The 113,816-nt window shown below is 65.4% G+C and carries 101 protein-coding genes, 1 other RNA gene and 1 riboswitch (2 of these 103 cut by a window edge); of the genes, 44 read left to right on the top strand and 58 right to left on the bottom strand.

Translation table 11 applies throughout. The annotated features are described in order from the left end of the window. From LJ656_RS04320 to LJ656_RS04290, 7 genes are all read right to left on the bottom strand, one after another. Window positions 1-2,276, bottom strand: partial view of a glycosyltransferase family 4 protein gene (locus LJ656_RS04320; RefSeq protein WP_230508047.1) — the 5' portion only. It extends 922 nt beyond the left edge of the window; 2,276 of the gene's 3,198 nt are visible here — the first part of the coding sequence; its start codon is at window positions 2,274-2,276; its stop codon lies off the left edge, out of view. 51 nt (window positions 2,277-2,327) lie between these two features. Beyond that, a complete protein-coding gene (locus LJ656_RS04315) occupies window positions 2,328-3,737 on the bottom strand; it encodes an FkbM family methyltransferase (protein ID WP_230508046.1) in 1,410 nt (469 codons plus the stop codon). 48 nt (window positions 3,738-3,785) lie between these two features. Continuing rightward, window positions 3,786-4,637 carry a GDP-mannose 4,6-dehydratase gene (locus tag LJ656_RS04310; protein WP_230508045.1) on the bottom strand — a complete coding sequence of 284 codons (852 nt, stop codon included), beginning with the start codon at window positions 4,635-4,637 and terminating at the stop codon, window positions 3,786-3,788. After that, entirely contained in the window at window positions 4,634-5,689 is a 1,056-nt protein-coding gene (gene gmd, locus LJ656_RS04305) for a GDP-mannose 4,6-dehydratase (RefSeq protein WP_230508044.1), read from the bottom strand. Before gmd ends, LJ656_RS04310 begins: the two co-directional genes overlap by 4 nt. Window positions 5,690-5,732: 43 nt before the next feature. Then, window positions 5,733-7,160, bottom strand: coding sequence for a glycosyltransferase family 2 protein (locus LJ656_RS04300; RefSeq protein ID WP_230508043.1), 1,428 nt, complete (start codon window positions 7,158-7,160; stop codon window positions 5,733-5,735). 4 nt (window positions 7,161-7,164) lie between these two features. Next, a complete protein-coding gene (locus LJ656_RS04295; protein ID WP_230508042.1) occupies window positions 7,165-10,491 on the bottom strand; it encodes an FkbM family methyltransferase in 3,327 nt (1,108 codons plus the stop codon). A 446-nt stretch (window positions 10,492-10,937) separates the two neighbouring features. Beyond that, a complete protein-coding gene (locus LJ656_RS04290) occupies window positions 10,938-12,353 on the bottom strand; it encodes a mannose-1-phosphate guanylyltransferase/mannose-6-phosphate isomerase (RefSeq protein ID WP_230508041.1) in 1,416 nt (471 codons plus the stop codon). Window positions 12,354-12,735: 382 nt separating this feature from the next. Here LJ656_RS04290 and LJ656_RS04285 point away from each other — a divergent pair, with 382 nt between their 5' ends. The 5 genes from LJ656_RS04285 (at window position 12,736) to LJ656_RS04265 (ending at window position 18,508) form a co-directional block, all read left to right on the top strand. After that, window positions 12,736-13,476: a hypothetical protein gene (locus LJ656_RS04285; RefSeq protein WP_230508040.1), complete on the top strand. Its 741-nt coding sequence runs from the start codon at window positions 12,736-12,738 to the stop codon at window positions 13,474-13,476. 296 nt (window positions 13,477-13,772) lie between these two features. Then, window positions 13,773-14,621: a glycosyltransferase gene (locus LJ656_RS04280; protein WP_230508039.1), complete on the top strand. Its 849-nt coding sequence runs from the start codon at window positions 13,773-13,775 to the stop codon at window positions 14,619-14,621. Next, a complete protein-coding gene (locus tag LJ656_RS04275) occupies window positions 14,618-15,580 on the top strand; it encodes a UDP-glucose 4-epimerase family protein (protein ID WP_230508038.1) in 963 nt (320 codons plus the stop codon). Before LJ656_RS04280 ends, LJ656_RS04275 begins: the two co-directional genes overlap by 4 nt. Window positions 15,581-15,585: 5 nt before the next feature. After that, entirely contained in the window at window positions 15,586-16,602 is a 1,017-nt protein-coding gene (locus LJ656_RS04270) for an MraY family glycosyltransferase (RefSeq protein ID WP_230508037.1), read from the top strand. Window positions 16,603-16,621: 19 nt separating this feature from the next. After that, window positions 16,622-18,508, top strand: a complete 1,887-nt coding sequence (locus LJ656_RS04265) for a nucleoside-diphosphate sugar epimerase/dehydratase (protein WP_230508036.1) — start codon at window positions 16,622-16,624, stop codon at window positions 18,506-18,508. Between the two features lie 59 nt (window positions 18,509-18,567). On the opposite strand, the gene LJ656_RS04260 is transcribed toward LJ656_RS04265, so the two are convergent. Beyond that, entirely contained in the window at window positions 18,568-19,668 is a 1,101-nt protein-coding gene (locus LJ656_RS04260) for an MraY family glycosyltransferase (RefSeq protein WP_230508035.1), read from the bottom strand. A 410-nt stretch (window positions 19,669-20,078) separates the two neighbouring features. Between LJ656_RS04260 and LJ656_RS04255 the strand changes: the two genes are divergently transcribed. Beyond that, window positions 20,079-21,638 carry a methyl-accepting chemotaxis protein gene (locus tag LJ656_RS04255; protein ID WP_230508034.1) on the top strand — a complete coding sequence of 520 codons (1,560 nt, stop codon included), beginning with the start codon at window positions 20,079-20,081 and terminating at the stop codon, window positions 21,636-21,638. A gap of 99 nt (window positions 21,639-21,737) precedes the next feature. Here the strand turns inward: LJ656_RS04255 and galE are convergent, their stop codons facing one another. The 4 genes from galE to LJ656_RS04235 all read right to left on the bottom strand — a co-directional run bounded on the left by galE (window position 21,738) and on the right by LJ656_RS04235 (window position 26,091). Further along, the gene (galE, locus tag LJ656_RS04250) at window positions 21,738-22,760 is read right to left on the bottom strand and encodes a UDP-glucose 4-epimerase GalE (RefSeq protein ID WP_230508033.1); all 1,023 of its coding nucleotides are present in this window, start codon (window positions 22,758-22,760) and stop codon (window positions 21,738-21,740) included. A 12-nt stretch (window positions 22,761-22,772) separates the two neighbouring features. Continuing rightward, window positions 22,773-23,921, bottom strand: coding sequence for a glycosyltransferase family 4 protein (locus LJ656_RS04245; RefSeq protein WP_230508032.1), 1,149 nt, complete (start codon window positions 23,919-23,921; stop codon window positions 22,773-22,775). A gap of 80 nt (window positions 23,922-24,001) precedes the next feature. Then, a complete protein-coding gene (locus LJ656_RS04240; RefSeq protein ID WP_230508031.1) occupies window positions 24,002-24,832 on the bottom strand; it encodes a glycosyltransferase in 831 nt (276 codons plus the stop codon). After that, window positions 24,829-26,091, bottom strand: coding sequence for an oligosaccharide flippase family protein (locus LJ656_RS04235; protein WP_230508030.1), 1,263 nt, complete (start codon window positions 26,089-26,091; stop codon window positions 24,829-24,831). The genes LJ656_RS04240 and LJ656_RS04235 overlap by 4 nt, the downstream gene beginning before the upstream one ends. A 340-nt stretch (window positions 26,092-26,431) precedes the next feature. Here LJ656_RS04235 and LJ656_RS04230 point away from each other — a divergent pair, with 340 nt between their 5' ends. The 4 genes from LJ656_RS04230 to waaA all read left to right on the top strand — a co-directional run bounded on the left by LJ656_RS04230 (window position 26,432) and on the right by waaA (window position 31,442). Beyond that, window positions 26,432-27,826, top strand: coding sequence for a phosphomannomutase/phosphoglucomutase (locus tag LJ656_RS04230; protein ID WP_230508029.1), 1,395 nt, complete (start codon window positions 26,432-26,434; stop codon window positions 27,824-27,826). 278 nt (window positions 27,827-28,104) lie between these two features. After that, entirely contained in the window at window positions 28,105-29,046 is a 942-nt protein-coding gene (gene waaC, locus LJ656_RS04225) for a lipopolysaccharide heptosyltransferase I (protein ID WP_230508367.1), read from the top strand. A 79-nt stretch (window positions 29,047-29,125) separates the two neighbouring features. Beyond that, the gene (kdoO, locus tag LJ656_RS04220; RefSeq protein WP_230508028.1) at window positions 29,126-30,010 is read left to right on the top strand and encodes a Kdo hydroxylase KdoO; all 885 of its coding nucleotides are present in this window, start codon (window positions 29,126-29,128) and stop codon (window positions 30,008-30,010) included. Between the two features lie 118 nt (window positions 30,011-30,128). Beyond that, window positions 30,129-31,442, top strand: coding sequence for a lipid IV(A) 3-deoxy-D-manno-octulosonic acid transferase (gene waaA, locus LJ656_RS04215; RefSeq protein ID WP_230508027.1), 1,314 nt, complete (start codon window positions 30,129-30,131; stop codon window positions 31,440-31,442). A gap of 107 nt (window positions 31,443-31,549) precedes the next feature. Here waaA and ureG read toward each other — a convergent pair whose 3' ends face one another. From ureG to LJ656_RS04120, 19 genes are all read right to left on the bottom strand, one after another. Beyond that, window positions 31,550-32,206, bottom strand: a complete 657-nt coding sequence (gene ureG / locus LJ656_RS04210; protein ID WP_230508026.1) for an urease accessory protein UreG — start codon at window positions 32,204-32,206, stop codon at window positions 31,550-31,552. Window positions 32,207-32,261: 55 nt separating this feature from the next. After that, window positions 32,262-32,942 (bottom strand): urease accessory protein UreF, encoded by a 681-nt coding sequence (locus LJ656_RS04205; protein WP_230508025.1) that lies wholly within the window; start codon window positions 32,940-32,942, stop codon window positions 32,262-32,264. After that, window positions 32,929-33,600: an urease accessory protein UreE gene (gene ureE, locus LJ656_RS04200; RefSeq protein WP_230508024.1), complete on the bottom strand. Its 672-nt coding sequence runs from the start codon at window positions 33,598-33,600 to the stop codon at window positions 32,929-32,931. The genes LJ656_RS04205 and ureE overlap by 14 nt, the downstream gene beginning before the upstream one ends. 2 nt (window positions 33,601-33,602) lie before the next feature. Further along, complete coding sequence (gene ureC / locus LJ656_RS04195; RefSeq protein WP_230508023.1) at window positions 33,603-35,309, bottom strand: urease subunit alpha; 1,707 nt, start codon at window positions 35,307-35,309, stop codon at window positions 33,603-33,605. A 43-nt stretch (window positions 35,310-35,352) separates the two neighbouring features. Beyond that, on the bottom strand, window positions 35,353-35,658 hold the full coding sequence (locus LJ656_RS04190; protein WP_230508022.1) for an urease subunit beta: 306 nt from the start codon (window positions 35,656-35,658) through the stop codon (window positions 35,353-35,355). 25 nt (window positions 35,659-35,683) lie between these two features. Further along, window positions 35,684-35,986 carry an urease subunit gamma gene (gene ureA / locus LJ656_RS04185; RefSeq protein WP_006048588.1) on the bottom strand — a complete coding sequence of 101 codons (303 nt, stop codon included), beginning with the start codon at window positions 35,984-35,986 and terminating at the stop codon, window positions 35,684-35,686. A gap of 103 nt (window positions 35,987-36,089) precedes the next feature. Then, the gene (locus LJ656_RS04180; RefSeq protein ID WP_230508021.1) at window positions 36,090-36,254 is read right to left on the bottom strand and encodes a hypothetical protein; all 165 of its coding nucleotides are present in this window, start codon (window positions 36,252-36,254) and stop codon (window positions 36,090-36,092) included. Window positions 36,255-36,496: 242 nt separating this feature from the next. Further along, window positions 36,497-37,378 (bottom strand): urease accessory protein UreD, encoded by an 882-nt coding sequence (locus LJ656_RS04175; RefSeq protein ID WP_230508020.1) that lies wholly within the window; start codon window positions 37,376-37,378, stop codon window positions 36,497-36,499. 92 nt (window positions 37,379-37,470) lie between these two features. Next, window positions 37,471-37,668 carry a hypothetical protein gene (locus tag LJ656_RS04170; protein ID WP_075295823.1) on the bottom strand — a complete coding sequence of 66 codons (198 nt, stop codon included), beginning with the start codon at window positions 37,666-37,668 and terminating at the stop codon, window positions 37,471-37,473. 58 nt (window positions 37,669-37,726) lie between these two features. Next, window positions 37,727-38,086: a hypothetical protein gene (locus LJ656_RS04165; RefSeq protein WP_230508019.1), complete on the bottom strand. Its 360-nt coding sequence runs from the start codon at window positions 38,084-38,086 to the stop codon at window positions 37,727-37,729. A gap of 165 nt (window positions 38,087-38,251) precedes the next feature. Then, the gene (gene urtE, locus LJ656_RS04160) at window positions 38,252-38,944 is read right to left on the bottom strand and encodes an urea ABC transporter ATP-binding subunit UrtE (protein ID WP_230508018.1); all 693 of its coding nucleotides are present in this window, start codon (window positions 38,942-38,944) and stop codon (window positions 38,252-38,254) included. 40 nt (window positions 38,945-38,984) lie between these two features. After that, window positions 38,985-39,848 (bottom strand): urea ABC transporter ATP-binding protein UrtD, encoded by an 864-nt coding sequence (gene urtD, locus LJ656_RS04155; protein WP_230508017.1) that lies wholly within the window; start codon window positions 39,846-39,848, stop codon window positions 38,985-38,987. Further along, complete coding sequence (urtC, locus tag LJ656_RS04150) at window positions 39,848-41,050, bottom strand: urea ABC transporter permease subunit UrtC (protein ID WP_230508016.1); 1,203 nt, start codon at window positions 41,048-41,050, stop codon at window positions 39,848-39,850. Before urtC ends, urtD begins: the two co-directional genes overlap by 1 nt. Window position 41,051: 1 nt before the next feature. Next, window positions 41,052-42,719: an urea ABC transporter permease subunit UrtB gene (urtB, locus tag LJ656_RS04145; RefSeq protein WP_230508015.1), complete on the bottom strand. Its 1,668-nt coding sequence runs from the start codon at window positions 42,717-42,719 to the stop codon at window positions 41,052-41,054. A gap of 167 nt (window positions 42,720-42,886) precedes the next feature. Beyond that, on the bottom strand, window positions 42,887-44,185 hold the full coding sequence (gene urtA, locus LJ656_RS04140) for an urea ABC transporter substrate-binding protein (protein ID WP_230508014.1): 1,299 nt from the start codon (window positions 44,183-44,185) through the stop codon (window positions 42,887-42,889). A 435-nt stretch (window positions 44,186-44,620) separates the two neighbouring features. Continuing rightward, window positions 44,621-45,208 carry a HipA domain-containing protein gene (locus tag LJ656_RS04135; protein WP_230508013.1) on the bottom strand — a complete coding sequence of 196 codons (588 nt, stop codon included), beginning with the start codon at window positions 45,206-45,208 and terminating at the stop codon, window positions 44,621-44,623. A 61-nt stretch (window positions 45,209-45,269) separates the two neighbouring features. After that, a complete protein-coding gene (locus LJ656_RS04130; protein WP_329958803.1) occupies window positions 45,270-45,566 on the bottom strand; it encodes a helix-turn-helix domain-containing protein in 297 nt (98 codons plus the stop codon). A 270-nt stretch (window positions 45,567-45,836) separates the two neighbouring features. Further along, window positions 45,837-46,160, bottom strand: a complete 324-nt coding sequence (locus LJ656_RS04125) for a rhodanese-like domain-containing protein (protein WP_013088667.1) — start codon at window positions 46,158-46,160, stop codon at window positions 45,837-45,839. A gap of 75 nt (window positions 46,161-46,235) precedes the next feature. Continuing rightward, window positions 46,236-46,889 carry a protein-L-isoaspartate O-methyltransferase family protein gene (locus LJ656_RS04120; RefSeq protein ID WP_230508012.1) on the bottom strand — a complete coding sequence of 218 codons (654 nt, stop codon included), beginning with the start codon at window positions 46,887-46,889 and terminating at the stop codon, window positions 46,236-46,238. Window positions 46,890-47,285: 396 nt separating this feature from the next. Between LJ656_RS04120 and LJ656_RS04115 the strand changes: the two genes are divergently transcribed. From LJ656_RS04115 to LJ656_RS04090, 6 genes are all read left to right on the top strand, one after another. Continuing rightward, complete coding sequence (locus LJ656_RS04115) at window positions 47,286-48,341, top strand: LacI family DNA-binding transcriptional regulator (protein ID WP_425605905.1); 1,056 nt, start codon at window positions 47,286-47,288, stop codon at window positions 48,339-48,341. Window positions 48,342-48,344: 3 nt separating this feature from the next. Beyond that, the gene (locus LJ656_RS04110) at window positions 48,345-49,832 is read left to right on the top strand and encodes a sugar ABC transporter ATP-binding protein (RefSeq protein ID WP_230508010.1); all 1,488 of its coding nucleotides are present in this window, start codon (window positions 48,345-48,347) and stop codon (window positions 49,830-49,832) included. Then, window positions 49,813-50,826, top strand: coding sequence for an ABC transporter permease (locus LJ656_RS04105; protein ID WP_230508009.1), 1,014 nt, complete (start codon window positions 49,813-49,815; stop codon window positions 50,824-50,826). The genes LJ656_RS04110 and LJ656_RS04105 overlap by 20 nt, the downstream gene beginning before the upstream one ends. 114 nt (window positions 50,827-50,940) lie before the next feature. Beyond that, window positions 50,941-51,903 (top strand): substrate-binding domain-containing protein, encoded by a 963-nt coding sequence (locus LJ656_RS04100; RefSeq protein ID WP_230508008.1) that lies wholly within the window; start codon window positions 50,941-50,943, stop codon window positions 51,901-51,903. A gap of 109 nt (window positions 51,904-52,012) precedes the next feature. Next, window positions 52,013-53,062 carry a sugar phosphate isomerase/epimerase family protein gene (locus LJ656_RS04095; protein WP_230508007.1) on the top strand — a complete coding sequence of 350 codons (1,050 nt, stop codon included), beginning with the start codon at window positions 52,013-52,015 and terminating at the stop codon, window positions 53,060-53,062. A gap of 57 nt (window positions 53,063-53,119) precedes the next feature. Then, a complete protein-coding gene (locus LJ656_RS04090; protein WP_230508006.1) occupies window positions 53,120-54,271 on the top strand; it encodes a Gfo/Idh/MocA family protein in 1,152 nt (383 codons plus the stop codon). A gap of 54 nt (window positions 54,272-54,325) precedes the next feature. On the opposite strand, the gene LJ656_RS04085 is transcribed toward LJ656_RS04090, so the two are convergent. After that, window positions 54,326-54,586, bottom strand: a complete 261-nt coding sequence (locus tag LJ656_RS04085) for a hypothetical protein (RefSeq protein ID WP_075295847.1) — start codon at window positions 54,584-54,586, stop codon at window positions 54,326-54,328. A 211-nt stretch (window positions 54,587-54,797) separates the two neighbouring features. On the opposite strand from LJ656_RS04085, the gene pstS reads away from it, so the two are divergent. Further along, the gene (gene pstS / locus LJ656_RS04080) at window positions 54,798-55,832 is read left to right on the top strand and encodes a phosphate ABC transporter substrate-binding protein PstS (protein WP_230508005.1); all 1,035 of its coding nucleotides are present in this window, start codon (window positions 54,798-54,800) and stop codon (window positions 55,830-55,832) included. Between the two features lie 77 nt (window positions 55,833-55,909). Here pstS and LJ656_RS04075 read toward each other — a convergent pair whose 3' ends face one another. Then, window positions 55,910-56,680: a ParA family protein gene (locus LJ656_RS04075; protein WP_230508004.1), complete on the bottom strand. Its 771-nt coding sequence runs from the start codon at window positions 56,678-56,680 to the stop codon at window positions 55,910-55,912. Between the two features lie 286 nt (window positions 56,681-56,966). Here LJ656_RS04075 and LJ656_RS04070 point away from each other — a divergent pair, with 286 nt between their 5' ends. Continuing rightward, window positions 56,967-57,242 (top strand): hypothetical protein, encoded by a 276-nt coding sequence (locus LJ656_RS04070; RefSeq protein ID WP_230508003.1) that lies wholly within the window; start codon window positions 56,967-56,969, stop codon window positions 57,240-57,242. Window positions 57,243-57,370: 128 nt separating this feature from the next. Here the strand turns inward: LJ656_RS04070 and LJ656_RS04065 are convergent, their stop codons facing one another. Further along, complete coding sequence (locus LJ656_RS04065; protein ID WP_230508002.1) at window positions 57,371-58,552, bottom strand: ABC transporter substrate-binding protein; 1,182 nt, start codon at window positions 58,550-58,552, stop codon at window positions 57,371-57,373. A 67-nt stretch (window positions 58,553-58,619) separates the two neighbouring features. Further along, window positions 58,620-59,561: a CysB family HTH-type transcriptional regulator gene (locus LJ656_RS04060; protein WP_230508001.1), complete on the bottom strand. Its 942-nt coding sequence runs from the start codon at window positions 59,559-59,561 to the stop codon at window positions 58,620-58,622. Window positions 59,562-59,789: 228 nt separating this feature from the next. Between LJ656_RS04060 and LJ656_RS04055 the strand changes: the two genes are divergently transcribed. The 6 genes from LJ656_RS04055 (at window position 59,790) to cobA (ending at window position 66,034) form a co-directional block, all read left to right on the top strand. Then, window positions 59,790-61,469 (top strand): nitrite/sulfite reductase, encoded by a 1,680-nt coding sequence (locus tag LJ656_RS04055; protein ID WP_230508000.1) that lies wholly within the window; start codon window positions 59,790-59,792, stop codon window positions 61,467-61,469. Window positions 61,470-61,490: 21 nt separating this feature from the next. Further along, entirely contained in the window at window positions 61,491-62,033 is a 543-nt protein-coding gene (locus LJ656_RS04050; RefSeq protein WP_230507999.1) for a DUF934 domain-containing protein, read from the top strand. Continuing rightward, window positions 62,030-62,776, top strand: a complete 747-nt coding sequence (locus tag LJ656_RS04045; protein ID WP_230507998.1) for a phosphoadenylyl-sulfate reductase — start codon at window positions 62,030-62,032, stop codon at window positions 62,774-62,776. The genes LJ656_RS04050 and LJ656_RS04045 overlap by 4 nt, the downstream gene beginning before the upstream one ends. Before the next feature lie 99 nt (window positions 62,777-62,875). Further along, the gene (gene cysD, locus LJ656_RS04040; RefSeq protein ID WP_230507997.1) at window positions 62,876-63,838 is read left to right on the top strand and encodes a sulfate adenylyltransferase subunit CysD; all 963 of its coding nucleotides are present in this window, start codon (window positions 62,876-62,878) and stop codon (window positions 63,836-63,838) included. Between the two features lie 25 nt (window positions 63,839-63,863). Next, a complete protein-coding gene (locus LJ656_RS04035) occupies window positions 63,864-65,180 on the top strand; it encodes a sulfate adenylyltransferase subunit 1 (protein ID WP_230507996.1) in 1,317 nt (438 codons plus the stop codon). A gap of 92 nt (window positions 65,181-65,272) precedes the next feature. Next, entirely contained in the window at window positions 65,273-66,034 is a 762-nt protein-coding gene (gene cobA / locus LJ656_RS04030) for a uroporphyrinogen-III C-methyltransferase (protein ID WP_230507995.1), read from the top strand. Between the two features lie 186 nt (window positions 66,035-66,220). Here cobA and LJ656_RS04025 read toward each other — a convergent pair whose 3' ends face one another. The 3 genes from LJ656_RS04025 to lptF are packed head-to-tail and all read right to left on the bottom strand — an operon-like array spanning window position 66,221 to window position 68,903. Then, window positions 66,221-66,601 carry a sirohydrochlorin chelatase gene (locus tag LJ656_RS04025; protein WP_230507994.1) on the bottom strand — a complete coding sequence of 127 codons (381 nt, stop codon included), beginning with the start codon at window positions 66,599-66,601 and terminating at the stop codon, window positions 66,221-66,223. 52 nt (window positions 66,602-66,653) lie between these two features. Next, window positions 66,654-67,802, bottom strand: coding sequence for an LPS export ABC transporter permease LptG (gene lptG, locus LJ656_RS04020; protein WP_230507993.1), 1,149 nt, complete (start codon window positions 67,800-67,802; stop codon window positions 66,654-66,656). A gap of 3 nt (window positions 67,803-67,805) precedes the next feature. After that, complete coding sequence (lptF, locus tag LJ656_RS04015) at window positions 67,806-68,903, bottom strand: LPS export ABC transporter permease LptF (RefSeq protein WP_230507992.1); 1,098 nt, start codon at window positions 68,901-68,903, stop codon at window positions 67,806-67,808. A 137-nt stretch (window positions 68,904-69,040) separates the two neighbouring features. Here lptF and LJ656_RS04010 point away from each other — a divergent pair, with 137 nt between their 5' ends. From LJ656_RS04010 to LJ656_RS04000, 3 genes are all read left to right on the top strand, one after another. Continuing rightward, entirely contained in the window at window positions 69,041-70,552 is a 1,512-nt protein-coding gene (locus LJ656_RS04010) for a leucyl aminopeptidase (RefSeq protein ID WP_230507991.1), read from the top strand. Between the two features lie 64 nt (window positions 70,553-70,616). Next, a complete protein-coding gene (locus tag LJ656_RS04005; RefSeq protein ID WP_230507990.1) occupies window positions 70,617-71,039 on the top strand; it encodes a DNA polymerase III subunit chi in 423 nt (140 codons plus the stop codon). Window positions 71,040-71,058: 19 nt separating this feature from the next. Then, a complete protein-coding gene (locus LJ656_RS04000) occupies window positions 71,059-71,526 on the top strand; it encodes a DUF2486 family protein (protein WP_230507989.1) in 468 nt (155 codons plus the stop codon). 7 nt (window positions 71,527-71,533) lie between these two features. On the opposite strand, the gene LJ656_RS03995 is transcribed toward LJ656_RS04000, so the two are convergent. Both LJ656_RS03995 and ilvD read right to left on the bottom strand, forming a co-directional pair. Further along, entirely contained in the window at window positions 71,534-71,872 is a 339-nt protein-coding gene (locus LJ656_RS03995; RefSeq protein WP_230507988.1) for a c-type cytochrome, read from the bottom strand. Window positions 71,873-72,042: 170 nt separating this feature from the next. After that, on the bottom strand, window positions 72,043-73,716 hold the full coding sequence (gene ilvD / locus LJ656_RS03990; protein ID WP_230507987.1) for a dihydroxy-acid dehydratase: 1,674 nt from the start codon (window positions 73,714-73,716) through the stop codon (window positions 72,043-72,045). 287 nt (window positions 73,717-74,003) lie between these two features. Here ilvD and LJ656_RS03985 point away from each other — a divergent pair, with 287 nt between their 5' ends. Both LJ656_RS03985 and lgt read left to right on the top strand, forming a co-directional pair. Next, window positions 74,004-74,999, top strand: coding sequence for a LysR family transcriptional regulator (locus LJ656_RS03985; RefSeq protein ID WP_230507986.1), 996 nt, complete (start codon window positions 74,004-74,006; stop codon window positions 74,997-74,999). Between the two features lie 179 nt (window positions 75,000-75,178). Beyond that, window positions 75,179-76,084, top strand: a complete 906-nt coding sequence (gene lgt / locus LJ656_RS03980) for a prolipoprotein diacylglyceryl transferase (protein ID WP_230507985.1) — start codon at window positions 75,179-75,181, stop codon at window positions 76,082-76,084. 86 nt (window positions 76,085-76,170) lie between these two features. Here the strand turns inward: lgt and LJ656_RS03975 are convergent, their stop codons facing one another. From LJ656_RS03975 to LJ656_RS03955, 5 genes are all read right to left on the bottom strand, one after another. Then, window positions 76,171-76,896 (bottom strand): SIMPL domain-containing protein, encoded by a 726-nt coding sequence (locus LJ656_RS03975; protein ID WP_230507984.1) that lies wholly within the window; start codon window positions 76,894-76,896, stop codon window positions 76,171-76,173. Between the two features lie 159 nt (window positions 76,897-77,055). Next, complete coding sequence (locus LJ656_RS03970) at window positions 77,056-77,514, bottom strand: EVE domain-containing protein (protein WP_230507983.1); 459 nt, start codon at window positions 77,512-77,514, stop codon at window positions 77,056-77,058. A 105-nt stretch (window positions 77,515-77,619) separates the two neighbouring features. Then, a non-coding RNA gene (gene ssrS / locus LJ656_RS03965) (6S RNA) lies at window positions 77,620-77,801 on the bottom strand. Between the two features lie 149 nt (window positions 77,802-77,950). After that, window positions 77,951-78,265: a cell division protein ZapA gene (locus tag LJ656_RS03960; protein ID WP_230507982.1), complete on the bottom strand. Its 315-nt coding sequence runs from the start codon at window positions 78,263-78,265 to the stop codon at window positions 77,951-77,953. Continuing rightward, entirely contained in the window at window positions 78,262-78,621 is a 360-nt protein-coding gene (locus LJ656_RS03955; protein ID WP_230507981.1) for a coiled-coil domain-containing protein, read from the bottom strand. Before LJ656_RS03955 ends, LJ656_RS03960 begins: the two co-directional genes overlap by 4 nt. A 219-nt stretch (window positions 78,622-78,840) precedes the next feature. Beyond that, window positions 78,841-79,100, top strand: a riboswitch (cobalamin riboswitch). Window positions 79,101-79,186: 86 nt separating this feature from the next. On the opposite strand from LJ656_RS03955, the gene LJ656_RS03950 reads away from it, so the two are divergent. From LJ656_RS03950 to cobC, 6 genes are read left to right on the top strand one after another with little or no spacing between them, the layout of a single operon-like run. Next, window positions 79,187-81,214, top strand: a complete 2,028-nt coding sequence (locus LJ656_RS03950; RefSeq protein ID WP_230507980.1) for a TonB-dependent receptor domain-containing protein — start codon at window positions 79,187-79,189, stop codon at window positions 81,212-81,214. A gap of 39 nt (window positions 81,215-81,253) precedes the next feature. Then, a complete protein-coding gene (locus LJ656_RS03945; protein ID WP_230507979.1) occupies window positions 81,254-82,360 on the top strand; it encodes a FecCD family ABC transporter permease in 1,107 nt (368 codons plus the stop codon). Further along, window positions 82,357-83,208: an ABC transporter ATP-binding protein gene (locus LJ656_RS03940; RefSeq protein ID WP_230507978.1), complete on the top strand. Its 852-nt coding sequence runs from the start codon at window positions 82,357-82,359 to the stop codon at window positions 83,206-83,208. Before LJ656_RS03945 ends, LJ656_RS03940 begins: the two co-directional genes overlap by 4 nt. 41 nt (window positions 83,209-83,249) lie before the next feature. Then, window positions 83,250-84,311, top strand: a complete 1,062-nt coding sequence (gene cobT, locus LJ656_RS03935; protein WP_230507977.1) for a nicotinate-nucleotide--dimethylbenzimidazole phosphoribosyltransferase — start codon at window positions 83,250-83,252, stop codon at window positions 84,309-84,311. 27 nt (window positions 84,312-84,338) lie between these two features. Then, a complete protein-coding gene (locus tag LJ656_RS03930) occupies window positions 84,339-85,115 on the top strand; it encodes an adenosylcobinamide-GDP ribazoletransferase (protein WP_230507976.1) in 777 nt (258 codons plus the stop codon). Next, complete coding sequence (gene cobC / locus LJ656_RS03925) at window positions 85,100-85,690, top strand: alpha-ribazole phosphatase (protein WP_230507975.1); 591 nt, start codon at window positions 85,100-85,102, stop codon at window positions 85,688-85,690. Before LJ656_RS03930 ends, cobC begins: the two co-directional genes overlap by 16 nt. A gap of 19 nt (window positions 85,691-85,709) precedes the next feature. Here the strand turns inward: cobC and LJ656_RS03920 are convergent, their stop codons facing one another. From LJ656_RS03920 to cobU, 4 genes are read right to left on the bottom strand one after another with little or no spacing between them, the layout of a single operon-like run. Beyond that, window positions 85,710-86,657, bottom strand: a complete 948-nt coding sequence (locus tag LJ656_RS03920; RefSeq protein ID WP_230507974.1) for a cobalamin-binding protein — start codon at window positions 86,655-86,657, stop codon at window positions 85,710-85,712. Further along, window positions 86,654-87,673, bottom strand: coding sequence for a threonine-phosphate decarboxylase CobD (gene cobD, locus LJ656_RS03915; RefSeq protein ID WP_230507973.1), 1,020 nt, complete (start codon window positions 87,671-87,673; stop codon window positions 86,654-86,656). The genes LJ656_RS03920 and cobD overlap by 4 nt, the downstream gene beginning before the upstream one ends. After that, window positions 87,666-88,607: an adenosylcobinamide-phosphate synthase CbiB gene (gene cbiB, locus LJ656_RS03910; RefSeq protein ID WP_230508365.1), complete on the bottom strand. Its 942-nt coding sequence runs from the start codon at window positions 88,605-88,607 to the stop codon at window positions 87,666-87,668. Before cbiB ends, cobD begins: the two co-directional genes overlap by 8 nt. Further along, on the bottom strand, window positions 88,607-89,161 hold the full coding sequence (cobU, locus tag LJ656_RS03905) for a bifunctional adenosylcobinamide kinase/adenosylcobinamide-phosphate guanylyltransferase (protein WP_230507972.1): 555 nt from the start codon (window positions 89,159-89,161) through the stop codon (window positions 88,607-88,609). The genes cbiB and cobU overlap by 1 nt, the downstream gene beginning before the upstream one ends. Before the next feature lie 130 nt (window positions 89,162-89,291). Here cobU and LJ656_RS03900 point away from each other — a divergent pair, with 130 nt between their 5' ends. Further along, window positions 89,292-90,800, top strand: coding sequence for a cobyric acid synthase (locus tag LJ656_RS03900; RefSeq protein WP_230508364.1), 1,509 nt, complete (start codon window positions 89,292-89,294; stop codon window positions 90,798-90,800). A gap of 107 nt (window positions 90,801-90,907) precedes the next feature. Here LJ656_RS03900 and LJ656_RS03895 read toward each other — a convergent pair whose 3' ends face one another. Then, window positions 90,908-91,327 carry a PaaI family thioesterase gene (locus LJ656_RS03895; protein ID WP_230507971.1) on the bottom strand — a complete coding sequence of 140 codons (420 nt, stop codon included), beginning with the start codon at window positions 91,325-91,327 and terminating at the stop codon, window positions 90,908-90,910. A gap of 223 nt (window positions 91,328-91,550) precedes the next feature. Here LJ656_RS03895 and LJ656_RS03890 point away from each other — a divergent pair, with 223 nt between their 5' ends. Beyond that, window positions 91,551-92,189, top strand: a complete 639-nt coding sequence (locus LJ656_RS03890) for a ParA family protein (RefSeq protein WP_230507970.1) — start codon at window positions 91,551-91,553, stop codon at window positions 92,187-92,189. A gap of 42 nt (window positions 92,190-92,231) precedes the next feature. Here the strand turns inward: LJ656_RS03890 and panD are convergent, their stop codons facing one another. The 4 genes from panD to LJ656_RS03870 all read right to left on the bottom strand — a co-directional run bounded on the left by panD (window position 92,232) and on the right by LJ656_RS03870 (window position 94,955). Then, on the bottom strand, window positions 92,232-92,618 hold the full coding sequence (gene panD / locus LJ656_RS03885) for an aspartate 1-decarboxylase (RefSeq protein ID WP_018431692.1): 387 nt from the start codon (window positions 92,616-92,618) through the stop codon (window positions 92,232-92,234). Window positions 92,619-92,671: 53 nt separating this feature from the next. Beyond that, a complete protein-coding gene (gene panC / locus LJ656_RS03880) occupies window positions 92,672-93,505 on the bottom strand; it encodes a pantoate--beta-alanine ligase (RefSeq protein WP_230507969.1) in 834 nt (277 codons plus the stop codon). A gap of 308 nt (window positions 93,506-93,813) precedes the next feature. Further along, window positions 93,814-94,749, bottom strand: a complete 936-nt coding sequence (locus LJ656_RS03875; RefSeq protein WP_230507968.1) for a segregation and condensation protein A — start codon at window positions 94,747-94,749, stop codon at window positions 93,814-93,816. Between the two features lie 20 nt (window positions 94,750-94,769). Next, window positions 94,770-94,955, bottom strand: a complete 186-nt coding sequence (locus LJ656_RS03870; protein ID WP_230507967.1) for a DUF3460 family protein — start codon at window positions 94,953-94,955, stop codon at window positions 94,770-94,772. A gap of 274 nt (window positions 94,956-95,229) precedes the next feature. On the opposite strand from LJ656_RS03870, the gene LJ656_RS03865 reads away from it, so the two are divergent. Then, the gene (locus LJ656_RS03865) at window positions 95,230-97,092 is read left to right on the top strand and encodes an autotransporter assembly complex protein TamA (RefSeq protein ID WP_230507966.1); all 1,863 of its coding nucleotides are present in this window, start codon (window positions 95,230-95,232) and stop codon (window positions 97,090-97,092) included. Between the two features lie 57 nt (window positions 97,093-97,149). Beyond that, window positions 97,150-101,616 carry a translocation/assembly module TamB domain-containing protein gene (locus tag LJ656_RS03860; RefSeq protein ID WP_230507965.1) on the top strand — a complete coding sequence of 1,489 codons (4,467 nt, stop codon included), beginning with the start codon at window positions 97,150-97,152 and terminating at the stop codon, window positions 101,614-101,616. 141 nt (window positions 101,617-101,757) lie between these two features. Here the strand turns inward: LJ656_RS03860 and metG are convergent, their stop codons facing one another. Both metG and LJ656_RS03850 read right to left on the bottom strand, forming a co-directional pair. Next, window positions 101,758-103,905, bottom strand: coding sequence for a methionine--tRNA ligase (gene metG / locus LJ656_RS03855; RefSeq protein WP_230507964.1), 2,148 nt, complete (start codon window positions 103,903-103,905; stop codon window positions 101,758-101,760). A gap of 404 nt (window positions 103,906-104,309) precedes the next feature. Continuing rightward, window positions 104,310-104,963 carry a YiaD family glycine zipper/OmpA-like lipoprotein gene (locus tag LJ656_RS03850; protein WP_230507963.1) on the bottom strand — a complete coding sequence of 218 codons (654 nt, stop codon included), beginning with the start codon at window positions 104,961-104,963 and terminating at the stop codon, window positions 104,310-104,312. Between the two features lie 350 nt (window positions 104,964-105,313). Between LJ656_RS03850 and apbC the strand changes: the two genes are divergently transcribed. The 5 genes from apbC to LJ656_RS03825 all read left to right on the top strand — a co-directional run bounded on the left by apbC (window position 105,314) and on the right by LJ656_RS03825 (window position 110,951). Next, a complete protein-coding gene (apbC, locus tag LJ656_RS03845) occupies window positions 105,314-106,402 on the top strand; it encodes an iron-sulfur cluster carrier protein ApbC (RefSeq protein WP_230507962.1) in 1,089 nt (362 codons plus the stop codon). A gap of 167 nt (window positions 106,403-106,569) precedes the next feature. Beyond that, window positions 106,570-107,106: a superoxide dismutase family protein gene (locus LJ656_RS03840; RefSeq protein WP_230507961.1), complete on the top strand. Its 537-nt coding sequence runs from the start codon at window positions 106,570-106,572 to the stop codon at window positions 107,104-107,106. A 156-nt stretch (window positions 107,107-107,262) separates the two neighbouring features. Next, window positions 107,263-107,832: a dCTP deaminase gene (gene dcd, locus LJ656_RS03835; RefSeq protein WP_008924193.1), complete on the top strand. Its 570-nt coding sequence runs from the start codon at window positions 107,263-107,265 to the stop codon at window positions 107,830-107,832. A 90-nt stretch (window positions 107,833-107,922) separates the two neighbouring features. Continuing rightward, window positions 107,923-110,208: an arginine/lysine/ornithine decarboxylase gene (locus LJ656_RS03830; protein WP_230507960.1), complete on the top strand. Its 2,286-nt coding sequence runs from the start codon at window positions 107,923-107,925 to the stop codon at window positions 110,206-110,208. 2 nt (window positions 110,209-110,210) lie between these two features. Beyond that, on the top strand, window positions 110,211-110,951 hold the full coding sequence (locus LJ656_RS03825; RefSeq protein WP_230507959.1) for a lysozyme inhibitor LprI family protein: 741 nt from the start codon (window positions 110,211-110,213) through the stop codon (window positions 110,949-110,951). A 60-nt stretch (window positions 110,952-111,011) separates the two neighbouring features. Here the strand turns inward: LJ656_RS03825 and LJ656_RS03820 are convergent, their stop codons facing one another. Next, window positions 111,012-111,944 (bottom strand): bestrophin family protein, encoded by a 933-nt coding sequence (locus tag LJ656_RS03820; RefSeq protein ID WP_230507958.1) that lies wholly within the window; start codon window positions 111,942-111,944, stop codon window positions 111,012-111,014. A gap of 175 nt (window positions 111,945-112,119) precedes the next feature. Then, a protein-coding gene (locus LJ656_RS03815; RefSeq protein ID WP_230507957.1) for a bifunctional transcriptional regulator/glucokinase crosses the window boundary here: on the bottom strand, window positions 112,120-113,816 show its 3' portion. 220 nt of this gene lie beyond the right edge of the window; only the last 1,697 of its 1,917 coding nucleotides appear in the window; its start codon lies beyond the right edge, outside the window — the gene reads right to left on this strand; its stop codon occupies window positions 112,120-112,122.

The following is a 113,816-nucleotide window of genomic DNA, read 5'->3' as shown; positions in this document are numbered from 1 at the left end:
GGATAAACGTCGGCGAGGAGCAGCACATCGCCGGCCCGGACATCGAACGGTGCTTCCGGCAGATCGAGGGGGGGCAGACCCAGCAGCGACAGCGGCCTGGCGTACGTATGGCGTAACAGCCCCTCGCGAATCCGTACAACTTCGCTGCGCAAGCCGCGGGGCGGCGTTTCAAGCGCGCGGCGGGTAATCTCGCGTACGACCCGTTGAATGCCCGAACCCGAGTCGATACGCGCCAATTCGGAGATATCGATCAGGAGCCGGTTGTATCCTCCGCCGCGCGATGGCGACGGGAAACTGCGCACGAGGCTGCGCGACGCGGCGGCTACACCATTCGGCAGTGCCGACACAGTCTGGATATCTGTCTGCATGGTTTGCGCGACGACAGTGACGCCCGGCGTTGCATAGGCCTTTTCGATCGCATCGACGCACTGTTCGGCAGTGATTTCCGCGGACTCCTGCGGCGGCAGAACCGCGGTAAGCGCGTGCATCGCGTCGGTGCCGAAATGCCGGCTCAATACTTCCATCTCGTGATCCGAATACACGATCACGCCAATGGCTTCCTGCAGCACGGAGAGGCTGCACGGGTAGTGCCGAAGCGCAGCTTCAATGCCATTGTCTTCGGCGAAGCGCAAAGCAGGGTAGCCGTGCGCCTGCAGCAGTACAGCCCGGAACTCGTCGATGCGTCCGCGCTCACGGGCCGACGCGTACATCAAGTCGGACAGAACCGCGTCATGCAGGATCACCACGCCTGGGCAGCAGGGCAGCAGCGTTTCGATCTGGAAGCGATGAAACGGCGAATTGCCGATTTGATAAACGACGCGATCGAAACGCCCGGCCTGCGCGAGGAAGTCGGTCGGAGCGAGTCGCGGAAATCCCCACAGCAGGTGCTCAGAGGTTTCTTCCTCACTGACTAGCGTGATGTCGTAATGGCGCGCGAGGCGGGGCAGAAGGCTTGCGCTGTGCTCGGCCACACGGGTGGCCCGTGGCGGTAACGGGGACACAAAGGCCAGCCTGGGGCGTTTGGGAACGACGCTCGTGATCCGTGTGTGACCTTGTCGCGATCGAGCGTCATGGATCGTCTCGAGCGCATCCCAAGCCCGCTCGGCCGACGCGTGCCACGTAAATTGCGCGGCCTGGCGCGGGCCGTAGTTTGCGAGTTCCTGTTGAAACGACGGATTTTCCAGTACCTTGCGCATACACGCGGCGATGGAGTCGGGATCTTCGGGGTCGAAAGTGGCATCCGCGCGTCCGATCACTTCGGGAAGACTCGTGGTGTTGCTGACAATGGTTGGTGCCCCGCACGCCATCGCCTCGCCGGCAGGCAACCCAAAGCCCTCGTGCCGGGAAGGAAATACAAACAGACTGCACGCCGAATAAAGAGCCCGGAGGTCGTCCTCTTCCACGAAGGGGGTGTAGACAAGGCTTTCGGTTGGGATGCCGAGTTGCGCTGCCTTTTGATACAACCTGGCACGATCTCGTTGCCCCGCGACAAAAAGCTGGTGTGTTGTCTGCAATGCCCGCGGCAGGCGTGCATAGGCTGCCAGCAAGCCGGCTTCATTCTTGTTCGGCGTGTCTGCGGCCAGAAACATGACGAACGAGTCGCGCAGGCCATAGCGTGCGAGCAGTGCCGCGCGTTCATTAGCCGGCAAGGATGTCGGATGGAACTGCGGGCCGATACCGGCACGTATATTGAAAACTCGTTCGGGCGCGCAGGCCAGATGATCGATTGCCTCATTGCGGCTGGACTCGGAAATGGCGAGCAGCCCTTCGCACGACGTCAGTTCCTGAATGCCGCGGTAATACCAACGGGTATGGGGCGAAGGTACGTTCGACGTCCCGAAAAACTCGGCGTGCCGCAATAACGGAATGAGATCGTAAAAGGTCGCGACCACGGGCAAACGACGAAGTTGTCGCGGCAGGCAACCAACGACATCGTTGTCTTCGAGCACGCTGCACACATGCACGAGGTCCGGCTGAAGGGAGGCAAGGAAATGCGCCCGCAGGGTTTCGGCGTAAGCCAGGCGTGGAGCGTCATGAAGCAACGCTACGCCGCCGCGTGGCGGATGCCACACGCGGATGTTTTCGCGCGGCAGAACCGACGAGAAGGTCGCGATCAACTCCTCGGCTTTGTCCATGTAGACACCGTTGAGCGCGATAGTGACCTCATGCGCTCGCGCATTGCGAACCATGGCCAGCGCAAGCTCCCGCGAATAGCGACCGATACCGCGGTCGCTGCCACTGCCTTGAGCTGCCTGTAAATCGATCACAAGACGCATAGTGTCAGTTTTTATAGAGTGCAATATAAATCGGGTTGGAGACGCTGACGCTCAAGCCACTGTCGTAGTGCGAGCGTTGGCCGTGCTTAGTTGCCGATACAGGCGCGCTTCTTCGGGGCTGAGATCGGTTGCACTTGCAGGAGTGGTCGCCGCTGCCTGTTCCTGCATTGCCGCGGTCTGCTCATACACGCGATAGCGGCGAGCCAGCCATTCCACTGGCCGCGGAGCGATGGCACGAATGAGCCGCAGGCCACGCTGACCTCCCGGCAGGCCGAGCAGAAATCGACCGGTGCGATGAAATGCCTGTCGCGCCCGCTGTTTGGTGGGCTGCATACGCCGCACCATGCGCAGCGGCGCCGTCACGCGCCAACTCGTGCTGTTGATCATCGCGGTTACCTGCTCGTTCGCTAGTCGCGCGGCGTGTTGCGCCGCGAGTGCGCTGCGTTGCGCGTCGTCGGCGCGGCGCGTTTGCTCGGCCAACGCAACAGCCGCTTGCAAATTCGACTGGCCAAGCGTGTCCGCCAACTGCTGCAACTGTTGCATGGCGGCGGACGAACGATTGTTTGCGGCCTGCGCTGTGCTTGCCAACTGTTCGACGGCCGCGGCTGCCTGACGGCTCACGGCCTCCGCGTCACGCAGTGTTGCGGAGGCCTGCTCGCCGATGCGCCGATTTTCTTGTGCTGCCGCATCGCGGACCTGCCGCAATTGCCCGGCCGCCTCCTCGCGAAATTGCTGCAATTCCCGTTCGGCTCGCTCGGTCCGCTGCAGTAAATCCCCCCGTGTCTGAAACGGATCGAACACGTTCGGTTGAACCGTGAAGTGTCTTCCCAGTTCGTCCTTTTTTTCGTCGGCAAGGTAGAAGCGGTTCAAACCGTCGAACCAGGCGAAACTGTAGCCACTCGCGGTCAGCATCGGCTCCCAGTCGCCGTGGGTCTCCTGCTGCGAATTTGGCAGGGTTGCCTCGACAAGCACGATCCAGGGGCGAAAAAGGCGAAAGTCAGCGCCGGCTAGCACATCTGCTTCAGCACCTTCCACGTCGATTTTCAGAAAATGAATCGGATCTTGGAGGCAGTATTGCCGGCAGATCTCGGCCAACGGCAGGGCCTCGACGATCTCTTCGGTCACCTCCCAGCCGGCAGTCCGATGGCGAGCCGCGATTGCTGCATCGACCGTGGACAGGCCGCTGCCGCCGATCCGATAGAAGCGGTACGATCCGGCCTCGCGAGCAGCGGCCACGCGGAGATTGATATCGTGAGGGCGCATTGCGCTCAACGAGTCGGAAAAACTCGCATCCGGCTCCAGATTGATGCCGTGCCAACCGTGATCGTAGAACAGCTTCGTGACTGACGACACATTCGGGTCCGCTGCGCCGACATCGATATAAAAGCCGTTACGAATGTGCCCGAGCGCGCGCCAAAGCATGACGTCTTCTTGGTTCTGTGCGAAGGAAGTCAATGTCATGAGGGTTCAGACCGTGAGGATGATGGTGCGGCAAGACATCTCTGAAATTCAGAGCATGCGAGTCAGGGTTTCACGCAGTGTCGGTACGTTGAGTGATACGCCGTTGGCCTGGAGCAGTTGGTTCAGCTTGTCGGGGTTGCCGCAAAGCCGATGTACTTCGTTTTTGCGCACGAAAGCGGGATTCACCTCGATGGTCATCTTGTGTCCGGTGATCGCCTCGAAGGTGTCGATGATTTCGCGTAGCGTGTAGGGCTTGCCCGTGCAGACGTTGTAGGTTTCACCCGCCTGGCCATGCGCCAGCAGCGCCATATAGGCGTCGCAAATCAGTTGCACGTCGTTGAACTCCCGTTCGACGTCCAGATTGCCGAGCGCCACCGAAGCCGCGCGCTCGGCAAAATGTTTGGCTAGCTTCGGGATCACGAAGTTGACGTTCTGACCGGCCCCCGTGTAGTTGAAGGGTCGGGTGATGACGATGTTCAGGCGCTCGGCGTAGGTTCTGGCCATGTATTCCATTGCCAGCTTGCTCATCGCGTAATGGTTCACCGGCGCCGGCAGATGCGCTTCGCTCAACGGCGATTGCTCGCTGTTGCCGTACACGTTGGCGCTGCTCGCGATCAGCACGCGCTGCGGCGCGGTCGGCAACTGCGCGAGCGCGTCGAGCAGATACGTCGTGCCTACCACGTTGACCGCGTAGAAAGCGCTGAGGTCCGCGTGTCCGACAAAGCTGATCGCGGCCAGGTGGACGACGGTATCCGGCGCGATCCGGCTCACCTCGTCATGCAGCGCATCCTTGTCGGTGAGGTTCGCGTGCAGGGCGACAACGTCGTGTCCTTCCGCCGCGGCTCGCGCGGCGAGGTGGCGCCCGGTGAAGCCGTGCGCTCCGGTGATGAGGATCTTCAAAATGAAAACCCCTCGGCGTTGCGGCGCAGGTCGGCCTCGACCATCATCTGGCACAGCTGTTCGAGCGTGGTGTGCGGTGCCCAGCCCAGTTTGGCCTTGGCCTTGGCCGGATCGCCGATCAGCAGCTCGACTTCGGCCGGCCGGTAGAACTTCGGATTCACGCGCATTACCGTCTTGCCGGTGGCGGTGTCCACGGCCGATTCGTGCTCGCCGCTACCCGTGAATTCCACCGTGATGCCGGCTCCCTTGAAAGCCATCCGGACGAAGTCGCGTACCGTCTCGGTGCGATTGGTGGCGAGTACGAACGTGTCGGGCTCGTCGGCCTGCAGCATGCGCCACATGCCTTCCACGTATTCCTTCGCAAAACCCCAGTCGCGCTTCGCATCCAGGTTGCCGAGTTCCAGCACGTCCAGCTTGCCCAGCTTGATCTTGGCCACGGAATCCGTGATCTTGCGCGTTACGAATTCCCGTCCGCGCAGCGGACTTTCGTGGTTGAACAGGATGCCGCTGGAACCAAAAATTCCGTAACTTTCGCGGTAGTTCACCGTCATCCAGTGCGCGTAAAGTTTCGCGACGCCATAAGGGCTGCGAGGATAGAACGGGGTCTCTTCGACTTGCGGGATTGCCTGCACCTTGCCGAACATTTCGGAGGTGGACGCCTGGTAGTAGCGAATCTTCGGATTGGTGATGCGGATCGCTTCCAGCTGGTTCAACGCGCCGACGCCGGTGATCTGCGCGGTGGTCGTCGGCTGGTGGAAGCTGACGCCGACGAAGCTTTGTGCGGCGAGGTTGTACACCTCGTCCGGCTGGGCTTCCTGCATCAGCGTGATCGAGTTGCCCAGATCGGTCAGATCGTATTCGACGAGCTGCAGGTCCGGATGGTTCTGGATACCGAGTTCCTCGATACGCCAGAAGTTGACCGAACTCGTGCGGCGATACGTGCCATAGACGCGATATCCCTTGTTCAGAAGCAGTTCAGCCAGATAGGCGCCGTCCTGCCCGCTGATTCCGGTGATAACCGCGCATTTCTTCGAGAGCTGTGAATTGTTCATGAGTGTGGATTGTCGGTGGTGAATTTCAATGGAAGTCAGGTGCTCAGGCCGAAGCGAGCGGACGTAACGAAAGCGATTGGCGATCCAGGTTGGGGTTGAACATTGGATCGTTGTACAGATAGGTTCGCCAGCGCTTGAGAAAACGGTTCAGGTCGGTGCCGGGCGGTGCCGTTTCGCCTCGCGAGGCCTTTTCGTGATGGACCAGTTCGGCATGCGGTGTGTAGACGATGCGGTAACCGAGCATCTTCAGCCGCAGACACATGTCCACATCGTTAAATTCCAGAGTGAACACTTCGTCGAAGCCATTGATTTCTTCGAGTACGGAGCGCCGGGTCGCAAAGACCGCCCCGGTGACCATCGACCACTCGCGATGAACGATTGCCCAGTCCTGGTAGGTCGGTTGATCCGCAGGGCAACCGAGCCACGTGTGGGCGCACGTACTGATCAGGCCGCCGGCCATCCCGGCATGTTGCAGCGTGCCGTTCGGATAGAGCAGCCGCGCGCCGGTGCCGCCGACATCTTCCTGCATGGAAAAGGTCAGCAGCGCCTGTAGCCAGTCAGTCGATTCGCTGGTGATGTCGTCGTTCATCAGCACGACTTGCTCTGTCTGGCTCAATCGCCAGAGCTGATTCATCTTCTTCGCGTAGTTGAACGGCTCGCCGGGTGCACGCGTAGTGACGATGCGCGTCAACTCGAAGGGCCACGGCCGGTTGGCGTAGGCCGAGCCGTCGGGCAGGTCATCGCCGACGATCACGTGCAGCCTGTCCATCGGATAGTCGAGGCGCGCGATGGTTTCGAGCAAGCCCGTAATGAACGGACGGTTTTGCGCGGCGCCGTTTTCGGTGGCGGGGCGGCCCTGGCGAGTGGGAATGCATAACGTGACGGGAGGCATTTCGTTGGCATTGCGCGTCAGCTGCAACGCGTACGGCGCGATACCCGGCTTCAGTGCGAAATGTGTTCGATCCTGCCCCAGCCAGTCCTCTATCACACGCTGACGGTCTTGCGTTGGAATCTGCTGATAGCGTTTGTCGCGCGTCGCCAGTATTTCTGCGATGCGGCTGATAGGGACGCCGGCTTTTACCGCTTCGAGTAGCACTGCATAACTGAAGGCCGCCCCGCACTTAGTTGCGGAAGGGAGAAGTTTGGTCAGGACATTCGCCTGAACGGCGATCGGCAAGCCGATATAGTCATAGGCGAGCAAAAGCGCGAGGTCGAAGTCCGGACGCAAATCGAGCGCCTTCTCGCGGCGCAAGCGCTGATCTACGTAGAAGATGCCGATGTCGGGCCTGCCCATCGCTTCCCGTTGCAAAGCCGGACCAAACTCGGCAGTGATTTCAGTGCCGGCATCGCTGAGCACATACCAATGCGCGCCGCCCTGAATTTGTGGCGTGCGGCCTTTCGCGTCCCGCAGTGCACCCTCGGCCGTGACGGTCAACGGAACCAGAAAAGCTTGCGACAATAGGGTTTGCATGGAATCAGAACCGTCGTTGTGGCGCGAGAAGTTGCTCGATACTTTGCTGAATTAATGCGCCGACCCGCTGGGGCGACAAGTCCGTGGCGATGCGCGCCCGTGCCCTGTCTCCGATTGCGTGATCGCTATTTTCGACAAGCGCGGCGGCTTTTTCGAGCGACTCGGCCAGATGATCTTCGTCGACCTGGGCCCACACGTTGCCTGTCGTATAGGCACCATGGTCGTCTTGCAGCGCGGTGACGGCATAGCGAACGGGGAACCCGCAAGTGTCGTCGAGGAAGTCGCGCGTGCCGCTGTAGTCGGTGGCGACGACGATCTTGCCCATCGCCATCGCCTCGGCCACCGTCAGGCCGAAACCCTCAGCGCAATGGGGCGACGCGTAGATGTCGGCCATCGCCATCAGATTGCGCATGGTGTCGAGATCAAGCGCGCGGTTGATCAGCACGACACCATCCTCCGCATCGCACAGCTGTTGTAACTCGTTGCCCTGCTGCGGCATGTCGAACAGATGCTTGGTCTTCAGTACCAACTTCCAGCCAGACCGTCCCAGCCGGGTTCGCGCAAAAGCGCGCACCAGTGCAAAGGGATTTTTGCGAACCAGATAGCTCGAGCCGTCGAAGGCATAAAGGATCACACGGTCCTCGGCATCGAGGCCGATTTCCGTCTTGGTGCGGCGAATCTTGTCAGGACCCGGAAGGCTTGGCGGGACCGTCACCACGTACGGGATCACGTGAACGGGGGCGTCGGTGCTCGCTGCGAAAGCCTTCTGACAATAGCGACTCGGAGCCCAGATGGCATCGACCGAACCGAATGTGGGATGCCAGTAGTTCGGAATATCTTCCGTTTCCCAGACGAACAGCCCCAGTTTCAACCGGGCGCGCTCGATCGTCTTCTTCTGTTCTTCGATCAGGAGTGCGGGCCACGCCTCCGGATTCAAATGGATGGCTACTACGTCGGCCGGCCCGGAGAAATCGTTGATATCCAGCGGCAAGGCCGTTCGCCGATGAACGTGGAAGGGCCGTTTCACCGGTGCGAGATTGAGCGCGTACGGCGTGCGTCGTAATGCGGACACATAAGACCTGCTTGCGACGCCGAGACCGTTTGCGTAATTCCACGGGCCGATCAGCTGGATGGCCGGCTTCAGCGCGGAGCCCGACAGATGCCGGGGCAGCGTGGAACACCGCGGCACGCGCGACGGCGCTGCATTGCCGGCCGGATCCGGATTGGCGGCAACTACCTGAAGCGCGGGCTCGGCCAGCGCCACGTCGTAGCCATGCGCTAGCAGCACTTCACGCCAGCCGCTGCTGTCCATGCCCTCGATCTTGTCGCGCAACGCCATCACCTTGACGAACGGGAAGCCATCCTTGATGAGATTCTTCCAGTCGAACAGCGTCCGGTTGTCGCGGTTTTCGGACGGGAACATCACGGCGTGAGAAATTCCACCGGCCCGCAACGTGGGGGCGAACTTGAGTTCGTACCGTTGAATGACCTCGTGCTTCGTCGGCAGGATCACGACGTTATTCAAGAAATCCTGCAGAACGGGCGACGCCAGTGCGCGTCGACGCAGCGCGACGAAAAAGCTCTGGATGTGCCACTCATATTCCCAGCTCTCCGTGATGCCGACCATATCGCCGGGCGCCGAACGCAGGCGAGTCAGTAGCTTCTCGAAAAGCGAGTCGTTGAGGGGGCCGATCACGCTGTCGTTGAGCAAGTACAGCGCTTCGGCGTCGAACAGTTCGGGTTCGACCTGTAGGACATGCGCCCAGGCGGCGAAGTCGAACCCGAGATTCTCGCGCACAACCAGCGTATCCACCTCGTCAAGCGACAGCGCATCGGCGTCAAACCAGGCGGCGTCCGCCGCCACGATCAGCGTGACATCGATCCCATGTCGGCGCAGTGCTGCGATATACGGGCGCACATGCGGCTTGAGCTTGCCGTCGGGCGAGTGGGTGACGAACAACGCGATCTCGCGCCTATGGCGCGTCGCTTTGCGATACTCGATCACTGCGTCAGTCACAGGCTTGCCCAGTGGCGCACCGGACTCGTCAGTTGGTTGCGTACTGGCGAGGCCGGTACCAAAAAGCGCCTGCTGTCGCCTTGCTCGCAGAAAAGCGATACGTGCGGGCATCCGGTGAGGAGTCGCTGCCCACCATAGAGCCTTCATTCCGCGGCGGAACGTTGTGCGGACCGAAGCTGGGATACGGCTCACGGTTCCTCGTAGCGGCGCTGTCACTCGCCACGAAGTACTGGTCATTAACGCTGTTACCCGCTCGTTGGCTCTTTGCGCGTCGCGTCGCAATTCATCGTTACGCCGGTCCTGTTCCGCAAGCGCTTCGTTGGAGCGACGTGTCGCTTCTTCGAGGTTTTGCGCCATCTGCTGAATTGCCGCCGTCGCGCGCTGGTTCGCCGCGTCGGCTTCGTGCGCGGAGTGTTCCACCGCCTGGAGTGCTTCGCGGCTTACGGCATTGGCCTTGGCCAAAGCTTGGGCGGCCTGTTCGCGAATCTGCTGCACTTCCTGCGCAGCTTGCTCGCGAGCCTGCCACGCTTCCTGTGCAGCTTGCTCGCGAACCTGTTGCATCTCCTGTACAAACTGATCGCGAGTGAGTTGCAGTTCCTGCTCGGCTTGCCGGGCGCGTTGCAGTAACCGCGCGGGCGGCTGAAAGTCGTCGAAGACATTCGGCTGAACATGAAAATGCTTTCCCAGTTCCGCTTTCATTTCGTCGGCCAGATAAAACCGGTTCAATCCGTCAAACCAGACGAAGCTGTAGCCTTGCGAGGTAAGCGTCGGTTCCCATCCATGAGACTCTTCCTGCGACAACGGCAGGGTGGCTTCCACCAGCACGATCCAGGGGCGGAAACGGCGGAAATCAGCGCCCGCCAGCACGTCGCCTTCTGCCCCTTCGACGTCGATCTTCAGGAAATGAATCGGACCGTGAGGGCGATACAGTTCGCAGATATCCGCCAGCGGCAGCGCTTCGACAGTCTCTTCGACCACGTTCCATCCGCTAGCGCGATGACGTGCCGCGATCTCGGCGTCGAACGTCGAGAGCCCCGTGCCGTCGATTTTGTGGAAGACATGCGAAGCGGCTTCGCGACCGGCAGCAAGTTGCAGATTGATGTCATGCGGGCGCGCGGCACGCAGCAATGCGAAATAGGCCGGCTGCGGCTCCAGGTTGATTCCGTGCCAACCGTGATCGTAAAAGAGCTTGGTTACCGATAGATCTTCCGGGTCGGCCGCACCTACATCGATATAGAACCCGTTGCGAACGTGTCCGAGCGCACGCCACAGCATGATGTCTTCCTGGTTCTGTGCGAAGGAAATCAATGTCATGAATGGTCAAGCGGTGATGTGAATGGTGTCATGAAATACATCTACCATGATTGACTGATAAGTCACAAAAGGCGACGCCATTTTTCTGGTGCGGGGCGGATGCATAGCTAGGTGCAACGTTCGCACAACGTTCACGACTCATAGTCTCCGATGCCGGCGGCACGGCGGTTGTTACCGCCTGCAGGATGTCGCTCGCGATGCGCGCTTCAGATCAGGCCGTACGAAGCTGCAAGTCGATAACGTTGACGCGCCTCGTATTGCGAGGCCTCGACTTCCGGATGAGTCGGGAGAGCGGCCTGCAAACTTGACGCGAATAATAATGTTTGGGGCGCATTGAGCAAAGTGTTGTCGGTCTTCGGGGGCAAAAGCCGGCGCTGCGAAATGCTCGACCTGTCGGGCTCACACGATTTAGTTCGAATCGCACTCGCTAGCGATGCGTGTCCCGGTCACTGTCGCCCATAAATATCCTCGAAGCGCACGATGTCATCCTCGCCCAGATATTCGCCGCTCTGTACTTCGATCATCACCAGATCCAGGACGCCTGGGTTCTCGAGGCGGTGCTTATGGCCGGCGGGGATGTAGGTTGACTCGTTCGTACCCACGAAAATGTCGCGTTCGCCGTTGACGACCTTGGCCATCCCGCTGACCACGATCCAGTGTTCGCTGCGGTGATGGTGCATTTGCAAGCTCAGGCTGGCCCCCGGCTTGACCACAATGCGCTTTATCTTGAAGCGTGTGCCTTCTTCCAGCACGGTATAAGTGCCCCACGGACGGGTCACTGTGCGATGCAGTTTGTACGCCTCATGGTCCTGTTTTTTGAGTCTCGCCACAACCTTCTTGACGTCTTGTGCCTTGTCGGGGTGAGCTACGAGCAATGCATCGGGCGTGTCGATGATCATCAGGTTCTCGACGCCCACGGTTGCGACCATGCGGTTCTGGCTATGCACATAGGTATTACTGCTATCGACGAAGATCGCTTCGCCGGTGGTGCGATTGTTGTCTGCATCCGGCGCCGACAATTCGCGCACCGCAACCCAGGAGCCGATGTCGCTCCAGCCGAAGTCGGCGGGTACCACGGCGACCTTGTCGGAGCGCTCCATCACTGCGTAGTCGATGGAGATATCGGGAACCTGAGAGAAGAACTGCGAAGGGATTTCGAGCATCGCGCCCTTGTGCGGCATGGACGCCCAGCAAGCCTCGACCGTTATCGCTACATCAGGCGCGTTGCGAGCGATTTCGTCGAGAATCGTTCCCGCCTTGAAGCAGAACATTCCTGAGTTCCAGTAGAAATTTCCGGCCTCGATGTATTCGCGGGCCGTTTCTACATTGGGTTTCTCGACAAAGCGCAGCACACGTTTGCCGCTGCCTAGGGGGGCGCCAGCCTCGATGTAGCCAAAACCGGTTTCCGGTGCACTGGGTACGATGCCAAACGTGACCAGATGATCTAGCTGGGCAAGACTGACGGCCGCCTCGACGGCCGCCTCGAAGCGCGCCTGGTCCTGAATGAGATGGTCCGCGGACAGAACCAGCATCAGCGCATCGCGGCCGTGCTTCGCGGCAATGCGGTGCGCGGCCATCGCCACGGCTGGGGCCGTGTTGCGCCCCGCTGGCTCGAGCAGGAAAGCGCCGGCCTGAGCGGGCTTCGCCAAGGCCAGTTCGTCCTTGCTCATGAAGTAATACTCACGGTTGGTGACCGTCAGGATCTCAGCGTCCGTGCCAGTCGCCGCCGCCGCTCTCCGGTACGTCTTGAACAGCAAACTATCCCCATCAGCCAGTTTCATGAAGGGCTTGGGGTAGCCCTCACGGGAAACAGGCCACAGTCGGGTTCCGGCGCCGCCGGAAAGTATGACGGGAATCAGCATAGTTCTGATCATCACCTTCCTGAAGATAATGCCTCGATCTTACCCTGTAACCGCCGTCGATCGGTCAAAAGACATGCTCTTAACAATTCGTCACAGTCGGCCCGCAGAGCATGGGCGATCTCGTCGCCGAACCGCTGTTGGCTTCCCGGCAGATTGCGTTTTGCAGGGCCATCGCGAGGCGGCGTTGTACGACCCGCCGCCGTTAGTAAAACGGTTAGCTTGCGTTGCGTTCTGGCCGTCACGAGCTACACTCGAATACATCAGACATTTAACTTTGCTAGCCGAACCACAGTCTTATCGCCATTCCCGCCTAGGGGCGTTTTCATCCGGGCGCTCGGCGTATGCGAAGTCTTTGCAGTCCAGAAGGTTTCATATCTAACCCATGCGTATCGCCATTATTAGTTCTCCACGCAGTGGAAGTAGCTGGGTGCGTTCGGTGCTGGCGGACAGTCTTGATCTACGCCAAATCGCACTCCATAACTATCTCGACGCACCAGACCCATTGCCGCCACGCTGCATAGTTCAGATTCACTGGTATCGCGAGCCGAACTTTCAGCGTTTCCTCTTGGAAAACCAGTTCAAGTGCGTGGTAATCGGGCGCCATCCGCTGGATGTTCTCCTCTCTGTCCTGGAATTCATTCGCCACGAACCCGAGACCAGCCAATGGTTGCTGGGTAATGCGGGAATTCCTCCGGAACTGGCGGGCCAGCCGCCTAGTTCCGATGCGTTTGCGGACTATGCATTGGGGTGGGGGGCTGAAAATCTTTTGTCGGTCACTTATCAATGGTGGCATGACGAACTTGCCCTGCGGGTCAGGTACGAAGATCTGGTGAAGGGCTCGAACGAAAAGTTCGCTGCTCTGGTCGCGGCTCTCACAAGCGAGGCGCCACCACAGCGGTTGGACGAATCACTGGAACGCTTCGATTTTAGCTATTTCCGCTCGTTGCCGAATCAGCACGGCTGGCAAGGGCGCGCCGGTCTTTGGCGGCAGTTGATACCCGCGCGGACGGCGCGGGCGATTTTCAGAAGGCATCGTCGTCTCTTCGACGTCCTCGGCTACGACGTTCCGTTGACGTTGACGACGCGCCAGCAGGCGATGCGCAATTGGGAAGCTTTGAGTTGATCGCATCGCACTTCGATCAATAAGGCGGCGCTGTCGTTCCTTCATGGGACGGATGGACTTGCCTAGTTTTAACTATGTGCAGTTATGCCGACTGCCACTGCAGCTATGGGCGCACCAACTCGAACGCGGCAGTTCATACCTAAGCGAGACCCATCCGCCCGGTAGCAAGTCACTCGCGTAACAAACAGAAACTCCAGTTGCGCAAACTGCATATTTTCAGCAAACTAATTGCTTTTGCTGACCCCGTTTAAACAATCGCGCGCGCTCCTCCGGCGCGCCAATCGCCGCCTTCCCCGATGACAGTGAGTGCGGTACCTAGTGTGAATCACGGCATAGTGACCGTGTCGGTGGTCGTTTTCCATCCTGACCAGCAACTGCTCGCGCGGACCTTGGCCAGTCTCGCGCAAGCCAGCACCGCATTGGCGCGCGTCGCGCCTGGCGTGTCGGTTCATCTCTATCTGATCGATAACGGCGGCATGCCCGAGATGAGCGAGAGCCTCGCCGCACTGTCACAGGCCGGCATCGATTGCACGGTGCTCGCCGGCCACGGCAACATCGGCTACGGCCGCGGCCACAATCTCGCGATCGAGCAGGCAAACAGCCAGTTTCACCTGATCCTGAACCCGGACATCGACATCGATGCGCAGGCGCTCGTAGCAGCCCACGCGTTCTTCGACGCCCATGCCGATACCGGCCTGCTCGCGCCACGGGTGAACGACGACGCCGGCGGCGAACAATACCTGTGCCGCCGCTTCCCGACCTTGCTGGTGTTGCTCGCGCGCGGTTTCCTGCCGTCGGTCCTGCGCCGGACAGTGTTCGCGAAGCGCCTCGCCGAGTACGAGATGCGCGATGTGATCGACGGCACATCGGTCGTCTGGGATCCGCCGATCATCAGCGGCTGCTTCATGCTGTTTCGCACGGACGTGCTCAAACGGATCGGCGGCTTCGACCCGCGTTACTTCCTGTATTTCGAGGACTACGATCTGAGCTTGCGCACGCATGAAGTCGCGCGCGTCGCTTACGTGCCGAGCGTGACCGTCGTGCACCACGGCGGCGGCGCATCCCGCAAAGGCTCCGCCCACATCCGCATGTTCGCCGCGTCCGCCTACAAATTCTTCAACCGCTTCGGCTGGAGGCTGTGGTGAGCCGCGTTGTGGTGACCGGTGCGAACGGCTTCGTCGGCCAGGCGCTCTGCCGGCTCGCGCTAGCGGCGGGGCACACGGTCACCGCGCTGGTGCGCCGCAAGGGCGCCGTCATGCCCGGCGTAACGGAATGGGTCCACGACACCCCCGATTTCGCCGACCTCGATGCCGCGTGGCCGGCAGGCCTGCAGGCCGACTGCGTGATCCATCTGGCCGCGCGCGTCCACGTGATGCACGACCAAGCCCCCGACCCCGACGCGGCCTTCGACGCGACCAACGTGGCCGGCGCGCGCCGCGTCGCCGAGGCCGCACACGCTCGCGGCGTGCGCCGTTTCGTGTTCGTCAGCAGCATCAAGGCGGCCGGCGAGCGCGACGGCGGCGTGCCGTTGAGCGAGGACGCGGCCGCGCCGCAAGACGCCTACGGCCGCTCGAAGCTGCGTGCGGAGCGGCAACTCGCGCAGTTCGGCGCGTCGACCGGTCTGGAGGTCGTCAGCGTGCGTCCGCCGCTCGTCTACGGCCCGGGCGTGCGCGCTAACTTTCTCAGCATGATGAACGCTGTCGCGCGCGGCTTGCCGCTGCCGCTGGGCGCGGTGAAGTCGCGCCGCAGCCTCGTCTATGTCGACAACCTCGCGCACGCGCTATTGCACTGCGCGACCGATCCGCGCGCGACCCACGGCTGTTTTCACGTCGCCGACGACGATCCCCCCACCGTCGCCGAACTGCTGCGGATGGTCGGCGACGCGCTCGGCCGTCCGGCGCGGCTCGTGCCGGTGCCGGTCGGCGCGTTGCGCGCGCTGGGCAAGCTCACCGGGCTCGGACCGCAAATCGGCCGGCTCACCGACAGCCTGCAGCTCGACACCTGCCGTCTAAAACGCGAACTCGGCTGGCAGCCGCCTTACACGACCCGCGAGGGTCTGGCCGCGACCGCCGCGTGGTACCGGTCGCGCGACCAACGACAATAACCGACATGAGCCTCTCACACGCATCGTGGCCCGCCCTGGCGGGCGTGTTTGTGGTCGCGGCGATCGCATCGACCGCGATCCTGCGCGTTCTGCTGGGCACCGGCCTCGCGTGGCGGCTGGCCACCGACATTCCGAACGCCCGTTCGCTCCATGTGCGCCCGACCCCGCGGGTCGGCGGCTGGGGCATCGTGCCGGTGAGCGTCGCGGCGATCTTGTGGCTGGCGCCGTCGATGTGGCTGATCGCGATGGCGGCGGCCGGTCTCGCGGCGCTATCGCAGATCGACGACCGCCGCGGCTTGCCCGCGCGCGTGCGCTTCGCCGGTCACCTGATCGCGGTCGCGTTGCTGCTGCTCGTGTATCCGGCCGCGGCGCCCTGGTGGCTGCTCGCGGGCATCGGTTTCCTGATGCTGTGGCTGATCAATCTCTATAATTTTATGGACGGTGCCGACGGTCTGGCCGGCGGCATGGCGCTGTTCGGCTTCGGCGCGTACGGCATCGCGGCTATGACGGCCAGCCAGCCGGCCGCGGATCTGGCGGTCGCGGCGGCGGCGGTGGCGGGCGCCGCGCTCGGCTTTCTGCTGCTGAATTTCCATCCCGCCAGGCTTTTTCTGGGCGATGCCGGCTCGATTCCGCTCGGTTTTCTGGCCGGCGCACTCGGCTACTGGGGCTGGCGCAGCGCGCTGTGGCCGGTATGGTTTCCCGCGCTGGTGTTCGCGCCTTTTATCGCGGATGCATCTGTAACACTGCTGAGACGCTTGTTACGCGGCGAAAGGTTCTGGGAGGCGCATCGCGACCATTATTATCAGCGGATGGTGCGCTCCGGCATGAGTCATGCCCGGATGGCCGGCTACTGGTACGCGGTGATGCTGGGCGGCATAATGCTTGCTCTATGGGCGCTGCAACGGCCCGAACTCCAGCAGTGGGCGATCGTCGCCGCGTGGTGCTGCATGTTGGCGTGCCTGGGCGTCGCTATCGATCTACGCTGGAGACGCGTTGAAGCCGATACTGCCAGCACGAAATAAATCTCGAGGTTTGCCTCTGATGTTTCGCTCAAAAGCTTGGTGGTTGTCACTGAGTGCTTTCGTTTTCGATCTGGCCGCCGTCCTGAGCGCGTGGCTGATTGCGTACGTCATCCGCTTCAACGGCGCCGTGCCGGTCGAATTCCGCGACGGCGCGTTGCATGCGCTCGTCTGGGTGCTGCCTGTCTACGGCGCGATGTTCCGCCTGTTCGGCCTGTATCGCGGGATGTGGGTGTTCGCGAGCCTGCCCGATCTGTTGCGTATCTCGAAGGCGGTCGCGAGCGGCGCGTTGCTGTCGATGATCCTCGCGGTGATGGTGCAGCCCACCCCGATCATTCCGCGCTCGGTGCTGCTCGTGTCGCCGCTGTTCCTGTTCCTCGCGATGGGCGGCGCGCGCGCGCTCTATCGCGCGGCCAAAGAGTTCTATCTGTACGGCGGTCTGGTCGCGCAAGGCAAGCCGGTCGTCGTGATCGGCGCCGGCACGGCGGGCGCGATGCTGGCGCGCGAGCTATCGCGTTCGAGCGAATGGCGGTTGATCGGGCTGCTCGACGACGATGTCTCCAAACACGGCCGCGAAATTTACGGCTACAAGGTGCTCGGCGCGATCGACAAGCTCCCCGAAATCGCCGACACGATGAAAACCGAATACGCGATCATCGCGATTCCCTCGGCGTCGGTCGAGCAGCAGCGCCGCGCGGCGACGCTGTGCGTGCGCGCCGGCGTGCGCGCGATGGTGCTGCCCGCGCTGACCGACATGGCCGGCGGCCAGGCGTCGCTGTCCCAGGTGCGCAACATCGATCTGGAGGATCTGCTGGGCCGCGAGCCGGTGTGGATCGATACCCCGCACGTCGAAGCGCTGTTGCGTGACCGCGTGGTGATGGTGACCGGCGCGGGCGGTTCGATCGGCTCGGAGCTGTGCCGGCAGATCCTGCGTTTCGGGCCGGCTCAGCTGATCGCGCTCGATCTGTCCGAATACGCGATGTACCGGCTGCTCGAAGAGCTGCAGGAACGCTTTCCCGGCGTCGCGATCGTGCCGGTGGTCGGCGATGCGAAGGACTCGCTGCTGCTCGATCAGGTGATGTCACGCCACACGCCGCACATCGTCTATCACGCGGCCGCTTACAAGCACGTGCCGCTGATGGAGGAGCAGAACGCGTGGCAGGCGGTGCGCAACAACGTGCTCGGTACTTACCGCGTCGCGCGCGCGGCGATCCGCCATGACGTGAAGCGCTTCGTGCTGATTTCGACCGACAAGGCCGTCAACCCGACCAACGTGATGGGCGCGAGCAAGCGGCTCGCCGAGATGGTCTGTCAGGCATTGCAGCAAACCAGCGAGCGCACGCCGCTCGAGACCGTGCGGTTCGGCAATGTGCTGGGCAGCGCGGGCAGCGTGATTCCAAAGTTCCAGCAGCAGATCGCCAAGGGCGGCCCGGTGACGGTGACCCACCCCGAAATCACCCGTTTCTTCATGACGATCCCGGAGGCGTCGCAGCTGGTGCTGCAGGCGTCCAGCATGGGGCAGGGCGGCGAAATCTTCGTGCTGGACATGGGCGAGCCGATGAAGATCGCCGATCTGGCGCGCGATCTGATCAAGCTGTATGGCTTCTCCGAAGAGCAGATCCGGATCGAATTCACCGGTCTGCGGCCGGGCGAAAAGCTCTACGAAGAACTGCTCGCCGACGACGAAACGACCACCCGCACCCCGCACGCGAAGCTGCGTATCGCGCAGGCGCGCGGCGTCGCCGACAATCTGCTCGACGAACTGCTGCCGTGGCTGATGCAGCACCGCGTGCTCAACGACGACGAAGTGCGCCGCGATCTGCGCCGCTGGGTCCCCGAGTATCAGCCCGCCGCCGCGACGCCGACGCTGCGCAGCGTGCCGGTGCCCATCACCCGGCAGGCTTCGTGAAGCAAGGTCGACGAAGCCGCGAGCAATAAAAAAGCGCCCGAGGGCGCTTTTTTTTACGTCTACCGCTTCGCCTTCCTGACCACCATCCACCGCGGCGACTTGAACCGCACGATGCTCACATACAGCCACACGTACGTCGCCGCGAACACTACGACGAAGCAGAACAGGTGCAGCGTATGCCTCCAGAACAGCGTCGCCGGCACGACCGCGATCAGGCACAGCAGCCACAAATAAGGCGAAGTCAGCGAGTTGCGCCGCGTCAGCTCGCGCGCGGTGCGCGCGCCGACCGCCCAGCGCATCAGCCGCTTGTAGACCAGCATATGCAGGTGCACGCCGTCGGGGATGCCCGGCGACATCCCGCGAATGAATTTCTTCCGGTAGATCGAGAAGCAGGTCTCGAAGATCGGGTACATGAACAGCAGCACCGGATACCACGCGGATACGTCGCGATTGCGCATCACCAGCAGGATCGACAGCTCGGCGAGCATGAAGCCGATGAAGTACGCGCCGCCGTCGCCGAGGAAGATCAGCCCGGCCGGGAAGTTCCAGATGAAGAAGCCGAGCACCGCGCCCATCATCATGAACGATGCGGACAGCACGACCGGGTCGTGCACCTGGAACGCGACATACGCGAGCGACGCGAACATCATGAACGCGACCATCGACGCGAGGCCGTTGAAGCCGTCGATGATATTGATCGCGTTGGCGAGCGCCGCGACCGCGAGCACGGTGACCACGAACGAGATCGCCGCGTACGACAGCAAAAAGTCGAGCGGCGGCACGCTGATGCGAGTGACCGCGATATCGAGCAGGAAAAACGCCAGCGCGGCGGCGGCCATCGTGCAGATCAGCCGCGCGAGCGGCGACACCCGCTTGGTCAGATCCTCGACGAGCCCCGAGCCGAACGCCGGCAGCCCGCACGCGATCAGGCCGAGAATTCCGCCCGATACCGCCGGATACGCGCGATGCAACTGCACCGCGGACGCGAGCAGTCCGAGCAGGATGCCGGTGCCGCCGATACGCGGCACCGGGCGCGCGTGGAATTTCTGCACGCCGGCCAGATCGCTGTCGGTAGAAAATTTTTCATGCAGATGCGCATAGCGCACGATCAACAGCGTGATCAGCAGAGAAACGAGAAAGCCGAGCGCAAAACTAAGCATGAAAGTGGGCCTGAGCGAAGACGCGGAATTATACAAACGAAACGTCTCGCGACCCCCGCGCGGACCGGCGCCGCAGCTTTCAAACACGGGCCGCAAAAATCCCAGATAGTGAGTCCTTGATCGCCCGCTGAGGCCCGCCAGTGCTGGCCTCTCATGGATTTCACCTATGCGGCCCGTCTCTACAAACGCCGTAAACCTGGATGCGGCGCTGTACGTCGCGCGCAACAACCGCCTCAGCAATCCGCCGCCCCGGCGATCCGCTGATCCAGCCGTCGCAGTCAGCCGTTGCATGGACCCGTCGAGCCGCGTGGCCCGGCGAGCGCCGTGAGCGCGCTTCGACGCGCGGCGAGCCGTTCGCGCGCGTCTGCGTGCCGATGGCGCCGCATCAGGCAAGAGCTTCCGGAGACCCAATGCTAAATAACATCACAATTCGTGGCGGACTGACGCTCGTGATCAGCGTGTTCGTCGCTTTCCTGCTGACGGTGATCGCCGTCGGCTACGGCGCGCTGAAGCTCGCCAACGACAGCCTCGACGACACCCAGCGCAGCAGCGCCGCGCTGTCGCATCTGAAGGCCAGCTCGGAAAAGCTGCTGCAGGTGCAGCTCGCGTTGGGCACTTATCAGACGCTTTTCAGCGTCGGCAAGCAGACCGACGATCTGCTGCCGGCCGCGCACAAGGTGCTGCTCGACTCGAACAAGGATTTCCGCAACTACATGGCCGGCCCGTTCGCGAGCGAGGCCGAGCGCAAGCTCGCGCAAAACGTCGAACAGACGCGCGCGGCGCTGGTCGACAAGGCGATCGAGCCGGAATTCAAGGCGCTGACCGATTTCGACTTCAACACTTTCCGCAACATCCAGGGCGACACCGCGAACAGCTTCTACGCGACCTATTCGAAGGCGATCGACGCACTCGAAGCCGCCCAGCTCGACGATCAGCATCGGCAGGCCGCGACCGGCGCGCAGCGCTTCCAGCTCGCGACGCTGCTGTTCGGCGCGATCGCGCTGATCGCGCTCGTGATCGGCGTGGGTGCGCGCATCGCGTTGTCGGCGGCGCTGATCAAGCCGGTCAACGCGACGGTCAAGCACTTCGAGCGGATCGCGGCGGGCGACCTGAGCGTCGCGATCAAGGTGCGCTCGCGCAACGAGATGGGCCAGTTGCTCGGCGCGCTGACGCGGATGCGCGACGGCCTGATCGAAACGGTCGGCAAGGTGCGCGGCAGCACCAGCGCGATCACCCAGGGCGCGAACGAAATCGCGTCGGGCAACGCCGATCTGTCGGCCCGCACCGAGCAACAGGCGGCCGCGTTGCAGCAGACCGCGGCGAGCATGGAGCAGCTGTCGGCGACCGTCAAACAGAATGCCGACAACGCGAAGCAGGCGAACCGCCTCGCGCACGGCGCGCTCGATACGGTTACGCGAGGCGGCACGGTGGTGTCGCGCGTGACCGAGACGATGGACGGGATCAGCGAGTCGTCGCGCAAGGTCACCGAGATCATCGGGATGATCGAGGGGATCGCGTTTCAGACCAACATCCTCGCGCTGAACGCGGCGGTCGAGGCGGCGCGCGCGGGCGAGCAGGGGCGCGGTTTCGCGGTGGTGGCCTCGGAAGTGCGCAGCCTCGCGCAGCGCTCGGGCGCGGCGGCCAAGGAGATCAAGGAGCTGATCGGCGAATCGGCGGCGAAGGTCGAGGAGGGCGCGTCGCTGGTGTCGGACGCGCAAAAGACGATTCAGGAAGCGATGAAGGCGGTCGAGCGCGTGACCGGCGTGATGAGCGAGATCGAGGCGTCGGCGCTCGAGCAAAGCGACGGCATCGAGCAGGTCAACAAGGCGGTCTCGCAGATCGACGAAGTGACCCAGCACAACGCGGCGCTGGTCGAGCAGGCGGCGGCCGCGGCGAAGTCGCTGGAAGAGCAGGCGATCGTGCTGAAGGACGCGATTTCGGTGTTTCGTCTGGAAGGGGCGAGCGCGTAGTGCTCGTTCCGACGGTCAACGCAAACGGCGGCATTCGCGATCCGCGAATGCCGCCGTTTTTTCGTTTCGACGCGCTATCGAGCCACGCTCTCTGACGCTTTACGCAAACCCCCGCGGATTCATCGACTGCCAGCGCCAGTGATCCGCGCACATGCGCTCGATCCCGAACTGCGCGCGCCAGCCGATGATCCGCTCGGCCGCGGCCGGATCGGCGAAGCACTGCGCGACATCGCCCGGGCGGCGCGCGACGATCTCGTACGGCACCGGCCGGCCCGACGCCTTCTCGAACGAGCGCACCACGTCCAGCACGCTATAACCCTGGCCGGTGCCGAGATTGACGACGAAGCTCGCATCGCGCCTGACCAGCGCGTCGAGCGCCGCGAGGTGGCCGCGCGCCAGATCGACCACGTGGATGTAATCGCGCACGCCAGTCCCGTCGGGCGTCTCGTAGTCGCCGCCGAACACGCGCAGCTTCTCGAGCTTGCCGACTGCGACCTGCGCGACGTACGGCATCAGATTGTTCGGAATGCCGGCCGGGTCTTCGCCGATCAGCCCGCTCTCGTGCGCGCCGACCGGATTGAAATAGCGCAGCGTCGCGATTCGCCACGACGGATCGGACAGTTCCAGATCGCGCAGGATCTGCTCGGCGATCAGCTTCGACTGCCCATACGGATTGGTCGCCGACAGCGGGAACGACTCGTCGATCGGCGAGCTTTTCGGCACCCCGTAGACAGTCGCCGACGAGCTGAACACGAACTGCCTGACGTTGCGATCGCGCATCACGCCCAGCAGCGTCAGCAGACTGCCGACATTATTCGCGTAGTACTCGAGCGGCTTCGCGACCGACTCGCCGACCGCCTTCAGCGCCGCGAAGTGAATCGCGCCGGTGATCGGGTGCGCGTCGAAAATCCGCTGCAACGCCGCTTCGTCGCGCGCGTCGTCGGCGTAGAACGCGACCGCGCGGCCGGTGATCTGCTCCACGCGCCGCAGCGATTCTTCCTTGCTGTTGACGAGGTTGTCGATCACCACGACGTCGTAGCCGCCACCTAGCAGTTCGACGCAGGTGTGCGAGCCGATGAAGCCCGCGCCGCCCGTTACCAGAATCGTGCCCTTCGTGGTCATGCTGTTGCTCCGTTAAAGTAAAACGCCCGTGATTTTCTGCACCAGGTCCTTATAGGTATCGACGACCTTACGCTCGTCGAATTCCGTCGCGACTTTCTGTCGGCCGCGTTCGGCCATCGCGCGCCGCTCGGCGCTGCTCATGTCGAGCATGCGCGCGAGACTCGCGGCAAGGCTATCGGCATTGCGCACTTCGCACAGCAGGCCGTTGACGCCGTCGGCCACCACCTCGCGGCAGCCGGGCACGTCGGTGGCGACGATCGGCCGGCCCATCGCCGACGCTTCCATCAGCGTACGCGGCACGCCTTCGCGATACGACGGTAGCACCACGCAATCGGCGTCGGCGATATGCGGACGCACGTCGTGCGCTTCGCCGAGATATTCGATCACGCCTTCGCGTTCCCACGCGGCGACTTCGTCGCGCGTGATCGCGCTCGGATTGTCGACGCCGACCGGCCCGAGCAACTGGAAACGCGCATGCGGATAACGTTCGCGCAGTTGCCGCGCGGCCTCGACATATTCGCCGACGCCCTTGTCCCACAGCAGCCGCCCGATCAGCACGAAGCGATACGCGGCGCGCTCGCGCAGCGGCGTGAACGCGAACTGCTCGAGATCGACGCCCTCGCCATGCAGCAGCCGCGCGCGTTCCGGATGCACGAGCAGCTTCTGATCGATGAACGCGGCTTCGTCGTCGCGATTCAGAAACCACACTTCGCGCGGAAAGCGGAACGCGAAACGATACAGCCTTTTGGCGATCTGCGCGGCGCGGCTTTGCTGAATGAAAACATAGCCGAGCCCGGTCGTCACCGCGACCGACTGCACGCCGGCCAGCTTCGCCGCGATCGAGCCGTAGATGTTCGGCTTGATCGTGTAGTGAAACACCACATGCGGACGAATCGTCCGGTATTGGCGATACAGCGCGAGCAGCGTGCGTAGATCCTCAACCGGACTCGTGCCTTTCGACGCAACCGGCAACTCGATGCAGCGGCAGCCCATCGCGGTAAGCAGTTCGAACGTTCGGTCGCGCGGCGCGAGCACGGTGACGTCGACGCCGCGTCCGATCAACATGCGGATCAGCCCTTGCCGATAGGTATAGATTGCCCAGGCCGTGTTGCAGACGAGTGTAATGCGAAGCGCGGGCGTCGACTTGAAAGAGGGCTTCATGCGATGAAGAACAGGGTGTTGAGTGAAACGGCCGGGGCGTTGATCGGAAGAGTCCACGCGGTGCGCGTTGCGCGCCACGTTCAATGACCGGCGCGCGGCGCGAGCAGCTTCTGCTTGACCCGCTGCAACGTGCGATACGGCAGCAGCAGATGCAGCAGATTTTTCGCGAGCCCCAACCAGTCATACGGATTGAGCGGATTGAAGTAGCGCAGTTGCAGCCGCAGCGTCGAGCCGATCTGGCGGCGCCGCTTCGTCGCGCTGATCCCGCCTTCGTTCAACTCGTAGTACAGGCCGAGTTCCGGCAGATTCGCGCAGTCGTAACGCTCCATCAAACGGACGAACAGATCGAGGTCTTCGGCCGAACGATACGCGGCCCGATAGTTGCCGACTGTGCGCACGGCATCGATACGCAGCATCATCGACGGATGCGCGAGGCATGAGCGGAAAAAACGCTGCCGGCGGATCGCCTGCGGTTCGGCCGGCGGCGTCAGCATGAAGAGCGGCTCGCCCGCGCGCGACACCACCTGGGTCCACATGCCAAGGCCCGCGACGCGCGGATGCAGTTCCATGTATGCGCGCTGCTTCGCGAGCCGTTGCGGCACCGCGCGGTCGCCCGCATCGATTCGGGCTGCGTAACGAAAGCCGCGCTGCGCGAGTGCGTCGATGCCGGTTTGCAGCGCGCGCTCGATGCCGCTGTTCTGCGCGAGCCGAAGTACTTCGATCTTCAGATTCGGCAACGCCGGCGCGACGATCGGCGGGGTGCTGCCGTCATCGACGATCAGTATGTGCACTAGCGCACTTTCTTGAAACGACGCGAGCGTAAGATTCACGTCCGCCTGACCGTTGTATGCGGGGATCAATACCGCGACATCGTCGAGCGTGGTTTGCGCGGTGGCGGATGCATTCGTCATGGGCGCAATTTGAAACGGATGTAATAAAGATTAACCGCGGCGGCCGCCAGATAACCGGCCGCGAGACCCACGAGCGCACCGTACGCGCCGAGTCGTTCGATGGTCAGCAGATTGACCACGAACGCCACCGCGAGCGCGAGCAGCCACTTGGAGAGCAACACGAACTTGGCCTGATACTTGAGCACGACCAGGTTGCCGATCGCTTCGATGCCGGCCGGCACCGACAGCCACACGGCCCAGCGGAAGATGTCGATCGCGCCTTCGAAATCCGGCCCGAACACCCGGCGGATGATGAAGCCCGCGAGCAGATCGAGCACTGCCGCGCCGGCGATCATCAGCAGCGCGGTCAGCGCGGTGAGGCGCCACATATTGCGGCGCAGTTGCGCGAGGTTCTGCACGCGATAGACGAAGGCCGGCGCGATCGTTTGCGCGAGCATCAGCGCGAGCGTGATCCAGTTTTCGTTCAGTTGCTGGGCGGCCGAATAGCGGCCGAGGTCGGCGAACGAGATCGCGCGCTCGAGCATCAGCCGGTCCAGTTTCAGAAACAAATACATACAGATTAGGCCGAGCCAGAACACCGTCCCCGCGCTCGCGAAGTGTTTGAATAGTGCTTTGTCGAACTGCCAGCCGAGCTTGCCGCCGTGACGGCGCATGAAGTAGAGCAGCAGCACCGCGCCGATCGCCGCGGATTCGAGTGCCCACAGCCAGCCGAAACGCGCGGGCGCGGCCGCCGCGCGCACCAGCAGATACACGCAGGCGGCCTTCAGGATCGCGGTGCTCATGCTGGTCAGCAATTGCGGCTTGCTGAATGTCATGCTTTGCAGCCACGCGTTGATCACGCCGACGAACGGCTCGCGAAACAGCATCGTCACCGCGAGGCCGGCGAGCATCGCGCCGACCAGCGGCTCGAACAGGTGCAGCGCGATGCCGAGCCACGTCAGCAGCAATGCGAGCGCCGACACCGAGATGCGCAGTGCGAACGCGCTGCCGAGCACGGTGCCGAGTTGTTCGGGCGGCCGGTTGACGATGGTCGGCACGAGGATTTCGGCGCCGCACACCCAGGTGATCGGCGACAGCACCAGCAGCAGCGTATTCGCGTACTGCCATTTGCCGAAGGTGTCGGGACCGAAGTAGCGCGCGAGCATCCCGCTGATGACGATCGCGACGCCGATCTGCGTGAGCCGCTCGAGTCCGAGCCAGACGATGTTCGTGAATGCGCGGGTGACGTCGGGATTGGCGAAGCGTTTGAGCGTCAGCATCCGGTGGCCGCTCGCCGCTGCGGGTGGTGTGGAGCGCCCTGGGTGATCGTGTGGATGGGCTTGAAAATGGCCGTCGCGGCAGTCGTCGCCGCGGCCTCGAAAATGCCCCGCAGCGCGCTCGCCCGCCCGGCCGGCAGCCGTGGCAACTTTACTAAAGGAGGGCGTCTAAGCATTAGAATGGCGTTATTCGGGCTGGTCAGAAGAACGCAATTATAAGTTGGAACCGGACCGCTTCCGGCAAGGGCGCATCGCGGCGTGGCAACGCCCGGTTTTACCGCGAATTTACCGATTAGCGGCGATGCGCAGGTCAAAAATTTCCATTGCACGCAAGTGAGCCATCATGATCTCCAAATCCATTTTCAAGGCGTATGACATTCGCGGCGTCATCGGCAAGACGCTCGACGCGGATGCGGCGCGTTCCATCGGCCGCGCGTTCGGCAGCGAAGTGCGCGCGCAGGGCGGCGACGCGGTCGTCGTCGCGCGCGATGGGCGCCTGTCGGGCCCCGAACTGATCCAGGCGTTGTCGGAAGGTTTGCGTGCGGCCGGCGTCGACGTGGTCAACGTCGGCATGGTGCCGACCCCGGTCGGCTACTTCGCGGCGAGCGTGCCGCTGCAACTGCCGGGCGGCGAGCGCCGCGTCGATTCGTGCATCGTCGTCACCGGTAGTCACAATCCGCCGGACTACAACGGCTTCAAGATGGTGCTGCGCGGCGCCGCCATTTACGGCGAACAGATCCTCGCGCTGCATCAGCGCATCGTCGACAACAACTTCGCCGACGGCAACGGCAGCTACACCGAATACGACATCAGCGATGCGTATCTCGAACGCATCACGAGCGACGTGAAGCTCGCGCGTCCGATCAAGATCGTCGTCGATACCGGCAACGGCGTCGCCGGCGCGCTGGCTCCGAAGCTGTTCAAAAAGCTCGGCTGCGAACTGGTCGAACTGTTCACCGAAGTCGACGGCAACTTCCCGAACCATCACCCGGACCCGGCTCACCCGGAAAACCTCGAAGACGTGATTCGCGCGCTGAAGGAAACCGACGCGGAAATCGGCTTCGCGTTCGACGGCGACGGCGACCGTCTCGGCGTGGTCACGAAAGACGGCCAGATCATCTACCCGGACCGTCAGCTGATGCTGTTCGCCGAGGAAGTGCTGTCGCGCAACAAGGGCGCGCAGATCATTTACGACGTGAAGTGCACGCGTAACCTCGCGAAGTGGGTGAAGGACAAGGGCGGCGAGCCGCTGATGTGGAAGACAGGTCACTCGCTGGTGAAGGCGAAGCTGCGCGAAACCGGCGCGCCGCTCGCGGGCGAAATGAGCGGCCACGTGTTCTTCAAGGACCGCTGGTACGGTTTCGACGACGGCCTGTACACGGGCGCGCGTCTGCTCGAAATCCTCACGCGCGTGCAGGATCCGAGCAAGCTGCTCAATTCGCTGCCGAATTCGCACTCCACGCCGGAGCTGCAACTGAAGCTCGAAGAAGGCGAGAACTTCGAATTGATCGCGCGTCTGCAGCAAAGCGCAACGTTCACCGGCGCGGACAACGTCGTGAAGATCGACGGTCTGCGGGTCGAGTATCCGGACGGTTTCGGTCTCGCGCGTTCGTCGAACACGACGCCGGTCGTCGTGATGCGTTTCGAGGCCGACAACGACGCGGCGCTCAAGCGCATCCAGGAAGATTTCCGCCGCGTGATCCTGGCGGAAAAGGCCGATGCGAAACTGCCGTTCTGACGGCTGATGCCGGTCGCTGCCGGTCGCTGCCGGTTGATCCGGCGGCTGGCCTCGGCTGGCCGCGAGTCCTTCGGCAACGGCTCGCAGCAACGCTGTCGCATATGAGCGCGGCGCGGGTTTCTTACCCGCGCCGCGTTTTTCATGTATTACACATCCGACGCGCTAGAATTGCGCTCCTTTCAACGCATTTTCGAGCCGGATAACCGGTTTTCTCACACTTGAGCGCGCAAAAGATATTGATCGTGAGGGTGTCGTCTCTCGGCGACGTCGTTCACAACATGCCGGCGATCGCCGACATCCGGCGCCGCCATCCGGACGCGCAGATCGACTGGCTGGTCGAGGAAAGCTTCGTCGGGCTCGTCGAACTCGTGACCGGTGTGCGGCGTGCGATTCCGGTGTCGCTGCGGCGCTGGCGCAAGCGCATCCTGTCGGTCGACAACTGGCGCGAGATCGGCGCGTTTCGCCGCGCGCTCGTGGCCGAGCACTACGACCTCGTGATCGACTGCCAGGGCTTGATCAAGACCGCGTGGGTCGCGAGCATGGCGCGCGGCCCGCTGGTCGGCCTCGGCAATCGTACCGACGGCGCCGGCTACGAATGGCCGGTGCGCTTCTTCTATGACCGGCGCGTGCCGATCGAGTCGCGCACCCACGTGGTCGAGCGCACCCGTCAACTGGTGGCCGCGGCGCTCGGCGATCCGGCGCCGCAACCGACCGACGAGATCGAGTTCGGCCTCGATACCGGGCGCGCGGCGCTGGCGCTCTCGCAAGCCAATCTGAATCTGCCGGTGCCTTACGTGGTGTTCGTGCACGCGACCTCGCGCGCCGACAAGCAGTGGCCCGATACCGCGTGGATCGAACTGGGGCAATCGCTGGTGCGGCGCGGCGCGTCGATCGTGCTGCCGTGGGGCAGCGACGCCGAGCGCGCGACCAGCGAACGGCTCGCGAAAGAGTTCGGCGCGGCCGCGATCGTGCCGCCGAAGCTGTCGCTGCCGGCGGTGGTCGGGCTGATCGACGGCGCGGCCGCGACGGTCGGCGTCGACACCGGTTTGGTACACATCGCCGCGGCGCTGAAGCGGCCGACGGTCGAGTTGTACAATTTCTCGACCGCGTGGCGTACCGGCGGCTACTGGTCGCCGAACGTCGTCAATCTCGGCGCGGCCGGGCAGCCGCCCACGCTGCAGCAGGTCAAGTCGGCGTTGGCCGCTTTCGGTCTGCTGTAAGCGGGACCGGCAGGCAACCGCAGCCGCGGCAACCGTCGGTGCGCTTCGCCTCGCGCACCCTCCGCATTCAAGGGCGACCATGAACGAAACCCAGATCATCGAAGTAGCGAACGCCGACTGGCACGGCCGCAATCTGTCCGTGCCGCGCGAGACGTTGCTGGCCGGCGTCGAGCGCGGCAAGGTGCTGTACTTCCCGAACCTGCGCTTTGCGATCGAAGGCGGCGAGCAGGCGCTGCTCGACCCGGCGCTCGCCGACCCGAACCGCAAGAACATCAGCCTCGGACCGAACGGCGGCGCGCTGCACGGCGTGGCCGGCGACGCGGTCACGCAGTCGGCGGTACGGGCGTTGATCGCGCGTTATCAGGCCAATGCCCGCACGCTGGTCGATGGCCTGTTTCCCGAATACGACGGCAAGCTGCGCGTCGCGCCGACCAGCCTGCGGCTGCATCAGGTCGAAACGCGCGAAACTTCGTGGCGCAAGGACGACAGCCGTCTGCACGTCGACGCGTTCCCGTCGCGGCCGAATTACGGCGAGCGCATTTTGCGCGTGTTCACCAACGTCAATCCGCACGGCGCGCCGCGCGTGTGGCGCGTCGGCGAACCGTTCGAGGACATGGCGCGGCGCTTTCTGCCGCGCATCAAGCCGCAGATGCCGGGCTCGGCCTGGCTGCTGAATCTGCTGCACATCACCAAGTCGCCGCGCAGCGAGTACGACCATCTGATGCTGCATCTGCACGACGGGATGAAGGCCGATCTCGACTATCAGAAGAGCAGCCCGCAGCAGACCATGCCGTTTCCGCCGGGCAGCGTGTGGGTGTGTTTCTCCGATCAGACTTCGCACGCGGTGATGTCCGGCCAGTTCATGCTGGAACAGACCTTTTTCCTGCCGGTCAAGGCGATGGCGCAACCCGAATGCGCGCCGCTCGGCATCCTCGAGCGCCTGAAGGGCAGGGCGCTGGTTTGAACGCGGCGGTTCGTTCTTTCGCGGTGCCGGCGTTGCCGGCCCGCTCGCCGCGCTGTGCGCCGAACCTGCGGCGCATGCCTATCCTTCTCGTCACTTCCTGCCGCCACCCGGAGTATCGATGCTAAGAGCGATTTATCGCGCGCTCTGGTGGCTGATCGCGCCGCTGGCGGTGTTGCGTCTGCTGATCCGTTCGCGCAAGGAGCGCGGTTATCGCGAGCATATCGGCGAGCGTTTCGGTTATTCGCGCGGGCGTTTGCCTGAAGATGCCGCGCCGCTGATCTGGGTGCATGCGGTGTCGGTCGGCGAGACGCGCGCCGCGCAGCCGCTGATCGAGGCACTGATGAAGGCGCGCCCCGACGCGCGCATCCTGCTGACCCATATGACGCCGAGCGGTCGCGCGACCGGCACCGCGATTTTCGGCGACCGGGTGCTGCGCAGCTATCTGCCGTACGACATGCCGGGCGCGGTGCGGCGCTTTCTGCACGCGTGGCGGCCGACGCTCGGGCTCGTGATGGAAACCGAAGTGTGGCCGACGCTGATCGACGAATGCCGACGCGCGGACGTGCCGCTGGTGCTGACCAATGCGCGGATGTCGGCGCGCTCGTACCGGCGCGCGGCGAAGTTCGGCGGCGCGACGAAGGATGTGTTCGGCGGGTTTGCGCGGGTGCTTGCGCAAAGTCCTTCGGATGCCGAACGGCTGAGCGCGCTCGGTGCGCGCAACGTCGCCGTGCTCGGTAATCTGAAGTTCGATATGAGCACGCCGCCCGAACTGGCGGCGCGCGGTCATGCGTGGCGCGCGGCGATCGGTACGCGGCCGGTGTGGGTCGCGGCCAGCACTCGCGAGGGTGAAGAGGCGTTGGTGCTCGACGCGTTTGCGGCGCTCGGCGTCGACGATGCGTTGCTGATTCTGGTGCCGCGTCACCCGCAGCGCTTCAACGAGGTTGCCGCGCTGGTCGAGAAGGCCGGGCTGCGGCTGGAGCGGCGTTCGAACTGGGCGCCGGATGCGAAGGTTGCGTCGGCGGCGCTCGGGGCCGAGGGTGGGGTGGCTGCGTTGCCGCGCGAGGTGAAGGTACTGCTCGGCGATTCGATGGGCGAGTTGGGCGCTTATTACGCGGCGTCGGATCTGGCGTTTATCGGCGGCAGTTTGTTGCCGCTCGGTGGGCAGAATCTGATCGAGGCGTGCGCGGTCGGCGTGCCGGTGCTGATCGGGCCGCACGTGTTCAACTTCACGCAGGCTACCGCCGATGCGGTCGCGGCCGGCGCCGCGGTGCAGGTGCAGGATCCGGCGGATCTGGCGCGGGCGTTGCGGGAGCTGTTCGGCGATAAGGCGCGCCGGCTCGCGATGGGCGGGGCGGCGGCGGCGTTCGCGGCGCGGCATCGCGGGGCGACCGCGCGGACTGTGGATGTGTTGGCGGCGTTGTTGCCGGAGTAGTAGGACAGGAGAGACGCCGTGCAATGCGGCGTCTTTTTTCGTGCTTCATCGCGCAAGTTTGATGAGGGCCCTATCCCACTATTCTTCGTATCATTGAGCTTGCGCAATCAAGCCTTCAACAACCCCTTCTTCTCGATAAACGCCACCACCTCATTCAACCCATCGAGCGCCTTCAGATTGCACATCACGAACGGCCGCTCGCCGCGCATCTTCTTCGCATCCGATGCCATCACGTCGAGGTTCGCGCCGACCAGCGGCGCGAGGTCCGTTTTGTTGATCACCAGCAGATCCGACTTCGTGATACCCGGGCCGCCCTTGCGCGGAATCTTCTCGCCGCCCGCGACGTCGATCACATAGATCGTCAGGTCCGACAGTTCCGGGCTGAAGGTCGCCGCGAGATTGTCGCCGCCCGATTCGATGAACACGATGTCAGCATCCGGAAAGCGCGTGAGCATGCGGTCGACCGCTTCGAGGTTGATCGACGCGTCTTCGCGGATCGCCGTGTGCGGGCAGCCGCCCGTCTCGACGCCCATGATCCGCTCGGCCGGCAGCGCGCCCGCCACCGTCAGCAGGCGCTGATCTTCCTTCGTATAGATGTCGTTGGTGATCGCGACGAGGTCGTACTGGTCGCGCATCGCCTTGCACAGCATTTCGAGCAGCGTGGTTTTGCCCGAGCCGACCGGGCCGCCGACGCCTACCCGCAGCGGCGGCAGTTTCTTCGTGCGGGCGTTCAGGTGAGCAGCGGGATGATGAGGTGCGTTCATGGTGGAATGTCCAGTGATGCTAAGCGTGCCGGGTGTGCGAGTTTCGCAATCGCGGCTACGAACGGAACAGCCGCGAATACTGCGACTCGTGGCGCGCCGACAGAATGCCGAGTTGCGGCGCGAAAGTGTTGAGGTTCTCGCGCGAGGTCGCGAGCGCGCGCGTGACGGCCGCGTCGATCGGCTCGCGCAGCGCGACGATGATGCGTTGCCCCGCGAGTTGACCGAGCGGCACCGCCTTCAATGCGGCGGCCGCCTGGTTTTCGACCCAGCTGAACGCGTAGGCGGCGAGCGCGGCATCGGTCGCGGCGTCGTGCGCGTGGGCGGCGAATGCGAACGCGGTCGGCTGCGCGAGCGGGGTGATCGAGGAGAGCGTCGCGCGCCGGGCCGCGTCGCCCCATTCGAGCGATACGCACAGTTGCCGCAATGACCAGCCCATCTGCTCGGTCTCGCGACGCAACTCGGCGGACTCGCGGCTCGCGAGGAATTCCGCGTTCGCGTCGGCGAGAGCGGCGGCGTCATGAATGCGCCAGCGTTCGATCTGCTGCGCGAGAAACGGCAGTTCGCCGCGCGCGAGCACATCGGTCAAGCCGCTTTCGATCCATGCGCGGGCGGAATCGGCGTCGGTGATCAACTGCGCTTCGATTGCCGCTTCCAGTCCCTGCGAATAGCTGAAGGCGCCGATCGGCAACGCCGGCGACGCGAGATGCAGCAGCGCGGTGAGTTCAGCGATGCGCATGGTGATGCGGGTGGTGCGAGTGCCCGCAGCAGTCGTCGTGGGAGTGGTCGCCGTGCTCGTGGGCGTGATCGTGGCCGTGCTCGTGAGAGTGGCTGTGCTCGTGGTCGTGACCATGACCATGCTCGTGCGAATGGCCATGCCCATGATGCTCGCCAAACACCTGCTGCGCGATCGCATAGTCCTCGGCGAACGTCTCGTCATGCCCATGCTTATGCCCACCGCCATAAGCACCCGTTTCGGGCTGAAACGCCAACTCCACCCGCTCGACCGTCGCACCGATGCGCGTGAGCATATCGGCGAGCACCGGATCGTATTCGAGCTTCAGATAATCGGCGCCGACCTCGACCGGCGTATGCCGGTTGCCCAGGTGATACGCGGCGCGCGTCAACGTCAGCGCATCGGCGGCGCGTACGAGCAGCACCGCTTCGGCCTTCGCGACGATCCGCACGAGCCCGCCGTCGTCGGCGATCAGCACGTCGCCGTCGCGCAGCACGGTGCCGCGCGCGAGCAGCACGGCGACTTCCTCGCCGTTGTCGAGCGTCGCCGCGAGGCGGCTCTTGCGACGCTCGTCGAACGCGAGCGTCAGGGTCGGCGCGCGCGCGACCAGCACCGGGGCAAGCTTCAGATGCGGCGCGAGCCGCTTGTCGAGAGTACGCATGGTCAGAACAGAAAATAGCGTTGCGCCATCGGCAGCACGGTGGCCGGCTCGCAGGTCAGCAACTGGCCGTCGGCGATCACCTGATAGGTCTCCGGATCGACGCTGATCGACGGTTGCCACGCGTTGTGAATCATGTCGGCCTTCGTCACGCTGCGGCAGTTCTTCACCGCGACGATGCGCTTGGTCAGGCCATAGCGTTCGGCGACGTTCGCGTCGGCCGCGAGCTGCGACACGAAGGTGAGCGACGTGCGCCCCAACGCACCGCCGCGGGTCGCGAACATCTCGCGATAGTGAACCGGCTGCGGCGTCGGAATCGATGCGTTCGGGTCGCCCATCTGCGCCATCGCGATCATCCCGCCCTTCAGGATCAGCGACGGCTTGATGCCGAAAAACGCCGGCTCCCAGAACACCAGGTCGGCCCACTTGCCCGGCTCGATCGAGCCGACCTCATGCGCGATTCCGTGCGTGAGCGCCGGATTGATCGTGTACTTCGCGACATAGCGCTTCGCGCGGAAATTGTCGTGACGCGCGCTGTCGCCGGGCAGCGCGCCGCGCTGCACCTTCATCTTGTGCGCGGTCTGCCACGTGCGGATGATCACTTCGCCGACCCGGCCCATCGCCTGCGAATCGGACGACAGCATCGACAGCGCGCCGAGATCGTGCAGGATGTCCTCGGCCGCGATCGTCTCGCGGCGAATCCGCGATTCCGCGAACGCGATGTCCTCGGCGATCGACGGGTCCAGGTGATGGCACACCATCAGCATGTCGAGGTGTTCTTCGAGCGTGTTGACCGTGTACGGCCGGGTCGGATTGGTCGACGACGGCAGCACGTTCGCCTCGCCGCAGACCTTGATGATGTCCGGCGCGTGGCCGCCGCCCGCGCCCTCGGTGTGATACGTGTGGATCGTGCGGCCCTTGAACGCGGCCACCGTCGCCTCGACGAAGCCCGCTTCGTTCAGCGTGTCGGTGTGGATGGCGACCTGGGTGTCGGTGTCGTCGGCGACGGACAGGCAGTTGTCGATCGCCGCCGGTGTCGAGCCCCAGTCCTCGTGCAGCTTCAAACCGATCGCGCCGGCGGCGATCTGTTCGAGCGCGGGCTGCGGCTGGCTCACGTTGCCCTTGCCGAGAAAGCCGAGATTCATCGGATAGCCGTCGGCGGCCTGCAGCATGCGCTCCATGTGCCACGGCCCCGGCGTGCAGGTGGTCGCGTTGGTGCCGGTCGCGGGGCCGGTGCCGCCGCCGAGCATCGTCGTCACGCCGCTCGCGAGCGCTTCCTCGATCTGCTGCGGGCTGATGAAGTGAATGTGCGTATCGATGCCGCCCGCCGTCACGATCAGCCCTTCGCCGGCGATCACCTCGGTCGACGCGCCGATCGCGATCGTCACGTTTGGCTGGATGTCGGGATTGCCGGCCTTGCCGATCGCCGCGATGCGGCCGTCCTTGATGCCGATGTCGGCTTTCACGATGCCCCAGTGATCGAGGATCACCGCGTTCGTGACGACGGTATCGACGACGTCCGCATGCACGCGTTGCGACTGGCCCATGCCGTCGCGAATCACCTTGCCGCCGCCGAACTTGACCTCTTCGCCATAGGTCGTGAAGTCGCGTTCGATCTCGATCACGAGTTCGGTGTCGGCGAGGCGCACGCGGTCGCCGGTAGTGGGGCCGAACATCTCCGCGTATGCGCGGCGGCCAATGCGTAGTGTCATGTTGTGAGTCCGAAGCAACGAGGTTGCGGGGAAAGAGAGAGCATCACAGCTTGCCCATCACCTTGCCGTTGAAGCCGTACACGACGCGCTCGCCGGCCAGCGCGACGAGTTCGACCGTGCGTTCCTGGCCGGGCTCGAAACGCACCGCGGTGCCGGCCGCGATGTTCAGCCGGAAGCCGCGCGCGGCTTCGCGATCGAAGCTCAGCGCGTCGTTCACCTCGTAGAAGTGGTAATGCGAGCCGATCTGCACCGGGCGGTCGCCGGTGTTCGACACGAGCACGGTGACGGTCGCGCGGCCCGCGTTCAGTTCGTGCTCGCCGTCGTCGATGAGAAGTTCGCCGGGAATCATGGAGCGTGCCTTGGCGCTGAAGGGTTCAGGGAATCGGATGATGAACGGTGACGAGCTTGGTGCCGTCGGGGAACGTCGCTTCGACCTGGATATCGGGAATCATCTCGGGCACGCCTTCCATCACGTCGTCGCGGGTCAGCAGCGTGGTGCCGTAGTGCATCACTTCGGCGACGGTTTTACCGTCGCGCGCGGCTTCCATCAGCGCGGCGGTGATGAAGGCAACCGCCTCCGGGTAATTGAGCTTGAGGCCGCGCGCGCGGCGCCGTTCGGCGAGCAGCGCGGCGGTGAAGATCAGCAGCTTGTCCTTCTCGCGAGGTGTCAGCTTCATGGGGGCGAGTTGTTTGCGTAGGGATGTCGTAAAGGCGCGGCGATTCGCAGCGCGCGCTCGGCCGGTAACGGTAGCAAGTCCTGCTAACGATGCGCTTACGGCGTTACACGCCGGTGCGCGGCGACGCGCCGAAGCACGGGTTCGACGTGGTGGAATGCGTGCCGGCGTGCGCGGCGGACGCGTGAAAAGCGAGGTCGGCGACGATCGGCAGAGCGAGCAGCGCGGCCAGCAACGCGCGGCGCGCCGGGCGGGAAAGAAGGCGTGTCATGGTCGGAAGCGTGAGCGGTGTGGTTGTTTGTTGGGTGAAGGTCAGCCGCCGTGGCATCGCGCTGCCAGGATCGCGCACGGTGGCCAGCCAATCTCGCGAGCCAATGTGATGCAAGCTGCGTGCCATCGCACCGGGACTAGCAGCAGTGCGCGAAAGAGTCGCGCGCACAGACTTGGGGCGTACATGTGCGCCGGTTTGGTGCGAGCCGGTGTTATGCAGGTGAAAGGAGGCGTGCCGCGCTGCTACGTCGTCCACAGTCGCAACGGCTGCGCATCCACCCCATGCACGAGCGGCCGCAAATGCAACCAGCAGCGCGTCAGCGCGTGTTGCAGCGTCTCCATCGAACGCGACACGGCGCGCACCACCAGCACCCCTTGCGTCACGCACGAGGCCGCGGCCCGCAGCGAATCATCGAACGGCAGTTGCGCGGTCAGCGCTTCGGCGAGCGCATCGTCGCAAGCGGGACTGACCGCCCATAACGTGCCGTAGGCCGGAAAGCCGCCCAGGCCCTGGGCCGAGTCGCGCAGCGGATCGTCCGCGACGAGGCTCGCGCGCTCGAACCACAGCAGCTCGCCATTCGCACCGACGATGCGCGACACCGCGCGCAAGCTGCCAGCCGACCAGCGTTCGCCGGCCGCCTGACGGCCGAGCTGCGTCGCGTCCCAGCCGAGCGCGCTCGCTCCTTCGGCGAGCGTCAGCGAAAAATCGAGCTGCGCGTTCGCATGGTCGAACACGATATTGTTTTGCGGCAGCCAGTCGAGCTTCGCGTGTGCGCCGACCGACAGCGCAATGCGCTGCCGCGCGGCGCGGCCGTTCGACTTGTACCACTTGGTCGCGCCGGGCGTCGTCAGCACCGCGTGTGTGTGCGCGCCGAGCGTGACGTCGATATCGAGCTGATCGCCGCCCGCGATACCGCCGGGCGGATGCACGATCACCGCATGGCAGATCGCCGGGCCTTCCGGATAGAGCGGCCGTTGCACGCGCAGCGGGCCGTCGTGCAGCCGATGCGCGAGCGTCGTGCGAGCGGCGTCGCCGGTAAAACCGAGTTCGAGACGGGCGCGCCACGGCGCCGGCGCGGCGGGTTGCGCGCTGGCGAGCGTGGCGTGGTTTTCGTGGAGCGACATGCGAAGGGCGGGACGATCGTCGTGGAGGACGCGGCGAGAATAGCACGCGTGCCGCCGCGCCGAGGTGTGCGTGAGTGTGCGTGCGTGATCGATTACGGCGCGCTGCCCTGCGCCGCCGGCTCGGTCACCGACAGCACCTTGATGCCTTCCCATTGGGGATGCAGCAGGCGCAGCATCGCGAGGATCGCGCGCGTGGTGTTCTCGGCGACGGTCAACGAGTCGTTGCCAGTCAGGATTGCTTTCTTGCCATGCTGGCAGTACTGATATTCGACGTGAACCGTCACGGTCATGCTGTTCTCCCTTCGATTTGATATGGTGGCGCGCGCCTGAGCGCAAAGCGGGGCGGCTCTAGCGGACCAGCGCCGGCTCGAGGTGACCGTCCACGCCGCGTTCGGCCCGGTTGATGAAGCCGCAGTCCAGCAGCAACTGGCAGAACGCGTCCGGCGAACACGACGGCCCGGTCATCCCGGCCATCTTCGCGAGCACGTCGGGAAACGACGCGAGCACGTGCCAGCTGTCGTAGTACGCGTGCAGTTGCGGCGCAAGTTCGTTGCCGAGCTTCTCCCAGCGCACCGACAGCATGCCGACCGTCCCGCCGCTATCCACCCGGAACAAACCGAAGGTGACCGCCGCTTCGACGTTCATGACCCGGCAATACGATGCGGGATTGCGATAGAACTCGCGCCTGAGCTGATTGTTTTCGTCCATGGTCTCCGCCCGTGAGGCTGTTGGCACTGCGTAGCGTCTGCTTACAAGCGGAACGCATGTGCGCTCCGCCCGATAAGCAGGCCCCAGCCTGTCTAACGGTAGTCCGGACGATAACTTGAGCGGTGGTTCGGATTCGCGCCGGCGCGGGCAGCGGTCAAACCGCGATCAAACCGCGATCAACCCCCGCACCCCATCGGCATCCATGTTCGCGCCGTCGCCGCCGGCGACGATCTCGCCGCGGCTCATCACCCAGTACTTGTCGGCGATCGCCTTCGCGAAGTCGTAATACTGTTCGACCAGCAGCACGGTCAGGCCCATTTCCTCGACCAGTTGCCGCAGCGTGCGGCCGATGTCCTGAATGATCGACGGCTGGATGCCCTCGGTCGGTTCGTCGAGGATCAGCAGTTGCGGCTCGCTCATCAGCGCGCGGCCGATCGCCAGCTGTTGCTGCTGGCCGCCGGACAGATCGCCGCCGCGCCGGCTGCGCATATCCTTGAGCACCGGAAACAGCTCGTAGATGCGCTCCGGAATCTGCTTCGGCGCCTTTTTGCTGGCCGCGCCAACCAGCAGGTTTTCCTCGACGGTCAGACGAGGAAAGATATCGCGCCCTTGCGGCACGTAAGCGAGCCCTTGCGCGACGCGCGCATGGGTCGGCAGCTTGGTGAGCGGCGCGCCGCGCCATGCGATTGCGCCGCTTCGGGTCGGCACCACGCCCATCAGGCAGCGAAGCAGCGTGGTCTTGCCCACGCCGTTGCGCCCGAGCAGCACGGTGAGCTTGCCGTCGGGCACGGTCAGCTTCACGTCGCGCAGAATGTGACTGCCGCCGTAATACTGGTTCAGTCGGTCGACTTCGAGCATGTTCTGGAATCCTGTCTGTTTGCGAATGCGGTGGCCGGCTTCAACGCCCGAGATAAGACTCGATCACCGTCTCGTCGCGTTTCACCTCGTCGAGCGTGCCGTGCGCGAGCACGCGGCCCTCGGCCATCACCGTCACCTTGCCGGTCTCGCCCGCGAGCGCCGCGACGAACTCCATGTCGTGTTCGACGACCATCATCGAGCAACTGCCGCGCAGCCGGTTCAGCAGCTCGGCGAGCTGCATCGTTTCGTCGTCGGTCATGCCGGCCGCCGGCTCGTCGAGCAGCAGCAGCGCCGGTTGCTGCATCAGCAGCATGCCGATTTCGAGCCGCTGCTTCTGGCCGTGCGACAGCTCGCCGGCGAGCCGCCGCGCTTCACTCTCCAGGCCGATCAGTTCGAGCGTCGCTTCGATGCGTGCCTGCGCGTCGCGATCGAGCCGCGCGCGCAGCGATGCCCACCAGCCCTTGTCGGCCTTCATCGCGAGTTCGAGGTTTTCCCACACCGGATGCTGCTCGAACACGGTCGGTTTCTGAAACTTGCGGCCGATGCCGGCGCGCGCGATCGACGGTTCGTTCATCCGCGTCAGATCGATCGACTGGCCGAGAAACACCTTGCCCTGGTCGGGCGTGGTCTTGCCGGTGATCACATCCATCATCGTCGTCTTGCCCGCGCCGTTCGGGCCGATGACGCAGCGCAACTCGCCCGCGTCGATCGCGAGCGACAGCGCGTTCAGCGCGCGAAAGCCGTCGAAGCTGACGGTCACGTCCTCCAGGTAGAGGATGGTGCCGTGCGACGTATCGATCTCGCCGGGCACCACCACGTGACCCATGCTGGCGACGCCGCTGAGCGAGCGTTCCGCCGGTGCTTCGGGCAAGTCCAGGTCGGGGACCATCGGGTTTTCGTTCATCAGTGGTTCCCCTTGCGCTTGAGCAGCGCGGTCAGCCCCATGATCCCGTTCGGCAGCAGCAGCGGCACCAGCACGAAAATCAGGCCGAGAAAGAACAGCCAGTACTCGGGAAAATTCGCGGTGAAAAAGCTCTTCGCGCCGTTTACCGCGAACGCGCCGATGATCGGGCCGATCAGCGTGCCGCGTCCGCCCACCGCGACCCAGATCGCCATTTCGATCGAGTTGCCCGGCGACATCTCGCCCGGATTGATGATGCCGACCTGCGGTACATAGAGCGCGCCGGCGATCCCGCACAGCACCGCCGACAGGGTCCACACGAACAGCTTGTACGCGAGCGGGCTGTAGCCGAGGAACATCAGACGCGTTTCGCCGTCGCGCACCGCGGTGACGACGCGGCCGAGCTTGGACGTGACGATCGCGCGCGCGGCGAGAAACGCAACGATCAGGACCGCGAAGGTAATCAGCAGCAGCGCCGCGCGGGTGCCTTGATGCGTGATCGGAAAGCCGCCGATGCGCTTGAAGTCGGTGAAGCCGTTGTTGCCGCCGAAGCCGGTTTCGTTGCGATAGAACAGCAGCATCGCGGCGAAGGTCATCGCCTGGGTGATGATCGACAGATACACGCCTTTCACGCGCGAGCGGAACGTGAAGAAGCCGAACACCCACGCGACCACGGCCGGCACCAGCACGACCAGCAGCAATGCGTAGCCTAGATGCTGGGTGCCCTGCCAGTACCACGGCAACTGGTGCCAGTCGAGAAACACCATGAAGTCGGGCAGATCGCTGCCGTACTTGCCGTCGTGGCCGATCGCGCGCATCAGGTACATGCCGATCGCGTAGCCGCCGAGCGCGAAGAACAGCGCGTGGCCCAGGCTCAGAATCCCGCAGTAGCCCCACACCAGATCGAGCGCGAGCGCGGCGATCGCGTAGCACATGAACTTGCCGGTCAGCGTCATTGCGTACGCGGACAGATGCAGCGCGCTGGTCTCGGGGATCACCAGCGCGGCGAACGGCACGCCGAGACCGAACCCGATGATCAGCGCGACCAGCGCGAGCCACGCGCGCCGCGACAGCAGCGCGGGGCGCGGCGGCAGGCCGAGCGCGAAGCCGCTGTCGCCGGCGAGCGGGTTGTCCGCGACGCTGCCAGCGCCAGCGCGCGGCGCGGGACTCGAAGATCGATTTGCCGAAGAAGTTGCCGATGTCATCTCACGCCTCCGCGCTACGGCCCTTGAGGGCGAACATGCCCTGCGGACGCTTCTGGATGAACAACACGATCAGCACGAGCACCGCGATTTTCGCGAGCACCGCGCCCCAGAACGGTTCGATCGCCTTGCTGACGAGACCGAGCCCGAAGCCGCCGAGCACGGTGCCGGCGAGCTGGCCGACGCCGCCGAGCACGACCGCCATGAACGAATCGATGATGTAGCTCTGGCCGAGGTCGGGCCCGACATTGCCGATCTGCGACAGCGCGCAGCCGCCGAGACCCGCGATGCCCGCGCCGAACGCGAACGCATACGAATCGACGCGCGCGGTTTTCACGCCGACGCACGCGGCCATCCGGCGGTTCTGCGTGACCGCGCGCACGAACAGACCGAGCCGTGTGCGCGTCAGCACCGCCCACGCGATCGCGACGACGATCAGCGAGAACGCCAGAATCGCGAGCCGGTTGTACGGCAGGATCAGATTCGGCAGCACGTTGATGCCGCCGCTCATCCACGCGGGATTGACGACCTGCACGTTCTGCGCGCCGAACAGCATGCGGGTCGCCTGAATCAGGATCAGGCTCACGCCGAAGGTGGTCAGCAGCGTTTCGAGCGGACGGCCGTACAGATGCTTGAGCACCAGCCGTTCGAGCACGATGCCGACCAGCGCGGCCGCGACGAACGCGGCCGGTATCGCGAGCAGCGGATACCAGTCGAACGCGCCGGGCGCGAAGCGTTGAAACAGGTTCTGCACCACGTAGGTCGCATACGCGCCGATCATCAGGAATTCGCCGTGCGCCATGTTGATCACGCCGATCAGCCCGTACGTGATCGCGAGGCCGAGCGCGGCGAGCAGCAGCACGCTGCCGAGCGACAGCCCCGCGAACAGCGTGCCGGCGATCTGGCTGCGGCGCTGGATCGCGTCGAGTGCGTCGAGGCCGCTTTGCGCGGCGGCGCGCACCCGCTCGTCGGTTTCCACGAAAGAGCCGTCCGGCTTCTTCGCGACCAGCGGGCGCAATAGTTCGTTCATCTCGAGATCGCCGCGCGCGGCGACCAGTTGCACTGCGTCGAGGCGCTTGGCCGGATCGGCGTCGTGCAGCGCGGTCATCGCCCACAGCGTGTCGAGACGCTTTTTCAGCGCGGGGTCGGTTTCCTTCGCGCGGGCCGCGTCGACCAGCGGCTTGAGCGACGGATCGGGATTGCGCAGCAACGCATCGACGGCGGCCGCGCGCGTGGCCTGATCGGGCGATGCGAGTTGCAGGCCCGACAGCGCGCCCGCCACTTTCGAGCGCAGCAGGTTGTTCAGCGTGACCGGTTGCGCGTCGCTCGCGGCGACCGGCTGGCCGGTGACGGCATCGCGCGTGTTGTCGCCGTCTTGCAGCAGCAGAGCGCCGGCGTCGGTCGCGAGCGCGCTGTCGTCCGCGAGAGCGTTGAGCACCGCGAGCGATGCGGCGTCGTGTGTCGCGATCAGTTTGTCGATAGCGGCGGACTTCGCTTCGAAGTCGTCGCCGGCAAGCGGTGCGACGTCGGCCTGGGTCAGCGCGAACGCGGCGCCTGGTACGGCGGCAAGGGCCACCACGAGCGCCGCGCCGCGGATCGTACGGGATGCGAAGCAAACTGCCGCGCGCGGCAGGAAGCGCGCGCGGAGCGGGGTGAGAAATGAAAACGCCATGATCGCCTTTTTACTTTTACGGCTCGCCGGGTGGCGGGAGCGGCTGGAGTGGCGTGAGCGGGGCGGCGCGGCGGCGGCCCGGACTGACGGCACGGTACGGAACAGCGCGGCGCGACGCGTATCGCGCCGTCCGCGCCCGCTACACCACCGCCGCGAAGCTCACCCGATCACGCGACGCGCGAGCGCCGGAGAAACGCCGGAATCGACGACACGACATCCGGCTTGCCCGCATTGCCGGCGATGAACGGACTCCACGGCTGCGCGCGCACCGGCCCCTTGGTGCGCCACACGACGTTGAACTGACCGTCCGCGCGGACCTCGCCGATCATCACCGGCTTGTGCAGGTGATGGTTACCGTCCATTTCGAGCGTGAAGCCCGACGGCGCGGCGAAGGTCTGGCCGACCATTGCGACGCGCACCTTGTCGACCTCGGTGCTTTTCGCTTTCTCGACCGCCTGCTTCCACATATGGATGCCGACGAAGGTCGCTTCCATCGGATCGTTGGTCACGCGCTTCGCGCCGCCCGGCAGGTTGTTGTCCTTGACCCACGTGGCCCATTGCTTCTTGAACTTTTCGTTGGCCGGATTGCGCACCGACATGAAGTAGTTCCACGCGGCGAGATTGCCGACCAGCGGTTTCGTATCGATGCCGCGCAGCTCTTCCTCGCCGACCGAGAACGCGACCACCGGTACGTCCGACGCCTTCAGCCCCTGGTTGCCCAGTTCCTTGTAGAACGGCACGTTCGAATCGCCGTTCACGGTCGAGATCACCGCGGTCTTGCCGCCTTGCGAGAAGGTCTTGATGTTCGCGACGATGGTCTGATAGTCGCTATGGCCGAACGGCGTGTAGACCTCCTGAATATCCGCTTCCTGCACGCCTTTCGATTTGAGGAAGGCGCGCAGGATCTTGTTGGTCGTGCGCGGATACACATAGTCGGTGCCGAGCAGGAAGAAGCGCTTCGCGCCGCCGCCTTCCGCGCTCATCAGATATTCGGTGGCCGGAATCGCCTGCTGGTTCGGCGCCGCGCCGGTGTAGAACACGTTGCGCGACATCTCTTCGCCTTCGTACTGCACCGGATAGAACAGCAGACCGTTCAGTTCCTCGAACACCGGCAGCACCGATTTGCGCGACACCGAGGTCCAGCAGCCGAACACGGCCGCGCATTTGTCCTGGGTCAGAAGCTGGCGTGCCTTCTCGGCGAACAGCGGCCAGTTCGACGCGGGATCGACCACCACCGGCTGGATCTGCCGGCCCATCACGCCGCCGTTCTTGTTGATGTCGGCGATCGTCATCAACGCGGTGTCCTTCAGCGACGTTTCGGAGATCGCCATCGTGCCCGACAGCGAATGCAGGATGCCCACCTTGATCGGGCCGCTCTCGGGCTGCGCATGCGCGAACGGCACGCGGCCCGCGAGCGCCAACGCGCCGGACATCGAACCTAGTTTCAACAGACTGCGACGTTTCATCTGCTTTCCCCTTGCCATGGATGGTGACTGTTATGAGCGTCGATTTCAGCCAGCAATGCTGAGCTCGCACGATTCGCCGTTTGACTACTGCAAGGGGTATGCCAATTAGCGCATCGGCCGCTCGTGAGATGCGGCGGTGCGCGCGATGCTTGTCGTGGCGCGCTCTGTGACGCGCTGGTGAAAGGTGTGTTCGCAACGAATCGGCGGGAGGCCGCGCGAAGCGCGGCGCGAATCTGGTGCAGCCGCGCTTCGTTCTGCGCCCCCGCGCTTCGTTCGGGTGCGCGACGCGCCGTGACGAAGCGTGCGGCGCCGCCAATGTGAAGCGATGCTAGCGGACGGTGCATGTGCGCCGCATGGTTGTGCCGAGGTTGTGCATTACGCGCTGGGTTGCAGCGGAACACCGCGAATTCGAAGAGTGGGGGAGCGGCGTTCCGCTCAGCGCAGTGCCCGGCTCATCTCGGCTATCGGCAGTCGCTCGATCGAGTCGAGCAGGCGAATCTCGCCGGCGTCCGGTTGCGCGATCTCGTTTATGTGTGCACGCGTAAGCGCAACATGGTGGCCCAGATCGTGAAGAAGTCTGTCCAGTTGCGTTGCGGCACCGGCTGCGCGCAAGCCCAGCTCATCGGCAAACGCAAGCACGTTCTTGCGACTGATGTCACTGAAGTGGCGAGTATCGCCCATCGGCATCGATAGTTCGACGCCAGGCCACGGTTCACCCGTCTCGTTGTAAGTGGGCGTGTTGTAGACCACCGTGCTGACGAGGTCGTAAAACGGCGCCAGTTGATAACCTTTCGAACTGGAGAAAAAGGACAGGTTTTTGAGGTGTGCGTCCGCATTGCCGATCAGGACGTTCAATACCGACCACCTGAAAATGGCGAGACGCGCCGCGGCCTTAGCCTGAAGTGTGGCGATGCAGGCGGCAAGCGACGCGGCGTTTGCGTTGCGGTACTTGAAGGATTTGTCCCGCGAGTTTGTCCGCCACCCACGTGCCGTCATAACCGAATGACCAGATGCCGTTGTCATCGGTCAGCGTCCCGACGCGCCGCCGGTTTGCGTATACGAGCAGGGTGTTTCGCGACATGCGCTACCTCGGCTGGTCCGCGGAGGTTTTGCTGGAAGCGCGGCGCCGGCGTGTGGCGGCCGTCGCGATTTCTGGCGGGATAGGGGTCGAGGGCTCGGCGTGAAGCTTGATGCCCAACTCGCCGAGCAGTTCGAGGACCTTACCGAATTGCGCGGTCGTCTTTCCCGCTTCGATCTGCGAGATGAATTTCGGCGAAAGACCGGTAGCGTGCGCGAGTTCGTCGCGCGTCAAACCCTGCGCCATGCGCGTCGCGCGTATGAGTACGCCCAGTGTTTGCGTGCTGTCGACGATGTCGTTCACGGCTCCCCCTTTCGTTCCCGCTCGGGAACAGTGTAGCACCCGACGGCGCACGAAACTCCTGTTTCGTATCCGTATGGGAACGGAGCGAGCCAGTGGAATATCTTGGTGACGGCTTCGTATCCGCTCGGGAACGAAAAGCAGTGATAGGCAACCCGAAGCGCCTCTGCGTACCCGCTCGGAAACGAAGCGCACATTCGCGCCCCAAACGCAAAACGGCGCAAGGACCATCAGCCCTTGCGCCGTCTCAATCCGCGACTCGCGCGGCAAATCTCAATACGTCGGAACCGAAGGATCGACCTGACGCGACCACGCGTCGATACCGCCTTGCAGATTGAACACGTTGGTGTGGCCGCGCGACTCGAGGAACATCGCGACCTGCGCGCTGCGCGCGCCGTGGTGGCAGATGCAGACGATCTGCGCGTCGTCGTCGAGTTCTTCGCTGCGCGCGGGGATCTCGCGCATCGGAATCGACACGATGCCGGCCATCGACGCCGTTTGCAGTTCCCACGGCTCACGCACGTCGAGCAGCACGGGCGCGGGGCGCGAAGTATCGGCGAGCCATTCGGCGAGCGCCGGAGCGGTCAGGTTTTGCATCTGCGGAACATCCGGTTCAAAGGGCGGCGGCACTGCGCCGCCCGGATCGATAACGCCTGTCTGTCGGCAGGCAGGTCAGAACTTGAAGCGCGCCGGCTGCACCGCGTTGGCGAGCGGCTCGACGTAGGTTTCGAACACATCGGAAATGCGGTACTGCTTTTCGTCGATACGCGTGATGACCTGCGCCTTCATCACCGGCGCGGTGCCGACGAACGCCGCCAGACGGCCGCCCACCTTCAGTTGTTCGAGGATTTCCTGCGGCAGCACCGGCAGGCCGCCCGACACGCAGATCACGTCGTACGGCGCGGCGCCGGCCCAGCCGCGCGCGGCGTCGCCGGTCACCACTTCGGCGTTCAGCACGCCGTTGGCGATCAGGTTGCTCTTCGCGAGTTCTGCCAGTTCCGGCTCGATATCGACGGTCAGCACGTGCTGCGCGCGATGTGCGAGCAGCGCCGCCATGTAACCCGAGCCCGCGCCGATTTCGAGCACGCTTTCATGCTTCTTCACCGCCAGTTCCTGCAGCACGCGCGCTTCGACGCGCGGCGCCAGCATGTGCTGGCCGGCCGGCAGCGGCACTTCGAAGTCGGCGAATGCGAGGTCGCGGTAAGCGGCGGGGACGAAATTCTCACGTTTGACGATCGACAACAGATTCAGCACGTCCTGGTCGAGCACTTCCCAGGGGCGGATCTGCTGTTCGATCATGTTGAAACGCGCTTGCTCGATGTTCATGGTGGATTCGGCGGTTTTGGTTTGGCGAGCGGGTAGGACCGCTGACTTTCGCCCTGAGCGTGGCCCGGCTTGCGCCGGCTTCGGCCAGCGCGCGCGGCTTTTTTGTGGGAAAGCCGCTGCGGCGTGCCGCGAGGCTGCCGCGCCGTCAGGGAAACGGCGGGATTGTACCAAATGGCGGTCGCGTCCCGGCTGCTTGCGGGCAGCGGCGGGCGGGTTACGGCCCGCTCACGGCCCGCGCCGGCCCCCGTATTTATCCCTAGCGATCCGTCCTTGCGCTTCGCATCGCCATCGCCGATAAATGTAATCGATTACATTTTCGTGCCGCGGGGTCTCGTGTCCAGAACGCCGTCCTCATCGTCGCCGGCCGCTTCGGCGGGAGCGCCGGGCCAATCATCGGTGCAGCCGGTACAGGCGGACCCGGCGGACCCGGCAGCAGCGGCGGCAGCGGCGCGCGCGGGCGAAGGTCCGTCGATCGCCGGCGTCGCCGAGCGGGCGGGCGTGTCGGTCGCGACCGTGTCGCGCGTGCTGAACGGCCACGACAACGTGCGGCCCGCGACCCGCGACAAGGTGCTGGCCGCGATCGACGCGAGCGGCTACCGCGTCAACGAACTCGCGCGCAACCTGCGCACCGCCGAAAGCCGGCTGCTGCTGACGATGGTCCCCGACTTCGGCAATCCGTTCTACGCGGAGATCGTGCGGGGGATCGACACGGTCGCGCGTCAGCACGGCTATTTCATGCTGCTGTGCGACACCGGCGCGGACCCGGGCCGCGAGCGCAGCTACTTCGACATGCTGCGGCGGCGTCGCGCGGACGGCGCGATCTGCCTCGATCCGGCGACGATCCAGCAGGCGCTCGGCGAAGCGTCGCAGGCGCTGCCGTGGGTCGCGTGCTGCGAGTTCGATCCGGCCGTCGGCGTGCCGTACGTCGGCATCGACAACTACCGCGCGGCCGGCGACGCGGTCCGTCATCTGCTCGCGCGCGGCCACCGGCGCATCGGGCTGATCAATTCCGACGTCGACTATCTGTATGCGCGCCAGCGTCAGCAGGGCTATCTCGACGCGTTGAGCGACGCCGGCATCGAGCCGGACCCGCGCTGGCGGATGAACCTGAACAGCCTCGACTACGAAGCGGGCGCCACAGCCGCCGCCGCGCTGATGCAACAACCCGATGCACCGAGCGCGATCTTCGCGGTGTCGGACACGCTCGCGATCGGCGTGATTCACGGCTTGCGCAGCGTCGGCAAGCGGGTGCCCGACGATGTCGCGGTGGCCGGCTTCGACGACATTTCGCTGGCCGCGCAGATCGATCCGCCGCTGACGACGATCGCGCAGCCGATGCGCGAGCTCGGCGAAACGGCCGCGCGTCTGCTGCTGCAACGCCTCGCGAATCCGCAGGCGAACGTGCCGGGCGTGCTGCTGCCGCATCGCCTGGTGGTCCGAAGGAGTGCGTAAGCGATGAGTCTCGCGATCCGTTTCGACGACATCCGCAAGGACTTCGGCCCGGTGCGCGTGCTGCACGGCGTGAGCTTCGAGCTGGCGCCGGGGCGCGTCTACGGATTGCTCGGCGAGAACGGCGCGGGCAAATCGACGCTGATGAAAATCCTCGCCGGTTACGAGAGCGCGAGCTCGGGCAGCCTGTTCGTCGATGGTCACGCGCAGCGCTTCGCCGGTTCGCGCGACGCCGAAGCGCAGGGCATCGTGCTGATCCACCAGGAGTTCAACCTGGCCGAGCATCTGACGATCGCGCAGAACATGTACCTGGGCCACGAAAAGCGCCGCGGCTGGTTCGTCGACGACGCGGCGATGCGCAGCGACGCCGCCCGCTATCTCGCGCAGGTCGGTTTGCAGAAAGCGCCGGACACCAAGGTGCGCGAGCTGATCGTCGCGGAAAAGCAGATGGTCGAGATCGCGAAGGCGCTGTCGCGGCGCGCGCGTCTGCTGATCATGGACGAGCCGACCGCGACGCTCACGCCCGCCGAAACCGAGCGCCTGTTCGCGCTGATGACGAAGCTGAAGGCCGACGGCGTGACGATCGTCTACATCTCGCACAAGCTCGACGAGGTCGAGCGCATCACCGACGAAGTGATCGTGATGCGCGACGGCCGCTTCGTCGCGCGCGGCGAGACCGCCGGACTCGCGCGCCAGCAGATGGCGAACCTGATGGTCGGGCGCGACGTGTCCGACATGTTTCCGCCCAAACAGACGGTGCCCGCCGCTACGCCGGTCGCGTTGCAGGTGCGCGGCCTGAGCGTGCCCGACTGGGTCGAGGGCCTGAGCTTCGACGTGCGCGCGGGCGAAGTGCTCGGCTTCGCGGGGCTGGTCGGCGCGGGCCGCACCGAAGCGTTCGAAGCGTTGCTCGGCCTGCGCAAATGCACGGCCGGCAGCATCGAAATCGCCGGCCGGCACGTCGATCTGAAAAGCCCGCGCGACGCGATGCGTCACGGCCTCACGTATCTGAGCGAGGACCGCAAGGGCAAGGGGCTGCACGTCGACCTGAGCCTGCAGGACAACCTCACGCTGATGACGCTCGAACGCTACGCGCATCCGCTGCTCGACCTGAAGGCGGGACGCGCGGCGTTGACCAAAGCGGTCGGCGAATTCGGCATTCGCACCGGCGACCTGACGAGCCGCGCGCGGATGCTCTCTGGCGGCAATCAGCAGAAGCTCGCGCTCGCGAAGTTTCTGCAACCCGAGCCGAATGTGATCGTGCTCGACGAGCCGACTCGCGGCGTCGATGTCGGCGCGAAGCGCGATATCTATTTCCTGATTCACCGGCTCGCCGCGCAGGGCCGCGCGGTGATCGTCATTTCATCCGAACTGATCGAGCTGATCGGCTTGTGCCACCGCGTCGCGGTGATGCGTGCCGGTCGCCTGCAAGCGACGCTCACGCTCGAACATCTGACCGAAGAGGAGTTGATCGCTCATGCGACCGGCACCCACTGAGACCGTGCAAAGCGGCCGCGCGCTGCGCTTCGCGCATCGCCTGTATGCACTCGGGCCGCTGGTCGGGCTGATCGTGCTGTGCATCGTCGGCACGCTGCTCAATCGCGACTTCGCGACGCTCGACAACCTGATGAACGTGCTCACGCGCACGTCGTTCATCGGCATCATCGCGGTCGGCATGACCTTCGTGATCATCTCCGGCGGGATCGATCTGTCGGTCGGCTCGATGGCCGCGCTGATCGCCGGCAGCATGATCTGGCTGATGAACGCTCTCGCTTCCGGCGCGACCGGCCATACGTTCGCGCCGTTCGCGATCGTCGCGATCGGCATCGTCGCCGCGCTCGTGCTCGGCGCGCTGTTCGGCTGCGCGCACGGCCTGCTGATCACCAAGGGACGCATCGAGCCGTTCATCGTCACGCTCGGCACGCTGGGGATTTTTCGCGCGGTGCTCACGTGGCTCGCCGACGGCGGCGCGCTCACGCTCAACGATTCGTTATCCGATCTTTATGGGCCGGTCTATTACGCGAGCCTGTTCGGCGTGCCGGTGCCGATCTGGGTGTTTCTGGTGGTCGCGGCCGGCGGCGCGCTGATCCTCAATCGCACCGCGTTCGGCCGCCACGTGCAGGCGATCGGCTCGAACGAACAGGTCGCGCGCTATGCGGCGATTCGCGTCGATACGGTGAAGATCGTCACCTATGTGCTGCTCGGCATCTGCGTCGGCGTCGCGACCGTGCTGTACGTGCCGCGGCTCGGTTCGGCGACGCCGACCACCGGCTTGCTGTGGGAGCTGGAGGCGATCGCGTCGGTGGTGGTCGGCGGCACTGCGCTCAAGGGCGGCGAAGGGCGCGTGATCGGCACCGTGATCGGCGCGATCCTGCTGTCGGTGATCGCGAACATTCTGAATCTGACCAGCATCATCAGCGTGTATCTGAACGCGGCGGTGCAGGGCGTGGTGATTATCTTCGTCGCGTTCGTGCAGCGCGGGCGACGGTAAGGGCAGGGCGTTGGTGCAACGGTAGTGCGGCAGCGGCAGTGAAGCAGGCGCGGTAAAACGGCGGCAAGTCCGAAAAACGAGGCGAGCGAACGCCTCACCAATGGAGACACAACCATGAAGCAGGTCTTTCGAGCGATCGGCGCCGGCATGCTGGCGCTGGGGATACTGGGCACGGCCGGCGCGGCGCGCGCCGACGACAAGGTCACGCTGGGCGTCGCGATTCCGACCGCCGACCACGGCTTCACCGGCGGCATCGTCTGGTGGGCGAACAAGGCGAAAGCCGATCTGGAGAAAGCGCATCCCGATCTGAAGGTGATCGTGAAGACCGCGGCGAACGCGCCCGAGCAGGCGAACCAGTTGCAGGATCTCGTGACCGTCAACAAGATCAACGCGCTGGTGATTTTCCCGTATGAATCGGCGTCGCTCACGCAGCCGGTCGCGCAGGTCAAGAAGAAAGGCGTGTACGTGACGGTCGTCGATCGCGGGCTGACCGACACCAGCGCGCAGGATGCATACGTGGCGGGCGACAACACCGCGTTCGGCAAGATTCCAGCCGAGTATCTCGCCAAGGCGCTCGACGGCAAGGGCAACATCGTCGCGCTGCGCGGCATTCCGACCACGCTCGACAACGAGCGCTGGAGCGCGTTCACCGGCGTGCTGAAGAACTATCCGGAGATCAAGATCCTCGACGCGAAGTACGCCAACTGGAATCGCGACGACGCGTTCAAGGTGATGCAGGACTACCTGACCCGCTTCAAGCATATCGACGCGGTGTGGGCCGCCGACGACGACATGGCGGTCGGCGTGATCAAGGCGATCGATCAGGCCAGGCGCAACGAGATCAAGATCGTGTTCGGCGGCGCCGGTTCGAAGGGGATGGTGAAGAACGTGATGGACGGCGCGCCGATGATCAAGGCCGACGTGTCGTACTCGCCGAAATTCATCTACGACGCGATCAAGCTGACCGCCGAAGCGCGGCTCAAAGGCGACAAGCTGCCGGCCACGACGATCATTCCGTCGGTGCTGATCACGAAGGAAAATGCTCAGCAGTTCTATTTTCCGGACTCGCCGTTCTGAGCGGCGCGGTCAGCCGCGCTTTGAGCAACGCATAGCGCGCGCCGCGCGGTCGCGCTCGCATCGCCTGATGCGGGACCGCGCGGCGCGCGCCCGTTCGAGGAGCCGTACGATGAAAACCATCAAGGGTCCGGCCATCTTTCTCGCCCAGTTCATGGGCGACGAGGTGCCGTTCGACAATCTCGCGCACCTGGCCGGCTGGGCCGCCGGGCTCGGCTTCAAAGGGATTCAGGTGCCGTGCGATCCGAGCCTGATCGACCTCGAAAAAGCGGCGAGCAGCGACGCGTATTGCGACGAACTGCGCGAAACCGTCGACCACGCGGGCGTCGCGATCACCGAGCTGTCGACCCATCTGCAAGGCCAACTGGTCGCCGTGCATCCAGCCTACGACACGCTGTTCGACGGCTTCGCCGCGCCGCAGGTGCGCGGCGATCCGGCCGCCCGCACGCAATGGGCGATCGCGCAGATGAAGCTCGCCGCGCAGGCGTCGCGGCGTCTGGGCCTGTCCACGCACGTGTCGTTTTCTGGCGCGCTCGCGTGGCCGTATCTGTATCCGTGGCCGCAGCGGCCGGCCGGCCTCGTCGAAACCGCGTTCGACGAACTCGCGCGGCGCTGGCGGCCGATCCTCGATGCGTTCGATGCGGCCGGCGTCGACGTCTGCTACGAATTGCATCCGGGCGAGGACCTGCACGACGGCGTCACGTTCGAGCGCTTTCTGGCCGCGCTCGATCAGCATCCGCGCGCGAACATCCTGTACGACCCGAGCCACTTCGTGCTGCAACAGCTCGACTACCTGGCATTCATCGACATCTATCACGAGCGTATCAAGGCGTTTCATGTGAAGGATGCCGAGTTCCGGCCGACCGGCAAGCAGGGCGTGTACGGCGGCTATAGCGGCTGGGTCGAACGTGCGGGGCGCTTTCGCTCGCTCGGCGACGGGCAGATCGATTTCGGCGCGATCTTCTCGAAGATGGCGCAGTTCGATTTCCCCGGCTGGGCGGTGCTCGAATGGGAGTGCGCGTTGAAGCATCCGCACGACGGCGCGCGCGAGGGCGCGGAGTTCATCCACCGGCACATCATCCGCGTGGCCGAGCATGCGTTCGACGATTTCGCCGGCAGCGGCGTCGATGCCGCGCAGTTGCGGCGGGTGCTCGGTATCTGAGCGCGGCGAGCCGGCCCGAAACCTTCTGAACCCCGAAACGTTAGGAGCATCGCAAGCATGCAACGACGAAAACTCAGATTGGGAATGGTCGGCGGCGGGCAGGGCGCGTTTATCGGCGCGGTGCACCGGATCGCGGCGCGGCTCGACGATCGCTTCGAACTGGTCGCGGGCGCGTTGTCGTCCGATCCGCAGCGCGCGCAGGCGAGCGCGGTCGAGGCCGGCATCGCGCGCAGTTACGCGGACTGGCGCGAGATGGCGCGCGCGGAAGCGGCGCGCGACGACGGTATCGACGCAGTCGCGATCGTCACGCCGAATCATCTGCACGCGCCGGTCGCGACCGCGTTTCTCGACGCCGGGATTCACGTGATCTGCGATAAGCCGCTCGCGGTGTCGCTCGCGGAAGGCGAGGCGTTGGCACGGCTCGCGCGCGAGCGGCGGCGGCTGTTCGCGCTGACCCATACGTACTCCGGCTACCCGCTGGTCAGGCATGCGCGCGAGCTGGTCGAGCGCGGGGAACTCGGCGAGATCCGCGTGGTGCAGGTCGAATATGCGCAGGACTGGCTGGCCGAACCGGTCGAGGCGAGCGGCGCGAACAAGCAGGCCGGCTGGCGTACCGATCCGAAGCTCGCGGGACCGGCGGGTTGTCTCGGCGACATCGGCACGCATGCGTATCAACTGGCCGCATTCGTCACGGGGATGTCGCCGCGGGCGTTGGCGGCGGACGTGCACACGTTCGTGGCGGGGCGCCGGATCGACGACCACGTGCAGGCGATGCTGCGTTACGCGAACGGCGCGCGCGGGATGCTGTGGGCGAGTCAGGTGGCGAGCGGCGCGGAGAATGCGCTGCGCTTGCGGGTGTTTGGGACGAAGGCGGGGCTCGCGTTCGATCAGGAGCAGCCGAACGAATTGTGGTTCACGCCGCTGGGCGGACTCGCCGAGCGGCTGACGCGCGCGCGCGTGAAAAGCCCGCTCGCCGCGCACGCGACCCGCGTGCCGGCCGGGCATCCGGAAGGTTATCTGGAGGCGTTCGCGCAGCTGTATCTGGATGCGGCGTTGCAGATCGACGCGTTGGACGCCGGGCAGGCGCCGCCGCCGGAAAGCCGGCTATTGACGACGGTGGACGACGGAGTCGACGGTTTGCGGTTTATCGAAGCGATGCTGAAAAGCAGCGCGGCCGATGGCCGGTGGGTGGAGATTGGGGTAGCTTAATGGCGCAACGTAATGGCGCAACTTAAGGCGCAACTTAAGGCGCAACTTAAGGCGTCAACCGCCCTTGCTTTTTTTGATCTGCGCTTCGAACGCGATATCGAGCTTGCTCGCCTTGCGCGGTTTCTGCGGGCCGTATGCGTCGACGAATTTGACGAAGTCGTCGAGCGTGAGCGGGTCGGAGACTTTCTTGTCGGTGCCGCTCGATTTGTCGACCAGGTAGAACAGGCCGCCGGACAGGCTGATCGCGGCAAAGCGCGGATTACCGGTGCGCGTTTTCAGACGCTCGACGGCGTGGATGGCTCGGGTGGTGCGCATGGATGGGGACTGCGGTCGGGGGTTCGGGTAAGACTGCTACTTTAACAATTTTGCCGACCGGCCGGGATGGGGGCGGTCGGCGCCGCCGTGCCGGGCTCGCCCGCCTCGTGCGGGGCTCGCGGCTTGCTGCCCGTCATGGAACTGACATCGACCCCGGCTAGTTTCAATCGACGAGACCGGCGACACTGACGAGACTTTCGAGGAGCGGGCGATGAAAAATCTATCGATCGTACTTTTTTGCGCGGCTATCGGTGCACTGGCCGGCGTGCCGGCGCAGGCGGCCGACCTGACCGGCGCGGGCAGCACGTTCGCCGCGCCGATCTACAACAAGTGGGCCGACGCATATCACAAAGCCGCCGGGGTGCGCGTCAACTATCAGGGCATCGGCTCGGCCGGCGGGATCAAGCAGATCCTCGCCAACACGATCGACTTCGCCGGCTCCGATGCGCCGATGAAAGACGACGAACTCGCGAAAAACGGGCTATTCCAGTTTCCGACCGTGGTCGGCGGCGTGGTGGCCGCGGTCAACCTGCCGGGCATCAAGCCGGGTCAGCTGACGTTGTCCGGGCCGGTGCTCGCCGACATCTACCTGGGCAAGCTCAAGAAATGGAACGACCCCGCGATCGCGGCGCTCAACCCGAACCTGAAGCTGCCGGATACCGATATCGCGGTGGTCCGGCGCGCGGACGGCTCCGGCACGAGCTTCATCTGGACGCACTATCTGTCGCAGATGAGTCCCGACTGGAAAAGCAAAGTCGGCGAAGGCACCACGGTGAACTGGCCGACCGGTACCGGCGGCAAGGGCAACGATGGCGTGGCGGCATTCGTGCAGCGTCTGCCGGGCGCGATCGGCTATGTGGAATGGGCCTACGTGAAGCAGAACAGGATGGTCTACACCGCGATGAAGAACCAGTCGGGCACGGTGGTGCAGCCGGGCATCGATACCTTCAAGGCCGCGGCGGCCGGCGCGAACTGGTCGAAGAGTTTCTATCAGATCCTGACCGACCAGCCCGGCAACAATGCGTGGCCGGTCGTCGGCGCGACGTTCGTGATGCTGCACTCGGTGCAGCAGAAGCCGGAGCAGGGCAAAAACACGCTGAAGTTCTTCGACTGGGCGTTCAAAAACGGCGACAAGACCGCGCAGGAACTCGACTACATCACGCTTCCGGAGCCGGTCGTGAACGAGATTCGCGCGCAGTGGCGCGCGAAGGTGAAGGACAGCGCCGGCAAACCGGTGTTCGAATGAGGTCTCGCGCGACGCGACGCAAAAACGATCGATGAACTTCGATCCGAGTGGCGCCCGCGTCCGTCCGGACGCGGCACTTACGCGCCGCTCAACTCCTGGTGCAACGCCCGATACTCGTGCGACAGCTTATGCCCGGGATCGAGGTGGATCATCGGCGCCGCCTGCTGATGCGATTCGCGAATCTTCACCGATGACGACAGCCGCGACCCGAGCACCGGCAAGCCCTCGGCGATCAGTTCGTCGACCAGCTTCTGCGGCAGGCTCGCGCGCGGCTGGAACTGGTTGATCACGATCCCTTCCACTTCGAGCGCGTCGTTGTGATCCTGGCGGATCTCCTTCACGTTTTCGAGCAGCGTGTACAGCGCGCGACGCGAAAAGTCGTCGCAGTCGAACGGAATCAGGCAACGCTCGACCGCGATCAGCGCCGAGCGCGTGTAGAAGTTCAGCGCGGGCGGGGTGTCGATGTAGATCGCGTCGTACGTGCCGTCCAGTTCGTTCAGCGCGTCGCGCAGCTTGTAGATCTTGTAGCGCGATTCGAGCTTGCCGTGCAGCGTGTCGAGGTCGGCGTGGGCGGGCATCACGTCGAGGTTCTCGAAGCGCGTCGCGTGGATGAACGAGCTCGCTTCGACCGGTTTGAAGCTGAACGACAGCGCGGTGTCGAAGAAATCGGCGGCGGTCGGACGCAGTTCGGCCGCCTGCGGGCCGAGCAGGTACTGGCTCGAATTGGCCTGCGCATCGAGGTCGATCACCAGCGTGCGCAGACCTTCGCTCGCGCTGATGGCCGCCAGGTTGCACACGATGGTCGATTTGCCCACGCCACCCTTCTGATTGAACACAACGCGCCGCATGGTCTCCCCTTGAATGGAACCGCTCACAAAAGCGCCCAGCATACCTGAGTCGGATGGCCGCAATTACAGCGTCTGCTTATTTTCGCGGCACACGCGTTGTGCGGCAGCGACGGCGGGTGGGGGCAGCGGTGCGCCGGCGCTTCCAGCTCGACGCGCGCTTTATTTGCGGACCGGCGAGCGGCTATGATTGCGTCGCTGTCAGGCCGGGCGGTACGCGTCGGCTGTCGGCATTGGGTATGAGGGGTTGCTGCATTTACACATCAATAATTCGAGTTCGGAGGGCGGTATGAAACATTCGTTGGTGGCATTGCTGACGGTCGGCGTGGGCATCGGTTTGTCCGGCACGGCGCACGCGGTCAACGTCGACGTCAATATCGGCACGCCGGCCCCGGTCGTGGTGGCGCCGGCGCCGGTCGTCGTGCAGCAGGGCTGGCACGGCGACCGCTATTGGGATGGCCAGCGCTACTGGGACCGCGACGAATGGGAAGAGCATCATCATCATCATCACCATGACAAACACCGTCACTGCCCGCCGGGACACGCGAAGAAGGGCGAGTGCTGAGCGCAGCGTGAGCCGGGGCGGGGAGCCCCGGCATGGGCTGCCGGCTTGAGCGGCGGTCAGAATGCAAATGGCGGCCCCATCCCGCGAGCCGCCATCGAACCACACCAGTCAGAATCGAGTCGCGAGCGTCACTGGCTCAGATAAACGAACTTCCCGTCCTTGATGATCCCCATCACGCTCGCGCGCTGATCGAGCCCGACGTGATCCTTCGCGCTGGTATTGACGACGCCGTTCGGCACCACCAGCTCATGCGCGTGTTCGAGCTCGTTGTGCAGCGCGACGCGGAACGCCGGCGTGCCCGGCTGCGCGGTCTTCAACGCGCGCGCAACCGCATCCTGCAGGCGCGGATACACGCCAGCCGCATCGCCGGCGAACTGCGTGACGCTGCCCGGCCCGTACTTCGCCTCGTACGCGTTGGTGAACGCGAGCGCGGCCTTCTTCGCCGGATGATCGGCCGGCAGCGTGCGCGCGACCACCACCGGCTGGGTCGGGAACAGCGTGCCTTCGACGTCCTTGCCGCCGAGCTTGATGAACTCCGGCGTCGCGATTCCGTGGGTCTGGTAGATCGGACCTTTATAGCCGCGCTCGATCAGCGTGCGCTGCGGCAACACCGTCGGCGTACCGGCGCCAGCGATCAGGATTGCGTCCGGCTTCGCCGCCATCAGCTTCAGCACCTGGCCGGTCACGCTCGCGTCGGTGCGGTTGTAGCGCTCGGTCGCGACCAATTGGATATGGCGCAGCGCCGCGAACTTGCCGAACTCGTTGAGCCAACTTTCGCCGTAGCCGTCCGCGAAACCGATGAAGCCGACCGTCTTCACGTTGTGGTTCGCCATGTAGCGGGTCATCACGTCGGCCATCGCGCTGTCGGTCTGCGCCATCTTGTAGGCCCACACCTTCTTGCCTTCCTGCGGTTCGACGACGCTCGCCGAGCCGATCAGCGTGATCATCGGCGTCTGGCTTTCGGCGACCGGGTCGAGCGCGGCCATCGCGGCCGGCGTGATGTTCGGGCCGACGATCACGTCGACGTGGTCTTCGTTGATCAGCTTGCGGATGTTGCGCACCGCGGCGCCGGGGTCGGACGCGTCGTCGAGGAAGATGTAGTCGGCTTTCTGGTTGGCGATCGTCGGCGGCCACATCAGCATTGCGTTCTTGCTGGTGATGCCGATCACCGCGGCCGGGCCGGTGTTCGACAGATCGATGCCGACTTTCAGGTCGGCGCGCGCGGCACCCGCGGCCAGCAGCGCGCCGGCGGCGGCCACGGCCGTCAGGCCGCGCAGGGTGTTGCGAAGCTTATTGTTATGCGAGGTCATCGAAAAAGGTCTCCAAAGCGGGAAGGCAAGATAGCAGGACAAAAAGCTCGCGGGTGCTCTGCGCCGCTCAAAGTTCGTAGCTTTCGTGTTCGCCCTTCAGCGCCTGCTCGATCAGCTTGCGGTTCAGGCTCGGCGACAGCAGTTCGACCAGTGTGTAGATGTAGCTGCGCAGATACGCGCCCTGTTTCAGCGCGACCCGCGTCACGTTGCTGCCGAACAGATGGCCGACCGGCATCGCGCGCAGATGGCGGTCGCGCTCGGCGTTGAACGCGATATCGGCCATGATGCCGACGCCCAGACCCAGTTCGACGTAGGTCTTGATCACGTCGGCGTCGATCGCCTCCAGCACGATGTCCGGGTGCAGCCCGCGCAGGCGGAACGCCTCGTTGATCTTGGTGCGGCCGGCGAACGCGTTGTCGTAGGTGATCAACGGATACTGTGTCAGATCGTCGAGCGACAGCAGCTTGCGCTCGAGCAGCGGATGATCGGGCTGCATCACCGCGAGGTGGTGCCACTGGAAGCACGGCAGCGACACCAGTTCCTTATAGTTGGAGATCGCCTCGGTCGCGATCGCGAGATCGGCCTGGTCGTGCAGCACCATCTCGGCGACCTGCGTGGGACTACCTTGCAGAATTGAAAGGTGAACCTTTGGGAAGCGCTTCTTGAATTCGGCGATCGCGGCCGGCAGCGAGTAGCGCGCCTGGGTGTGGGTCGCGGCAATCACGAGGTTGCCCTGATCCTGCGCTGCGTAATCCTTACCGACGCGCTTGAGGCTTTCCACTTCCTGCAGAATCTTTTCGACCGACTGCAGGATGATCCGGCCCGGCTCGGTCAGCGAGCGCACGCGTTTGCCGTGGCGCGTGAAGATCTCGACGCCGAGTTCGTCCTCCAGCTCGATGATCGCCTTCGACACACCGGGCTGGCTGGTATACAGCGCCTTGGCCGCTTCGGTGAGGTTGAAATTCTGCCGCACAGCCTCGCGGACGAAGCGGAATTGGTGCAGGTTCATATATAACCTCGCCGCATATAAAAAGAATTTTTTAGTCGTTTGAAATATAAAGCGAGTTTATTACGATCTGTCCATCTTTTTCAATATGGATATCTGTATTTGTCATAAGCAAATAAGCGATGGGTCTAAACGCTTGGCTGCGCAACCGGACAAAGACAGATATCGAGCCGCGGCGGAACCGGACCGCCGCGTGTGCCACGCAAGTTTCGAAAAAATTGGGGTCCCCGAATGTACCAATACGATCAGTACGACCAGACCATCGTCGATGAACGGGTCGCGCAGTACGCCGATCAGGTTCGCCGCCGCTTGTCGGGCGAATTGAGCGAAGAGGAGTTCCGTCCGCTGCGCCTGCAGAACGGCCTGTACTACCAGCGCCACGCGTACATGCACCGCATCGCGATTCCGTACGGCAACCTGCGCAGCGACCAGATGCGCGTGCTCGCGCAGATCGCCCGCGAACACGACCGCGGCTACGGCCACTTCTCGACGCGCTCGAACATCCAGTACAACTGGATCAAGCTCGAGGAAACGCCGGAAATCCTGCGCAAGCTCGCGTCGGTGCAGATGCACGGCATCCAGACCTCGGGCAACTGCATCCGCAACATCACCGCCGATCAGTTCGCCGGCGTCGCGCCGGACGAATTCGTCGATCCGCGCCCGTGGGCCGAAATTCTGCGTCAATGGTCGACGTTCCACCCGGAATTCGCGTGGCTGCCGCGTAAGTTCAAGATCGCGGTGTCGGGCTCGAAGGAAGACCGCGCGGCCGTACAGATCCACGACATGGGCGTGTACCTGCGCAAGAACGAGCAAGGCGAGCTGGTGGTCGATATCCTTGCCGGTGGCGGTCTGGGCCGCACGCCGATCGTCGGCGCGGTGATCCGCCGCGATCTGCCGTGGCAGCATCTGCTGACCTACAGCGAAGCCGTATTGCGTGTGTACAACCGCTACGGCCGTCGCGACAACATGTACAAGGCGCGGATCAAGATCCTCGTGAAAGCGTTGTCGCCGGAGAAATTCGCCGCGCAGGTCGAGGAAGAGTGGCAGCACCTGAAGGACGGTCCGTCCACGCTCACGCAAGCCGAAGTGGATCGCGTCTCGCAGTACTTCGTGCCGCCGACTTACGAAAAGCTGCCGGACACCGATGCATCGTTCGAAACGCATCTGCTGGAAAACCGCTCGTTCGCCCGCTGGGTCGAGCGTAACGTGCGTCCGCACAAGGTCGAGGGCTACGCATCGGTGACGTTGTCGCTGAAGCCGACCACGATCGCCCCGGGCGACGCGACCGACGCGCAGATGGAAGCGGTCGCCGACTGGGCCGACGAATACTCGTTCGGCCAGATCCGCGTGTCGCACGAACAGAACCTGATCCTCGCGGACGTGAAGAAGAAGGACCTGTTCGCGCTGTGGGAAAAGGCCAAGGCGCAAGGTTTCGCGACGCCGAACATTGGTCTTTTGACCGACATCATCGCGTGCCCGGGCGGCGACTTCTGCTCGCTCGCGAACGCGAAGTCGATTCCGATCGCGCTGGCGATCCAGGAACGCTTCAACGACCTCGACTACGTGTACGACCTGGGCGACGTGTCGCTGAACATCTCGGGCTGCATCAACGCGTGCGGTCACCACCACGTCGGCAACATCGGCATTCTGGGCGTCGACAAGGACGGTTCGGAGTGGTACCAGGTCACGCTCGGCGGCGAGCAGGGCACCGGCGCAACGGGCGCGCATCTGGGCCGCGTGATCGGCCCGTCGTTCTCGGCGGAAGAAATGCCGGACGTGATGAGCAAGGTAATCGATACGTTCGTCGAAAACCGTCAGGACGGCGAGCGTTTCATCGACACGTACAACCGCATCGGCATCACCCCGTTCAAGGAGCGCGTGTACGCCGCGCGTCAACCGGCTCACGCGTAACCGCGAAAGGATACTGAACAGATGGCTTCTATCATCAAGAATCGCGCGATCGTCAACGACGACTGGACCGTCGTGCGCCCGGCCGAAGACGGCACGCTGCCGGCGGTCAACGAACTGCCGGCCGGCAAGGTGCTGGTGCCGCTCACACTGTGGCAAGCGCAGCGCGACGCGCTGATCGCTTCGCGCGGCGCCGAACAACTCGGCGTGTGGCTCGCGCCGGACAGCGAACCGGCGGACATCGTCGGCGATTTCGACAAGCTCGCGCTGATCGCGGTGGACTTCCCGGTGTTCCGCGACGGCCGCGGCTATAGCATCGCCCGCCTGCTGCGCCAGCGCTATGGCTACACGGGTGAGCTGCGTTCGATCGGCGACGTGCTGCGCGACCAGCTGACTTTCATGTACCGCTGCGGTTTCGACTCGTACGCGCTGCGCGCGGACAAGGACATCAACGACGCGCTGAAAGCGTTCGACGAATTCAGCGTGCAATACCAGAGCGCGGTGGATACCTCGCCGCTGTTCCGCCGCCGTGCGGCGCAAGCCGACGCAGTGAAGGTTCCGGCATGAGCACCGCTCAATCGCTGAGCCCGGAGCTCGCCGCGAAGGTCGAACGCCTCGACGCGCTGCTCGATTCGATCGCCGCGCGTCACGCGAACGTGAAGCTCGCGAGCAGCCTCGCGGCGGAAGACATGCTGCTCACCCACGCGATCCTGTCGCGCGGCGTGAAGATCGGCATCTTCTCGCTGAACACCGGCCGTCTGCATGCGGAAACGCTCGGCATGCTCGACACCGTGAAGGCGCGCTACGGCTACGACATCGAACAGTTTCATCCGCAAGCCGCGGCGGTCGAGCAGTATGTAGGCGAGCACGGCCTGAACGCGTTCTATGAAAGCGTCGAGCTGCGCAAGCGCTGCTGCGAAATCCGCAAGGTCGAGCCGCTCAATCGCGCGCTGTCGGACGTCAGCGCGTGGGTCACCGGCCAGCGTCGCGAGCAGTCGGTCACGCGCGCGGAGCTGCACGAGGAAGAGCACGACGGCGCGCGCAACATCGCCAAGTTCAATCCGCTCGCGGACTGGAGCGAGACCGAAGTGTGGGACTACCTGAAGGCGTTCGACGTGCCGGTCAATCCGCTGCATGCGCGCGGTTATCCGAGCATCGGCTGCGAGCCGTGTACGCGGGCGATCCGCCCCGGCGAGGATAGCCGGGCGGGGCGCTGGTGGTGGGAGTCGCGCGATACGAAGGAATGCGGCTTGCACATCACGGCGATCACCCCGATCGCGGTCGAGCGTAGCGAAAACGCGTCGGCCTGAACGCCGCGCAACGAGCTTGCGGCTCACGCCGCCGAAACCGATTTGAATACTGTCGCCCCAGTGCAAGTGTTTGCCGGGCGCATCAACGAAGGACCCGCTATGAGCACCACGCTCGATTCCACTGTCAACGCTCCGCTTGCCAACACGGCAAACCGGATGGACCACCTCGACTGGCTCGAAGCCGAGTCGATCCACATCCTGCGCGAACTGGTCGCCGAATGCAGCAAGCCGGCGCTGCTGTTTTCGGGCGGCAAGGATTCCGTGGTGGTGCTCGCGCTTGCACTGAAGGCGTTCGGCCTCGGCGCGAACCGCAAGACCCAGCTGCCGTTCCCGCTCGTGCATATCGACACCGGCCATAACTACGACGAAGTGATCGACTTCCGCGATCGCCGCGCGAAGGAAATCGGCGCGGAACTGGTGGTCGGCCACGTCGAGGATTCGATCAAGCGCGGCACCGTGCGTCTGCGCCGCGAAACCGATTCGCGCAATGCCGCGCAGGCCGTCACGCTGCTCGAAACCATCGAGCAATACGGCTATACCGCGATGATCGGCGGCGCGCGCCGCGACGAAGAAAAGGCCCGCGCGAAAGAGCGGATCTTCTCGTTCCGCGACGAATTCGGCCAGTGGGACCCGAAGGCGCAGCGCCCGGAACTGTGGAGTCTGTACAACGCGCGTCTGCATAACGGCGAACACCTGCGCGTGTTCCCGATCTCGAACTGGACCGAACTCGACGTGTGGCAGTACATCGCCCGCGAACAGCTCGAACTGCCGTCGATCTACTACGCGCACCAGCGCGAGATCGTGCGCCGCAACGGCTTGCTGGTGCCGGTCACGCCGCTCACGCCGATGCGCGAGGGCGAGACCAGCGAACAGGCACAGGTGCGCTTCCGTACCGTCGGCGACATTAGCTGCACGTGCCCGGTCGAAAGCGACGCGGACGACATCGAGAAGATCATCGCCGAAACCGCCGTGACCGAAATCACGGAACGCGGCGCGACGCGGATGGACGATCAGGTCTCCGAAGCGGCGATGGAACAGCGCAAGAAGCAAGGCTACTTTTAAGCACACGACCAGGGGTAATTCAATCATGAGCAGTATTCATCAACCAGAAGACCTCGGCGTGCTGCGTTTCATCACCGCGGGTAGCGTCGACGACGGCAAGAGCACGCTGATCGGCCGCCTGCTGTACGACAGCAAGGCCGTGCTGAGCGACCAGTTGTCGGCGCTGTCGCGCGCGAAGAACAAGCGCACCGTCGGCGACGAAATCGATCTGTCGCTGTTGACCGACGGCCTCGAAGCCGAGCGCGAGCAGGGCATCACGATCGACGTCGCGTATCGCTACTTCGCGACCGCGAAGCGCAAGTTCATCATCGCCGACACGCCCGGCCACGAGCAGTACACCCGCAACATGGTGACCGGCGCGTCGACCGCGCACGCTGCGATCGTTCTCGTCGACGCGACTCGCGTCACGTTCGAGAACGGCGTTGCGCAACTGCTGCCGCAAACCAAGCGTCATAGCGCGATCGTCAAGCTGCTCGGCCTGCAGCACGTGATCGTCGCGATCAACAAGATGGACCTCGTCGAGTACAGCGAAGCGCGCTTCAATGAGATTCGCGATGCGTACGTCGAACTCGCGCGTCACCTCGGTCTCGAAGACGTGCGCTTCGTGCCGGTGTCGGCGCTCAAGGGCGACAACATCGTCAGCGCGAGCGAGCGTATGCCGTGGTACGCGGGCGAGCCGCTGCTCGACGTGCTCGAAGCACTGCCTGTCGAAAACACCGGCGGTGACGCGCTGCGCTTCCCGGTGCAGTGGGTCGCGCGCCAGGACGGCAGCCAGGCCGACGATTTCCGCGGCTACATGGGCCGCATCGAATCGGGCGAAGTGAAGCTCGGCGACACGATCGTCGTGCTGCCGGCTAACCGTGAAGCGACGGTTGCCGAGATCATCGCGCCGGTGGTCGGCGGCACCGCGCAGGTGGACCGCGCGTTCGCCGGCCAGACCGTGACGATCCGTCTGGCGGAAGACGTCGACGTGTCGCGCGGCGATACCTTCGTGCTGCGCGAAGCGGCGCCGGAACCCGCGAAGAAGCTCGAAGCGGACATGTGCTGGTTCGACGACACGCCGCTGTCGACGCAGCGCAAGTACCTGCTCAAGCAGACCACCAGCACGGTGTTCGCGAAGATCGGCGCGATCAAGGAAGTGCTCGACGTGCATACGCTGTCGCAAGCGACCGACCGCAAGGAACTGGCGATGAACGACATCGGCCGCGTGGCGCTGACGCTGCAGAAGCCGCTCGTGTGCGACGCGTACGACGCGCATCAGGGCACCGGCGCGTTCGTGCTGATCGACGAGGCGACGAATCACACCGTCGCGGCGGGGATGATCCGCGCATATTCGGCGTAACAGCGCGGCGTAATAGTGCAGAGTAAGAGCGCGGTGTCACTGCGCGGCGCGTTGCCCGCGCCGCGCACGCTCTAACGAAACAGGTTGAAGTAATGGGTAAGGTTTATCTGATCGGCGCGGGACCCGGTGCCGCGGACCTGATTACGGTGCGCGGCGCGCGGCTGCTCGCCACCGCCGACGTCGTGCTGCACGATGCGCTGGTCGAGCCGGCGATGCTCGACTACGCGCCGCGTCACGCGAAGCGGATCGCGGTCGGCAAGCGCTGCGGACAGTTGTCGACGGCCCAGCAGTTCATCAACAAGCAGATCGTCGATGCGGCGCTCGAACACGATGTAGTCGTGCGTCTGAAGGGTGGCGATCCGATGTTGTTCGGCCGCGCGGACGAGGAAATGCGCGCGCTCGAAGCGGCCGGTATCGACTATGAAGTCGTGCCGGGCATTACCGCCGCGCTTGCCAGCGCGGCGACGCTGAAGCGCTCGCTGACCTTGCGCGGTGTGTCGCGCAGCGTCGCGCTCGCCACCTTCAGTCGCGCGCCCGGCTCCGACGAAATCCGCGAGCAGGTCAACGCCGACTCGCTGGTGTTCTACATGGGACGCGACAGCGGCGTCGAGATCGCGCGGCAACTGATCGATGCCGGCAAGCCGGCGGCGACGCCGGTGGCGATCGTCGAGGCGTGCAGCACCGAGCGTGAACGCATGCTGACGCTGACGCTCGAACAGCTCGCCGCCGGCGAAGCGTCGCATTGGGTCGACCCGGCGCAGCCGAGTCTGCTGATGATCGGCGCGGCGTTCGCGGCACGCCAGCAGGCGGCTGGCGTCAAGCTGACCGAGAACGGTTTGCTGGTCGCCGCCTGACGCGGCCGCCAGGTTTCTTTCTTCTTCTTTTACCGGCCGCGCGCTGAGCGTCGACTAGCGTCGACAGTGCGCGGACCCATCCCGGTCTGCTTTTTCGCGCTCAGGCCGCCCGGCTACGTTGCGCGCTCGAAGCAACGCTCGAAGCAACAGTAACGAGCGTCGTGCTGACGCGCACGGCAGCGGACTTCAAAGCTGCTGCAGGCAATAATGCGCGAGCGCATCCAATACCGAGTCGTCTTCACCGACCGCGACCGCGCAGCGGATCTCGATCGCGGGATGCGTGGCCCGGCATCGGTCGAGGATCTCCGGCAGATCCTTGCGGACATGGCCGCCTTGCCCGAAGAACACCGGCACCACGGTGATCGCATCGCAGCCTTGCCCGGCGAGCTGAGCGACGGCGGTCGGCAGATCGGGCTCCATCAACTCGAGAAATGCGAGCGAGACGGGCTGCGCGTCGCCGCTGGCCGCGCGCGCGGCGCGCAGCTTGTCGGCGAGCCGCTCGAACGGCTCGCGCCAGCGCGCATCGCGCGCGCCGTGGCCAAACAGAATCAGTCCGTGAATTGCCATCGCGTCGGCTCCCGATTGCGCTGAGCGCGTGCGTCGCTACGTTTTCGCCGCGTTAATGCCGGTCGACCCACTTCAGGCCGACGAGCCCGAGCACGAGATAGACGAGCCCCGGCGTCGCCGCGGTCAGCGGCGCGGGCCACGTGTTGAGCGTACCGATGTGCGAGAACAGCGTGTTGAACAGCTGGAAGCTCATGCCGAGCATGATGCCGCCGAACACTTTCATGCCGACCACGCCGGCGCGCGTATGCAGATACGCGAACGGCAGCGACAGCACCAGCATCACGAACACCGCAAACGGATACAGCACCTTGCGCCACAGCGCGATTTCATAGCGCTGGGTGTCCTGATGGTTCTCGGTCAGATGCTGGATATAGCGGAACAGGTTGAACATCGACATCCGGTCCGGCGACACCAGCAGCACCGACAGAATCTGCGGCGTCAGCTCCGAGCGCAGCGAATACTCGGGCAGCGACACCTGCTTCGCGCGATACACCGGATTGAGCGCATCGGCCGGCATGCCCGTAGGCGCCGCGACGTCGAGCAACTGCGTGTCGGTCACGCCGGTCAGCAGCCAGTGCCCCGGCGGCTGATAGCGGCCGCTCTGCGCGATACGCACGTTCGCGAGCCGGAACTTCGAATCGAACTCGTAGATGCGCACGTTGCTGATCGTCGCGTCGGGCCGCAGTTCGCCGACATTGACGAAGCGTGTGACCTGCTCGCCGTCGGCGCGCTCGGTCAGCGTGTCCTTGACCCACACGCCCGACTGGAAGTTGCTCGACACCGACGAGCCGAGCGCTTCGAGCCGCACGCGCTCCGACAGTTGATCCGTGTATGGGCCGACCACTTCGCCGATCAGATAGGTGAGGAACACCAGCGGAACGCCGATCTTCAGCAGCGAGCGCAGCGCCTGATTGGTCGCGAGCCCGGACACGCGGAAGATCGTGTATTCGGAGTTCGCCGCCATCTGCGCGAACACGTAGATCGCGCTGATCAGCGCGGCGACCGGAATGATTTCGTAGAAGCGCGACGGCGTTTGCAGCGCGACGCGCAGCACCGCGTACTGGAATTTGTAGTTGCCGTGGCCGACCGAATTCAGTTCGTTGATCAGGTCGAAGAAGAAGAACAGACCCGAAAACGCGAACAGAATAAAGATGAACGTGAGATAGATCTGACGCGCGAAATACCTTTCATAGATGCGCATCGGTCAGGCTCCCTGCGAACGGCCGAACATCGCGCGCGTGAATAGCGGGCGGTTACGCACACGCAGCCAGAAGATGAACGCGACGATCGCCGCGACGATCACATGCAGGATCACGAGCCCGAGCCCGAACGACATCTTGCCTTGCTCGATCCACGACTGCACCACGTTCAGCAGGTTCGAATAGGTGAGATAGATCAGTACAGCCATGACGAGGTTGATGGTGCGACTGCGGCGCGGATTCTGGTGCGCGAGCGGAATGGCCAGCAGCATCAGGTTGATCGCGATCAGCGGCAGGCCGGCGCGCCACGCGAATTCGGCGAGGTTCACGTTAGTCGGATTGCGCAGCAGTGTCAGGGTGGGCAGACCGGTGGTGGTCGGCTTGTTGACGACCGGCTGGCTCTGGATTTTCACGCCGTAGCGTTCGAACTCCATGATGCGAAAGTCGGGGTGGCCCGGCTCGCCGTCGTAGCGGCGGCCGTTTTCCAGCACCACGAAGCGGTCGCCGTTCTCATGCGTCTCGATGTGGCCGGTCTTCGACACCACCACGTTGACCTTGCCGCCCTCGGTGCTGGTCACGAACACGTTCTCGACGCGGCCCTGATCGGGCGACATTTTCTCGATGAAGAACACCCGGTGGCTGGACGCCGATTCACGGAACTGTCCGGGCGCGAGCAGCGAAACCTCGTCGCGCTGTTGGAAGCGCGCGCGGATCAGCTTGCTTTGCTGATTCGACCACGGCCAGCCGACGAACACGAAGAAGCAGATCAGGATGATGATCGGCGTGGCGAACAGGCCGATCGGTTTGATGAATTGCGTGAGACTGACGCCCGAGGACAGCCACACGACCATCTCGGAGTCTTTGTACCAGCGGGTGAGCACGAACAGGATCGACACGAACAGCGTCGCGACGAGCATGATGGCCAGATAGCCGATCACGGTGAGGCCGATCAGAACCAGTACGTCGCGCGGATCGATCTCGCCCGAGGCCGCGAAGCCGACGATGCGGATCATCATCGTCGTCAGCACGAGCGTGAGGAGAACCATGAACACGGCACCAGCCGTGTACGCGAGCTCGCGCTGGAGGGAGCGTTCGAAGATCATTATTGATGACGAGAGGGGGCGCTCACGGCAACGCGCGGGTTCATTCCCGTCACGCCTCCGGTGCAGCCGCCGCGGGAAAAATAGCGGATAATTGCGGCTTTCATCCTAAGCCCAGATTTTATCCGAGGACAAGCGCGATGGACTTTAGCATAAAAGCCTGTGATTGGACCAAAGGCTCGACGAACGGTTTCCTGACCGGCAAATCCGATTGCATCGTGATCGGCGTGTTCGAGTCGCAAACGCTGTCGGGCGCGGCGCTGGAGATCGACGAGGCCACCAAAGGGCTGCTCACGCGCGTCATCAAGGCAGGCGACATGGACGGCAAAGCCGGCACCACGTTGTTCCTGCATGAAGTGCAGGGCATTGGCGCATCGCGCGTGCTGCTGGTCGGCCTCGGCAAACAGGACGCTTTCAGCCAGAAGGCGTACGGCGAAGCGGTGCGTGCCGCATGGCGCGCGCTGCTCGGCACGAAGATCGTGCAGGTCACTTTCACGCTCGCGCAACTGCCGGTGCTCGAACGCGGCTCCGACTGGGCCGTGCGCGCCGCGGTCCTCGCGCTGCGCGAGCTGACCTACCGCTTCACGCAGATGAAGAGCAAGCCGGACAACACGCCGCGCGCGCTCAAGCGCATCGTGTTCAGCGTCGCCACCGGCGACGAAAAAGCCGCCAAGCTCGCCGCGAAGCAGGGCGCCGCGCTCGCCAACGGGATGGACCTCACGCGCGACCTGGGCAATCTGCCGAGCAACGTCTGCACGCCGACCTATCTGGCGAACACCGCGAAGAAGCTCGCGAAAGACTGGAAGCTGAAGGTCGAGGTGCTCGGCGAGAAGCAATGCGAAGCGCTGAAGATGGGCTCGTTCCTGTCGGTCACCGCGGGCGCGGTCGAGCCGGCCCAGTTCATCGTGCTGCAGTACCAGGGCGGCGCCGCGAAGGCCGCGCCGGTGGTGCTGGTCGGCAAGGGCGTCACGTTCGACACCGGCGGCATCTCGCTGAAGCCGGGCGAGGGCATGGACGAGATGAAGTACGACATGTGCGGCGCGGGCTCGGTGCTCGGCACGCTGCGCGCGGTCGCCGAGATGGGTCTGAAGATCAACGTGGTCGGCATCATTCCGGCGGTCGAGAACATGCCGTCTGGCACCGCGACCAAGCCGGGCGATATCGTCACCAGCATGAAGGGCATCACGATCGAGGTGCTCAACACCGACGCCGAAGGCCGGCTGATCCTGTGCGACGCGCTCACCTACGCGGAGCGCTTCAAGCCGGCTGCGGTGATCGACATCGCGACGCTGACCGGCGCGTGCATCATCGCGCTCGGCCATCACAACAGCGGCCTGTTCTCGAAGGACGACGCGCTCGCGGGCGAGCTGCTGGACGCGTCGCGCGAGGCGTCGGACCCGGCATGGCGTCTGCCGCTCGACGACGAATACCAGGACCAGTTGAAGTCGAACTTCGCGGATGTCGCGAACATCGGCGGACGGCCGGCGGGCAGCGTGACGGCCGCCTGCTTCCTGTCGCGCTTCACGGATGCTTATCCGTGGGCCCACCTCGACATCGCGGGCACCGCGTGGAAGAGCGGCGCGGCCAAGGGCGCGACCGGCCGGCCGGTGCCGTTGCTCGCGCAGTTCCTGATCGACCGCGCCGGGCAATGATGGTTAGCGGTAAGCGCGCGCACCGCGCGCGGCAACTGAGGCGACACGCGCAGTGGAGCAGCCGGTGACGAGAATCGATTTCCACTCGAACGTCGGCAATGCGCTGCTGTACGCGTGCCGCCTCGCGCGCAAGGCGTATCTGGCGGGCCAGCCGCTCGTCGTGCTGGCCGAGCCGCCGCGGCTGCGGGCCTTCGACGAGCAGCTTTGGGTGTTCTCGCCGCTCGACTTCATCCCGCACTGCATGGCGGGTACGCCGCTTGCATCTGAAACGCCGGTAGTGCTGACCAGCAATCTCGACGCCGCCCCGCATCACCAGATCCTGCTGAACCTCGGCGCGACGGTGCCGGCGCAGTTCGCGCGGTTTGAACGCTTGCTCGAAGTGGTCGGCAACGACCAGGACGAACTGGTCGCCGGCCGCGAACGCTATCGGTTCTACCGCGATCGCGGTTATGCGTTGAACAACTACAAGCAGGGCGGCGAGGCCTGATTCAACCCGGAGAGCGCACGTGTCCGATCCCAACGACCATTCGATTCCGCTGCTGCAGGAGATCATCCAGCCAGGCCGCGCACCGCGGACGGGCGATGCGTCCGGCGCGAGCGCTGCGCCGGACGTGTTCGATCGCAGCGAGCCGTCCATTCCGCTCGAAGCCGGCGCGACGGTGCCGCCGGACATCGGCGGCGAGGGCGCGCATGACGCCGCGACCCATCCGCGCGTACCGGAAGCCGCCGCGGCTCAGCCTGAACTCGACGCCGACGCGCTCGCCGAACGCCTGTGCGGTCGCCTCGAAGGTTTTCTCGCGGGCGAGGGGCGTGGCCTGATCGACGCGCGTTGTCGCGACGCGGTGCAGCAGCACACGAACCTGCTGGTTGCGCGAGTTACGCGCGAAGTCGCACGTGTGGTCGAAGCCGAGCTGAGCGGCTGGGTTCGTGAAGCGGTGCGAGAGGAACTGGCCCGGCACGCGGGCCGCGCGTGAGAGACGCTTATTTGAGCGTCAGCACCCAGGCCGCGAGCGTGGCCGCCTGATCGGGCGTGAGCTGCGTATTGGCGGGCATCGGCACGCGGCCCCACACGCCGGTGCTGCCATCGAGAATCTTGTGCTTCAGGTAGATCGCCGCGTCTTCGCGTCCCGCATATTTCGCGGCCACCTCCTGCAGTGCCGGCCCCATGAAGCGGCGCGTGACCGAATGGCAGCTCATGCAGTTCTTCTGCTGTGCGAGCGCGAGGCCGGCGGCGGCCTCTGCATGAACGGGACCGGCGGCGCTCAGAGCGGCGGCGAGCGCAACAGCGGCGGCAACAGCTGCATACGACTTCGATTTCATTATGGTCTCCGCCGGTGCGAAGGCCCGGCTCGTGGTGCACGCATTATAAGAGCAAAGGGGCGCACGGCTGGCCGCGCGCCCCTTTGCGTGTTTGCGTAGCGCGGCGCCGCCCGCGGCCGCGCCCAGCGCCCGTGCTTACCCCTCGATCAATCAGTCGGTCAATCCGTCGATCAACCCGTCACCGCGCCCCGGTTCGCCGGCTGCGCGAGCGCGAAATACTTCGCCATCACGCCGCGCGTGTAACGTGGCTGGGGCGCCTGCCATGCGGCGCGGCGACGCTGCAGTTCGACGTCGTCGACGTTCAGTTGCAGCAGCAGCCGGTGCGCGTCGATCGTGATCGAATCGCCTTCGCGCACCAGCGCAATCGTGCCGCCGACGAATGCCTCCGGCGCCACGTGCCCGACCACCATTCCCCATGTGCCGCCCGAGAAGCGGCCGTCGGTGATCAGGCCGACTGTTTCGCCGAGCCCCTTGCCGATGATCGCCGAGGTCGGCGCGAGCATCTCCGGCATCCCCGGGCCGCCTTTCGGGCCGAGATAGCGCAACACCACCACGTCGCCGGCGACGATCCTGTCCGCGAGGATCGCTTCGAGCGCGCTCTGCTCGTCATCGAACACGCGTGCCGGGCCGGTGATCACCGGGTTCTTCAGGCCGGTGATCTTGGCGACCGCGCCATCGACCGCGAGGTTGCCCTTCAGGATCGCGAGATGGCCTTGCGCGTAGAGCGGCTTGTCGATTGGGAAGATCACCTGCTGATCGGCGCGCGGTTTGGCGGGCACGTCCTTCAGCTCCTCGGCGAGCGTCTTGCCGGTGATCGTGATGCAGTCGCCGTGCAGCAGCCCGGCGTCGAGCAGGATCTTCAGCACCTGCGGGATGCCGCCGGCCTTGTGCAGATCGGTCGCGACGTACTGACCCGACGGCTTCAGGTTGCAGATCACCGGCACCTTCTTGCGCATCCGCTCGAAGTCCTCGATCGTCCATTCGACCTCGGCCGCGTGCGCGATCGCCAGATAGTGCAGCACCGCGTTGGTCGAGCCGCCGGTCGCCATGATCAGCGCAACCGCGTTTTCGATCGATTTCTTCGTGATGATGTCGCGCGGCTTCAGGTCCCGCTTGACCGCCTCGACCAGCACGCGCGCCGATGCGGCGGCCGAGTCGACCTTCTCCTGATCGGGGTTGGCCATCGTCGACGAATACAGCAGCGACATGCCGAGCGCTTCGAACGACGAGCTCATCGTGTTGGCGGTGTACATGCCGCCGCACGAGCCGGTCGACGGGCACGCGTTCTTCTCGATGCCCTCGAAATCCTCCTCCGACATGCGCCCGGCGGTGAATTCGCCGACTGCCTCGAACGACGACACGATCGTCAGGTCGGTGCCCTTCCAGTTGCCCGGGCGGATCGTGCCCCCGTACACGTAGATGCCCGGCACGTTGATGCGGGCGAGCGCGATCATCCCGCCCGGCATGTTCTTGTCGCAGCCGCCGATCACGACCACGCCGTCCATCCATTGCCCCTGCACGCAGGTCTCGATGCAGTCGGAGATCACCTCGCGCGACACCAGCGAGTACTTCATTCCCTCGGTGCCCATCGACATGCCGTCGGAAATCGTCGGCGTGCCGAAGGTCTGCGCATTGGCGTCGGCCTGTTTGATCGCGACCACGGCCGCGTCGGCGAGGCGTTGCAGGCCGGCGTTGCACGGCGTGATCGTCGAGTGGCCGTTGGCGATGCCGATCATCGGTTTGTCGAAATCGTCTTTCTGGTAGCCGAGCGCGTAGTACATCGAACGATTCGGCGAGCGGGCGACGCCCTGCGTGATGTTTTTCGAACGACGGTTGTAGGGCATGAGGGGCTCCAAGTCTGTCTGTTCTGTTCGTCAGCCGGGCCCGCGGAGACCCGCGGGGGCGCGTGACTGCGTCGGTTGCATGCGCGTGGGCGGCGGCCCGCGGCTGCTGCCCGGTACCGCTTCGACCGACCGCGGCGCGCGCATCCGTTCAGTGTAGTGCCGCGACGCCTGGCGGGCAGGCGGTTTTGCAGACCGCGGGTCGCGTGTATTATTCGCGCTTGTTTAGGTCGCAGAAACTCTTAGTCCCGATAGTCCAGATAGTCCCGCTAGTCGCACTAGCCCCGCCCATGCTGCCGACGATCCCCGATCTGCGCCAATTGCGCTACTTCGTTACCGTCGCCGAGGAAAAACACTTCGGCCGCGCGGCCGCGCGCCTGTCGATGACGCAGCCGCCGCTGTCGCAGGCGATCCGCGCGCTCGAAGAGACGCTCGGCGTCGAGCTGTTCGCGCGCACCAAGCGCTCGGTCGAGCTGACGCCGGTCGGCGCCGATCTGCTGCCGGAGGTGCAGCGGCTGCTGGCGGCCGCCGAGGGGCTGCGGCCGCTCGCGCAGAGCCTTGCGCGCGGCGAGGCGGGGGTGTTGTCGCTGGCGTTCGTGTCGACCGCGGACTACGGGCTGCTGCCGCTGCTGCTGCGCGAGTTCGGCGCGCGTCATCCGCGCGTGCGGCTCGAACTGACCGAGGCGACCAGCGACGTGCAGGTCGACGAACTGGTGGCCGGGCGCATCGACGCCGGGCTCGTGATCGCGCCGCTGCCGTCGCGCCACGCGGCGCAGTTGTCGTGGCTGCCGATCGCGCGCGAACCGCTGGTGATCGCGATGTCGACGGAGACGGCGGCGCGGCTGGAGCAAGGGGGCGGCGCGCGCGGAGCCGCTGCCGATCCCGCTGCCGATTCCGCCCCCGTCGCCGAATGGCTCGACACGCCGGTGAGCCTGCGCGACCTCGCCGACGCGCCGCTGGTGATCTTCCCAAGGCGTCTGGCGCCAGGCTTTTATGACATCATTATGGATTGCTACGGCGTTGCCGGCCTTGCGCCGCGGGTCGGCCAGGAAGCGATTCAGATGCAGACGATCGTCAGCCTCGTGTCGGCCGGCATGGGCGTCGCACTGGTGCCGCAATCGTTGCGTAACCTGCGTCGCACCGGGGTGGTGTACCGCCCGCTGTCGGAGTCGGTGCCGGCGATCGAGACCGGTCTCGTCTGGCGCACCGACGAGGTCAGTCCGGTGCTGGCGGGCTTCATCGAGATCGTGCGCGCGCATGCAGCGACGCTCGCCGCGCGTGTCTAACGGCGCGCCGCGTTGAACGCCGGGCGAGCTGCGCCGTCCAATGCCTGCCGCCCGGTTGCGTGGACCGTGCGCCGGTTTGCCGGGCAGCGGCTGCGCAACCCACTTCCTGTGAGTCGCACCGTTAATCCGACCGTAAGCATTGCTTCCTGATCCGAACCTGAACTGCCCATAACTACACGATGCTCATTCACCCCAATTTCGACCCCGTCGCCATTCATCTGGGGCCGCTCGCCGTGCGCTGGTACGGCCTGATGTATCTGGTCGCGTTCGTCGCGGCAATCGTCGTCGGCCGGCTGCGGCTGCGCTTGCCGTACGTCGCCGCGCAGGGCTGGACCGCGAAGGATATCGACGACATGCTGTTCTTCGGCGTGCTCGGCACGATCCTCGGCGGCCGGCTCGGCTATGTGCTGTTCTACAAGGCGAGCTTCTATTTCGCGCATCCGCTCGACATCTTCAAGGTGTGGGAAGGCGGGATGTCGTTTCACGGCGGCTTTCTCGGCGTGACCATCGCGATGATCCTGTTCGCGTATCAGCGCAAACGTTCGTGGCTGCAGGTGACCGACTTCGTCGCGCCGATGGTGCCGACGGGTCTCGCGGCCGGGCGTCTGGGCAACTTCATCAACGGCGAGCTGTGGGGCCGCGTGACCGATCCGGCCGCGCCGTGGGCGATGCTGTTTCCGGGCGCCGCACCCGACGACGCCGCATGGCTCGCCGCGCATCCGCAACTGGCCGCGCAATGGCATCTGGCCGACGTGTTCGCGCAATACCGGATGCTGCCGCGCCATCCGTCGCAGCTGTATGAAATCGCGCTGGAAGGCGTCGTGCTGTTCTTCGTGCTGATCCTGTTCTCGCGCAAGCCGAGGCCGATGGGCGCGATCTCAGCGCTGTTCCTGATCGGCTACGGCCTCGCGCGCTTCACGGTCGAATTCGCGCGCGAGCCGGACGACTTCCTCGGGCTGCTCGCAATGGGGCTGTCGATGGGGCAGTGGCTGTCGCTGCCGATGATCCTCGCGGGCATCGGCCTGATGGTGTGGGCGTATCGCCGTGGTCGCCGCGAGCCGGCGCAGGCAGTCAGCGCGAGCTGATCAGCGAGACCCGCAATGAAAAACGCCGCGGCATGGAAACATGCCGCGGCGTTTTTGCTTTTTGCGGGCTGTAAAGCTCGCCTGCCTCACTTCATCTGCACCGACCCCGACACATTGACCGTCACCGTCGTGGTGCCGCCTTCGAGCGGCATCTGCGCCATCTTCGCGTCGGCGCCCATCGCGCGCGCGCTCATCATCATCACCGGACGCGGCATCGCGCCGCTGTGATTGACGTTGACCTCGCGAATCGAATAACCGCTAAAGCCGAACGCCTGCGCCGACGCTGCGGCCTGCTCGCGAAACGACTTGATCGCGTCGCCGGTGATGCGCTGCTCGGCGGCGCGCTGCGCTTCCGGAGACAGCGAGAAGTGCACGTTGCCGACCTGCATGATCGATGCCATCTGCGCGGCGAGTTTCGATGCCGCCGCGAAATCGCGCGATTCGAGCACGACTTCCGTGCGGCCGCGCCACGCGGAAATGCGTCCGTCGCGATCGGTCGACGGGAAGATCGAGAACGCGCCCGAGCGCGCGGTCACGCCGCTCACGCCGCGCGCTTTTTGCATTGCCGCATCCGCGCGCTGGTTCAGCGTCGCGGTCAGCGTCGACGGATCGCTCGCTTCCTGCTCGTAAAACAGCGTGATCTCGACGACGTCCTGCGGCACTTCGGCACTCGCCTGCGCATTGAGCGACAGCACGCCGGACGGCTGCGGCATCACGCTCTGCGCTCGCGCGACGGGCGGCGCCAACGCAAGTGCGACCGGCGCGGTACAGGCGAAAGCCAATGCGAGCGCGCGTGCGGTTTTTTTCATCATTACTGGACTCCTTGGTTGAGCAGGTGGTGCAGGTTTGACGCTAGCGCCGCGCAGCGAGCGCGACGCGGGAGTGCGGTTGCGGGAGTGCGGTTGCAGGGGGCCCATCGCACGAAAGCGCGTCGCCGCGCACGCGAGGCGGCCGCGCGGCGACGCGCTCGTTCAGGCAAGCTCTTTGGTGATGAAGCGCCATTCGGCTGCGGTGACCGGCGTGATCGACAGCCGGTTGCCCTTGGCCAGCACGCGCATGTCCTGCAATTGCGGATGCTCGCGCAGCGCGGCCAGTGGAATCAGCGCGATCTTCTTTTTGAACACGACGTCGACGAGCATCCAGCGCGGTGTTTCCGGCGACGATTTCGCGTCGTAATACGGGCTCTTTTTATCGAACTGGGTCGGGTCCGGATAAGCGGTCGACGCGACTTCCGCGAGTCCCGCGATGCCGGGCTCGGGACAACTGGAGTGATAGAACAGCACGCCGTCGCCGATCTGCATTGTGTCGCGCATGAAATTGCGCGCCTGGTAATTGCGCACACCGGTCCACGGCAGTGTGCGATGCGGTGCGTTGGCGAGATCGTCGATGCTTGCTTCGTCCGGTTCGGACTTCATCAGCCAGTAGCGCATGAATCGAATTGGATGGTGGATGAACGGTAAAAGATTGAGCGACACGCAAAAAACGGGCGCCCAAAGAAAAACGGCATCGAACCGAAGTCCGACGCCGTTCCAGATAAGGTCCCCGCCTTAGCCGCTAGGCCGGCATCCTGAACCGAGGGTTCAGAATTGGTCGCAGTTAGCAACACTTCGGGTACATCAGACAGAGTGACGCGCACACCCGTGCTACAAATTTCCGCAACCGTGCACATGGCATTGGTTCAAGGAATATATGACCTTGGCGAACCAGGCAGGGAAGCTAAACCGATAAAGCAACAACCATTCAACTTTACGACTGAACTCAAACGTTTGCCACGAACTATTCATTCACTTCACAGCACCGCGTTCGAGGCCACTTCATTAAATCTGCTTAAGTGCGGGACCGGTGCGAAACCGGTCAGCGACTTATTTACTGCAAGCTGTACTGCTCAATCACAGTACCTAGCTGTTCGTTCATTTGCTGCATTGTACGCCGGATTTCTTCAGCGGGAAATGCTTCTCCGTGACGTACGCTGTTTTGCAGCTTAAGCAGTTCCGATGCCAGCGACAGCGCAGCCATTACTGCAATGCGATCCGTGCCGCGCACGTTGCTATTGCTGCGGATCTTCTTCATTTCCGCATCGACGCGCGCGACCGCTTCGAGCAGCGCGCCTTCGGTTTCCGCCGAGCAGGCGAGACGATACGGTACTTCGAGAATCGAGACTTCGATCTGCTTGGTGGTCATGCGTTTTCTCCGTGGCGGCTCACGTCGCTTTCCGCTTGCTCGCCCGCGGGCTGAGCGGACTCGAGCAGATCGAGCTGGTTATCCGGTTCGTTGCTCGCGCGTGCACGCGGCAATTTTTCGAGAATCGCATTCAGGCGCACCTGCGCGTCGTCGATTTTGGCCGACAGTGCATCGCGTTCCGCTTGCAGTGCATCGCGTTCCGCGCGCAGTTGCGCGAGCTCGGTGTGCGTGGCCTCGACTTCGGCGCGCGTTTGCGCGAGTTGTTCTTCGAGCGCGAGCCGCGCTTCGTGGTGGCGCTGGCTGATCGCAATCAGCTTGCCGATATTCTGGGAGAGTGATTCGAGTTCGGTGAGCATGTGCTGCGTCCTCTAAAGACCTCGCATTTTAGCGCGGAATATTGCAGGTTCCGACAAATGTCTCGTTTCGAGACGTAACAACATCGCTTCGTGCAGACTTATCGCGCCTTGCGTTGCAACCTGAGGCGGAAAGTGACGGGATCCATCGGACAATAATGCGCGCACAACCGGCTCGATTGCGCGTGCCTTGACCTTTCTTGACGCCCCGCGAGGCCGCTCCTAAACTTCCGCACTTCTGGTGCCGCGCGCGCTTTTCGGCGCACGCGGTTAAACGGGAAGCAGGGCGCGCGCGGTTTCCGGACCGCCGACGCGAAACCTGCGCTGCCCCCGCAACGGTAAACGACCGCATGGTCTTCATGCAGGTCGATCCTGATCGCAGGTTCGAAGTTCAACGTGCGAGTGTGCCACTGCGCATCATGCGTGGGAAGGCGGGATCGATGTGTCGTAGCCCGGATACCGGCCAGAAAAGAGGGACGTCCCCACGAAAACATCGAAACGGGGCGCCTCGTGACGCGTCGGCCCGCGGGGAAGCAGGCCGCGCATGCTTTCCACAGGAATCAATCCCATGTTGTCCGCTATCGCCCGCGCCGCGTTGCTCGCGTTCGCGAGCCTGCCGCTCGTTGCGCATGCGCAAGGCGCGCAGTCCAGTACATCCACAACCGGCGCAAACGTTGCCGCAGCCGCAACCGTCGAGAGCGGCGCAACTGTAGATAAGAGCGCTGACAAGAGGGCTAACAAGAGGGCTAACTCGAGCGCGCCGAATCCAGACGCCGCGAACACGGCCGACGTCAGTGCAACGGCGATCGGTGCGACTGTCGCCACCGCGTCGCCGATCGTGCTCGCGCCGGTCGTCGTGACCGCCGCGCGCGGGCCGCAAGCGCTCGCCGATACGATCCAGCAAACCACGCTGTTCGATCAGCAGGACATCGCCGACACCACCGCAACCGATCTGCCCGGCCTGCTGCAATTCGCGCCCGGCGCGCAAATCACGCGTACAGGTGGCCCCGGTTCGACGACGAGTCTCTATCTGCGCGGTGCGTCGTCGACGCAATCGCTGCTGCTGATCGACGGCGTGCGCGTCGATTCGGTCAGCCTCGGCGCCGCGCAACTCGCGCAGTTGCCGCTCGATCAGATCGACCGTGTCGAAGTGGTGAACGGCAACGTGTCCGCTTTATATGGTTCGGGTGCGATCGGCGGCGTCGTGCAGGTATTCACGAAAGACGGCGGCGCTCATCCGCCGCGTTTCAATTTTTCGGTCGGCTACGGCAGTTATCACACGCAGACGCAAACGGCCGGCGTGAACGGCGCGCTCGATCAGGACGGCCGCACGACCTTCAGCCTCGCGCTCGCGCGCAGCAAAACCGACGGCTTTTCCGCGCTCAATCCGAACGAGGCGCCGGCCGCGAATCCGAATGCGAACGGCTATCTGAATGAGAGCATTTCGGCATCGCTGCGTCACAAGTTCAACGACAGGTGGGATGCGGGCGTCGGCTATTTGCAGTCGAACGGCAACAACAGCTACGACAACGCGTACGGCGTGCCGACCGATCTGAACAATCTGTACAGCAAGGTGCGTCAGGTGTCGGTGTTCGCGAACGGCAAGCTGACCGACTGGTGGACCACCCACTTCACGATTGCCGAGGGCGCCGACCGCAGCGTGTCGAACACCAACGGCATCTACAACGGCCGCTTCGATACCGACAATCGCCAGTACACGTGGCAGAACGATTTCGCGCTCGCCGCGAACCAGAAGCTGCAACTCGGCTACGAGCATCTCGACCAGAGCCTCGAATCCGATACGTTCGCCGCGCCCGACCGGCACGTCGATTCGGTATTCGCGGGCTATACCGCGCGCTTCGGCCGCAGCCGCATTCAGGCCAACGTACGGCGCGACCAGTATTCCGATTTCGGCGGAGCGAACAGTTACTATCTCGGCTACGGTTTCGACATCACGTCGCACTGGAAGGCAACCGCAAGCTATTCGGACGCATTTCGCGCGCCGAGTTTCGACGATCTGTACTATCCGTACAGCGGCAATCCATCGATTCAACCCGAGCGCAGTCATTCGGTCGAAGCGGGTTTGCAGTACGCATCGGATACGCTCGGCGTGATGCGCGTGACCGCGTTCCAGACCCGCTACGCGAATCTGATCAACTACGTGCAGACGATCCCCGGCATCTATCTGGCGGAGAACGTCGGTCATGCGAAGGTGCAGGGACTCGAAGGCTCGTGGAGCGGTCATGTCGGCAAGACCGACGTGCGCGCGGCGCTCACGCTGCAAAATCCGGTCGATCTCGACAACGACGTCGACCTCGTGCGGCGCGCGCGGCGCTTCGCGTCGTTCGTGGTGAATCGCAGCATCGGTACGTGGCGGGTCGGCGGCGAATGGATCGTCAGCGGGCCGCGCGTGGATAGCAGCGGCAACCTCGGCGGCTACGGGATCGTGAATCTGTCCGCGCGCTACAACATCACGAAAGCGTGGTACGTGAGCGCGCATATCGACAATCTGCTGAACAAGGACTATGAGACGGTCTATTCGTACAACTCGCCGCGCCGCGGTGCGTATGTCACGCTCGGCTGGCAGCAGCAGTGACGCATGTGGGCGGCGGCGCGCATGCATGAGCGCACACGAATGAGCCGCTCGCATGGTTCGCTGCCCGCAACGATGCCTGCCTCACACACGATGAACACGATCAGCACGAGGAACACGATGAACGCGAAGCGCGCGGCGCTCATCTGGCTCGGGCTCGCGCTTGTCGCGCTTGCCGTGCTGGCGGCATCGCTCGCGCTCGGCAGCGTGCCGCTCGCGCCGTCGCGCGTGCTCGCGGCGCTGCTGCCGTCGCATGGCTTCGGTGGTGCGATCACCGGCGGCGCGCCTGCCGACGACCTCGCCGGCGAGATCGTTCGCACGTTGCGTTTGCCGCGCGCGCTCGCCGGCTTTGCGTGCGGCGCGCTGCTCGCACTCGCGGGCGCGCTGTTGCAGGTACTGCTGCGCAATCCGTTGGCCGAACCATACGTGCTCGGCGTGTCGGGCGGCGCGGCGACGTTCGCGCTGGTCGCGATGATTGCGGGCGGCGCATGGTGGCTCGTCGATGCAAGCGCATTCGCGGGCGCGTTCGTGTCGATCCTGCTGGTGCTCGGTCTCGCACGCCGCGAGTTGTGGCGCGGCGAACCGCAGGACACCTCGCCGCGTCTGCTGTTGACCGGCGCGGTGATCGCGGCCGGGTGGGGCGCGCTGATCACGCTGCTGCTCAATCTCGCGCCCGACAGCCGCTTGCGCGGGATGCTGTTCTGGCTGACCGGCGATCTGAACGGCGGCGCGCTGCCGTGGACCGCATTGCTCGCGCTGGCAGCCGCATTGATCGCGATCCTGCCGGCCGCGCCGCGTCTGAACGTGCTGCTGCGCGGCGACGCCGCCGCGCAGGCGCTCGGCGTCGCGGTGATGCCGCTGCGTTTGCGCGTGTACCTGGTCGCGTCGCTGGCGGCGGCCGCCGCAGTCACCACGGCGGGCACGATCGGCTTCGTCGGTCTGGTGGTCCCGCACATGCTGCGGCTCGCGTTCGGCAACGATCAACGGATGCTGTTGCCGGCCGCCGCGCTCGGCGGCGGAGTCGCGGTGATGGGCGCGGACCTGATCGCGCGCACCGTGATCGCGCCCGCGCAGTTGCCGGTCGGCGTGATTACGTCGCTGGTCGGCGTGCCGGTGTTTCTCTGGATGCTGCTCAAGCGTCGCCGATGATCGAAGCCACCCCCTCCGCCACCGCATTGCTGAGCGCGCAACGCCTGAGCCTGCACGCCGGCGCGCGCACGCTGCTCGACGCATTCACGCACAGCTTTCATGCCGGCGAAATCTGGTGCATCGCCGGCCCGAACGGCGCCGGCAAGACGACGCTGCTGTCGACACTCGCGGGACTATTGCAACCGTCGGCCGGTCACGTCGAACTCGATCGCGTGCCGCTCGCCGACTGGCAGCCGCAAGCGCTCGCGCGACGTCGCGCGCTGATGCCGCAAAGCGCGGCCGACGCGTTCAGCGCCAGCGTGCTCGATATCGTGCTGCTGAACCGCTTCCCGCATCTGACCGGTTGGGGCTGGGAGCGCGACGAGGATCGCGCGGCCGCGCACGCGGCGCTGGAGGTGCTCGGCCTCGCGCGGTTCGCGGCCCGCGACGTGCTGTCGTTATCGGGCGGCGAGCGCCAGCGCGTCGCGCTCGCGGCGGTGCTGTGCCAGCAGGCGCCGCTGTTGCTGCTCGACGAACCGTTGTCGCATCTGGACCTGCATCATCAGATCGACTGTCTCGAAGCGCTGAACGCGTGGACGCGCGAGTGGGCAGCCGGGCTGCCGCGCTGCGTGCTGTTCTCGTGCCACGACCTGAACCTCGCGCGCCGTTTCGCGACCCACGCGTTGCTGCTCGACGGCAACGGCGGCGCGCATGCGGGTCCGGTGCGCGACGTGTTGACGCCCGAACTGGCGAGCCGCGCATTCGGCTATCCCTTGATTCTGATTCGCGACGGCGAGCACGAGGCGCTGATTCCCGCGCCGCGCTCGCCGCATGAATCGGCGGCGATGCATGACGTCTCGTCAGGCTGAGCTTTTCTCGACATCACTCTTTTCCGCTTTCTCTCGCACCTATGACCCGCCATCCGTGTCCAGCCGGTTTACCTGAAGTCGCGCCGCTCGATCAAACGTTACGCGCCGAGCTGCAACAGCTGATCGATACGCGCACCAAGCCGCCGGGCAGCCTCGGCCGGCTCGAAACGCTCGCCCGCCAGATGGGCCTGATCCAGCGCAGCACGCGACCGGGCGTGCAGCGCCCGGTGATGATCGTGTTCGCCGGCGATCACGGCATCGCGGCCGAAGGCGTGAGTCCGTATCCGCAAGCGGTGACCGCGCAGATGGTCGCCAACTTCGTCGCCGGCGGCGCGGCGATCAATGCGCTGAGCCGCGTGGCCGGCGTCGAACTCGAAGTGGTCAACGCGGGCGTCGCGACGCCGTTGCCGTCGGCTGCCGGACTAGTCGACATTCCGGTCGCGCGCGGCACCCGCAACTTCGCGCACGAAGCGGCGATGACGCCGGCCGAAGCGCTCGCCGCGATGCAGGCAGGCGCCGCGCGCGTGCGTCATCACGCGGCGCTCGGCAGCAACGTGATCGGCTTCGGCGAGATGGGGATCGCGAACACGTCGGCGGCCGCCTGTCTGATGAGCCGGCTGTGCGACGTGCCGATCGACGAATGCGTCGGCCGCGGCACTGGTCTGGACAACGCCGGGCTCGCGCGCAAGCGCAACGTGCTGGCATCGGCGCTCGCGCGACACCCGGACGCGCGCGCGCCGCTCGACGTGCTCGCGACCTTCGGCGGTTTCGAAATCGCGATGATGGCGGGCGCGTATCTGGCGGCTGCCGAAGCGCGCATGACGATCCTCGTCGACGGCTTTATCGCGACCTCGGCGCTGCTGGTCGCCGATGCGTTCGCGCCCGACGTGCGCGACTACTGTGTGTTCGCGCATGCGTCGAACGAGGCCGGGCACCGGCGCATGCTCGATCACTTCGGCGCGCAGCCGTTGCTGTCGCTCGACCTGCGGCTGGGCGAAGGCACCGGCGCGGCGCTCGCGGTGCCGCTGCTGCGCGCGGCGGCGGCGTTTCTCAATGAGATGGCGAGCTTCGATTCGGCGGGCGTCGCGGATCGCGATGTCTGACAAAACCACTACGTCCTCGCTTCGCCGATGAACCCGCTCACGCAATTGCGCTATTTCTTCACCGCGCTCGGTTACTTCACGCGTGTGCCGGTGCCGCGTTGGGTCGGCTACGAACCGCACTATCTGAACGAGGCCGCGCGCTATTTTCCGCTCGTCGGCGTATTGATCGGCGGCTTCAGCGCGCTCGTCTATCTCGCCGCGTTGCGGGTGTTTCCGGCCGGCGTCGCGGTGCTGCTGTCGATGGCCGCGTCGTTGCTGGTGACCGGCGCGTTTCATGAAGACGGTCTGGCCGATTGCGTCGATGCGTTCGGTGGCGCATATTCCCGCGACGATGCGCTGCGCATCATGCATGACTCACGCATCGGCGCTTTCGGCGCCATCGCGCTGGTGATCGTCTTGGCGATGAAGTGGCAAACGCTCGCGTCCCTGCCGCCGGTGCGTGCCGCCAGTCTGATGATTGCCGCCCACGGCGCGAGCCGCGCGTGCGCGATCAGCTACCTGGCCACGCTCGATTACGTGCGCGCCGAGGGCAAGGCGAAGCCGGTCGCGCAGCGCCTGAGCGGCCCCGCGCTGGTGTGCGCGGCGCTGTTCGGCCTGCCGTGGCTGCTGTGGCCGAACGGGCCCGGCGCGCCCGACTGGCGGTTCGCCGCGCTCACGTGCGCTGTGCTATTCACATTACGCTTCGCGATCGGCCGTTATTTCGTCAGACGCATCGGCGGCTATACCGGCGACTGTCTCGGCTTCGCGCAGCAAATCTTCGAATTGAGCATCTACCTGGTGGGGCTCGCATGGATATCGTCCTGATTCGTCATCCGGCCGTCGCGCTCGATGCGGGCGTCTGTTACGGCCACAGCGACGTCGCGTTGGCCGAAGACGCCGAGGTGTCGTCGAACGCGCTCGCGATGAAGTTCGTGGCCTTGCAGGTGCCCGCGCCGCGCGTGCTGATTTCGAGCCCACTGACACGTTGCGCGGCGCTCGCGGCCGAGATCGCCAACGATTTCGGCTGCGTGGTCAGCCACGACGAGAATCTGAAGGAAATGGATTTCGGCGCCTGGGAGACACAGCGCTGGGACGCGATCGATCGCGCGCAACTCGACGACTGGGCCGCCGATTTCGAGCATGCGCGCGCGCATGGCGGTGAGAGCGTCGCGCAGTTCGTCGGGCGCGTGCAGTCGTGGTTCGATGCGTTTGCGAAGACGCGCGAGCTGTCGCCCGCGTATGTGGTCACGCATGCGGGGGTGATGCGCGCGATCGCATCCTGGGTGCTGGAGGTGCCGCTCGCGCACTGCCTGCAATGGCAGCTCGATATGACCGGGATCGTCTGGTTGCGGCGCAATGACGAGACGCAGCAGTGGGCGCTGGTGCGGTGGAATGCGTGAGCGTGACGGCGCCCGGTGCCTACTTCCGGCGTGAGCGCGCGAGTTCGAGATCCTCGCACAGCAACTGCGCTCCCTGCGCGAGGCGCGGCGCGGGACGGTTGAGCAGATCGCCGTCGATCGCGAACAGATTGTTGTTCGCGACCGCCGCGACGCGCGGCCACGCGCGCCATGTGTCGAGTTGCGGCAGCGGCGTGTCGGGCCGCGTCGCGCCCGGCGCGGCGGTCACGATCGCCTCCGGATTGGCGGCCAGCACCGCTTCGATCGAGACCGTCGGCACCAGCGGCTGAAGGCCCGCGAATACGTTGCGGCCGCCGCATAGCGCGATCACGTCGCTGATCATGTGCTCGCCGTTCAGGGTCATCAACGGCTTATCCCAGACCTGGTAGAACACGCTGACGCTCGGGCGCTGCGAGTACTGCGCGCGCAGCCTCGCGATGTCGCTGCGATAGGCGGCTGCCGCCGCATCCGCGGTCGCCGAGGTGCCGAGCAATTGACCGAGCTTCGTCAGCGATACGGCGATGTCGTCGAGGCGCCGCGGCTCGCTGAAAAACAGCGGTACGTGCAACTCGCGCAGACGTTCGAGTTGGCGCTGCGCATTGCCATGGCGCCACACGACGATCAGATCGGGCTTCAGCGCGACGATGCGTTCGAGGTCGAGCGCCTTGTTGTCGCCGACGCGCGGCAGTTGCTCCGCGGCCGGCGGGTAGTCGCTGTACGACACCGCGCCGACCATTTTCGAGCCGCCGCCGGCCGCGTACAGCAGTTCGGTCACGTGCGGCGCGAGGCTGATCACGCGTTGCGCGGGCGCGGGCAGCGTGACGGTGGCGCCGCTGTCGTCGGTGACGGTGATTGCGGCGTGGGTGCTCAAAGCGGTGAGCGCAAGCGACAGGGCGGCCGCCGCGCGCAGCGGGCGGCGCGGGCGGCGCAGGTTCGCGACGCAACAGCAGTAGCGGATAACTCGGTTCATCGGATCTCTTGCACGGCGCGTTGCAGTTGTTCTTCAAAGCGAAGCCACTCGGCCTCGGTCCCTGGCAGCCCGAAACGAATGCTGCCGCCCGGCGCGTCCGTCGAGGGCGCAAAGAGGCGCGTCCACACGCCGCGCCGCGCGAGCGCCTCGTGCAAGGTGGCGGCGCGCGCATCGTCGGTCCATGCGAATAGCGGCGTGCCGCGCGTCGCGAAACCCGCCGCACGCAGCAGCCCGAACAGCCGCGCGCTTTCCTCGGCGAGCCGTGCGCGCATTTGCGCGTGCCATGCGGTGTCGGCGAATGCGGCGCTCACCGCGTGACGCGCGGGGCCGCTGACCGTCCACGCGCCCAGCGCATCGCGCAAGCGCGCGAGCAGCGCGGGGGCGGCCAGCACGAAGCCGGCGCGTACGCCCGCGAGACCGAAGAACTTGCCCGGCGAGCGCAGCACGATCAGCCCGTCGCGATGCGTGTGCGCCGCGAGCGATTCGCGCGGCAACGTATCGGCGAACGCTTCGTCGACCAGCAGAGTGCCGCCGCGCTCGCGCAGTTGCGCGTGCCAGCGCAGTAGCCGGGCGGCATCGACATGCGTGGCGGTCGGGTTGTTCGGATTGACGATCGCGACGTGCGTGAGCGCGGCGGGCAGCGTGTCGCTGTGCACGTCGAGCGTGGCGATTGCGTGGCCGGCGCGCGCGAACGCGGGCGCGTATTCGCCGTAGGTGAGCGGCGCGATGCCGACCGTCGCGCGCGGCAGCAGCGTCGGCAATGCGCGGATCGCCGCCTGGCTGCCGGCGACCGGCAGCACGTGGGCGGCGGCGGGCGCGCCGTAGTAGTGCGCGGCGCGCGCGGCGAAGCCGTCGCCATCGTCGGGCAGGCGCCGCCATGCGTCGGCGGGCACCGGCGGCACCGGATAGCCGTGCGGGTTGATGCCGGTCGACAGATCGAGCCACTGCTCGTACGCAATGCCGTAGCGGATCGCCGCTTCGTGCAGGTTGCCGCCGTGTGCGATCTGCTCAGCCATGCAACGGCACACTGAGCAACGCCAGCACGAGCAGCACGGCCAGCCAGAAAATCAGCGAGCGCTCGACCAGCACCAACGCGGCGCCGATATGCCGCGCTTCGGCCGGATGTCCGAAGCCGAGCGTCGGCCGCTGTTCGAGCGTGCCGTGATAAACGGCCGCGCCGCCGATCAGCACGTTCAGGCTACCGGCGCCGGCCGCCATCACCGGCCCCGCGTTCGGGCTGTCCCAGCGCGGCGCCTGCTCGCGCCAGCAGCGCCACGCGGTCAGCGTGTCGCCGAGCAGCGCATAGGTCGTCGCGGTCAGGCGCGCGGGAATCCAGTTGAGCACGTCGTCCAGGCGCGCGGCGGCCCAGCCGAAGCGCAGATAGCGCGGCGTGCGATAGCCCCACATCGCGTCGAGCGTGTTGGCGAGGCGAAAGCCGAGCGCACCGGGGCCGCCCGCGATCGCAAACCAGAACAGCGCGCCGAAAATTGCATCGTTGCCGTTCTCCAGCGCCGATTCGACGGCCGCGCGCGCAAGCGCGGCTTCGTCGGCTTGGGCGGTGTCGCGCGAGACGATTCGCGCGGTCAACTCGCGCGCGCTGTCGATGTCGTGCTGGCCGAGCGCGTACCCGATCGGCGCGATGTGATCGCGCAGGCTGCGCGCGCCGAGCGCGAACCACAGCAGCGCGACGTGCAGCGCGCAGGCCGCCAGCAACGGCAGCACCGCGACCAGCATCCACGCGATCGCCACCGGCACCAGCACCGCCAGCGCCCACGCGAGCATGCCTTTGATCCGCAGCCGCCGGCCGTGATTGAAGCGCGCCTCGAGGCGCGCGGCCCAGTTGCCGAAGCCGACCAGCGGATGCGCGCGGCGCGGCTCGCCGAACCAGCGGTCGACGATCACGCCGAGCACGGCGAGCGTCGCGATCAGCGGCATCGTCAGCGTCAGCATCACGCGCGGCCCGCGCCTTTGAGCGCGAGCGGCAGGCCGGCGACCAGCAGCGTCGCGGTGCTGCTCACCGCGGCGACGCGCTGGTTGAGGCGGCCGAGTTCGTCGACGTACAGGCGCGTGGCTTCGCCCAACGGCACCACGCCCAGACCGATTTCGTTGCTGACCACGATGAGCTTGCCGCGCGCGCCGGCGAGCGCCGCTTCGAGCGCGGCGCAGTGCGCGTGGTAGTCGGAGAGGGGGGCGGCGGCGCCGTCGGCGGGGCACAGCAGATTTGCGAGCCACAGCGTCAGGCAGTCGATCAGCAGGCACTGGCCCGGCGCGTCGTGTCGGGTGATCGCGCCGGCCAGATCGCGGTCCGCTTCGACCAGCCCCCAATGCGCGGGCCGCCGCTCGCGATGATGCGCGATGCGCGCGCTGAATTCGGTGTCGTGGGTCACGCGCGCGGTGGCGATGTAGGTGACGGGCAGCGCGCTGTCGCTGGCAAGCCGCTCCGCGTGCGCGCTCTTACCCGAGCGGGCGCCGCCGAGGACGAAGGTGAGATCGCGGGAAGTCATCGCGAGATTGTACCGGCGCGGTGGGATAATGCCGCTCGCCTGTTCACCGCCAATCTTCCGACCCGAGCGCCTCGCCGTGACCCGAACCAAGACCCCCTTCGACGCGTTGCCCGTGCCGCGCGGCACGCTGATGATCCAGGGCACCACGTCCGATGCGGGCAAGAGCACGCTGGTCGCCGGGCTGTGCCGTCTCGCGCGGCGCGCCGGCGCGCGGGTCGCGCCGTTCAAGCCGCAGAACATGGCGCTGAACAGCGCGGTGACCGTCGACGGCGGCGAGATCGGCCGCGCCCAGGCGCTGCAGGCGGTGGCCGCCGGGATCGCCGCGCACACCGATCTGAACCCGGTGCTGCTGAAGCCGACCAGCGATCGTGGCGCGCAGGTGATCATCCACGGCAAGGCGCGGATGAATCTCGATGCGCGCGCGTATCACGACTACAAGCCGGTCGCGTTCGAGGCGGTGCTGCAGTCGTATGCGCGGCTGCGCGCGGCGTACGACACGATTTTCGTCGAGGGCGCGGGCAGCCCGGCCGAGATCAATCTGCGCGAGCGCGACATCGCCAACATGGGCTTCGCCGAGGCGGTCGATTGTCCGGTCGTGCTGGTCGCCGACATCGATCGCGGCGGCGTGTTCGCGCATCTGACCGGCACGCTCGCGTGTCTGTCGGCGAGCGAGCAGGCGCGCGTGCGCGGCTTCATCATCAATCGCTTTCGCGGCGACGTCAGCCTGTTGCAGCCCGGCCTCGACTGGCTCGAAGCGCAGACCGGCAAGCCGGTGCTCGGCGTGGTGCCGTATCTGCACGGGCTGACGCTCGATGCCGAGGACATGCTGCCGCCCGAACTGCGCGCGGCCGGTGCGGGCGTTCCGGGCGATGGCGGCCGGGTGCTGCGGGTGGTCGTGCCGGTGCTGCCGCACATCAGCAATCACACCGATTTCGACGCGCTGCGCGTGCATCCGCAAGTCGATTTTCACTACGTGCGCAGCGGCATGCCGATGCCGGCCGCCGATCTGATCATCCTGCCGGGCTCGAAAAATGTGCCGGGCGATCTCGCGTTTCTGCGCGAGCAGGGCTGGGACGAGATGCTCGCGCGCCATCTGCGCTACGGCGGACGGGTGATCGGCATTTGCGGCGGGATGCAGATGCTGGGGCGCGAGATTGCCGATCCGCACGGGATCGAGGGCGCGCCGGGCACTTTCGCGGGGCTCGGCTGGCTCGATTATTCGACGGTGCTCACGCGCGAGAAGACGCTGAAGAACGTGACCGGGCGCCTCGCGCTGCCGGGCGCGCCGGAGGTTGCCGGCTATGAGATTCATATGGGCGAGACGCGCGGGCCGGCGCTTGCTGCGCCCGCGCTGCGGCTCGATTGTCAGCACGATGAGCGGGGCGATGGTCAGCCCGGCGGCGGCGCGGCTGCCGCGCGTGCGGACGGCGCGTTGTCCGCCGATGGCCAGATTCTCGCGACCTACGTACACGGTCTGTTCGACACGCCGGCCGCGTGCGCGGCGCTGCTCGGCTGGGCCGGTTTGAGCGACGCCGAACCGGTCGACTACCCGGCGTTGCGCGAGGCGTCGCTGGAGCGGCTTGCCGATACGCTGGCCGAGCATCTGGACCTGGAGCGGCTCTTCGCGGCGCTGCGGTAACGCTGGCCAATCGGCCCGGCGCGGCGCAAAAAAAGCACGCGCCTGCCAGACCGCGTGCTATCGCGTTTGCACCGGCGCGAGCCGGGCGGGCTCGCGCCACATGACGCTCAATACAACACCATCTGCGTACAGCGGAACAGCGCGATCGTCTTGCCGTCCGGACCGGTGACGGTCGCATCCCACACTTGGGTGCTGCGCCCCAGATGCACGCCTTTCGCGACCGCGCGGATCGTGCCTTGGGTCGAGGTGCCGAGGAAGTTGCTCTTCAGTTCGATCGTCGTGAAATTGCGCGCGGTCTCCGGCAGATGCGCGAGACACGCGTAGCCGCAGGCGGTGTCGGCAAGGCCGATCACAGTCGCCGCGTGCAGGAAGCCGTTCGGCGCGAGCACTTCATCGCGCACCGTCAGTTCGGCGACCAGCGTGTCCTGATCGACCGACAGCACGCGTACGCCGAGCAGCTCCGGCAGCCTGCCTTTCTGGCGTTCGTGCAGACGTTCGACGGTGTATTCCGGGCGCAGATTGCTCATGAGATTCGGGTCCTTGTCGAAAAAAACGGCGGGGCCAGACGGCCGATTCGCGTCGCGGGGGCTTCGGCCACGCTGGATTTGTCGATATTATCAACGGCTGGACCGCTGGGCGAAGCTCGTGCGCGAACTCAACCGCAGCGGCAACCGCAGCAGTCATAGCAGAGCAACAGCAGTAGCGCGGCAAACCGGCTGGCGGCGTCCAGCCTTCTTTCCGGGAGAATTCATGTCGGTGATCGTGGTGGCGAATCCGAAGGGCGGCGTGGGCAAGAGCACGCTATCGACCAATCTGGCCGGCTATTTCGCGGCGATGGGCGAGTGGGTCGCACTGGCCGACCTCGACAAGCAGCAGTCCGCGCACGCGTGGCTCGATCTGCGGCCCGCGACGCTGCCCGTCATCGAAACCTGGGAGGTCAATCCGGACGCCCCCGCGAAGCCGCCCAAGGGGCTCGAACACGCGGTCATCGACACCCCGGCCGGCCTGCACGGCAACCGCCTGGGCCTCGCGCTGGAACTGGCGGACAAGGTGATCGTGCCGCTGCAGCCGTCGATGTTCGATATCCTCGCGACCCAGGAATTTCTCGAACGGCTCACGAAGGAAAAGGCGGTCAGGAAGGGCGCGATCGAGGTCGGCGTGGTCGGCATGCGCGTCGATGCGCGCACCCGCTCGGCCGAGCAGCTGCATCGTTTCGTCGAGGGATTGAAGCTGCCGGTGCTCGGCTATCTGCGCGACACGCAGAACTACGTGCAGCTCGCCGCACACGGGCTGACGCTGTGGGACGTCGCGAAGAGCCGGGTCGAGAAGGACCTGGAGCAGTGGCAGCCGATCGTCGAATGGACCAACGGCACCGGCGGGAAAGTCTGAGGGTAGAGGGGCAACTGACCCAGCAAAACCGGGCCGCGCCGCTTAACTCCAGGCCTGGGTCGGCACGTGATCGCGGCTGCCCTTGATCTTGTTGTTTTCATCGACGAATACGAGGTCCGGCTTCCAGCCCGCCTTCAGTTCGGCCTCGTCGACCACCGCGAACGCCGCGATGATGACCAGGTCGCCGAGCTGCGCGCGCCGCGCGGCCGACCCGTTCAGCGAAATCATCCCGCTGCCGCGCTCGCCCTTGATCGCGTAGGTCGAGAAGCGCTCGCCGTTGTTGATGTTCCAGATGTCGATGCGCTCGTTTTCGACGATGTTCGCCGCTTCGAGCAGGTCTTCGTCGATCGCGCACGAACCTTCGTAGTGCAGTTCGCAGTGCGTGACCGCGACGCGGTGAATCTTCGACTTCAGCATGTTGCGTTGCATGACTAATCCTGTGTGAATCTCAGTGTGACTTGCTGGCGCCGCGCGTCGCGGTGTCAGATTTCGAGGTTGTCGATCAACCGGGTGGCGCCGAGTTTGGCGGCGGCCAGCACGACGAGCGGCGCGTTCGCGTCCTGCGCGCCGGGCGCGATCAGGTTCGAGCGCTTGCGGATCGCGATGTAATCGGGCTTCCAGCCGCGCGCGGCGAGCGCCGCGGTGGCCGTCTGTTCGAGTTTCGCGAAATCGCGCTCGCCGGCCAGCACCGCGTCGCGAATCCGGTTCAGTTCGAGCGCCAGCAGCGGCGCCTCGGCGCGCTCGGCGTCCGACAGATAGCGGTTGCGCGAGCTGAGCGCGAGGCCGTCGGTGTCGCGCACGGTCTCGGCGGCGACGATGTCGGTCGGCACCGCGAACTGGTGGCACATCTGACGCACGATCATCAGCTGCTGGTAATCCTTCTTGCCGAACACCGCGACGCGCGGCTGCACGCACGACATCAGCTTCATCACCACCGTGCAGACGCCCTGGAAAAAGCCCGGCCGGAACTCGCCCTCGAGGATGTCGCCCAGATCGTGCGGCGGCTGCACCCGATACTCCTGCGGCTCCGGATACAGATCCTTCTCGGTCGGCGCGAACAGCACGTACACGCCTTCCTTCTGCAGCTTCTCGATGTCGGCTTCGAGGGTGCGCGGATATTTGTCGAAATCCTCGTTCGGGCCGAACTGCAGCCGGTTGACGAAAATGCTCGCCACCACCGGGTCGCCGTGCTGGCGCGCGAGGCGCATCAGCGACAGATGGCCTTCGTGCAGGTTGCCCATCGTCGGCACAAAGGCCGTGCGATTCTGGCCGCGCAACTGGTCGCGCAATTCGTGGATCGAGCTGATGACTTTCATGATCGGACAGGGTGGGTTCGCGCGGCGCGCGTTTGCCGGTGGGCGCGGGACTTCGCGGAAAATCGCGCGGGCCGCGGCGTGGCCGGCAATGACGGGTTTGGAGCGCGGATTGTAGTGGATTTGCGAGCCGGGCGCACCGAAACGCGGCGGCCGGCGGGAGCGGGCAGCGGGAAATGCACCGTGCATGCACCGCAGAGGCTTGCCAGGCATGGCGCTGCCGGCCCGGCGCGGGTTTCCCCGGGTGCGGTGTGAAAGCCACGTTTGGTTGAGCGGGCGGGCGGGCCGGACTGCCCGCCGATTCGAGGGACTCAGGCCGGCAGGTAGGCGAGCCGCACGTAGATCGGCGCGAACGGCTCCGCCTGGGTGATCTCGACCAGCGATTCGCGGCACAGCTCGAGCATCGCGATGAAGTTCACCACGACCACCGGCACGCCGCGGCTCGTATCGAACAAATCGGAAAACTCGATGAAGCGCGCGTTTTGCAGCTGCCGCAGGATTAGACTCATGTGCTCGCGCACCGACAGCTCCTCGCGCGAAATCTTGTGGTGCTGGACCAGTTTCGCGCGCTTGATCACGTCGGCCCAGGCGGCCCGCAGGTCGTCGCTGCTGACGTCCGGGAAGCGCGGCGTGATGCTCTGCTCGATGTAGACCTCGGCGCGCAGGAAGTCGCGGCCCAATTGCGGCAGCTGGTCGATGCGCTGCGCGGCGAGCTTCATCTGCTCGTATTCGAGCAGGCGGCGCACCAGTTCGGCGCGCGGGTCTTCGGCTTCCTCGCCGGTGTCGGCCTTCTTGACCGGCAGCAGCATGCGCGACTTGATCTCGATCAGCATCGCGGCCATCAGCAGATATTCCGACGCCAGTTCGAGATTGGTTTTGCGCAACTGCTCGACGTAGCCGAGATACTGCTCGGTGACATCCGCCATCGGGATGTCGAGCACGTTGAAATTCTGCTTGCGGATCAGGTACAGCAACAGATCCAGCGGTCCCTCGAAGGTCTCGAGGAACACTTCGAGCGCGTCCGGCGGGATGTACAGGTCGTTCGGCAGCTTGAACAGCGGCTCGCCGTACAGGCGCGCGAACGCGATGCCGTCCACTGTGTCGGGCGTCGAATCGGTGGTGGGGGCGGCGAGCGCGGTATCGGCCGGAGCCGGCGCGGGGCCGTGAAGTTGAAGCGGCCCGGGAGCTGGGCCCGGGCCGTGTGCGGGGTGTTGACCCGGGCCGTGTGCGTCGTCGGCGTGACTCATGCTCGGCGTGACCGGGGCGCTCAGAAGTTCTGGTAGTACTGATAGGGCGTCTGTTCGACGCGCGACGCTTTCTGCTCGGCGCGCTCGGCGAGGTCGATCGGCTGCTTGTCCCACAGCAGCGCGCGGCCGCGGCGTTGTTCGGCTTCCAGGTTGGGCTTCTGTTGCTTGAGCTGGTTCAGGAACTGCGTGATGTCCGATTGATACATGGCTCGGTGTCCGTGATGGGGAAAGTGGCAGCCGGCCGGTGGGCACGGGTGCTTGCGGCGGCGCCGGTGGCAAGGATTTTACCGCATGCGTCGCGCGCGGTCGAAAATCGCCGCGGGCCTGTTTTTCCGGGATAGTACGCGCGCCGCGAACACCGCCGCGACAGTCCTCGCGAGACGGTCCCGCAGCCGTCCCGTTGTGGTCAAATAGCATGCCCGCGCGCGCTTTGCGCGGCGGGCGCAAGAATTATTCACCCACTGTGGCCGGAGGTCCTGTTTGGCGGGAGGTTCGATTGACAAGTCGCGCGCAGCGCGTGGCGAGACCGGCCTGAAACGCGGCTGCGCGCCGGCACGCGACGCGCTCGCGCGGCGCTGGCAGCGCGTCTCGCTGGCCTTCGGCGTCGCGCTCGGCCTCGGTCTGTGGCTGCTGCTGGGCGCCGGCGAGGCGCAGGCCAAACGCACGCCGCCCAGCTACAAGGTCGACGTGATCGCCGAGCCACGCTCGCTGCGCAAGCTGCTCGAACAGCACCTGGATATAGCGCGCTTCGCGAAGCGGCCCGACATCAGCGACGACCAGTTCTCTTTCCTGATTACCGCGACCCCGCCGCAGGTGCGCGATCTCGCCGCGACCCAGGGTTATTTCTCTCCGATCGTCAGCACCGACGTGCGTAGTACCGACGACGCGCGCCAGGTAACCGTGCGGGTCGAGGCGGGCCCGCGCACGATGGTCACGGCGGTCGATCTGTCGTTTCGCGGCGCGGTGCTGACCGAAGACGAGGCGCAGGAAAACGCGACCCGCTTCGCGTTTTCGCTGCACGAGGGCCAGCCGTTCACGCAGGGCGACTGGGACGACGCGAAGAACGCGTCGCTGCGCCAGCTGCAGTCGCGCCGTTATCTGGGCGCGAAGATCTACCACTCCGAGGCGCTGGTCGATCCGCGCACGCACGAGGCGAAGCTGTCGGTGGTCTACGACAGCGGCCCGACCTTCACGATGGGCGAGATCGACGTATCGGGCACCCGGCGCTATCCGGAGCGCATCGTCCACAACGTCAATCCAATTTCGCCGGGCGACGTCTACGACACCCGCACTGTTGCCGAGCTGCAGCGGCAGTTGCAGAACACGCCGTACTTCGCCAGCGTCGCGATCGATCTCGACAACGACCCGGCCAAACCGCTGAACACGCCGGTCCATGTGAAGGTGTCGGAATTCCCGTATCACAGCTTCCGCGGCGGGGTCGGTTATTCGACCGACAACGGTCCGCTGGTGCAGGGCGCGTATTCGTATCTGAATACGTTCGGCAAGGCGTGGCCGTTCACCGTCGAAGGCCGCGCAGACCAGACCCAGCAATACGGCCAGGTCCAGCTGTCGATGCCGCCGGGACCGCGCGGGTGGACCAACAGCGTGCTTGCGTCGTACACGACCACCGACGTGTCCGACACCCGCATCTACAGCATTCGCGGCGGCGTGCAGCGTTCGCGCACGTCGCAGTTCCTCGACTACAGCTACTCGCTGCTGTTCTACAACGACAAGCTCGACCAGAACGCGGCGCCGCCCACCTGGGCGCACGCGCTGGTGCCGGCGTGGTCGTGGACCCGGCGCGACACCGACGACCCGCTGTTCCCGCGGCGCGGCAACCTGGTCCACGTCGAGGCGGGCTTCGCGGTGAAGGGGCTGCTGGCCGACCAGTCGTTCATCCGCGGTTATGCGCGCGGTCAGCAGTATCTGCCGATCGGCGCCGACGACATCGTGCTGATCCGCGCCGAACTCGGCGCCGTGTTCACGAGCGGCAGTTCGAGCGGGATTCCGGCCTCGCTGCTGTTCCGCGCGGGCGGCTCGAATTCGGTGCGCGGCTACGGCTTCCAGAGCATCGGTACCGACGTCGCCGGTTCGATCCTGCCGACCAAATATCTGGTGACGAGCGCGGTCGAATATCAGCACTGGTTTTCGCACAACTGGGGCGCCGCCGCGTTCTTCGACGTCGGCACCGCCACCGATACCTGGGGCGAGAAGGTCTTCTATCCGGGCGCGGGCGTCGGCGCGCGCTGGCGCAGCCCGGTCGGCCCGGTCAACCTCGATCTCGCCTATGGAATCCGCGACCGTAGAGTGCGGCCGTACATCACGCTGGGCATTGCGTTCTGATCCCGCTATGACCTTCCGCCACCTTTTCGCCGCGCCTATTTGCCGCCCCCTGCACGCATGACCACCGACGTAACCGATCCGCCCTCCGCGCAGCCGCCCGGCACTCCGCCAGGCCAGCCGCCCGGGCAGCAATCGCCCGACACGCCGCCGAAGCCGAAGCGGCGCTGGGGCAGGCTGCTGCTGAAAACGGTCGCGGGCACGTTGATCGTGCTGGTGCTGCTGGTCGTGCTGGCGGGCGGCCTGCTGTACGGCGCGCTGACCACCGAGCGCGGCACCGCGTATGCGTGGCAGGCGGCGGTCAAGCTGCTCGGCGGCCGGCTCGCCGGGCGATTCGACGGCGGCACGCTCGCGAGCGGGGTGCAGTTGCGCGACATGCGCTGGCGCAGCCTCGACGGCAGCGGCACCGACATCCGGATCGACTACGCGGCGGGCCGTTGGGCACTCGGCCGCGAACCGTGGCGCTTCACGATCGAATATCTGCACGTCGGCACGATCGACGCGCGGATCGGCGCGTCGTCGTCGACCAGCAGCGAGCCGCTGAAACTGCCGCAGGATCTGCGTTTGCCCATGCAACTGGAGATTCGCGACGTGCGGGTCGAGCGGCTGCTGGTGCATCAGGGCACGTCGACGACCGAGCTGTCGCACTTCGCGTTTCATGGCCGCAGCGACGGGCAGCATCACGAGGCCGCGGTCGACAGTCTGGACACGCCGTTCGGCTCGGTGACCGCGTCGGCGAAGCTCGATGGCGCGAAGCCGTTTCCCGTTTCGGGCGAGGTCGGCTATGCGGGCAAGGTCCGCGACGAGGCCGTGCAGGTGAGCGGCCGTCTGAGCGGCACGCTCGAACAGCTGGCCGCCGATATCGACGCGAGCGGGATGAAGCTGACCGGTCGGGCGCGGGTCGAGGCGACGCCGTTCGCCGCGGTGCCGCTGCAACGCGCGACGCTGAGCTTCGATCACGTGAATCCGCAGGCTTTCGCGCGGGGCGCGCCGCTGGCGGACCTGGCGGTGCGGGCGGAACTGCAGCCGGTGGAACTGGCCGGGGCCGGGGCCGGGGCCGGCGGGGCGGGCGCGGCGAGCGGTGTCGGCGCCGGTGGCACCGCAAGCGGTGCGGCGATTGGAGCGGCGCCCGGAGCGAAGAGCGGTGCAGAGAGCGGTGCCGCAACCCCGGCGAGCGCCGCCCCCGCGGCAAGCGCGGCTGACCACCGCGCGACGACGGCAGCGAGCCAACCCGGTCATCACCTGAACCTCGGCCACCACCACGCGCAGGCCAAGCCCCCGGCGGGCTTCGCGGTGGCCGGCCATCTGTCGATCGTCAATGCAAAACCCGGTGCGATCGACCAGAACCTGCTGCCGCTGATCGACGCGAACACCGACGTGCGCCTCGACGCGCAGACGCAAAGCATCTCGAACCTGAACCTGCGGCTGGTGCGCAACGCGAGCGTCACCGGCAGCGGCACGCTGAGCGGCCGGCGCGGCCAGCTCGATCTGAAGGTCGCGCGGCTCGACCTGAACGCGTTGCAGGCGACGGTGCGGCCCACCCAGCTGGCCGGCCCGATCGGCATCCGTCTGAACGACGACATCCAGACGCTGACGCTCGACCTCGGCGACCCGGCCGCCGCGCTGCGCGCGCAAGGCAAGATCACGTTCGACCCCGCGCGAATCAGCTTCAACGACGTGCGCGTCACTTCGGGGCGCGGGCGCATCGATCTGTCGGGCGCGCTGAAGCACGACGCGAATTCGACCTACAACCTGAAGGCGCAGCTGACCGACTTCGATCCGCTGTCGCTGACTTCGCAGATGCCGGCGCGCACGCCGGTCGCGGCGCCCGCGGCTGCCGCTGCACCCGCGGCGACCAACGGCGCGCAGCGCGCGCGCCAGGCGCAGGCCGCCGCGCTGGTCGGCAGCGCGGCCGGCGCGAAGAGCGCGGCCCCGGGCGATCAGGCCGCGGCGGTCGCGAAGAACACCGCGAAGGCGGCGGTGCAGACCGAGGTGCTGACGCGCAAGACGCCGCCCGCCCGGCACGCCGCGCCGAAGGCGCCGCCGGCGCGCAAGATCGAAGCGCGCGTGAACGCGACGCTGAGCGCGACCGGCGTGCTCGCGCCGACCTTCACGACCCGCGCGGAATTCAAGCTCGGCCCGAGCGTCTACGACAACCTGCCGCTGACCGGCGGCGGCACGATCCAGCTGGCTGGCTCGCGGCTTTTGCCGAGCCGCGCGAATCTGTCGGTGGCGGGCAATCAGGTCGATGTGCAGGGCAGCTTCGGCGCGCCCGGCGACCGGCTGCGCTTGCGGGTCGACGCGCCGCAACTGGATCGGCTCGGCTTCGGCCTTGCCGGCGCGGTCGCCGCCGACGGCGACCTGACCGGCTCGTTCGCGCATCCGAACGTCACGCTGAACTACAAGGCCGAGAACGTCGCGTTCGGCACGAACCGCGTCGGCCACGCGGAAGGGCACGCCGAATTGCGCGACGGCACGAACGGCGCGCTCGCGTTCACGACCGACGCACGCAACCTGAGCGCGGGCGGCGTCGATCTGAACACGCTGACCGCGAAGCTGTCCGGCACGCGCGCGAACCATACGCTCGAAGCCGCGGCGACCGGCAAGCTGCAGGATCGCCCGCTCGATCTGTCGCTCGCGGCGCACGGCAAGCTGACCGATTCGCGCGACGGCACGCGCTGGGACGGCAGCGTCACGCGTCTGCAAAATCGCGGCACGCCGGCGCTGAACCTCGAATCGCCGCTCGCGGTCAGCGCCGGGCCGGGGCATCTGACGCTCGGCGCGACGCGCCTGACGATCGAAGGCGCGGTGCTGAGCCTGAAGTCGTTCGCGTTCGAGCACGGCCGCATCCAGTCGGCGGGCACGCTGACCGACGTGTCGCTCGCGCGGCTGCAGGAGCTGCGCCACGAACTCACCGGCGAGCCGCCCGCGGTGCGCACCGATCTCGTGTTCGACGGCGACTGGGACTTCTCGCTCGGCGCGACCGCCAACGGTCACATCGAGCTGCGCCGGCGCAGCGGCGACGTGACGGTCGAAATCGGCCGCGGACTGGCGTCGATGGGGATCACCGCGATGCGGGCGCGCGCCGAATTCACCGGCGGCAACCAGCTGAACGCGACGGTTCACGCGCAGGCGAGCCGGGTCGGCGTAATCGATGCCGATGCGCATACGGCGCTGGTGTTGCGCGAGGGCCTGCTCACCGTCGATCCGCAGAGCGCGTTGTCGGGCAACGTGAACGCGAACGTGCCGTCGCTGCGCACCACCGGCGGGCTGCTCGGCCCGAGCTATCTGCTCGACGGCCATCTCGCGTTGCGGCTCGCGCTGCACGGCACCGTCGCGAAGCCCAACGTGACCGGCTCGCTGGTCGGCGACGATCTGTCCGCGACCGTGGTCAGCCAGGGCGTGCAACTGAAGGACGGGGTGGTGCGCATCGCGCTGTCGGAGAACATGGTGGACTTCCAGCAGGTCGAATTCCGCGGCTCCAGCGGCACCTTGCGCGCGACCGGGCGCGTGCGTCTCGACGGCTCGGAGCCCGATCTGACCGCCAGCATCGTGGCCGACAAGCTGGACGTGTTCGCGTCGCCGGACCGTCATCTGTCGCTGTCGGGCAGCGCGAGCATCGCGAACGGCGGCACCGAGCGCGGGATGGCGATCAACGGCAAGTTCGTGGTCGATAGCGCGCTGTTCGACCTGCCCGAGCAGGCCGCGCCGAGTCTCGGCGACGACGTCGTGGTGATCCGTCCGGACGGCACCCGCTCCGGCGGCCGGCCGCCGCCGAGCGAGGCCGGCACGCAGCCGGCCAGTCCGTTTGCGCCGCGCGCGAACATCGAGATTGGTCTGGGCAACAACTTCCGCTTCCGCGCGGCGGGCGCGGATCTCGGCCTCGCCGGCACGATCACCGCGATGAGCGCGCCGAACACGCCGCTGCGCGCGGTCGGCAACGTGCGCGTGACGCCGGGCTCGACCTATACCGCGTTTGGCCGCAAGCTCGCGATCGAGAACGGCTTCTTCACGTTCAACGGGCCGGTCACGAATCCGGGCATCAACATTCTGGCGATGCGCCGCAACCAGCAGGTCGAGGCCGGCGTTCAGGTGACCGGCACGCTGCAGGCGCCGGTCGCGCGGCTGGTGTCGGAGCCGGCCGTGCCCGATAACGAAAAGCTGTCGTGGCTGCTGTTCGGTCACGGCACCGACCAGGGCAACAACCTCGGCCAGCAGAGCACGATGACGACCGCGCTCGCGCTGCTCGGCAGCGCGACCGGCAAGCGGATCGCGGAGACGGTCGGGCTCGACGAGTTCTCGATCGGCCGCAGCGATGTGGGTCTTACCGATCCGCAGGTCGTGATGGTGTCGAAGGCGATCAACGAGTGGCTCGTGATCGGCTACGAGCAGGGCTTGCAGTCGGCCAGCAACGCGATCAAGGCGACCATCAATCTGACGCGCTACTGGTCGCTGGTCGTGTATGGCGGGACGTTCTATGGCGCCGATGTGCTGTACACGCGGCGCTTCGATCGCTTCAAGTGGTGATGGGGGCGCTGCCGGCTTTAGCGGCCGGCGGCAGCGGTTCTCTCGGCAGCGGCTCTCAGCAGCGGTAAAAAAAATGGCACGCCCTCAGGCGTGCCATTTTTTTGCTTGCGGGAGGCCGCGCGCCGGCGGCGCGCTCGCGCGTTACTTCACGCGCATGCCCGGCTTCGCTCCGCTATGCGGCTCGAGCACGTACAGACCCGGTTCGGCCTTCTCGTCGGCCGCCGATGCCGCCAGCACCATCCCTTCGGACAGACCGAACTTCATCTTGCGCGGCGCGAGGTTCGCGACCATCACGGTCAGCTTGCCGATCAACTGCTCCGGCTGATACGCGGACTTGATGCCCGAGAACACGTTGCGGGTCTTCTCTTCGCCGACGTCGAGCGTCAGTTGCAGCAGCTTGTCCGAACCTTCGACCGCCTTGCAGTCGACGATCTTCGCGATGCGCAGATCGACCTTCGCGAAGTCGTCGATCGAGATGATGCCGGAGCCGTCGTCCTGAGCTGCGGCGGCGGCTTTCGCGTCGGCCTTCGCGCTGTTCTTCGACTTGCCCTTCGCGTCGGCCGGCGCCGCTTCCGGCGTGGCTTGCAGCGAATCGCGGTTGGCCGCGAGCAGCGCTTCGATCTGCTTCGGATCGACGCGCGTCATCAGATGCTTGTATGCGTTGATCGGCCGGCCGGAAGTGAGCGGCAGGTTCGCGTCGGCCCACTTGAGCGGCTCGATCGCGAGGAACGCTTCGACCGCTTCGGCGAGCTTGGGCAGCACCGGCTTCAGCGCGAGCGACAGCAGCCGGAACGCCTCGATGCTGACGCTGCAGGTTTCATGCAGCGCGACCGCGTTGGCCGGGTCCTTCGCCTGATCCCACGGCTTCGCGGTGTCGACGTACGCATTGACCGCGTCGGCGAGCTCCATGGTCTGACGCAGCGCGCGGCTGTACTCGCGCGCTTCGTAGTGCGCGGCGATCTGCGGAATCGCGGCGCGCAGCGTGCCGAGCAGCGGATGATGCATCGCGCTGTCCTGCACCCGGCCGTCGAAGCGCTTGATCAGGAAGCCGGCCGCGCGGCTCGCGATGTTCACGTACTTGCCGATCAGATCGCTGTTCACGCGCGCCTGGAAGTCGTCCAGGTTCAGGTCGAGGTCTTCCATCGTGCTGTTCAGCTTGGCCGCGAAGTAGTAACGCAGCCATTCCGGGTTCAGGCCGGTGTCGATCACGCTTTGCGCGGTGATGAAGGTGCCGCGCGACTTCGACATCTTCGCGCCGTCGACGGTCAGGAAGCCGTGCGCGAACACGTTGGTCGGCGTGCGATGGCCGGAGAACTCGAGCATCGCGGGCCAGAACAGCGTGTGGAAATACAGGATGTCCTTGCCGATGAAGTGGTACTGCTCGGCCTTCGAACCCTTGCGCACCCATGCGTCGAAGTCGAGGCCGCGCTTTTCGGCGAGGTTCTTGAAGCTCGCGTAGTAGCCGACCGGCGCGTCGAGCCACACGTAGAAATATTTGCCGGGCGCGCCGGGGATCTCGAAGCCGAAGTACGGCGCGTCGCGCGAGATGTCCCAGTCGGCGAGCTTGGCTTCGCCGGCGTCGCCGAGCCACTCGCGCATCTTGTTGGTCGCTTCCGGCTGTGCGAGGCCGCCGACCCACTCGCGCAGGAAGGTCTCGCAGCGCGGATCGGACAGGCGGAAAAAGTAGTGCGTGGAGGTCTTGCGAATCGGCGTCGCGCCGGAGACGACCGAGTACGGGTTCACCAGTTCGGTGGGCAGGTAGGTCGAGCCGCACACTTCGCAGTTATCGCCGTACTGGTCCTTCGCGCCGCACTTCGGACACTCGCCCTTGATGAAGCGATCCGGCAGGAACATTTCCTTGACCGGGTCGTACGCCTGCTCGATCTCGCGAGCGTCGATCAGGCCCGCGTCTTTCAGCGCCAGATAGACGTTTTCGCTGAGCACGCGGTTTTCGTCGGAATCGGTCGAGTAGTAGTTGTCGAACGAAATGCCGAAGTTGTCGAAATCTCGCTTGTGCTCCTGCCACACGCGCTCGATCAGCTGCTTCGGCGTCAGACCTTCTTTTTCCGCGCGCAGCATGACCGGGGTGCCGTGGGTGTCGTCGGCGCCCACGTAGTAGACCTCGTGGCCGTGCATTCGCAGCGCCCGGACCCAGATGTCCGTCTGGATATATTCGACCAGATGGCCGATATGAATCTGCCCGTTCGCATACGGAAGGGCCGACGTGACGAGAATCTGGCGACGGCCGGACGGCGCGCCTGCGGTGAGATCGGTGGCGGGTGCTGACATAAGGATCGGGGGTGCCTGCGGTGGGACGAAACGAGGATTTTAGCAGGGCGCAAGCCCGGCGCGGCGCGCGCGGCGGCAGGCGGGACGGGCAGGGCGGTGCAGGGTGCTGGAGATGCAGGGTACTGGAGATGCCGCGGGCCCGAAGCGTCGGACAAACACGAATCGAGCGGGCAAAAAAAACCGGGGTTTGATCAACCCCGGAGCAACAACGACAAGAGGAGAATGGTGACGTGGCGGCTTCGCCAACCACGTACCGTAAAGAGAGACCGCGGATTTCCGGCAGAGTTCGAAATTTTTTTCGCTTCGTCAGGAAACCCGTCCGGCGGCGCGTGGAACCCGGCCGCCGGGCGGTTCGGGCGCGCAGCCCGCTCAGGCCGGCTGCTCCCGGTTCTCCGGACTTGCTGTTATTGCGTGGCGTGCTGGGCGGTCGCGCGCAGATAGATTTCCACCCGACGGTTCGCCGCGCGGCCGGCTTCGGTGTTGTTGTCCGCGATCGGCTGGCTCGGGCCCATGCCGGTGGCCGACAGGCGCTGCGGTGCGATACCGCGCTGGGCCAGGAAGCCGGTCACGCTTTGCGCGCGGTTGACCGACAGCGTCTGGTTATATTGCGCGGAGCCGGTGCTGTCGGTATGGCCGACCACCGATGCGACGATTTCCGGGTTCTGCTGCATCGTTTGCGCGAGCTGGTCGAGCACCGGTGCGAACGACGGCTTGATCGCGTAGCTGCTGGTGTCGAACGTGACCGAGCTCGGGATGTTCAGCTTGAGCGAGCCGTCCGGCTGCTCGGTGATCTGCGTGCCGGTGCCCTTGGTCGCGCCCGACATGCGATTGCGGATGTTTTCCCAGTTGTAGCCGGTCACGCCGCCGACCGCCGCGCCGACGCCCGCGCCGATTGCCGCGCCTTTGCCGCCGCCGAAGATGGCGCCCAGCGCCGCGCCGGTGCCCGCACCCACGCCGGTGCCGACTGCCGTATTGGTGCCTTGTTGGGTCGCGCAACCTGCCAGAAACGAGCCGGCAATAGCGAACACGGCGACGCGAGTCATGATTTTTGCATTCATTTTTCGATCCTCTTGAGTAAAGCGATAAACCAGCGGGTAGCAGTCAATCTATCCAGCGAACGTGACCGTTGTACAGCGAACGACTCGAAAACTTCGGAGCGACGGAAATGCTACGCCTTTCTCCGCGCGGTCCGACAACGAAGAAGGGTCTTCGGGCAGCGGTTGCCGTCAGACACTACAATAATGCCTGAAACCGCAGCGATGCGACCCTTAGGCGTCCCGCCTGCCGGAAGGGTGCACGGCAGGTCTGATTTAAGCAACGCTGCATAACAATTTCTTTCAAATTCCGCCGCGTGGCCGATCCGGTAACCGCATCGCACCGCGCCGCACGTCTTCCCCACGGAGTCTCAATGAGTATCGATCGGGCTTTGGTCGACGCCGCTCTCGCGGCCGTCACTGACCCCAACACCGGCACGTCCTACGCGGGCGCGAAAAACATCCGCAACGTGGCCGTCGACGGCGACACCGTGAGCCTGCAGGTGGTGCTCGGCTACCCGGCGAAAAGCCAGTTCGACGCGGTCCGTCAGCGCTTCGACGCCGCGTTGCGCGCGGTGCCGGGCGTGGCCGGCGCGCGCGTCGAGGTCTCGCAGCAGATCGCCGCGCACACGGTGCAGCCGGGTGTGAAGCTGCTGCCGAACGTGAAGAACATCGTCGCGGTCGCGTCCGGCAAGGGCGGGGTCGGCAAGAGCACGACCGCCGTCAATCTCGCGCTCGCGCTGGCGAGCGAGGGCGCGTCGGTCGGCATTCTGGATGCGGACATCTACGGCCCGTCGCTGCCTACCATGCTCGGCATCGTCGGCCGTCCGGAGTCGCCGGACGACAAGTCGATGAACCCGATGAGCGGCCACGGCGTGCAGGCCAATTCGATCGGCTTCCTGATCGAGCAGGACAATCCGATGGTGTGGCGCGGCCCGATGGCGACCTCGGCGCTCGAGCAGCTGCTGCGCCAGACCAACTGGCACGACCTCGACTACCTGATCGTCGACATGCCGCCGGGCACCGGCGATATCCAGCTGACGCTCGCGCAGCGCGTGCCGGTGACCGGCGCGGTGATCGTCACGACGCCGCAGGACATCGCGCTGCTCGACGCGAAGAAGGGGCTCAAGATGTTCGAGAAGGTCGGCATTCCGATCCTCGGCATCGTCGAGAACATGGGCCTGCATATCTGCACGAACTGCGGCCATGCCGAGCATATCTTCGGCGCCGGCGGGGGCGAGCGGATGGGCAAGGAATACGGCGTCGACGTGCTGGGCAGCCTGCCGCTCGACATCAGGATCCGCGAGCAGGCCGACTCGGGCAAGCCGACCGTCGCGGCCGACCCGAACGGGCCGATCGCCGAAATCTACCGGTCGATCGCGCGCAAGGTCGCGATCCACATCGCCGAGCGCGCGCGCGACATGAGTTCGAAGTTTCCGAACATCGTCGTGCAGAACACCTGAGCGGCATTCGTACGGGTTCCCGCACGAGCCCCCGCGAGTCCATCTGCATAAAGGATCCGCGGGGCTTCGCGGGCCTCTTTTTGCGCGTGCTCTCGCGGTATCATGTCGACTTCACAGGTTCGGCTCGGCGGCCGCAGGGGCGGCTGCCAGGCCGGCAAGAGGATCGCATGGGAAAACGAATCGACGGGCAGGCGGTGCATGCGTTCATCGTTCTGACTGCCGGCTGCGTATTACTGAGCGGCTGCGGCGTATTCCTGAGACCACAGGAAAAGCGCGCCGACGCGCAGTTGCTGCCCACCGTGGGCAATCAGGCGCACGGCCTCGTGAGCTTCATCGAGCGCTCGGACGGCGTGCAGGTTACCTACAATCTCGCGGGCCTGCCGCCCAATAGCGACCACGCGTTGCAGGTCCACGAGCGCGGCGACTGCAATGCCGCCGACGGCTCCAGCGCCGGCCCGGTGTTTTCGCCGGCCGCCGAGCGCCTGAAAGCGGGCGCCCGCGTCGAGGGCGATCTGGGCAATATCCACGCGGATGCGAATGGGGTGGCGACCGGCTTCATCGTTGCGCCCGACGTCTCGCTCGACGGCATCCGCTCGGTGTTGCAGCGCGCGGTCCTGCTGCATCACGACGCCACCGACCCCTATGCGTATCCGCAGCACGGCGCCGGCGTCGCGCTGGCGTGCGGTGTGATCCGCCAGCAGTGAGCGCCACGACGGCCGCCGCCGCTCGCGGCACAGCAGGCCGCACTATCGGCGGCAGCATTCTCGTGATCGCGTAAAATAAGCGCCTTCGCCGGCCGGCCGGGCGCTGGCCGCGCGTTTTTCACCCCATCAGTTATTCACGTCGAGCAGCGTTCACCTATGACCATCAAATCCGACAAGTGGATCCGGCGCATGGCCGAGTCGCACAAAATGATCGAGCCGTTCGCGCCCGATCAGGTTCGCGTCTCCGAGGACGGCCGGAAGATTGTCAGCTACGGCACCTCGAGCTACGGCTACGACATCCGCTGCGCCGACGAATTCAAGATCTTCACCAACATCAATTCGACGATCGTCGATCCGAAGAACTTCGACGAAAAATCGTTTGTCGATTTCAAGGGCGACGTCTGCATCATTCCGCCGAACTCGTTCGCGCTCGCGCGCACGGTCGAGTATTTCCGCATCCCGCGCAGCGTGCTGACCGTGTGCCTCGGCAAGTCGACCTATGCGCGCTGCGGGATCATCGTCAACGTGACGCCGTTCGAGCCGGAATGGGAAGGCCACGTGACGCTCGAATTCTCGAATACGACACCTTTGCCTGCGAAGATCTACGCGAACGAAGGCGTCGCCCAGGTGCTGTTTTTCGAAAGCGACGAGATTTGTGAAACGTCGTACGCGGATCGCGGCGGCAAATATCAAGGTCAGCACGGCGTCACGTTGCCGAAAACGTGACGTTCGCAGCGTCCTGACCCATCAGCTATTCGGGTGACCGCTGCGCTTACGACATAACGCAGCGGTCGTTTTCTTTCTGGAGAATCGCCCATGAAGTTTCGTTTTCCCGTCGTCATCATCGACGAAGATTTCCGCTCCGAGAACATCTCGGGTTCCGGCATCCGGGCGCTCGCCGAAGCCATCGAGAAAGAAGGCGCGGAAGTGCTCGGGTTGACGAGCTACGGCGATCTGACCTCGTTCGCGCAGCAGTCGAGCCGCGCATCGTGCTTCATCCTGTCGATCGACGACGACGAACTGCTGCCGTACGTCGATAACGTGGTGGTCGAGGGCGAGACGCCGGAACTGGCGGCCGCGATCGTCGCGCTGCGCGCGTTCGTGACCGAAGTGCGCCGCCGCAACGCCGACATCCCGATCTTCCTGTACGGCGAGACGCGCACCTCGCGTCATCTGCCCAACGACATCCTGCGCGAACTGCACGGCTTCATCCACATGTTCGAGGACACGCCGGAGTTCGTCGCGCGCCACATCATCCGCGAGGCGAAGGTCTATCTCGACTCGCTCGCGCCGCCGTTCTTCAAGGAACTGGTGCAGTACGCGGAAGAGGGGTCGTACTCGTGGCACTGCCCGGGCCACTCGGGCGGCGTCGCGTTCCTGAAGAGCCCGCTCGGCCAGATGTTCCACCAGTTCTTCGGCGAGAACATGCTGCGCGCGGACGTCTGCAACGCGGTCGACGAACTCGGCCAGCTGCTCGACCACACCGGTCCGGTGGCGGCCTCGGAGCGCAACGCCGCGCGCATCTTCAGCGCCGACCATGTGTTCTTCGTGACCAACGGCACCTCGACGTCGAACAAGATCGTCTGGCACGGCACGGTTGCGCCGGGCGACATCGTGCTGGTCGACCGCAATTGCCACAAGTCGATCCTGCACGCGATCACGATGACCGGCGCGATTCCGGTGTTCCTCACGCCGACGCGCAACAACTTCGGCATCATCGGCCCGATCCCGCGCAGCGAGTTCGAGCCGGAAAACATCCGCAAGAAGATCGAGGCGAACCCGTTCGCGCGCGAGGCGCTCGCAAAGAATCCGAACCTGAAGCCGCGCATCCTGACCATCACGCAAAGCACGTACGACGGCGTGGTCTACAACGTCGAGATGATCAAGGAAATGCTGGGCGAGTGGCTCGACACGCTGCACTTCGACGAAGCGTGGCTGCCGCACGCCGAATTCCACGAGTTCTATCAGGACATGCACGCGATCGGCGCGGGCCGTCCGCGCATCGGCGCGATGATCTACGCGACGCATTCCACCCATAAGCTGCTGGCCGGCATCTCGCAGGCCTCGCAGATCGTCGTGCAGGATTCGAAGAACAGCCGCTTCGACAAGCATCGCTTCAACGAAGCGTATCTGATGCATACGTCGACCAGCCCGCAGTACGCGATCATCGCGTCGTGCGACGTCGCCGCGGCGATGATGGAGGCGCCGGGCGGCACCGCGCTGGTGGAGGAATCGATTGCGGAGGCGCTCGACTTCCGCCGCGCGATGAGCAAGGTCGACGCCGAATACGGCGACGACTGGTTCTTCAAGGTCTGGGGCCCGGACCAGTTCGCGGAAGAGGGCATCGGTTCGCGCGACGACTGGATGCTGCGCCCGGACGACGCGTGGCACGGCTTCGGCCCGCTCGCCGAAGGCTTCAACATGCTCGACCCGATCAAGGCGACGATCGTCACGCCGGGTCTGGACATGGACGGCGGCTTCGGCGAAACCGGCATTCCGGCCGCGATCGTCACGAAGTACCTGGCCGAGCACGGCATCATCGTCGAGAAGACCGGCCTGTACTCGTTCTTCATCATGTTCACGATCGGCATCACGAAGGGCCGCTGGAACTCGATGGTGACCGAGCTGCAGCAGTTCAAGGACGACTACGACAACAACCAGCCGCTGTGGCGCGTGCTGCCCGAGTTCGTGTCGCATCATCCGATGTACGAGCGCGTCGGTCTGCGCGATCTGTGCCAGCAGATCCACAGCGTCTATCGCGCGAACGACATCGCCCGTCTGACGACCGAGATGTACCTGTCCAGCATGGAGCCGGCGATGAAGCCGTCCGATGCGTTCGCGAAGCTCGCGCACCGGGAGATCGACCGGGTACCGATCGACGAACTCGAAGGCCGCGTCACGTCGATCCTGTTGACGCCGTATCCGCCGGGCATCCCGCTGCTGATTCCGGGCGAGCGTTTCAACAAGACCATCGTCAACTACCTGCGTTTCGCGCGCGAGTTCAACGAGCGGTTCCCGGGCTTCCATACGGATATCCACGGGCTGGTCGGCGAAATGATCAACGGCCGCATCGAGTACTTCGTCGATTGCGTGCGCGTCTGACAATGCGGCAAGCGAAGTTCCTGGCAGGCGTTCCTGCTGGCTGGCGGCGCGGGGCCCGTGTGCTGGCCGTCGCGCTGGCGGCCGGCGGCGCGCTGCTGACCGGCGCGTGGCCGTCGGCCGCGCGCGCGGAAGTGGCCGCCGCCGATCCGATCGACGCGTCGATGCGCGCGTGTCTCGCGCGCTCCGACATGTCGACGACGATGGGGCAGGTGCAGTGCATGGACAACGCGCGGATCGCGTGGAAGGCCGCCGCCGACAGCGCGTTCCAGCAGCTGGAATCGAAGTTGCCGCCGACGCGGCGCCGGCTGTGGCAGAAGGGCCAGGCGAGCTGGCTCGCGTGGCGCGATGCGGAAAAGCTGCTGCTCGCCGCGGTGTTCGCGACGACCCAGGGCTCGATGTACGTGCTGGCCGAAGCCGATATGCAGTTGCAGCCGGTGCGCGACCGCGCGCTGGTGCTGCGCAGCGCGCTCGCCGCCGTGGGCGGGCCGGCGCCGCGCCGGCCGCGCGCATGCAACGCCGATGCGCGCTGCGAACACGCGATGTTCGATCTGAACCGCTACTACCGCGTGCTCAATACAAGGATGCCGCCGCCGGCGCGGCCCACGCTGGGGCGCGCGCAACGCGCGTGGCGCGCGTATCTGGATGCATCGACGCCGCTCGTCGACGAGCGCGGACGGATCGACATCATCGGCGCGCGCGTCGCGACGGTCAAACGGCTGTCGGAGACGGTCGGCAACCACTGAGCGCGGCGCCGGCATAGCGCCGGCAGGGCAGCGGCATTTGCGCCCTGCGCACCCGCTCTCTCAATCCAGCTGATAGCTCTCTTCCCGCGGTTGCGGCACCGCAACCGCTGGCTCGCCGCGCAGATCGCGCATCGCATCCTCGATCATCGCCGACATCGTGCTCAGCGCGAGGTCGTTGTCGTCGGTGCCGAACGGCTCTTCGAGTTGCGACGCGATCGCTTCGTGCGCCATGAACGTGTACGCGACGAACACCGCGAACACCGGCGTAAAAACTCCGATGCTGTCGACCAGCCCGAACGGCAGCGACGCGCAGAAAAAATACACGGTGCGGTGAATCATCACCGAGTACGCAAACGGCAGCGGCGTCGACGCGATCCGTTCACAGCCGCCGATCACATCCGACAGACCGTTCAGATTGCGGTCGAAAGCCAGTACGCCGAACGAATCGAGCGCGCCCGCGCGGGCCTGGCGCTGCACCCATTCGCCCAGGCACAGCATCAGCGTGGCCGGCTTGTAGCGTGACGCGTTCACGCGCTCGAACAGCGCGGCGGGCAGATGCGCGGCGAGGTCGTCGCGCGGATCGGTCTTGCGCAGTTGATGGCGCAGCGCATGCGGCAGCGCGCTCAACAGCGCGAGAAATTCGGCGAGTTCCTGGTTGGGCAGCTCGCGCCCCGGCAGCGTCAGCGTCAGTGCCTGGCGCGTCAGCGAGCGCGACTCGTTCAGCAATTGCCCCCACAGCTTGCGCGCTTCCCACCAGCGGTCGTAACTCGCGTTGTTGCGAAAGCCGAGAAACACCGCGAGCGCGATGCCGATCAGCGAAAACGGCGCGGTCGTGTTCAGGTTCAGCGTGACCGGCAGCAGATGATCGTGCGCGGCGAGCGCGACGATCGCGATGCAGAAGATCAGGAACAGCCGCGGCAGCAACTGCGGCAATACCGAGCCGCGCCACGCGAGCAGCATGCGGAACCAGTGGAGATGCGGGCGGATGATCATGGCGCGGAGCGGGTGACGGGCGACAGGGCTTCTATTATCGAACGGCTGCGCGCATAAAGAAAACCCGCGCGGCGCGCTCCGAAGCCGAAGCACACCGCGCGGGTCGATCCGTCTACCGCCAGCGGTTCCAGCCGCGCCGTCGGCCGCGTGATCAGTCGCCCGATCCGCCGCCCGCTCAGTCGCGCGCCGACGAAGCCGCGCCGTGGCTCAGCCAGTCGAGCACCGCGGTCGCGTCGTCGTCCGCGCCTTCGCGCGCGCGCTCGACCGTCTCGGCCACGTCGTCGCTCGGCACCGCGCGGCGAATCGCGACGCCGACCGCCAGGATGTCGATCATTACCAGATGCAGGATGCGCGAGATCATCGACAGCTGCGACTCGCGAATCTCGATGTGATCGGTCTCCAGCGCGACGGTCGCGCGCTTGGCGAGCGGCGTGTTGCTCGAGGTGATCGCGATCACCTTCGCGCCGGCCTGCATTGCGACGTCGAGCACGCGCAGCAGTTCGGGCGCGCGGCCCGACTTCGACACCGCGACGATCACGTCGCCCTTGCCGAGCAGCGCGGCGGAGGCCGCCTGCATGTACAGGTCGCCGTAAGCAATCGTCGGGATGCCGAAGCGGAAGAACTTGTAGTGCGCGTCCTGCGCGACGATGTTCGAATTGCCGAGCCCATAGAACTCGATCCGGCGCGCGCCGTTCAGCAGATCGATCGCGCGTTCCACGTGCTCGAAGTTCAGATGCTCGCGCAACTGCAGGATCGCCGACACGGTGTTGTCGAGCACCTTCGCGCCGAAGTCGGTCGCGGTGTCGCCCAGATGCACCTGGCTGTGGCTGACCGGAATCGTGCCGGTCAGGCCGGTCGCGAGCTTCAGCTTGAAGTCCGACAGCCCCTGGCAGCCGAGCGAGCGGCAGAAGCGGATCACGGTCGGCTGGCTGACGTCGGCCTTGCGGGCGATATCGACGATCGGATCGTTGATGATCGAGCGCGGATGGTTCAGCGCGAGATCGGCGACGCGGCGCTCGGCCGGCGTCAGCGCATCGCGCATCTGGCGAATCCGCTCGAACACCGCCGACGAGCTGCCGCCCGCGCGATTCGACAGCTGCTCGGCGAGGATCGCCGAGACGCCGAGAAAGGCCGGATATTCGGCGGTGATCACATAGGTCGGCACGTTCTGCAGGTACGGCTCGAAGCGGCCCTTCGCCTCGAAGCGCTTGCGAAACGACGAGCGCGCGAAGAATTCGCCGAGCCGCGGCACCACGCCGCCGCCGATATAAATGCCGCCGAGCGCGCCGAGCGTGACCGCGATATTGCCGGCGAAGGTGCCGAGAATTCCGCAGAACACGTCGACCGATTCGGCCGCGAGCGGCTCGCCGTCGAGCGCGCGCTTGACCACTTCGATCGTGTCGACGTTGGCCGCCACGCGCTTCTTGTCGCGGCCCGCGAGCGCGCGATAGATCACTTCGATGCCGGGACCGGCGGCGACCCGTTCGAACGACACGTGCGACCACTTCTTGCGCGCGTACTGCAGCACGATGTCTTCGCGCTCGTCGGCCGGCGCGAAGGTCGCGTGGCCGCCTTCGCTGCCGAGCGCGATCCAGCGGTCGTCGGCGGGGATCAGGCCGGACACGCCCATGCCGGTGCCGGGGCCGAGCAAACCGATCACGCTGTTGGGCCGGCGGGTGCCGCCGCCGACCTGCACGCGCTGCGCGTCGGTCAGACCCGGCAGCGCCATCGCGAGCGCGGTGAAGTCGTTGACGACCAGCAGCGTATCGAAGCCGAGCGCGCGGCGCGTCGCTTCGATCGAGAAGGTCCAGTCGTGATTGGTCATGCTGACCTGGTCGCCGTCGACCGGGTTCGCGATCGCGATCGCCGCGT

Source organism: Paraburkholderia sejongensis, from assembly GCF_020880815.1.
In the GTDB taxonomy this organism is placed as follows: Bacteria; Pseudomonadota; Gammaproteobacteria; order Burkholderiales; family Burkholderiaceae; genus Paraburkholderia; species Paraburkholderia sejongensis.
This window is presented reverse-complemented; position numbering and strand designations above follow the sequence as displayed.

Bases quoted from the DNA above. Each gene is read 5' to 3' on its own strand.
- LJ656_RS04315 (WP_230508046.1), bottom strand. From the start codon at position 3,737: ATGACATTGACTTCCTTCGCACAGAACCAAGAAGACGTCATGCTTTGG.
- gmd (WP_230508044.1), bottom strand. From the start codon at position 5,689: ATGAACAATTCACAGCTCTCGAAGAAATGCGCGGTTATCACCGGAATC.
- LJ656_RS04300 (WP_230508043.1), bottom strand. From the start codon at position 7,160: ATGCAAACCCTATTGTCGCAAGCTTTTCTGGTTCCGTTGACCGTCACG.
- LJ656_RS04295 (WP_230508042.1), bottom strand. From the start codon at position 10,491: ATGACATTGATTTCCTTCGCACAGAACCAGGAAGACATCATGCTGTGG.
- LJ656_RS04290 (WP_230508041.1), bottom strand. From the start codon at position 12,353: ATGCTGATTCCCGTCATACTTTCCGGCGGCGCCGGAACCCGACTGTGG.
- LJ656_RS04285 (WP_230508040.1), top strand. From the start codon at position 12,736: ATGCGTATCGCCATTATTAGTTCTCCACGCAGTGGAAGTAGCTGGGTG.
- LJ656_RS04280 (WP_230508039.1), top strand. From the start codon at position 13,773: ATGACAGTGAGTGCGGTACCTAGTGTGAATCACGGCATAGTGACCGTG.
- LJ656_RS04270 (WP_230508037.1), top strand. From the start codon at position 15,586: ATGAGCCTCTCACACGCATCGTGGCCCGCCCTGGCGGGCGTGTTTGTG.
- LJ656_RS04265 (WP_230508036.1), top strand. From the start codon at position 16,622: ATGTTTCGCTCAAAAGCTTGGTGGTTGTCACTGAGTGCTTTCGTTTTC.
- LJ656_RS04260 (WP_230508035.1), bottom strand. From the start codon at position 19,668: ATGCTTAGTTTTGCGCTCGGCTTTCTCGTTTCTCTGCTGATCACGCTG.
- LJ656_RS04255 (WP_230508034.1), top strand. From the start codon at position 20,079: ATGCTAAATAACATCACAATTCGTGGCGGACTGACGCTCGTGATCAGC.
- galE (WP_230508033.1), bottom strand. From the start codon at position 22,760: ATGACCACGAAGGGCACGATTCTGGTAACGGGCGGCGCGGGCTTCATC.
- LJ656_RS04245 (WP_230508032.1), bottom strand. From the start codon at position 23,921: ATGAAGCCCTCTTTCAAGTCGACGCCCGCGCTTCGCATTACACTCGTC.
- LJ656_RS04240 (WP_230508031.1), bottom strand. From the start codon at position 24,832: ATGACGAATGCATCCGCCACCGCGCAAACCACGCTCGACGATGTCGCG.
- LJ656_RS04235 (WP_230508030.1), bottom strand. From the start codon at position 26,091: ATGCTGACGCTCAAACGCTTCGCCAATCCCGACGTCACCCGCGCATTC.
- LJ656_RS04230 (WP_230508029.1), top strand. From the start codon at position 26,432: ATGATCTCCAAATCCATTTTCAAGGCGTATGACATTCGCGGCGTCATC.
- waaC (WP_230508367.1), top strand. From the start codon at position 28,105: ATGCCGGCGATCGCCGACATCCGGCGCCGCCATCCGGACGCGCAGATC.
- kdoO (WP_230508028.1), top strand. From the start codon at position 29,126: ATGAACGAAACCCAGATCATCGAAGTAGCGAACGCCGACTGGCACGGC.
- waaA (WP_230508027.1), top strand. From the start codon at position 30,129: ATGCTAAGAGCGATTTATCGCGCGCTCTGGTGGCTGATCGCGCCGCTG.
- ureG (WP_230508026.1), bottom strand. From the start codon at position 32,206: ATGAACGCACCTCATCATCCCGCTGCTCACCTGAACGCCCGCACGAAG.
- LJ656_RS04205 (WP_230508025.1), bottom strand. From the start codon at position 32,942: ATGCGCATCGCTGAACTCACCGCGCTGCTGCATCTCGCGTCGCCGGCG.
- ureE (WP_230508024.1), bottom strand. From the start codon at position 33,600: ATGCGTACTCTCGACAAGCGGCTCGCGCCGCATCTGAAGCTTGCCCCG.
- ureC (WP_230508023.1), bottom strand. From the start codon at position 35,309: ATGACACTACGCATTGGCCGCCGCGCATACGCGGAGATGTTCGGCCCC.
- LJ656_RS04190 (WP_230508022.1), bottom strand. From the start codon at position 35,658: ATGATTCCCGGCGAACTTCTCATCGACGACGGCGAGCACGAACTGAAC.
- ureA (WP_006048588.1), bottom strand. From the start codon at position 35,986: ATGAAGCTGACACCTCGCGAGAAGGACAAGCTGCTGATCTTCACCGCC.
- LJ656_RS04180 (WP_230508021.1), bottom strand. From the start codon at position 36,254: ATGACACGCCTTCTTTCCCGCCCGGCGCGCCGCGCGTTGCTGGCCGCG.
- LJ656_RS04175 (WP_230508020.1), bottom strand. From the start codon at position 37,378: ATGTCGCTCCACGAAAACCACGCCACGCTCGCCAGCGCGCAACCCGCC.
- LJ656_RS04170 (WP_075295823.1), bottom strand. From the start codon at position 37,668: ATGACCGTGACGGTTCACGTCGAATATCAGTACTGCCAGCATGGCAAG.
- LJ656_RS04165 (WP_230508019.1), bottom strand. From the start codon at position 38,086: ATGGACGAAAACAATCAGCTCAGGCGCGAGTTCTATCGCAATCCCGCA.
- urtE (WP_230508018.1), bottom strand. From the start codon at position 38,944: ATGCTCGAAGTCGACCGACTGAACCAGTATTACGGCGGCAGTCACATT.
- urtD (WP_230508017.1), bottom strand. From the start codon at position 39,848: ATGAACGAAAACCCGATGGTCCCCGACCTGGACTTGCCCGAAGCACCG.
- urtC (WP_230508016.1), bottom strand. From the start codon at position 41,050: ATGACATCGGCAACTTCTTCGGCAAATCGATCTTCGAGTCCCGCGCCG.
- urtB (WP_230508015.1), bottom strand. From the start codon at position 42,719: ATGGCGTTTTCATTTCTCACCCCGCTCCGCGCGCGCTTCCTGCCGCGC.
- urtA (WP_230508014.1), bottom strand. From the start codon at position 44,185: ATGAAACGTCGCAGTCTGTTGAAACTAGGTTCGATGTCCGGCGCGTTG.
- LJ656_RS04135 (WP_230508013.1), bottom strand. From the start codon at position 45,208: ATGACAACGGCATCTGGTCATTCGGTTATGACGGCACGTGGGTGGCGG.
- LJ656_RS04125 (WP_013088667.1), bottom strand. From the start codon at position 46,160: ATGCAAAACCTGACCGCTCCGGCGCTCGCCGAATGGCTCGCCGATACT.
- LJ656_RS04120 (WP_230508012.1), bottom strand. From the start codon at position 46,889: ATGAACATCGAGCAAGCGCGTTTCAACATGATCGAACAGCAGATCCGC.
- LJ656_RS04110 (WP_230508010.1), top strand. From the start codon at position 48,345: ATGAGTCTCGCGATCCGTTTCGACGACATCCGCAAGGACTTCGGCCCG.
- LJ656_RS04105 (WP_230508009.1), top strand. From the start codon at position 49,813: ATGCGACCGGCACCCACTGAGACCGTGCAAAGCGGCCGCGCGCTGCGC.
- LJ656_RS04100 (WP_230508008.1), top strand. From the start codon at position 50,941: ATGAAGCAGGTCTTTCGAGCGATCGGCGCCGGCATGCTGGCGCTGGGG.
- LJ656_RS04095 (WP_230508007.1), top strand. From the start codon at position 52,013: ATGAAAACCATCAAGGGTCCGGCCATCTTTCTCGCCCAGTTCATGGGC.
- LJ656_RS04090 (WP_230508006.1), top strand. From the start codon at position 53,120: ATGCAACGACGAAAACTCAGATTGGGAATGGTCGGCGGCGGGCAGGGC.
- LJ656_RS04085 (WP_075295847.1), bottom strand. From the start codon at position 54,586: ATGCGCACCACCCGAGCCATCCACGCCGTCGAGCGTCTGAAAACGCGC.
- pstS (WP_230508005.1), top strand. From the start codon at position 54,798: ATGAAAAATCTATCGATCGTACTTTTTTGCGCGGCTATCGGTGCACTG.
- LJ656_RS04075 (WP_230508004.1), bottom strand. From the start codon at position 56,680: ATGCGGCGCGTTGTGTTCAATCAGAAGGGTGGCGTGGGCAAATCGACC.
- LJ656_RS04070 (WP_230508003.1), top strand. From the start codon at position 56,967: ATGAAACATTCGTTGGTGGCATTGCTGACGGTCGGCGTGGGCATCGGT.
- LJ656_RS04065 (WP_230508002.1), bottom strand. From the start codon at position 58,552: ATGACCTCGCATAACAATAAGCTTCGCAACACCCTGCGCGGCCTGACG.
- LJ656_RS04060 (WP_230508001.1), bottom strand. From the start codon at position 59,561: ATGAACCTGCACCAATTCCGCTTCGTCCGCGAGGCTGTGCGGCAGAAT.
- LJ656_RS04055 (WP_230508000.1), top strand. From the start codon at position 59,790: ATGTACCAATACGATCAGTACGACCAGACCATCGTCGATGAACGGGTC.
- LJ656_RS04050 (WP_230507999.1), top strand. From the start codon at position 61,491: ATGGCTTCTATCATCAAGAATCGCGCGATCGTCAACGACGACTGGACC.
- LJ656_RS04045 (WP_230507998.1), top strand. From the start codon at position 62,030: ATGAGCACCGCTCAATCGCTGAGCCCGGAGCTCGCCGCGAAGGTCGAA.
- cysD (WP_230507997.1), top strand. From the start codon at position 62,876: ATGAGCACCACGCTCGATTCCACTGTCAACGCTCCGCTTGCCAACACG.
- LJ656_RS04035 (WP_230507996.1), top strand. From the start codon at position 63,864: ATGAGCAGTATTCATCAACCAGAAGACCTCGGCGTGCTGCGTTTCATC.
- cobA (WP_230507995.1), top strand. From the start codon at position 65,273: ATGGGTAAGGTTTATCTGATCGGCGCGGGACCCGGTGCCGCGGACCTG.
- LJ656_RS04025 (WP_230507994.1), bottom strand. From the start codon at position 66,601: ATGGCAATTCACGGACTGATTCTGTTTGGCCACGGCGCGCGCGATGCG.
- lptG (WP_230507993.1), bottom strand. From the start codon at position 67,802: ATGCGCATCTATGAAAGGTATTTCGCGCGTCAGATCTATCTCACGTTC.
- lptF (WP_230507992.1), bottom strand. From the start codon at position 68,903: ATGATCTTCGAACGCTCCCTCCAGCGCGAGCTCGCGTACACGGCTGGT.
- LJ656_RS04010 (WP_230507991.1), top strand. From the start codon at position 69,041: ATGGACTTTAGCATAAAAGCCTGTGATTGGACCAAAGGCTCGACGAAC.
- LJ656_RS03995 (WP_230507988.1), bottom strand. From the start codon at position 71,872: ATGAAATCGAAGTCGTATGCAGCTGTTGCCGCCGCTGTTGCGCTCGCC.
- ilvD (WP_230507987.1), bottom strand. From the start codon at position 73,716: ATGCCCTACAACCGTCGTTCGAAAAACATCACGCAGGGCGTCGCCCGC.
- LJ656_RS03985 (WP_230507986.1), top strand. From the start codon at position 74,004: ATGCTGCCGACGATCCCCGATCTGCGCCAATTGCGCTACTTCGTTACC.
- lgt (WP_230507985.1), top strand. From the start codon at position 75,179: ATGCTCATTCACCCCAATTTCGACCCCGTCGCCATTCATCTGGGGCCG.
- LJ656_RS03975 (WP_230507984.1), bottom strand. From the start codon at position 76,896: ATGATGAAAAAAACCGCACGCGCGCTCGCATTGGCTTTCGCCTGTACC.
- LJ656_RS03970 (WP_230507983.1), bottom strand. From the start codon at position 77,514: ATGCGCTACTGGCTGATGAAGTCCGAACCGGACGAAGCAAGCATCGAC.
- LJ656_RS03960 (WP_230507982.1), bottom strand. From the start codon at position 78,265: ATGACCACCAAGCAGATCGAAGTCTCGATTCTCGAAGTACCGTATCGT.
- LJ656_RS03955 (WP_230507981.1), bottom strand. From the start codon at position 78,621: ATGCTCACCGAACTCGAATCACTCTCCCAGAATATCGGCAAGCTGATT.
- LJ656_RS03950 (WP_230507980.1), top strand. From the start codon at position 79,187: ATGTTGTCCGCTATCGCCCGCGCCGCGTTGCTCGCGTTCGCGAGCCTG.
- LJ656_RS03945 (WP_230507979.1), top strand. From the start codon at position 81,254: ATGAGCCGCTCGCATGGTTCGCTGCCCGCAACGATGCCTGCCTCACAC.
- LJ656_RS03940 (WP_230507978.1), top strand. From the start codon at position 82,357: ATGATCGAAGCCACCCCCTCCGCCACCGCATTGCTGAGCGCGCAACGC.
- cobT (WP_230507977.1), top strand. From the start codon at position 83,250: ATGACCCGCCATCCGTGTCCAGCCGGTTTACCTGAAGTCGCGCCGCTC.
- LJ656_RS03930 (WP_230507976.1), top strand. From the start codon at position 84,339: ATGAACCCGCTCACGCAATTGCGCTATTTCTTCACCGCGCTCGGTTAC.
- cobC (WP_230507975.1), top strand. From the start codon at position 85,100: ATGGATATCGTCCTGATTCGTCATCCGGCCGTCGCGCTCGATGCGGGC.
- LJ656_RS03920 (WP_230507974.1), bottom strand. From the start codon at position 86,657: ATGAACCGAGTTATCCGCTACTGCTGTTGCGTCGCGAACCTGCGCCGC.
- cobD (WP_230507973.1), bottom strand. From the start codon at position 87,673: ATGGCTGAGCAGATCGCACACGGCGGCAACCTGCACGAAGCGGCGATC.
- cbiB (WP_230508365.1), bottom strand. From the start codon at position 88,607: ATGCTGACGCTGACGATGCCGCTGATCGCGACGCTCGCCGTGCTCGGC.
- cobU (WP_230507972.1), bottom strand. From the start codon at position 89,161: ATGACTTCCCGCGATCTCACCTTCGTCCTCGGCGGCGCCCGCTCGGGT.
- LJ656_RS03900 (WP_230508364.1), top strand. From the start codon at position 89,292: ATGATCCAGGGCACCACGTCCGATGCGGGCAAGAGCACGCTGGTCGCC.
- LJ656_RS03895 (WP_230507971.1), bottom strand. From the start codon at position 91,327: ATGAGCAATCTGCGCCCGGAATACACCGTCGAACGTCTGCACGAACGC.
- LJ656_RS03890 (WP_230507970.1), top strand. From the start codon at position 91,551: ATGTCGGTGATCGTGGTGGCGAATCCGAAGGGCGGCGTGGGCAAGAGC.
- panD (WP_018431692.1), bottom strand. From the start codon at position 92,618: ATGCAACGCAACATGCTGAAGTCGAAGATTCACCGCGTCGCGGTCACG.
- panC (WP_230507969.1), bottom strand. From the start codon at position 93,505: ATGAAAGTCATCAGCTCGATCCACGAATTGCGCGACCAGTTGCGCGGC.
- LJ656_RS03875 (WP_230507968.1), bottom strand. From the start codon at position 94,749: ATGAGTCACGCCGACGACGCACACGGCCCGGGTCAACACCCCGCACAC.
- LJ656_RS03870 (WP_230507967.1), bottom strand. From the start codon at position 94,955: ATGTATCAATCGGACATCACGCAGTTCCTGAACCAGCTCAAGCAACAG.
- LJ656_RS03860 (WP_230507965.1), top strand. From the start codon at position 97,150: ATGACCACCGACGTAACCGATCCGCCCTCCGCGCAGCCGCCCGGCACT.
- metG (WP_230507964.1), bottom strand. From the start codon at position 103,905: ATGTCAGCACCCGCCACCGATCTCACCGCAGGCGCGCCGTCCGGCCGT.
- LJ656_RS03850 (WP_230507963.1), bottom strand. From the start codon at position 104,963: ATGAATGCAAAAATCATGACTCGCGTCGCCGTGTTCGCTATTGCCGGC.
- apbC (WP_230507962.1), top strand. From the start codon at position 105,314: ATGAGTATCGATCGGGCTTTGGTCGACGCCGCTCTCGCGGCCGTCACT.
- LJ656_RS03840 (WP_230507961.1), top strand. From the start codon at position 106,570: ATGGGAAAACGAATCGACGGGCAGGCGGTGCATGCGTTCATCGTTCTG.
- dcd (WP_008924193.1), top strand. From the start codon at position 107,263: ATGACCATCAAATCCGACAAGTGGATCCGGCGCATGGCCGAGTCGCAC.
- LJ656_RS03830 (WP_230507960.1), top strand. From the start codon at position 107,923: ATGAAGTTTCGTTTTCCCGTCGTCATCATCGACGAAGATTTCCGCTCC.
- LJ656_RS03825 (WP_230507959.1), top strand. From the start codon at position 110,211: ATGCGGCAAGCGAAGTTCCTGGCAGGCGTTCCTGCTGGCTGGCGGCGC.
- LJ656_RS03820 (WP_230507958.1), bottom strand. From the start codon at position 111,944: ATGATCATCCGCCCGCATCTCCACTGGTTCCGCATGCTGCTCGCGTGG.